Origin of the sequence: Bordetella genomosp. 13 (assembly GCF_002119665.1) — a bacterium.
In the GTDB taxonomy this organism is placed as follows: domain Bacteria; phylum Pseudomonadota; class Gammaproteobacteria; order Burkholderiales; family Burkholderiaceae_B; genus Bordetella.
This window is the reverse complement of the sequence record NZ_CP021111.1, coordinates 621,211-733,248: the sequence shown is the minus strand read 5'-3', so window position 1 is coordinate 733,248 and position 112,038 is coordinate 621,211. Positions and strand designations below refer to the sequence as shown.

The window sequence follows — 112,038 nt, the reverse complement described above, 5'->3', positions numbered from 1 at the left end:
CGGATTCCCACGGTGCTGGTCACGCATGACCGCGACGACGCGTTCGCGCTGTCGCAGCGCGTGGTGTTGCTGCATGGCGGGGCCATCATCCAGGAGGGCACGCCCGAGGCGGTGTACCGCCAACCCGTAAGCGAGATCGCGGCGCGGCTGCTCGGGCCGGCCAACCGGCTGCCGAGCGGCAATGGCTTCTGCCGTCCCGAGGACCTCGAGCTGGCTTCCAACCACGAGCCCGCGGACTTCGACATGGCGATAGACCAGACGTTCTTCCTGGGCGCACATTGGCGCATCCAGGGACGCGGCGGCGACGGTGCGACCGTGGTGGCGGACCTGCCCAACCACTACGGCCTGGGCGCCGGCCAGACCGTACGCCTGCGGCTGCGCCATCGGCACGGCGAACGCGCCCCGATGCGAGCGGTGGGCTGACATGCGGCTTGGCACAAGACAGCCATGGAGCGCGCGAGCTGCGCGACAGGCATGGCGTGTACTGGACGGAACACTCGCGTGGGCGCCGGCATTGCTGCTGCTGGCGCCGCTGGTCATGCTTGGGATAGGCGCGTTCTCCACCACCTGGGACAGCAACGGGCCGCGCGGCTTCTCGCTGCAGCCATTCCGAACGGCATGGACGTTCTCGGCGCGATCGGCGGGCTTCAGCGTACTGATGGCTACGTCCGTGGCGATGATGAGCACCATGCTGGCCATTCCCATCGCCTACTTCCTGCTGCGCAGCGAGCCCTGGCTGCGCCGCACATTGGGCGCGCTGGTGTTCCTGCCCGCCGTGCTGCCCAGCCTGCTCTACGCCATGGGCCTGATCATGGCCCTGCCGGGCCTGCACGGCGGATGGGGCCTGCTGTTCCTGGCGTATGCCGCTCAGGCACTGCCGTTCGCGGTGTGGCCGGTGCTGGCCGGCCTGCAGCTGCTGGACATCGCGCTGCTTGAGAAAGCCGGCCAGACGCTGGGCGCCAGCAGGTGGCAGCGCCTGATGTGGCTCATTGTGCCCAACGCATTGCGGCCCGCCGCGGTGGGCGTGGTGTCGGTGTTCGTGCTGGTGCTGGCGGAATCCTCCACCAGCTTTTTTCTGGCGTCGGGCCAATACCAGCCGTTCGGCGTCACGCTCTACAACGCCTTCCAGGACCTGGACGTGCGTATCGCCGCAGCGTCGACCATGATGCTGATCGCCATCCTGGCGCCGGCCGTGCTGGCCATGGAACTGTGGCTGGCGCGGCGCGTCGTCCGGCCGGTGCAGGACCGCGCGGCGGCGCTTCCCGACTTTGCCCAAGCCCAGCGCGCTTTATCGTAACGGAGACCCTCATGCCCCCAAGCCAACCCCACTCCACCGCCACCGTGACAAACGCCGCGGCACCGATGCTGCGCCAGCCGGTTTCGGGCCCGCGCGCCTGGACCCGCGCGACCCTGCGCGAGCAGGATTACCTGATCGGGCTGCCCGACGCATGCCAGGAAGAGCTGCTGCAGGCGTTGGCCGCACTGCGGCAGGCCCCGGTGGCGCTGACGCAACTGGACGCCGATGCCCATGCCCTGCCGCAATGCCGCGCCCTGATGGCGCAGGTGAAAGCGGTGCTGGACGAGGGCGTGATGTTCGCGGTGCTCGACCGCCTGGACCTGCAGCGCATGTCCGCCGACGATGCGCGCGCCGCCTACTGGCTGCTGTGCAGCCTGATGTCGCAACCCGTGGCGCAGCGCTACAACGGCGAGATGATCTTCGAAGTATTGGACCGAAAGGTGCCGGTCGTGCCCGGCTCGGGCGTGCGGCCTACGGTAAGCAATGTGGACATGACCTTCCACAGCGACTCTTCCTATCACACGCCCCAGCCCGACTACATCGCACTGCTGTGCCTGGGCACGCCCGCCAGCGGCGGCGTGAGCCGCGTGGCAAGCCTGTACACCGCGCACAACGCCATGCTGGCGCAACATCCCGACAAACTGGAACGCCTGTACCAGCCGTTCTGGTACGACCGGTATCGGGAACACGCCGAAGGCGAATGCGGCATCGTGCAGTACCCGATGCTCAGCTTCGACGGCGCGCGCCTGAACAGCCGCGTGGCCTTGCCGGAGATCGCGGCAGGATACGTGCTGAAGGGCGAGTCCATCGATGCGGAAGGGCACGCGGCAATCGACGCCCTGAAAGGCGTATTCGCCCAGAACGAGATCAGCACGGAATTCAGCATGCAGCGTGGGCAGATCCAGTTCGTGAACAACAGGCAGGCGCTGCACAGCCGCACCGACTTCGTCGACTCACCGGATGGCCAGCACAGACGTCATCTGGTGCGCCTGTGGCTGCGCAATGAAGGGGGACGGGGGTTCATGGGGTAGCGCTAGGCCGGTAGCGGCTGTGCGTTGCGCTGCCGGCGCAACTGGACTACCTGCTCCGCACCGATGGCACGGGCGCGCAGTTGACCACAGCCGCCGTCCACGTCCTGGCCGGCGCTGTTTCTCACTTTGGTCAGCACGCCGCGGCTGTGCAGGTAGCGAACGATCTCGCGGATGCGCTGGCCGTCGGGGCGCTGATAGTCATCTCCTTCGAGACTATTGAAAGGAATGACGTTGAGCACGCCGTACTTGCCCCTGAGCAGGCGCACGACCGCATCGAGCTCGTCGTCGCCGTCGTTGACGCCCTTGAGCAGCGTCCACTGGTACTGGATCGGGTAGCCGGTGTCGCGGGCGTATTTTTCGCCGAGTTCGATCAATGCCTCCGGCGGGATTCTCGGCGCGCGCGGCAGCAGGTGTTCGCGAAGCTCGGCCTTGGTCGAATGCAGCGACAGCGCCAGTGCGGGCTTGACTCGGTGTCGCGGCAAGGCCTCGAATACGCGCGGATCGCCCACGGTGGAGAACACAAGGTTCTTGTGGCCGATATTGCCTTCGGTGCCAAGCAGGTCGATGGCTTCGAGCACGTTGTCGAGGTTGTGCGCCGGCTCGCCCATGCCCATGAAGACCACTTTCTTCACCGCGCGCAGGCGCCGCGCCAGCACGACCTGGGCAAGGATTTCCATGCTCGTGATCTGGCGGATCAGGCCGCTTTTGCCGGTCATGCAGAACCGGCAGCCGACCGCGCATCCGACTTGGGTGGAAACGCAAAGTCCGTCACGCGGCAGCAGCACGCTCTCGACCATCTGTCCGTCGGAGAGTTCGACGAGCAGACGCGTGCCGTCGTTGCCGGCATGTTCGGAGCGAATGCGTGCGAGCCCGTCCAACTCTGCCGTCAAGGCGGGCACGGCATCGCGCAGCGCCAGCGGCAGGAAGTGCTCGGAGTGCCGCCGCCGCGTGCCGATGTCGAGCGCTTGTCCGTTCAGCCAGACGCGCACGATCCGGCCACGATGGACGGGCCGGGCGCCGAGTGCGGCGACGCGCTGGTCGAAATCGGAGAAACGCATGTTGAGTCGTTCACACAGCTGCTGGTTGGATGCCGCCTGCGGGACGGGCGGCCGCAGTTTTACGGCGGATTCTACTGCTCTCCACTGCCAGGTACGGAAAGCCCGTGAGACGATTACCTGTGCGCGTCGTCGCGCGCTAAACTGCCGCGCTGATAGCGATACTTGAGGGCCTCCACTATCAACGACAGCGCGGGCGAGCACTGCCGCTTGCTGGCATAGAAGATGTGCAGGCCGGGAAAGGTGGGGCACCAGTCCTTACCCGCGTTTGACGTCAATCCGAATATCGACAAGGCAGAATTTGACTGCAGGCGCGTTCTCGGCACACAAAGCATAGGGAATAAGGCAGCCGTGCTAATGGTCATCGGAATCAGGCGGATGCTTTTCGTGGCCCCACCGCTATCGTTCGTTTGTCTTTGCCTGGCCGACGAGTGGTAAATGAAGCTGCTGAAGCAGCGTTTTGAGGAAATGATGAATTTTTGGGTCCCTGTAGTCTTCGGTACGTTCAAGCTCCTCGTGTTGGGCACGGGCATGTTTTTCGCCATCAAGTCTCATTACGATGGAGAAAAAAAGGAAAAGGAAAAGGCGAAGGAGGTGAAAGCACCGTAGTGGAGACCTCGTTGCTATCGGGGACGTCCTGATCGCTGTTGGGGGAAGCGAAGGACTGCAACGAGTCGGAAGTGGACTCTCACGAGGGGACAGCTTACGACCCTAAGCAGACGCTTGCGCATCACTGGCCGGCTGTTTGGCTTGATCACTTAGCGGACGCCAGCAGCCTTTCTTGGCCGTCCTTGAAGTGGAGCGGGTGATGGGAACAGCACCCGTTCGCTAACTCGTTTATTACGAACGTCTTTTCCGATCCAAGCGTCACGGAATGGACTCGATTGTGGACTCAAGTCTTCGGCCTGGTCAACGCAGGCCGTTGCGGGTGATCCAAAGCGAGCCAAGCACATCCACCAACAGCCAGAGCATCGGATTTCATTCCGAAGTCTATCTGTCTACTGGCACACCACGCCACAGGTCGCAACGGACAGGCGAGCTGCGTCCTCAAAGGACCGGCTCATCATCGATCGGCGCGGCCTCGTCTTTCACCCGCTCGATGAACCGCTTCATGGGCTCCGAGGGTTCGCCCTGGCGGCGCAGCAGGTAGGTAGAGAGCATCGGTGGGGTGCCGGCCAGGGGACGAATGGAGATGTCCGGGCGCTGTAGGGTCTGCACTTGCGAGGCGATGGCGAAGCCGATGCCGTAGCCGGCGCCGACCAGGGTCAGCATCACGCCGAGGCTGGTCACTTCATCGACCAGCTTGAGCGGCGTGCCCGCGTCCTGCAGCATCGCTTGAATCTGATGGCGGCAGCCCGATCCCGATTCGGGATGGCACAGAACCAGCGGGAACTTCAAGGCTTCGGCCAGCGGCACCTGCATGTGTGCCAGCAAGGGGTGGCGTGCGGGCACGATCACCGACAGTGGATCGGTCCACACCGGCTCAGCGACGAGGCCAGCATGCACCGCGTTTGACAACGCAAAGCCGATGTCCAGCAGATCGTTGTGCAGCATCTTGAGCTGCTGCGCGAACGGCAGCTCGAAGACGCGAATCTCCAGCTCGGGCTCATCCTCGCGGCTGCGTGCCAGCAAGGTGGCGATGTGGGGCTGCGCCAGGCTGTCGCAGATGGCGATGCGCAGATGGCCCTGGTAGCCCTGTGCCGCCGCCTTGGCGCTCTTGACTGCCTGCTCCACGGTGGCCATCACGCGCCGGCATTCGCCGAGGAACACCTGGCCGGCCCAGGTCAGCCGCGTCAGGCGTGTGCTGCGGTCGAACAACTGCACGCCAAGCTGGCTTTCCAGGTCGCGCATCGCACGCGACACAGGCGACTGCTCGATGCCCAGACGCTCGGCTGCACGGGCCAGATGCAGTTCTTCCGCAACTGCGACGAAGTAACGCAGCAATCTGAAATCCAAGGCCACCTCCCGTTTGTCTTCTTCTGGTTCGGCCTATCGGGCGCCAGCATCTCCATCCGCATCCCGTCAGCACCTCCTTCGATGGCATCGCGTCAAAGCCTCATGCCCGCTTGGTGCGCCGGGCACGGCGCGCAGGCGCTCACGTGTGCTGGAGTCCGCGATCGGTGCAGCCGACGACGTCACGCCGGCGTCAGGGCGGGCGTGCCGATGCAGTTTCATGGAGGTGTCTTTCGGCTCACCCCGGTCGTGGCCTAGTCGGTCACGAAGCGCAGCTCCAACACCCCGGACTTCTGCGTAGCCGCCATCCCCTGGGCGACGCGCTCGTAGATCCACCAGGCGGTCGCCGCGGATGAAGTCCTCGGGCTGCGGTTGCCGCGGCGCGGAGGCCTGCAGCCGCTGCACGAGCTGCTCGTCGCCCATGCGTTCGTCGTTCCAGAACACGCTGCCGTGGGTGGTGACGGACAGGTTCGCCACGTCGGGCTTGATCGGCTTCACTCCATTCAGACACAGATGCTAATGAGAACTATTATTGATTGTCCGTGGTTTCGTGTGATATGGCAACACCGATGGAATAACCCGGCCTTGCCTGGACACTCGCCCCCTCGCCGGCGACTGGAAGGCCGGATGGCGGCAACTGGAAAGCCTCTGTGACCGGCATCGCCACCGGGAAGCACTCATGCCGTTCCCTACGGCCAGAGGAATGGACTCCACTTTCTGGGGGGAATTACATGAACTTACGCCATCTTCGCTGTTTCATCGCCGTGGCCGAGGAGTTGCACTTTGGCCGGGCGGCGCGGCGGCTGCATGTGGAGCAGTCGCCCCTGTCGCGGACGATTCGCCAACTGGAGGCGGACCTGGGCGTGACGCTACTGGAGCGCACGTCGCGCGGCGTGCGCCTGACCCCGGCCGGGCAGGTGTTCTTGGAGGAGGCCCGGCGCGTGCTGCTGGCCTTTGAGCAAGCCCAGACCAAGGCGCGGGCGGTGGCGGCGGGACACCGGGGCACCCTGCGCATCGCCTTGGCCGGCGGCGTCGGGCGGACCCGGCTGTCGGCGCTGCTCGCGCTGTGCCGGGAGGAGGCGCCGGAAGTGGGCATCCGGCTGTTCGAGGCGCCGCTGTCGCAGGTGGTGGGCGGGCTGGGCAACGACCTGTACGACGCGGCCTTTGCGATGGCCGGCGAGATGGAGGCCGGGGTGGTCGCCATGCCGGTGTGGCAAGATCCGCTGGTGGTGGCCATACCCGCGCGGCACCCCTTGCTGGCGCACAAGCGGGTGCCGCTGGAAGAGGTGGTGGGCTACCCGCTGGTGCTGTGCCACCCGCAGGTGTGTGCGGAGTGCAGCCGGCAATGCGAGCGCCTGCTGCGCCTGGTGGAGACACCGTCGGTCGTGGCCGAGTACGTGACGACCCACTCGCTGATGCTGGCCCTGGTGGCGGCCGGCTATGGCGTGGGATTTTCCACCGCGGCGCACGTGGTGGCATCCCGACAGGCGGACGTAATCGTCCGGCCGCTGGATGAAGACTCGGCGGCGCTGACGACCTACCTGCTACATCCCGAGGGCGCGATGTCGGAGCCACTGCGCCACTTCATCGACCGTGCGCAGCGTATCGGCCATATGCCGTTGGATACGCAACGGCTCGCATGAGGCTGTTTCAGGCGGGTTGGCCGATTCCATTTTGGTCAAACCGGCAGACCTGTTTTGTCAAAGCGGGTTTCCATTGACGCGGTGCACGGGCGCGCTGCACTCAGGCGTTGCTCGCGGTTGCGGTTGGCATCCTGCGTGAAACTCGCATGCCCATCGTGGCGCATCACAGCGAAGACGCGCGGCGCAACAGTGCTTGCCGTATGCGCATCGGCTCTGGCGTGTTGATCTGATCGCGCTTTACTGGGCCTCTTTCCCTGCAAAGACTTTGGCCTGGTTATCCGGGTCAAGCATGGTGCCCGCGAATGACGCTGGTGACAGCGTGTTTCGCGGCTTGCGAATTGTGAGTGATGGCGCCATGCGCAGCAAGGCGCGCATCTCGCAACGAAACCGGCGGCATCACCGATGCCACGGTCTTCGCCGCTTCGCCACCTGCTCGTTTCGCCCGGAGATTCCTGGACAGCCACGCACGCCGCCTGTACGGCGGGTGCGCGTGCTTGGACTCGGTGCGATGACGAATGGAGGCGCGCGATATGCCGAAGTCGAGCAGCCTGGCCGATGGCGCCAAGATCTACTACCGCCCGATCGAGGCGGCAATCCGCTGGAGCGGATTGCTGCGCTTCGAGCGGCGCATCCTGGCGACCTTGGGACAGCGGCCTCTGCCGGAGGCAACGGAGTTTCCGCGCTGGCCGATGCTGCGGTTGAACGCCGAAAGAATCTTCGATGCGATGGCTCACGGCGACATGCCGTATGGCAAGGAGGGCTTGGGGCGGGACACGCAAGGCCTGGCGATGGACGACTCGTCGCTGACGGTGCGGCACGTCGATCTGAAAGCCTGGATGGCGCACTACTACCCCGGCGAGAAACCGGCGTTTCTGTTCGATGAGATCGAGCGTGCGCTTCACCCGGCGATCAGCCTGGACACAGTGGGCGCATTGCTGGTCGAGCGGGAAGCGATCAAGGCGCGGCTGGCGGAACACTTGGGCGTGCACGAGACGCTGCGCGCCGAGCATGAGGCGCTGCTCAGAACGCACGCCGCCTGCGCGGCCGACGCGGAGCGTGCGAACACGCCGGGGCCGCGCAGCGAATCGACCTACCTGAACATCGTTGGCGGGTTACTGACGCTGCTGCTGGGCAAGTCGCCCAGCGGCATGCCGTATTCCAGCTTCCTGACGCAGGAGGCCATCATCAGCGCGATGGTGGCGCACCACGGCAACGCGATGGGCATCACCGAGCGCACCCTGCAGGCCAAGTTCGCACTGGCTCGGCGCAATTTGCAGAGCACAACTTCCTGAGCGATGCCAGACCGTATCTGCGGTCGCGAATACCGCATTTGCGGTGTCTTTCTTCAACGCGGCGTTCTTAATTCGAGTCACGCCAATCAGCGCCACTGAGCGTTAAGGAGTGACCCTCATGTCTTCGCAGACCGCCGCCACGGCAGCACCGACCGAACACCGCATCCTGCGCCGCGCCGAGGTCGAAGCCAAGACCGGCTTCAAGCGCGCGCACATCTACAGCCTGATGAAGGAAGGCAAGTTCCCCAAGGCGCTACGTCTGGGCGTGCGCGCGGTGGGCTGGGACTCGGTGGAGATCGAACAGTGGATCGCCGATCGCCTCAAAGAACGCGCCTGACGCTTCTTCTCGGTTCATGCCATTCGACGAGGAGAAGCTCATGCAGGTGGTGTCCATCATTTCGACCAAGGGCGGCGTGGGCAAGACCACGACGGCGGCCAACCTGGGCGGCTTCATCGCCGATGCCGGGCTGCGAGTGCTGCTGCTGGACCTGGACGTGCAGCCCACGCTGTCGAGCTACTTCACGCTGGACGTGCGCGCGCCCGGCGGCATCTACGAGATGCTGGCCTTCAACGAGCGGAGCATCGAGCAACTGGTGTCGCGCACCGCGATCGCGGGCCTGGACCTGGTGCTCTCCAACGACGACCGCGGCGAACTGAACACGCTGCTGCTGCACGCACCGGATGGGCGCCTGCGACTGCGCCATTTGCTTCCCGTCTTCCGCACGCACTATGACTTGCTGTTGATCGACACGCAGGGCGCGCGCAGCGTGCTGCTGGAGATGGCGGTGCTGGCGTCCGACCTGGCGCTGTCGCCGGTGACGCCGGAAATCCTCGCGGCGCGCGAGCTGCGGCGCGGCACGCTGCAACTGATCGAGGACATCGCGCCGTATCGGCACCTGGGCATCGAGCCGCCGCCGCTGCGCCTGCTCATCAACCGTGTGCATCCGGTGTCGTCGAACGCGCGGCTGGTCCAGCAGGCGCTGCGACAGGTGTTCCAGGAACAGGCCGGCGTGCAGGTGCTGGACACCGACGTGCCGGCCATCGAAGCCTATCCGCGCGCTGCGACACGAGGATTGCCGGTGCATCGGGTGGAGTACCGGCGGCCGGCTGGGCGCACGGCGCCCGCGGCGCTGGACACCATGCGCACGCTGGCTGGCGAGCTGTTCCCCGCGTGGCGGGAGCGCTTCGCGCTGGTCACCGGCCGGGCCGATGCGGGAGGGGCCGGCCATGGCGAGCGCGCATGAACTGGCGCGCGGCCGTGAACGGCTGCGCGCGCTGATCGAGTTCGCGCTGGGCGAAGGCTGGCGCGTGGTGCGCACGTCCGGCGGGCACCTGAAGTTCACGAAACAAGGCTACGCGTCGATCTACACCAGCTCGACTGCGAGCGACCACCGTGCCGACCGCAATGCCCGCGCGCAACTTCGCCGCGCCGACCGGCAGGCGCAGGAGAACGGCCGTGGCTGAGCTGACGCCGCAGGACATGGCTGCCAAGCTGCTGGCCACCGGTTTCGAGCGCAGCGGCCCTTCGGCCGCGACCTTGAGCGACCCCATCGCCGACACGCCGATGGCGGTGACGCTGGACCAGTTGCGGCCCTACGACCACGACCCGCGCGTGACGCGCAACCCGGCCTATGCGGAGATCAAGGCGTCCATCCGCGAACGCGGGCTCGACGCGCCCCCCGCGATCACGCGCAGGCCGGGCGAGGCGCACTACATCATTCGCAACGGCGGCAATACGCGGCTGGCGATCCTGCGCGAGTTGTGGAGCGAGACCAAGGAGGAACGCTTCTTCCGCATTGCGTGCCTGTTCCGCCCGTGGCCGGCGCGCGGCGAAATCGTGGCGCTGACCGGACATCTGGCCGAGAACGAGCTGCGCGGCGGGCTGACCTTCATCGAGCGGGCCTTGGGCATCGAGAAGGCGCGCGAGTTCTACGAGCAGGAAAGCGGCCAGGCGCTGTCGCAGAGCGAACTCGCGCGGCGGCTGACTGCCGACGGCTATCCGGTGCCGCAGTCACACATCAGCCGCATGAACGATGCGGTGCGCTATCTGCTGCCGGCGATCCCGACGCTGTTGTACGGCGGATTGGGCCGGCATCAGGTGGACCGGCTCGCGGTGCTGCGCAAGGCGTGCGAGCGCACCTGGGAGCGGCGTGCGCTGGGCCGCACCGTGGCCGTGGACTTCGCCACCTTGTTTCAGGACGTGCTGACGCAGTTCGACACACAGCCGGACGACTTCTCGCCGCAGCGAGTGCAGGACGAGCTGGTGGGCCAGATGGCCGAGTTGCTGGAGGCGGACTACGACACGCTGGCGCTGGAGATCAACGACAGCGAAAGCCGCCAGCGTGCGCTGACCAGCGAACCGGCGGCGCCGACGCCACCTGCAGCGCCTGTCGTGCCTGCTGCTCCTCCCCCGCAGGTCTCCGCGTCTCAGCAGCCACCCGTCTCGTCTGTGCCGCGCGACACCACGCCGGTCGCGCCTGCGGCGCCAGCAGCGACACCGCCTGCATCGCCCGAAGCGCCGGAGGACCAACACGGGCAACGCGACGAGCGCCTGCAAGGGCACATCGTGACACCGGCACCGACCACCGACCGCCTGCAGTCCATCCAGCGGATGGTCGCGGACCAGCTCGGCGACAAGCTGCCCGACTTCGAGGCCGATGCGCTGCGCGCGATCCCCGTGCAGGTCGGCGGGCTCTATCCCATCTCGGACGTTTGGTACGTCGAGCCGGGGCTGGACGTACCGGATCGCCTGCGCGTGCACATCGCGCAGTTCGCGCGCGAGATCGCCGGGGAAGCGGCGGTAGCCGATCACATCGAGGCCAGCGACGGCGGCATCGGCTTCGTCTGCGTGGCGCCAGTTGTGGGCCAGGCGAAGGCGCTGCCGGCGTTCGCGCGGGCGGTGCTGACCCTGCTGCATGCGCTGAGTGCGGCTCCGCCCTCCGCGAACGGATTGGACCGCGCGCGGCTGGCCGACGAGCTGGCGGCGCTGCTGCATGGCCACGGCGGCTCGGCCACACGCCTGAGCGATGCTGCACTGGTGAAGCTGTTCCGTCTGCTGCGTCTGGCGCGCCGGCTGCTGGACCAGGAAGCCGGCGTAGCGGGCCAGGAATCCTGAGCGCAGGAGGCTCCCGTATGTCGGCACCGCACCCGCTCAACCAGGCCGTGATCGCCCAGGCCCTGCATGACCTGCGCAACGGCCAGTTGCGCCGCTGCAAGGCCATGGGCTTCGGCGAGGAGGAGCTGGATGCGCTGAAGCACCCCGAACTCGTGAGCATGCTGGTGAATGCCACGGTGTCGTGGTGCTCGGTGTCGGTGAACCGGGAAGTGTTGAAGCGGCTGCTGAGCCAGGTGCACGACGTGGAGCGGGAGATCGCCACGGTGGACCGCATGCTGCGCCTGGGGGCGAGCACGGAGATGGTCAGCAAGTTCTACGGCCTCACGCATCAGGAAGTGGCGCTGCGCCGCGACATCCTCGGGCTGCCCAAGCGCAAGGGCCGGCATCCGGTGCTCGACGAGGCGCAGGACGTGGCCTTGTGGGAGCGCTGGAAGGCCGGCGTCGCCGAGCGCCATATCGCCCTGACCGACGACATGGCGATGCTGGCGCTGACCATGGACCTGGCCGAGGCCATGACCCTGCCCATGTCGGTGATCTGGTCGGCGATACGGAACTGGATCGACCAGGGGCTGGTGTAGCCATGACCACGGGCAGCGCACCACGGCGCGATGGCCCGGTTGCGCTGTCGATGTTGTTCGACGAGGCGCTGCGGCACCTTGAGCCGAAGGAACCGGCGCAGGGCACGGCGCCGAGCCAGGACGGCTTTCTCTACAGCGGCAACCGGCACGAGAGCGTCCCGCGCGCGCTGTTCCTCGACCGGCGCCTGACGCCGCTGGAGCGAAACGCCTGGCAGGTGTTCCGCTTGCAGCTCAACGACGACGGCGTGACTGCCTTTCCCACCTACGACCAGCTCCGCCCCTATCTGGCGTCCATGCCCTGCGCGGCGCAAGCCTCGCACGAGACCGTGGCGCGCGCCTTGACGCTGCTGCGGCTGACGCGCTGGCTCAGCCTGGTGCGGCGGCGGCGCGATCCCAAGACCGGCCGTATCCAAGGCAACCTCTACGTGCTGCACGACGAACCGCTGTCGCCCTTCGAGGCGATGCAACTCGACCCCGACTACCTGGGCCTGGTGAGCCAGGCGCTCACGCACGCGGCGAAGGCGGTGCAGGTCGTGGGCATGAACACCCTGCGGGAGATCGCCGAAGACCCGCTGCTCAGCGGGCGCACGCTGCCGACGCGCTTGCAGGTGCTGGCACAGCGCATGGCGCGGCATGGCTGGACGACGGGGAGTTATCCACAGGAGGGTGCGGACCACGAATCCGAAGAAGGCCAGGAAGCCCTGCTTCGGAATGGCGCGCGCCCGTCTTCGGAATCCGAAGCAGGGCCGAAACCCGCGCTGGACGGCTCTCTTCGGATTCCGAAGGAGGACCGTACAGTACGTAATGATCGTATAAATGAAGTACGTACAGTACCGCGCGCGAGGGTCTTGCAGAACCTGCGGCTGCCCGAGCGTTTCCTGCGCTTGAAGGACGAACAGCAGGCCGGCGCGCTGGTGGCGCTGCAGCAGGTGGACGAGGCGCAGCGGCAGGCCGTTCTCGACGAGTGGGCGGCACGCTGCCGCAACAGCGCGGTACGCAACCCGGCCGGCTACCTGTTTGGCATCATCCAGAAGGCGATCCGCGGGGAGTTCAAGGCCTGGGCCGGAGAAAGTGCATCGGCGCCGCCAGCGCCCCCGCCACCTGCGCCATCGTCACCGCCGGCATCCCGTGTGGCTGACCCCGAGGTGGCACGTGCCTACCTGGCACAGCTCCGAGAAGCCTTGCGTGAACGCTGATGTTGACTATCCCCAGGGGATAGCTGGAACAGACACCCTTCCGCCGTGCTCGATTGCCGCCCGCCGAACGACAGGCGAAACTGTCGCCTGTGAATCAGACGAGGACAGCCACGCACGAGCCCGGCCGACGATGGACATGACGACTTCCCCCGTCACAAACCCACTGCAACCACTACAGCGAGACGTTCAGCGCTTGCTGGGCAGGTGCCTGTTGCGCCTTCAACAATACGAGCGCCTCATGAAAGCCATCGTGGCGCACCACGAGATTTCAGGCCCGGCGCATTCGCAGGAGGCCATTCGCGCAGCGCGGATCGAAGATGCCGCGACCAAGACCCTGGGCACGTTGGTCGGACAACTGTTTGGTTCGTATGTCGTCACCGATGGAAATGGTGGCAAGGAACGCGACGACGATCTTCCCGGCGACGTGATTTCCTTTCGCACGCGCGTGCAACTGAGCCTGTCTGCGCAGGACTACGCCAAGACCCAGGCCGACCTCAAAGACCTGGTCTCGCTGCGCAACACCTTGGTGCACCACTTCATCGACCAGCACGATCTATGGACCGTGGACGGGTGCCGCGCTGCACAGGACGAACTCGGTTCCGCCTACACGCGCATCGATCAACACTTCGAGCAGCTGCGCGGCTGGGCCGAGCACATGGATCAGGCGCGGCGCCTGGCAGCGGAGTTCGTCCAGTCGGATGTGTTCCACGACCTGGTGGTCAATGGCATCGCGCCGGACGGCACGGTGGACTGGCCGGCCGCCGGCATCGTTCGCGCGCTGCGCGAGGCCGCCGCGCAGTTGGCCGTCGAGGGCTGGACACCCATCGTCGCCGCTGGCCGCTGGATCGCGGACCGGCATCCCGAGCAGCTTCCAGCCAAGTACGGCTGCAGCAGTTGGCGGCAGGTGGTGCACGAGTGCCGCCTGTTCGAGCTTCGCTACCGTGAGGTGGAGGGGCAACGGGCCGCCTGGTACAGACCTCGCGAGGCATAGCCCCGCAACGCGGTCTCACCTCCGCGCGAGCCGCGAACAACTTCGCCTAGCTATCCCCAGGGGATAGCCGGCACTCACAGCCTTCCGTGCGGAACAAAACCGGGCGCGCATGGGCTGCGGTTTGTTGACTGACAGCCTTCCGGCCGATGCCGATGCTGGCGACTCGCCCCTTCACCGCGAGTCGCTCCCATGGCCAACGAACGCACAGAACCCCTGCAACTGAATCTCGGATCGCTGCGCAGCGCGATGTCGCTGACGCTGCACACGCACCACGCTTCGCGCATCTGGCACGGCCGTGCGCCGACCGAGGGGCGCCCCGGCATCATCGGACTCAACGGCTTCATCGGCGCCATGAACAAGATGAAGCGCGGCGCCGAGCAGGACGACCCGTACTCGGACTGGTGGATGTTGCGGATCGAAGACAAGCTCGCCGACACCAAGACCCGCCTGCAGACCCTGCGCGAACAGGTGGATCAGGCCCTGGCCGACGTGCCGCCAGCGCTGTCGCTGGGCGAGAACATGAACGTGCAGCCGGTGAAGCTGCCGCTGTTCGTGAATGCACAGCTCGGCTTCATGGCGGTCTACCTGCTGGCCGACTACGACGACCTGGCCCGCAAGCTGATCCTGGCCCACCACACGGCGCTGATCGACCGCAGCACCTTGGAGCGCTGGCTCAACGATGGCGCGCACGCCTTGCGCAGCCTGTTCTCGCTGGCCCAGCAGTACCGCTATTCCGGCACCCAGCGCGATGACTTCGCTGCGAACAACGCCGCGGCGCGTGTCGCACTGGAGAAATACGGGCCGCTGCCGCAGGAGGTGCTCGAAGGCACACACCGCTCGCGCTTCGCGCCGCCCTTGGTGCGCCGCACTCCACTGACCGCCATGCAGCGCGAACCTGCCGAGGCCAGGGCCAGCACACCGGCGGCAACCGCGGACGAGGCCGAAGCCGTTGCGACGGACGAGGACACCGCCAAGCCCGACAAACCCAAGAGGTCGAGGAAGTCCGCCAAGGCGACCGAATCCACCGATGGGGATGCACCAGCATGACGGCGCAATCCTCCGCGGCGCCTCGACACTTCATGCCGCTGGAACAGCCCGACTTCCAGCGACTGGAACACGCCGCCTACCTAAAAGGCCTTTTGAAGCCTTTTAAAGGTAAGGGAAGTCTGGAGGCCTGGGCCAGCCAATGCATGGCGCTGCGCGACGACTTGATCGCGCTGGCGATGAGACGAGTGCTGCCGCAGGCACGCACCTACCCCTTCAACCTGCTCGGCTCGCAACTGGCTCAGCAGACCACTGGCGCAGGCACGACCTTCCTGCGCTGGCGCAACCTCGACCGGTCCAGCATGGGTGTGACGCTGTGGCAGCACCTCATCGCCAGCCCGTCCACGCCCGATCGCCTGGTCGACGATCTCTACGCGATGGAGCTGCAGCGCATCGCGCTGAACATGCAGATCAGCCTGACTCACAGCATTGCCCGCCAGGCCCTGGAATGCGCCGACAAGATGTCCCAGGCCGAGGCGGTCTACCTGCGCCGTGTCCACCACGGGCACGGCGTTTCGATCCAACCCACCACGCGACAGGAGGCACCATGAGCACGCATTTCAGCGGCGAAGGCAACATCGGTTCTGCGCCCGAGTACCGCGAGTTCACCAACGGCAACGACGAACCGCGGCGTCTGCTGCGCCTGAACGTCTACTTCGACAACCCGGTGCCGAAGAAGGACGGTGAATACGAGGACCGCGGCGGCTTTTGGGCGCCGGTGGAACTGTGGCATCGCGATGCCGAGCACTGGGCCAGTCTCTACCAGAAAGGCATGCGCGTACTGGTCGATGGCCGCACGGTGCGCGACGAGTGGGAGGATGCCGACGAGAACGAACGGGTCACGTTCAAGATCGAGGCCAGGCGTGTGGGCATCCTGCCGTATCGCGTCGAGGCGGTGGTGCTCGGCACCAAGCCGGCCGCCGGCCAATAGATGTCCTTCGAGGGCGGCTGTAGCAACCGTCAACCGCCCGCCATGCACCAGTTATCCCCTGGGGATAGCGTCATCGACGTCCATCGGCTTCCAGTCGCCCTCCCGACACGACGCTTCCGTAACGCCTTCCGCAGCGACCTGCCCACACCGCTGCGGGCGGCGTTTTCCTGTCGTCCACACAAATCGGTGTCCATCCCGTTCCGCTTCCTTGCTGTCGAGTTCTCCCTGCGCGGACATGCTGTCGTCCATCCGATCAACAGCACGTATCCGAGGAGGCTCCATGCGCGTGTTCCTGTGCGAGAAGCCTTCGCAAGGCAAGGACATCGCCCGCGTGCTGGGCGCCGGCCAGCGAGGTTCCGGCTGCTACAGCGGTTCGGGTACCGTCGTGACCTGGTGCATCGGCCATCTGATCGAAGCGGTTCCGCCCGAAGGCTACGGCGAGCAGTACAAGCGCTGGTCCATCGAGCAACTACCTATCATTCCCGAGCGCTGGCGCGTCGAGGTCAAGGCTTCGGTCGCAGCGCAATTCAAGGTGGTCAAGCACCTCGTCGCCCAAGCGAGCGAGTTGGTGATCGCCACCGACGCCGATCGCGAAGGCGAAATGATCGCCCGCGAAATCCTCGACCTGTGCAGCTACCGCGGCCCAATCCAGCGGCTGTGGCTGTCGGCGCTCAACGATGCATCGATCCGCAAAGCGCTGGGCGCGTTGAAGCCTTCGGCCGAGACGCTGTCGTTGTACTACTCGGCCCTGGCCCGCTCGCGTGCCGACTGGCTGATCGGCATGAACCTGAGTCGGCTGTTCACCGTGCTCGGACGCCAAGCCGGCTACTCGGGCGTGCTGTCGGTCGGTCGGGTACAGACCCCCACGCTGCGCCTGGTGGTCGACCGCGACCGCGAGATCGCTAGGTTCGTATCCGTGCCGTACTGGACGGTCGAGGTCTTGCTGGCTCAGTCGGGCCACTCCTTCGGCGCCCATTGGCTGCCGCCCGACAGCACCTCCGATGCGGCGGGACGCTGCCTCCAGCAGCCGGTGGCGCAGCACGCAGCCGATCGTATCCGCGCCGACCGCGAGGCGCGGGTGGTGTCGGTCGAGACCGAGCGCGTGCGGGAAGCCGCACCGCTGCCGTTCGACCTGGGTACCTTGCAGGAAGTGTGTTCGCGCCAGCTCGGCCTCGATGTGCAGGAGACGCTGGACATTGCCCAGGCGCTGTACGAAACGCACAAGGCGACGACCTATCCACGCTCCGACTCGGGCTACCTGCCCGAAAGCATGCTGGCCGAAGTGCCGGCCGTCCTCGGTGCCTTGCTCGCCACCGATCCCGGCCTGCGACCGCTAATCGATAAGCTGGACCGCAGCCAACGTTCACGCGCGTGGAATGACGACAAGGTGACGGCTCACCACGGCATCATCCCGACGCTGGAACCCACCCGGCTTTCAGCCATGTCGGAGAAGGAACAGGCGGTGTACGGCCTGATCCGGTCCCACTACCTGGCGCAGTTCCTGCCGCACCATGAGTTCGATCGGACCACAGCGGTGTTGACCAGCGGTGGCCAGCCACTGCAGGCGACCGGCAAGCAGGTGGTCGTGCCTGGCTGGCGCCTGGCGTTGGTCAATGCTGGTCCGGAGAAGTCGGATGATGAGCCGGCGCAGCGCGGTCAGATCCTGCCGCCGCTGACCAGCGGCATGCAGTGCGGCGTCGAGCAAGTTGAGATGAAGGCGCTGAAGACCTTGCCACCCAAGCCCTACACCCAGGGCGAACTGATCAAGGCCATGAAGGGTGTTGCCAAGTTGGTGACCGACCCGCGACTGAAGCAGAAGCTCAAGGAAACGACGGGTATCGGCACCGAAGCCACGCGCGCCAGCATCATCAACGGCCTGCTGGGCCGTAGCTATCTGCTGAAGAAAGGCCGCGCCATCCGCGCGTCGGATGCGGCCTTCACGCTGATCGATGCGGTGCCGGTGGCGATTGCCGATCCGGGCACCACGGCGATCTGGGAGCAGGCGCTGGACATGATCGAGGCCGGCCAGATGACGCTGGACACCTTTATCGAGAAGCAGTCGGCCTGGATCACGCAGTTGGTCCAGCAGCACCGCGGCACCAGGTTGTCCCTCAAGCTGCCGCCGACGCCGGCCTGCCCGTTGTGCACGTCGCCGATGCGCCAGCGCACCGGCAAGAGCGGCATCTTTTGGTCGTGCAGCCGCTACCCAGACTGCAAGGGCACACTGCCTGTCGAATCTTCGACGGGCAAACGCCCGGCGCCGCGCAAGCGGCGCGCGTCACCCAAGGCGTCCTGAAGCCTGAAAACACGTCTGCCGCGCCTGCCGCTCCCCCGGCGGCGAGGCATGCGCCCCGCGCGTTGCGGGGCCTCCCCAGCACGCGATCCCTTCTGCGACGGTGTGCGCGTCCTGCCTGGCACGTGTGGCCACAGGGCGAGAAGGCAGTTGGTCCGCGAATGGCGCCCCACGCGATTCCCTTGATCCGCGGTTCTTCCGTTCACTCAGAAGAGTCTCCTGGCGCCTCGTCTCGCGAGCCGCCAGGAGACTCTTCGGGGTCGACGGTATTCGGTGCCGGTGCCCGCCGGTGAAAAAACGGGCGCCCTTTGTGCGCGGATGCGTGCCAGAGGATATCGACCCCAGCCACGATACCGGTCGAGTGCGATTGCTGGTGCAGCGGCGGCTTTGACGACGGCCCCACGCCTGTAGCAGCCCACGGGTGGCACTCCTTTGTCATCCAGCCGAAGGCCTCCAGCCTTCGGCACCTTGGTCTTTCCTTGTCCTGAAACACGCCGGCCGCACGGCCGACAACCTCTGCTCCCTGTTTCACAACCGGCTCCGCACTGCGGGGCCTTTTCGTGTGCGCTGCTAAATGGCGACAGCGCTATCCAGCGCTTGGAAATCAGGAACCGCGCAGCTTCGATTTGTTGCACGACAAGCTCGCACTGCTCTCCGAAGCTAAGCCCATGCGTTGCTGACTCCGTCAGCGCCATGCCCAGGCAGCTCCGGTCTTCAAGGCTGCGCCGCGGAACCTTCCGCGTAGACCGAACCAGTCCGCTTCGCATCGCCCGCGCGGACGCCGCCGATACCTGGCGTCGATGCTTCGATCCACCTCACGGGAAGTTCCTTCATCCCGTCGGGATTGAGCTTTCCATTTTCCCCATGGAGAGCCCCATGTCCCTTGCTTCCACTTCGCCACCCATCACGGCACAGGCGGCCCGAGCCGATTCCATCGGCTACCTGGCCCTGACCTTTGTCGGCAAGCGCCTGCCTCTGCAGGTTCTTCGCAGTGCCGCTGGTTACTACATCGGCGCGTTCGATGACCACGACGGACCTTGCTCCCGCGAGTCCTTCGAGTACTTCCCCAGCCGCGACGCCGCAGCCAAAGCCCTGGCGACAGGCGCGTGGACACAGCGCTCGCACCCGTGATTGCCCCTGCCATCCAAGGAGATTCCTCATGAGCTTGTCATTGCCTCAAGAAGTGTTCGATCAGATCGCGCGGGAAGATGCGCATTTCACCCAGGCCCCGTCCGCGTTCTTCCAGGCCTGGAAGCGCGGTGCCGAGATCGCCGGCGCCGAGTGGTTCGGCGACGGCACCCGCGAAGGCTTGCAGCGTGCCACGACCAAGTGGGAGCTGCGGCCCAACATGCTGATGCTCAACGACGCCCTGGGTGTCCTGAGCAGTGGCCAGCGGATGTTCCTGTCCGCGATGGTGAGCTTCTACAACGCCCGCGAAGGCGGCGCGATGCTCAAGCGTTGCGGCTTCGAGGGGCTGTCCGACTTCGGCGGCCTCGATCTGGAGCGGCGCAAGGTCATCGCCGACTTGGTCCTCAACTACAACGGTTGGTGAGCCTGCCTCGCCGTCGCACTCGCACCTTTTCTCCAACCCTACGAGGGACACGTGTCCCTGCCGGGGCCGTGTTCCTCCTCTTCATCTCAGGAGTGGCACATGTCCCTGACGCTCAGACAAATCGTCCGGCGGCTCAACGCGCATCACGCGCGCACCAGCGCCGGGTTCTACGGCGACGGCCAACTGCCCGGCCGCTGGTTCAGAGCCCGAATCGTTCGCGGCACGACGCTGGAGGTCCATGACTGGATCACCTGGGTTGCCGTACCGGACGGCACGTGCTTCCGCGATCACAACGGCAGGCAGTTCCTGACCGTGATCTATCCCCCATCGGACACACCGGTAGCAGGCATGCCCGCCCGCTGAGCAGCTGCGTCCGCTACCCGAGGACCGATGCCTGTCTGGCGTCGATACCTCGCTTCGCAACTCTGCGGACTCCCCACGTCCGCCAGGGCGCGGCTCCGCAGTTTCTTCAACCAAGGAGCCACCATGTCCAACAACTACTACGACGCCACCGGCGTTCTTGTGCTCGACCGGATCACGCCGGTCATCACCGCGCTATTCGGCGGGTTCAATCTGGACGAGACCTATCCCGGCGACGGAGAGACGTACATCGCCCGGACATCCGAAGGCAGCGATCCGCAATGGGACGACATCCGCGACAACCTGGTCGAACTGGCCTACCAGCTCGGCCGGCCGTTCCCCGAGGATGAAGAGCCCAGCATTCAGTCCTACCTACGCCTGCTGGCGAAGCACTTTTCCGCGGAGAGCGATCCGCAACTGGATCACCTTCTCAGGGCTCATCGCTTCGAGGACGGCGCGGAACTGGACACGCTGTTTGTCGTCGCCAGATGCTTCGACGACGGACACGGCCTCCGAGCCATCCGGTTCGAGGGATGTTGGCACAGCGACAGGCCGCGTCTCTTCGAGTTTGGCGGCAACGGCATGTTCATCAGCCGCGACGTCACCGTCTACAGCAGCTCGACCCGCGCCCTGGAACTCGGGCAGGACCTGCACAAGGCGATTCAGGCCGGCGATCTTGACGAGGCGGCCGCCCGGATCGCGCTCGAAACCGTCAGCCTGCTCGCCGGTATCGGCGATGACGCCACCCGCAGATCCCTGCGCCTGAGGCTCGCCGAACGCCTGCTGGAAAGCAGCACTTCCCACCGCTCCGCCTGAGCGTCCACCACTTCATCCACCCGCTGGGGCTTAATCCCCAGCAGGGGATAGCTCCGCCTATTCTCTGCTGGAGAAATCCCATGTCCATCCAATCGAATCCGTTCGTTCGCGGTTATCAGAACCTGCGCATCGTCCGCACGCTTTGCATCACCTACGAGGACGACAGCCCACCGGTCTGGCGGCTACTTCACTCCAGCCAGGCTCATCTGCCTGACGATCAGGTCGCACAGTTCCCCTGCATCTTCTGCAACGACTTTGCCCTGATCACCGAGGGCCAGGAGATCAGCGAGGAACTCGAGGATCAATGCCAGACCGAGGGCATCGTGCGAACCGTGACCTATGCGGTTGCCGGCGATGACTTCGGCCAGCCTGTCCATGTCGGCGACACCTATTCCGACGAGGCCGCACGCGAAGTCATCCGGCGCCTGACATTCGATACCGGCTTCTACAGCCGCTGCTGGGAGATCAGTTCCGCCCACATCACCGAAGATGCCGGGCGCTACCTGGCCGAGCTGGCCGACATCGCCACGCCGACCCGGTTTCTGTTCGTCGCGTTCCGCATTCCGTACAGCCCGGCGATCGGGGTCAAGCTGATCGCCACGCCCTGGACGGACGAGAACCTCGGCCATGTCGAGGGCATCACGGCCGAAGACCTGCGTCGGGAGCATCTCAAGAAGGCCATGCCCGAGAGCCTGGTCAACGTCCTGCACCTGGCAGCGCAGGCCGACGTGCGCATCCTGATCCTCGATGCGGACGCGCAGATCCTGGAAGGTCTGCCGATCTTCGAGGAGTGACGCCACACCTCAAGCCACAGCCCCTGTTCGCAGGGGTTTTTTTCGCGTGCAGGAAACCGACCCGGCCGGGGTGCCGATTCTTTGTCGGCAGGTCAATGGAGCCGGTGCACTCTGAACCCATGTTCCGCTGACTTGAGGTCAGCAACATGCCCAGGTAGCCATCGACCTCCAAGGCTACGGTGCGGTTCGCCGCACAGGTCGTTGTTCATCCCCGGCGCATCCCGCGCCATTTACCTCAACCCACCAGGGGCTCCCAACCCCGGTGGCGGGCGGGCGTCCTTTGGTCTTCTTCTAGGAGATTTCCATGGACCACGCTCTCATCCGCTCTCAAATGCCCACCCTGGTCGCAGGCCATGTGCCTCGCAATGCTAGGTCGTTCAAGTTCAACGTCTACGACGGTACGCCGCAGAAAACTATGCTGGGCTTCGCGGCCGATCCCAGTCCGTTCCAAGGCAAGGTGATCGCGGTCACCGACGACGCGATCGTTGTGAAGGTCAAGCCGACCCAGTTCGCAGTGGTCGATCGCCATCTGGTCACTGCTGTTCCAGCCGAAGGCAGCAAAGTGGAAGTCATTCCGTATGCGCGTCGCCACTTCGATGGCCAGCGCGTCGGCACACCCCGGGAGAAGACGGAGTACCTGGCCGATGGCAGGCCCTACACCGTCAAGTCGGTGATTCTGGGCGACGCCACCACGGAGCTGCCTGTGCCACAGGCACGCTGCCCGGAACTGGCCGAACTGATCCAGCAGTTGCAGAAGCTGCCCGCACCAGATGGTCATCGGTACATCAGCCACCTGCTGGTTGACGCCAATGCCCGGGACTTCTCGCTGGTCGACCCCAAGCCGCACGACATCATCGCCACTCCGCCGTCCATCCGTTTCACGGTCGAGACCGGTAAGTTCAGCGGCCAGGTCACGGTGAGCTACGACCGCGGCGGCGACGTCTATGTGGTCGAACTGCACCGCGACGGTGAATCCGTCGAGCGCGTCGATGACGTCTATTTCGACGATCTCGGTGACACGCTGGAGCGCTTAATCGATGACGGCAGTTGGCGCCTTATCCGGGTGGAAACGCTCTCCGGCAAGGCGCGCAGCGTGCGGCACTGAAACCAACCCTTGTGTTCCTTCACAGCCCCTCGATCGAGGGGCTTTTCTTTGGTTCATGCCCCCGGTGGTCGAGCAATCGGGAACATCGCTGATGCCGATTCCTTCTGGCAGCCCGCGTCTGTAGGAGCCACGCTGCTGCCATGTTCCGCTGACACCCGTCAGCAGCATGCCCAGGTAGCCAAGGTCTTCAAGGCTACGACGCGGTTCCGGCCGCGTTGATCACCCCAGTTCGCTCTCGGCATCCATAGCGCGAACGTCCGTCGAGTCATCGATGGAGATGCCACGGTAGTTGTTTCCGGGTCTCACGATCCACAACCCGCGCGGGGGTTTCCACACCTCCCCGCCAGGGTCGGTGTGTCTCCGCTTTTCTTGTTCTCAAGTCTGGAGATTCACCATGACCACTTCATCCGAAAAATCGTTCTTCGACCTGCACATCACTGGCCTCGGGTATCTCAATCGCATCCGCGAAGTGAAGCCCAAGAAAGGTGAGCCGTTCCTGGCCTGCGACATCGCAGCGCTCAATGGTCCGAGCAACGCTCCCGAGTACCGCCGTTTCGACGTGCGGGTGTCCGGCAGCGAAGCTCAGCATCTGGTCCGCCGTTGCGAAGAGGCCGTCAAGGCCGAACGCAAGGTGCTGATCGGCTTCCGCCTCGGCGACCTGTGGACCGACATCTTCACCTACTCCAAGGGGAAGAATGCCGGCCAGCAGGGCGTCAGCCTGAAGGCCCGCCTGCTCTTTGTGAACTGGATCAAGATTGATGGCGAGATGGTCTACAAGGCCGAGCCCAAGACGACCGATGACGCGGCGAGCGAGGATGCACCAGCACCCTCCAGCGCGTCGGCAGCCCAGGACGCGCCCGCATCCGAAGCCGCCGCCAATGACGACGCCGATGCACCCGCTGACGCGCCGGCCCTGGCCGAGTCGTTCTGATCTGCAAGGCCCCATGCGCATGCACCGGGGCCTTGTTTTCTTCCCCTTCGATCGAGCACCGCTTGCGCTTCGGCGCCGGCGGCACGCGATCGCTCATTCGTCGAAAGGAGCTATCCATGATCAATGTTCCAGGCCAACTGGCCATCAAGACCATCCACGGTCGCAACGGCGACTTCAACGTCGGCCGTCTGGCGACTTCCATCGGCGAGTTCGTCATCAAGAATGCCGAACTCGACCAGTACGCCGAAGGCAAGTACGACGGCGACTTCATCATCACCGAGATCCGGCCCTCCACCTACAACACCAGTGGGCGGATGGTGATCGAGATTCGCGCCCACCTGGGCGGTATGACCTTGTCCAGCATCGATCCCCTGAGCCGTGACGAAGCCCGCCGGCTGAGTCCGCAGGAAGTCGATCCGATCGACGAAGAGGCGCAGGCACCTGTGCCTGTCGCAGCCCCGGCACCTGCCAAGGCGAAGGGTCGCAAGACCCGCGATCCGCTGGTCGATACCACGCCGTTCGGCACGGAGAAAGCAGCCAAGCCGTCTCTCGAAGCCTCGGCCGAGGAAGACGACACCGCACTGTTCGGCGCGCTTTGGCCGCTGGGCGACAGCGTCAAGCTCGATCCGACCGTGGATCGTCGTGTCCTGCGTCAGCAGCGCGACCGCCTCGGGGTGCTGGGTTATTCGTTCGCCCCGTTGTCTCAGGACTGGCACCTCGCCACCGCCTGATCCATCGGCCGCGCAAGCGGTCAGTCACCACCCGCCGGGGTTCTTCCCCGATGGGGAGGACTCCGGCTTTTTCTTCAAGGAGAACTCTCATGGGCTGGTATTTCTCAAGGCAATCCCGCCATCAGCTGATCCAGGAGCTGATCGAACCCCGCGACAACGAGCAGCTTCGCGCGGAGACCGTCGCACACACCTTGCGCGGCAACGTGCTGTGGTCCGTCGTGCGCATCACCGCCAAGCAGGAAGGCATCAAGCCGGGCCTCGGGGTTGGCGACTCCTATCACTACATCCGCTGCGACCTGCTGGAAGGCTCCGGCAATGAATGGGGCTACAAGCCGATGGATGAGTCGATGCACCCGTACTACTACTCGTGCCCGCTCAGCTATCTGGCGATGGCGCCCGAGCAGTCCCCCCAGTGGCGCGAAGGCGTGCGCGCCTACCACGCGCGTCGTCGCACGCCGACCCTACCGGCTACGCCGGTGTCGGCCTGATCCCAGGAGGCTCACGATGGACTCCATCCTCGCGTCTCTTCCGGCATCGCTGCTGTCTTTCGTCGAAGACCAGTTGTCCAACAACGACGTCTCGCCCGACGAGGAACTGCTCGACCACTTCATCGCCAACGGCCTCACCGATGAGCAGGCACGGCAGGCGTTGACCTACCGCGACAACTACTCGGCCAACATCTACCTGGAAGGCTTCACGCCGATCCGCAAGGCAGACGAGGCGCTTCGTTTCAATCCGGCCACCCGGCAGTTCAAGCCGGACTGAGCCATTCCTTTTCCACCCCACGGGGCAGTACTTGCCCCAGCGGGCAGTGCTGTCCCTTTCCTTTATCCAAGAGGACATCACCATGCCTGCACACTCCGATCCCAAGCCGCTCTACCGCATCGACGAATGCCCCGACCTGATGGCCGATGGCTGCGTCGGCGACGAACAGGGCAATCTCGTGTTCCTTTCCATCTGGGCGCGCGACACAGCCATCCAGGAGTTCCTGGCACGTCTGACCCTCGGGCGCGACGAACAGGGGCTGGACCAGTTCCACGTCATCACCGAACAGGGCGGATCGATCCCGGTCTTCGTCGGCAACGTCGAGAACCTGGAGAAACGCTCCACGCGCGTCTTCCGGCGCACGCTGTTCGGTTCCATGGTCAACCTGTGGTTGTTCGACCGCCGCTGCGTGAAGCCCGACAAGGCCAACGCCGGCGCGCTGGCCCTGCTGCCCAGGGATTCATCGCATCGCACCGATCGGCTGTGGACGCTGGTGCAGGACACCTGCCCACTGCCGTTGCTCGATCACTGGCGCGACACCGTGCTGGAACTGCTGCAAGCCCGCGCGATGCTGAGCCGCCTGCCATCCGCCATCGGCGCGTTGGAAGGTCATCGGCTGGCGATCGACGTCCCGGCGCTGACCACCGCGCTGGGTGACCTGATTCGCAACGGCACCCTCGGGGCGTCGCGGTACGAGCTGGCTTCCGGCGCACCGCTTCGGCGCGTGGCCTGAGTCATCTCCATGTACGGGCATGCGCGGCGCGCGTGCCCGTCTTCCTTCATCCCACTTCCTTTCAGGAGGTTCTTATGGCTCTCATGTTCCCGCGCCTTGCGCGCAACTTCATCAAAAACGGCTATTTCCCGACCGATGAGCCCACATTGGAACGGGCGTTGTCCGCACTGGCGCCAGCCTCTGGCCCGCTCTCCATCCTCGATCCCTGCGCCGGCGAAGGCGTGGCGATTGCCGAAGCTGCGCACGCCCTCGGGTGCGAGCAGGTTTCGGCTTATGCCGTCGAGTACGACGCCGAGCGTGCCCGCCACGCCCGGCAACTGGTCGATCGTTGCCTCCACGGCGACCTGATGGACTCGCTGATCAGCCGGCAGAGCTTCGGCCTGTTGTGGCTGAACCCGCCGTATGGCGACCTCTCCAAGGACGTCAACGGCAACATCGGCTATCAGGGCCAAGGTCGTGCCAGGCTGGAGAAGTTGTTCTATCAGCGCAGCCTGCCGCTGCTGCAATACGGCGGTGTGCTGATCTTCATCGTGCCGTCCTACGTGCTCGATCCGGAGCTGGTCGGATGGCTGACGCGCCATTTCGCAGACCTGCGGATCTACCGTGCGGTAGAGGCGCAGTTCAAGCAGGTGGTGATCTTCGGTCGGCGGGCTCGCCAGCGCGACCAGGCGTCGGACTCGGCCAAAGCCGTGCGCGGGCTGCTGTTGCAGATCGGGCAAGGCGATGCTGAGGCCGAGGAACTGCCAGTGGAATGGCCGTTCCTGCAGTACACCGTCCCAGTGTCTCCCGCGGAGCCGGAGCACTTCTATCGCGTGACGATGGAGCCTGAGCAGTTCGCCGATGAAGTCGGCCGACTGCAGGGGCTATGGCCGTCGCTCGACACCCACCTGGGGGCCGCGCAGCAGTCGCTGCGTCCACCGGCGCGGGCCTTGTCCCACTGGCATCTCGCTCTGGCCTTGGCCGCGGGCGCGATCTCGGGCGTCGTGACCTCGAAGAGCGGCAGAACGCTCGTCGTGAAAGGTGATACCCATAAGGAGAAGACTCTCCAGACGGAATACACCGAACGCGACGACGGCTCCGTGGCCGAGACACGCATCCTCACCGACAAGTTCGTGCCGGTCATCCGTGCCTGGGACATGACACCGGGCTCCGCCACGCGGGGCGAGGTGCTAATCATCCGCTGATCGTTGTTCCCTGACGGCAAGCTGCCAGCGCTTCGCCGCCTTCTTTGTCCACCCACCGGGGTCATGTCGCCCCGATGGGGTGCCGTGGCCTCTTTTTCTTTCTGAAGGAGAAATCACCATGGCACTCGCTGTTCTCAATCTCGTCTCGCAACCACGGTTCCCATCCGGACAAGTGGTCATGACCGCCGGCATCAACGATCTGGTCCAGCAGGGTCAGTTCAATCCGGTGCCTTATCTGCGCCGCCACCTGCGTTGCGACTGGGGCGATCTCGATGACTGCGACCGGCGTTCCAACGACGCTGCATTGAAGTCCGGAGACCGCTTGTTCTCGTCCTACCAGGTCACGCCGACCTTGAAGCTCTGGATCATCACCGAGTGGGACCGCAGCGTCACCACGCTGCTGCTGCCATCCGAGTACTGATCGTCCTCTGACGGCTCGGCCGTCTTTCTCTTCCCACCCCTGGGGCATGCCATCGCCCCGCAGGGGGCGGTGCATGCCCCATTTTCATTGGAGCATCACCATGTCACTTGATCTCGAAACTGTTCCCGCGGCTGTTTCCGATGCCTCGCCCGTGCAGGGCGACCTGCTCGAAGCCGCATCTTCTCCGCTCGCCATCAGCCTGACCGACTTCGTGTCGGAGTTCGGCGACGAGCTGCTCGACTCGCTCAACCGTGCCAATCCCCCGGTCTACACCGGCCAGGTGCGGGTACATCGGCAACTCATCCTCGCAGCCCTCAAGCGCAAGCTGTTCCAGGCGCAAGCCGATGTGGTCCATGCCGTCACCGAGCTGCTGGTCGATAGCGGTGAACGCGCCGCGATCGTCAATGGCGAGATGGGATGCGGCAAGACGACGGTGGGTATTGCCACCGCCGCCGTGCTCAACGCCGAAGGCTACCGCCGAACCTTGGTTCTTTCTCCGCCGCATCTGGTCTACAAGTGGCGGCGGGAAATCCAGGAGACGGTGGCCGGCGCCAAGGTCTGGGTGCTCAACGGCCCGGACACGCTGGTCAAGCTGCTGAAGCTGCGCGAGCAGTTGGGTGTACCGGCGCAGGGTCAGGAGTTCTTCGTCCTGGGCCGCGTGCGGATGCGGATGGGGTTCCACTGGAAGCCCGTCTTCACCCGGCGGCGCACGCCCCACGGCGACGTGGCGGCGTGCCCGGACTGCGGCCACATCATCACCGACCTCGACGGCGAGCCCATCAACCCGGTCGAACTCGAAGCCGAAGAGAGCCGCCGCAAGTGCAGCCATTGCGCCGCACCGCTGTGGACGCTGATCCGTCCCAGGGGCTTGTCCGCCAGTGACCAGTCCTCGACCGTGCTCAAGGCGCTGAAGCGTATTCCCACGATTGGCGAAGTCACCGCGCAGAAGCTGATGCAGAAGTTCGGTGACGCCTTTCTCGCGTCGATGCTCGGGGACAACATCCACGAGTTCATCAACCTGATGGATGGCAACGGCGAGCTGGTCTTCTCGGACCGGCAAGCCCATCGCATGGAACGTGCGATGGCCAACATGGAGGTCGGCTTCGGCGAGGGCGGCTACCAGCCGTCCGAGTTCATCAAGAGGCAGCTTCCCCAAGGCGCGTTCGACCTGCTCATCGCCGACGAGGCGCACGAGTACAAGAACGGCGGCTCCGCACAGGGCCAGGCCATGGGGGTGTTGGCGGCCAAGGCGCGCAAGACGCTGCTGCTCACCGGCACGCTGATGGGCGGCTACGGCGACGACCTGTTCCACCTGCTGTTCCGCGCCCTGCCTGGGCGGATGATCGAAGACGGCTACCGGCCGACCAAGCAAGGTTCCATGACGTCGGCCGCGATGGCGTTCATGCGCGATCACGGCGTGCTCAAGGACATCTACTCCGAGAGCACGGGCACGGCGCACAAGACCGCCAAGGGCACCAAAGTATCGGTGCGCACGGTCAAGGCGCCGGGCTTCGGTCCGAAGGGCGTGCTGCGTTGCGTTCTGCCGTTCACCGTCTTCCTCAAGTTGAAGGACATCGGCGGCAACGTGCTGCCGCCCTACGACGAGGAGTTCCGTGAGGTCACGATGGACACGGCGCAATCCGCGGCCTATCGCGATCTGGCGGGACGGCTGACCGCGGAGCTGAAGCAGGCCCTGGCGAAGCGCGACACGACGCTGCTGGGTGTGGTCCTCAACGTGCTGCTGGCCTGGCCGGATTGCTGCTTCCGGTCGGAGACGGTGGTGCATCCACGCACGCGCAACACCCTGGCCTTCGTCCCGGCTCAGTTCAACGAGCTGGAGGTGATGCCCAAGGAGCGCGAGCTGATTGATATCTGCAAGCAGGAGAAAGCAGAAGGTCGCAAGACCCTGGTCTATACGGTCTACACCGGCACGCGCGACACCACGTCGCGCCTGAAGGTGCTGCTGGAGCAGGAAGGCTTCAAGGTGGCGGTACTGCGCGCGAGCGTGGATGCCTCCCGCCGGGAAGACTGGATCGCCGAGCAGCTGGACCGCGGTATCGACGTGCTCGTCACCAATCCAGAGCTGGTGAAAACCGGCCTGGACCTGTTGGAGTTCCCGACGATCGTGTTCATGCAGTCGGGCTACAACGTGTATTCGCTGCAGCAGGCCGCACGCCGTTCATGGCGTATCGGTCAGAAGCAGTCGGTCAAGGTGATCTACCTCGGCTACGCCAACTCCTCGCAGATGACCTGCCTGGGGCTGATGGCCAAGAAGATCATGGTGTCGCAATCCACCTCCGGCGACGTGCCCGAATCAGGGCTCGATGTCCTGAACCAGGATGGCGACTCGGTGGAGGTGGCGTTGGCGCGGCAGTTGGTGCATTGAGATTGTTTCCCTCTTGATCGGCCCCTTCGGGGGCCGAATTCTTGTCTTCGGTCGTTGCCGCAGTCGCTATTTCAGGGGAGCGTTTCAGAAAACAAAAAAGCGCGGCCGTAGTAGTGCCGGTCAATGCCAGCATCGGCCATCACCAGCTTCTCCCAGCGTTCCTTGATAAGGCTGGTCGGCGCATCGGCGGGCACCATGCGATTTGGGATCAGATCCGACGGACTCGCTACGCAACTTCGTAGATTTCGTTTGATCTATAACATGCAGTAAGATATATAACTCATTACCCACCCCTTGGCGATAAAGGAGTCCGTGCTTGAGCTTTCTCGCGCTGTTCATCAGCCTGCCCACCAAGGCATCGACCGGCCGCATGCGCGTCTGGCGCTCCGTCAAGGCGCTGGGCTGCGCGACGCTGCGCGATGGGGTCTATCTGCTGCCCGACTCGGCCGATAGCGCTACGGCGCTGGACGAAGTGGCGGCGCAGTCGGTCGAGGCCGGGGGCAGCGGCGAGGTCTATCGACTGTCGGGGTGTGACGAAGCTCAGGAAGCCGCGCTGCGCGCCCTGTTCGACCGGGGCGAGGAGTACGCGGGCATCGTCGAGGAGATCAAAGGGCTCGGACGGAGCCTGGCATCCCTGGACGGCGCAGCCGCCGCGCGTAAGCTCCAGCCGCTCGTGCGCCGCTTCGAGCAGGTGGCGCGCATCGACTTCTTCCCCGGCGAGGCGCAGCGGCAGACCTTGAGCCTGCTCGACGACCTGCGCGACGCGCTCACCCGCCGGCTTTCTCCCGACGAGCCGACCCCTCGGCAGGCTGACATTCCGCGACTGGAGCGGGCCGACTATCGGGGCCGTGTCTGGGCCACGCGGGCCCGTCCGTGGGTCGACCGGCTCGCCTCGGCCTGGCTGATCCGCCGGTTTATCGACCCGAAGGCCCGCATCGTCTGGCTGACGAGTCCCGCCGACTGCAAAGCCGATTGGCTCGGCTTCGATTTCGACGGTGCGACGTTCAGCCACGTCGGTACCAAGGTCACCTTCGAGACGCTGCTGGCGAGTTTTGGCCTGGAGGACGACCGGGCGCTGACGCGCCTGGGCGAAGTGGTGCATTGCCTGGACGTGGGCGGACTGCCGGTACCGGAAGCGCCGGGCATCGAACAGCTGCTCGCGGGCCTGAGGGCATCCGAATCCGACGACGACGCGCTGCTTGTTCGCGCGTGCGAAGTTTTTGATTGGCTGTTGAAGAGTTACGAGGAAAAAATAACGTGAACACCCTGACCCGTCCTCAGACGGATGCCACGACTGAAGCCGTCCCTCCAGCGATGAGCTACCTGCAGCTCTTCGTTCGCTTCCTCAAGTTCGGCTTGCTCGCATGGGGCGGGCCTGTGGCTCAGATCGGCATGTTGCGCCGCGAGCTCGTGGACGAGGAACGCTGGATCTCCGTCAAACGCTTCAACAAGCTGCTTGCGGTGATGCAGGTGCTGCCCGGACCCGAAGCCCACGAATTATGCGTTCATTTGGGCATCCGAGCGAAAGGGCGGCTGGGTGGCATGCTGGCGGGACTCGGGTTCATGCTTCCCGGATTCTTGCTGATGTTCGCGCTGTCCTGGTTGTACTTCCAGATTGACATCGTGGGTACCGCGCTGGGCGCTGCGTTCCTTGGCGTACAGGCGGCCGTGATCGCCCTGATCGTGCGCGCCGTGCACCGCATCGGCGAGCACATCCTGCTCGATCGCTGGTTGTGGGCCATTGCCATCGTTTGCGCGCTGGCAGCCATAGTTCGTGTCGACTTTTGGATCACCCTGCCCGTGGGTGGGCTTGTGTACGCCCTGCTCGTGCTCAAGCATCGGGCCTCAGCACTGCTAGTGACGCTGGCAGCGGTGGCGCTGGCCACGGCCATGGCATTTTGGGCTGAGCCAACAGCAAAGCTGGTGGAAACGGTCGTTCGGGGCCAAGCCTCGGTGTTGCTCATCTTCGCCTCAGGCCTCAAGGCCGGCTTGCTCACCTTCGGCGGCGCCTACACAGCGATTCCGTTCGTTCGCAACGACGCCGTCGGGCGCGGGTGGATGACGGATGGGCAGTTCCTGGACGGCCTGGCGCTGTCCGGTGTGCTGCCGGCACCGCTCATCATCTTCGCCACGTTCGTCGGCTATGTGGCGGGGGGGCCGATCGGGGCGGTGGCCATGACGGTGGGTGTGTTTCTTCCGGCCTTTGCGTTCTCGCTGATTTTCTACGACCGGCTGGAGGCGGTCGTGGAGAACAAACGGCTACACGCCTTTCTGGACGGCGTCGCGGCTGGGGTAGTCGGCCTGATCGGCGCAACCACAATCGACTTGGCGCGGGTCACTGCCGAACGCGTGCCATCGCTGACGGCGGGCATGTCGATCTTCGCCGCGGCCCTGGCATTCCTTTATGTCTGGAAGAACAAGCTCAACGTCGTCGTCGTGATCCTCGCGGCGGGACTGGCGGGGTGGCTGGTGTTTCCGGGCCAAGGCTGAACCTGATCGAGTCAGCCTTCGTCGCGCCGTTTCCGATCCACCTTGCTGAGGAAGCCAAGATGCCTTACGAACTGAAGTCCCTTTCATGCGATCCGGCCAAACTCACCGGCCTGTCTGAGAAACTCATCGTCAGCCATTGGGAGAACAACTACGGCGGCGCTGTCAAGCGTCTCAACGCCATCGAGCAAGAGCTGGCGCAATTGAACTGGGGAGCGGCGCCGGTGTTCGAGATCAACGGCCTCAAGCGCGAGGAGATGATCGCCAGCGGTTCCATGATCCTGCACGAGGTGTACTTCGATTCCCTCGGTGGCGCGGGAGGCGACCCTGGCGGGACGCTGAAGGCGGCCATCGTGCGCGATTTCGGCTCCATGGACGCCTGGCGCGCCCAATTCACGGCCATGGGCAAGGCCCAGGGCGGCGGCTCCGGCTGGACCCTGTTGGTGTGGAGTCCGCGCCGGGGGCGTCTCGTGAACGCCTGGGCCGCCGACCACGCCCACAACCTGCCCGGCGCCACGCCGCTGATCGCCCTCGACATGTACGAGCACAGCTACCACATGGACTTCGGCGCCAAGGCCGGGGCTTACGTGGACGCCTTCATGCAAAACCTGTCCTGGACCACCGCCGAAGCGGCTTTCACCCGATTGGGAGCCTGAACATGGACCGCACCATCAAACCCGAAACCCCGAAATCCGAACTCGCCAGTACGTTCAATCCTGCTGCGGGAGGGAGGCGCCCGGAACGATGTGTTGATCGTTTATCCCCACCAGGAGGTAATATGACCCGTAAAACCCGAATCCTTTTCGCCGCAGCAACAGCAGTCTGCATGCAAATGGCCGTTGCGGCCGGACCGACGGTCGACACGGCAACGATCGAGTCCGTGACGGGACTCAAGGGCAACTACAACAAGACCGAGAACGTCTTCAAGGTCAGCAAGCCGCGCGATGACGTGAAGATCAGCGTGGATCGCTGGACGATGCCCCCCTTCATGGGCCTGACATCGTGGGCTGCATTCACGCCGATGGGCGGCAGCACGATGATGATGGGCGACACGGTGCTGTTCGAGGACGAGGTCAATCCGGCCATGAGCGCCGCTCTTGAAGCCGGCCTGGAAGTGACGGCGCTGCACAACCACTTCTTCTTCGACCAGCCCAAGGTTTACTTCATGCACATCGGCGGGATGGGCGATGCGCGGCAACTGGCCACAGGGGTCAAGGCTGTGTATGACCGGGTCGCGCAGGTGCGAGCAAGCCAACCCAAACCCGCAAAGGCCTTTGGCGGCAGCATTCCCACGCCCAGCAGCATCACCGCGGCGCGCATCGAGGAAATCCTCGGCGCCAAGCCGCAAGTGAAGGACGGCATGGTCAAGGTGAGCTTCGGGCGCGAGGCGAAGATGTACGGCACACCCGTCGGCAATGAGATGGGCGTCAACACCTGGGCTGCGTTTGCAGGGACCGACGAGCGGGCCGTGGTGGACGGTGACTTCGCGATGCGTGAGGAGGAACTCCAGACCGTACTCAAGGTGTTGCGGCGAGAAGGAATCAACATCGTGGCGATCCACAACCACATGACGCACGAGGAGCCGCGCTACGTCTTTCTGCACTACTGGGGCAAAGGCAAAGCGGCGGAGCTGGCGCAGTCGTTGAAAAGGACTTTGGACGCACAGAAGGCCGTGAAATGACGCGGGCCGGCCCCTGGCGCTCTTTGCCCTGCCTCGTGGCTTGCCTGATTGCGGCGAGGGCTGGCAGTTCGAACGCTCAGAAACAAGAGTAGGAGACCGTCATGCAATGGATTACCCGTGAACGCCCGAAAATCGACCGCATCGCCTGTCCCTGGCTGATTGCCCGCTTCATCGACGAAAGCCCGGAGTTTCTCTACGTGCCGTCGGGCGACGTCATGAGGATCGCCGCCGAGACTGGGGCTACCCCCTATGACGTCTCCGGGGTGGAACTGGGTCACCACGGCGATCAATGCAGCTTCGATGCTTTCATCGCCAAATACCAGCTGACGGACCCGTCCTTGCAGAAGCTGGCCATCATCGTGCGCGCCGCCGACTGCGCCCAGCCGCAACTGGCGAAGGAAGCGGCCGGCCTGCTGGCCATCTCGAAAGGGCTGTCGCTCAACTTCGCCGACGACCACGAGATGCTGAAGGCAGGCATAGTGATGTACGACGCGCTCTACGCCTGGTGTGCGGATACGCCGCTGAAGAAGGTCGCGCGGCTGCTCGGCTCGAAGTGATGCTGCTACCCGCCGGGGCCGCGCCCGAGGCGCGCCTGCTGCTCGTCGGCCGGGCGCTGCGGGCCTTCACCGACGGTTATGTCGCCATCCTGCTGCCGGTCTATCTGCTGGCCTTGGGGCTGGGCACATGGGAAGTCGGGCTGATCAGTACCGCCACACTGCTCGGCTCGGCGCTGGCGACCCTGGCGGTAGGCCAGTGGGGACATCACTTCCCGCAGCGCCGGCTGCTGCTCGCCGCCGCCGGACTGATGTGCCTGACCGGTCTGCTGCTGGCCGGCCTGGGTGGCGTTGGCGACTTCTGGCCGCTGCTGCTCGTCGCCTTCGTCGGCACGATGAATCCCAGCTCCGGCGACGTCAGCGTCTTCCTGCCGCTGGAGCACGCCCGCTTGGCCGAGTCGGCGCAGGGCGAGGCGCGCACCTTCCTCTTCGCGCGCTACACCTTCGTCGGCGCCTTGTGCGCCGCGGCCGGTTCCCTGGCGACGGCCATTCCGCAAACCCTGACGAATGCGGGCCTGGTGCAGCTCGACGCGCTGCGCCTCATGTTCGTCGCCTACGGGCTGACCGGCGTCGCGATCTTCCTTCTTTACCGCACGCTGCCGAACCATCCGGTCCACGCACAGGCGGCGCCGCCCGCACCACTGGGGCCTTCGCGCGGCATCGTGATCAAACTGGCCGCGCTGTTCTCGGTCGACGCCTTCGCCGGAGGACTGATCGTCAACACCTTGCTCGCGCTCTGGCTGTTCGAGCGCTTCGACCTCTCGCTCGCCGCCGCCGGCCAGTTCTTCTTCTGGGCGGGGCTGCTCTCGGCAGGCTCCCAGCTCGCAGCGCCCTGGGTGGCGCGCCGCATCGGCCTCGTCAACACGATGGTGTTCACCCACATCCCGTCGAGCGTCTGCCTGATCCTCGCCGCCCTCGCCGAGAGTCTGCCGGTGGCGCTCGCGTTGCTGTTCCTGCGCAGCGCCCTGTCGCAGATGGACGTGCCGACGCGCTCGGCCTTCGTCATGGCGGTAGTCACGCCGGCTGAGCGCGCCGCGGCGGCAAGCTTCACCGCCGTGCCCAGGAGCCTCGCGGCCGCGGTGAGCCCGGCCATCGGTGGCGCGCTGTTCGCCGCCGGCTGGCTGGCCGCACCGCTGGTGGCCTGTGGCGCGCTGAAGATTGCCTATGACCTCGCGCTCTGGCGCGCCTTCCGACGGCACGGGGAGGCGACGCCGTGAGGCCGGTCCCCGCGCCCGATCCTGATGGGAAAGTCAGAAACACTTCAGTAGACCGGTCGCGAAGCGGGCCATAGATTGACGGCATCCGTCTGGAACGGTGCCGTCATGCGCATCCTGATCATCGAAGACCAGCTGCCGTGTCGGAGCACCGAGTCACCGGAGCAACTTCGCCGGTTCATCGAGCGGATCGAACCGGTGCGGCCGCACTTGCCGGACCGGGCGGCGTCTTCAACGGCGAACCCGAGCGCCATCGCCACCGGCGAAATGACGGGCCCGAACCCGTCCTGACTTCCCTCGGAAACGGGGCGCCGCGCGTTTCGGATTTCCGGCATCCCGCGCAGCACGGTTCTGCAATGGTGAAGGCATCTCATCGCCATGGGGTGCCACATGCTGCCGTCTCTGCCTCGTTTTCTCTGCATCTTCGCCGTGCTCAGCGGCCTGCTGTCCGGCTGCACGACGACACCGGCCACCCCTGACCACATAGAAGCACCGCCCGACGAGCCAGCTTCGGAGCAGCGACTGGTGCCCGTGGCCCGCTACGGCCGCTACACCCTGGTCGAGCTGGTGCCGGAGCCCGCGCAGCGTGATCTCTTGCAGCAGGCGGTGGTGGTCTCGATTCCGCCCATGCTCGATGCCAGCGTGGGCGATGCCATGCGCCATGTGCTCCTGCGCTCGGGCTACCGGCTCTGCGATGCGGCCGAGGCCGCCACGCTTTACGCGCTGCCGCTGCCTGCCGCACATCTGCACGTGGGTCCGCTGATGCTGCGCGATGCCTTGCTGACCCTTGCCGGCCCCACCTGGGAGCTGTCGGTCGATGACTTGACCCGCCAGGTCTGCTTCAGCCGGCACGGTGCTCCCACCTTCCTTTCCGCCAACCCGCCCGGCACCGCCACGCCCGTGCCGGACGCCCACCGGCCCGAGGAACTGCAGCCATGACCTTTCCCCAAGCGCCATCCGAGCGCAGTTCCCGCACGCGTTGGCTCAAGATCGCCGCGACCGTCTGGCTGCTGCTCACAAGCACCCTGGCCGTCGTCAACAGTGTCGGCCTGTCGCGTCTCACCGAACAGGCCGAGGCCAGTGCGCAGGACGCCCATGTCCAGGCGCTGGGCCTGCGGCTGGCCGAACTCGAACAGCAGGCCGAGGTGGACAGGCGCCGGCCTACGCCGCTCAGCCAGGCCGAATTCGCCACCGCGCAACAGGCGCTGGACGAGCGCATCGCGCGTGTCGAGGCGGCACAGTCTGCGGACAGCCTCGCCATCGACCTGCAGACCTTGCAGGCTCGTGTGCACGGGATCGAAACCCGTCTGGAAGAAGCCCGCAAAACTACCGCCGTCGCCGCCCGTCGAGCACCCGAGGTGACAAAGCCGGCGCTGCCGGCTCCACCGTTCCAGGTGGTCGGCGTGGAACTGCGCGGCGGCGAGCGCTTCCTGTCGGTCGCACCCATGGCCGCCACCTCGCTCGGCAGTGTCCGGCTGCTGCGCGAGGGTGACGCGGAGAGCGGCTGGCACCTGCAATCCATCGAGGCTCGCGCCGCCGTGTTCCGCGTGGACGGCCAGGTGCAGCGCCTTGCCGTGCCGTAGGAGGGCGGGCCATGACCCTGCGGCCGATGCTTGCTGCCGTTCTTCTGTCCGTCTCCCTGGGGGCCTCCGCGCAATCTCCGGTGACGAATGCGCGCGTGGTGCCCAGCCAGGTACAGCCCAACACCGATGCGGCGCTCGACGAGCGTCAAGCGCGGGACTGGGGCCTGCAACCCGAGGAGTGGGCACGCTTCCGACAATTGATGCAGGGGCCGCTCGGCGTGCATTCCCCCCAGCTCGATCCGCTCACGGCGCTGGGCATCGAGGCCCGCAGCGAGGAGGAGCGCAGGCGCTACGCGGAGTTGCAGGTGCAGGCCGAGGCCCGGCGCGTCGGCAAGACGCTGGCCTACCAGCGGGCCTACGACGCGGCGTGGCAGCGCCTGTTTCCCGGCCAGCCGCGCGTGAGCCTGCCCGGCGCCAAGGCGCAGGGCGCCGGAAACACCGGTTCCGGGCGCCTAGCGGTCTTCGTCAAGGCCGACTGCGCACCGTGCGCGCAGCGCGTGCAGCAGTTGCAGGCGGCCGGCACGGCCTTCGATCTCTACATGGTCGGCAGCCGTCAGGACGACGCGCGAATCCGGCAGTGGGCCACCCGGGCGGGCATCGACCCGGCCAGGGTGCGCGCCCGCACCATCACGCTCAACCACGATGCAGGGCGCTGGCTGTCGCTCAGCCTCCCCGGCGATCTGCCGGCCGTCGTGCGCGAGGTGAACGGCCAATGGCAGCGGCAATAGGTATTCCGGGCCGGGAGCGTCGGCCATCCCGCGTCGCCATCCGCTGCGCCAGCGCCGTGCTGCTGCTCGCCACCGGCGGCTGGGCGTTGGCCGCCCTGGCGCGGGAAGTGCCGCCGCCGGCCTATCAACTGGCGGCGCATCGTGCAGACGTACCAGCGGCGGTGCTGTACGCCGTGGCCCTGCAAGAGAGCGGCACCCGGCTGCGCGGGCGCCTGGTGCCCTGGCCGTGGACGCTCAACGTCGCCGGCAAGCCGTACCGCTATGCCACCCGCGCCGAGGCCTGCGCGGGACTGCGCCAGGCGCTCAAGCGCACGTCTGCCACCCGCATCGACGCCGGGCTCGGCCAGGTCAATCTCGGCTACCACGCGCAGCGCTATGCGCAGCCCTGCGAACTGCTGGACCCCTACCGCAACCTCGCCATCGCCACCGAGATCCTGCGCGAGCAGCACACGCCGGGCGAGGACTGGCTGCTCGCCATCGGCCGCTACCACCGCCCGGCCGGGGGCGCCCCCGCAGCGCGCTACCGGCGCAGCGTGCATCGGCACCTGACTCGCGTGCTCGGCCCTGGCGCTCCCGTTACAACCCTCCAGGGCACCACGCCATGAACCACATTGTCCTCATCGCCGCCATCGGGCTGCTGTCCACGACCACCGTCTTCGCCCAGACCGCCTCCGCGCCACTGATCGTGGTCGAGGACCGCGGCGGCGCGTCCGCACTGCCGTACTACCAGCCCTTGAATCCGCAGCCGGACGACACCGCGCGGCCAGCCCCGCTGCCACGCCCGCGCGTGGGCAACTCGGCCGAGGCCGAAGTCGCGATGCTGCCAGTGCGCTCGGCGAACCTGTCACCGGGTGACGTGCCGCGCCGCGTGATCCGCGCGCCGGGCCTGACGCCGCTGTTCCTGGTCGGCGACGACACACGCTCGCGCGCTTGGCTGCGGCAGCGCCACGCCACGTTGCGAGAGCTGGGCGCCGTGGGCCTGGTGGTCAACGTGGAGTCGACGGCGGCGCTGGTCGAGCTGCGCCACCTGGCGCCCGGCCTGACCCTCGCGCCGGCCTCGGGCGACGACCTGGCCCAGCGCCTGGGCCTGCGCCACTACCCGGTGCTCATCACGTCCACCGGCGTCGAGCAGTAGGTGCGCAAATGGCCCAGCCGCATGCGGTCGAGGTTCTGCTGCGGCCAGCGGTGGAGCTTTACACCGTGGCGGTCTGCACCGGCGCCGCGATTCTGTGCCTGGTGGCACCGTGGTCGCTCGCGCTGAATCCGCTGCTCGGCCTGGGCGCGGCGCTGGCTTTCCTGACCTTCGGCGCCATCCGCCTTAATGACGCCTGGGCGATTCTGCGCTACCGGCGCAACATCCGCCGCCTGCCGCGCTACGTGATGATCAGCCGCGACGTGCCGGTGAGCCAGCAACGGCTGTTCATCGGCCGGGGTTTCAAGTGGGAGCAGCGGCACACGCACCGGCTGATGCAGACCTACCGGCCGGAGTTCCGCCGATTCGTGGAGCCGACCGCGATCTACCGCGCGGCGCGGCGGATGGAGGAGCGGCTGGAATTCGCGCCGTTTCCACTATCGAAGCTTGCGCGGGTCCTGGCCTGGGACAGCCCTTTCAATCCGGCCCGGCCGCTGCCGCCGGTGGGCGGACAGCCACGGCTGCACGGCATCGAACCCCACGAGACCGACGTGACGCTGCCGCTGGGCGAGCGCGTGGGCCACTCGCTTGTGCTCGGCACCACGCGCGTGGGCAAGACGCGGCTGGCCGAGCTGTTCATCACGCAGGACATCCGCCGCCGCAATGCGGCAGGCGAGTACGAGGTGGTGATCGTTTTCGACCCCAAGGGCGATGCCGACCTCTTGAAACGCATGTACGTGGAGGCCAAGCGCGCGGGGCGCGAAGGCGAGTTCTACGTCTTCCACCTGGGCTGGCCGGACATCAGCGCGCGCTACAACGCGGTGGGCCGCTTCGGGCGCATCTCCGAGGTCGCCACCCGCATCGCGGGCCAGCTCTCCGGCGAAGGCAACAGCGCCGCATTCCGCGAGTTCGCCTGGCGCTTCGTCAACATCATAGCCCGCGCCCTGGTGGAGCTGGGGCAGCGGCCCGACTACCTGCTGATCCAGCGCCACGTCATCAACATCGACGCGCTGTTCATCGAGTACGCCCAGCACTACTTCGCCAAGAACGAGCCGAAGGCCTGGGAGGTCATCGTCCAGCTCGAAGCCAGGCTCAACGACAAGAACATCCCGCGCAACATGATCGGGCGCGAGAAGCGCGTCGTGGCGCTGGAGCAGTACCTGTCGCAGGTGCGCGTCTACGACCCGGTGCTCGATGGCCTGCGCAGCGCCGTGCGTTACGACCGGACCTACTTCGACAAGATCGTCGCCTCGCTGCTGCCGCTGCTGGAGAAGCTGACCACCGGCAAGATCGCGCAACTGCTCGCACCGAACTATTCGGACCTGTCCGACCCGCGGCCGATCTTCGACTGGATGCAAATCATCCGCAAACGCGCGGTGGTCTACGTGGGGCTGGATGCGTTGTCCGATGCCGAAGTGGCCGCAGCGGTGGGCAACTCCATGTTCTCCGACCTCGTTTCCGTCGCGGGGCACATCTACAAGTTCGGCATCGACGACGGCCTGCCCGGATCGGCGACTGGCGTGAAGGTGCCCATCAACGTCCATGCCGACGAGTTCAACGAACTCATGGGCGACGAGTTCATCCCGATGGTCAATAAGGGCGGCGGCGCGGGCGTGCAGGTGACGGCCTACACGCAAACGCTCTCGGACATCGAGGCGCGCATCGGCAACCGCGCCAAAGCCGGCCAGGTGATCGGCAACTTCAACAACCTCTTCATGTTGAGGGTAAGAGAGACCGCCACCGCGGAACTGCTGACGCGGCAACTGCCCAAGGTCGATGTCCATGCCACCGCGATCATGAGCGGCGCCACCGACAGCTCCGATCCGCTCGGCAACACCGCCTTCACGTCCAGCACCCAGGACCGCATCAGCACGACCAGCGTGCCGCTGATCGAGCCCGCACATGTGGTGGCCTTGCCCAAGGGGCAGTGCTTCGCGCTGATCGAGGGCGGCACGCTCTGGAAGGTGCGCATGCCCTTGCCGGCCCCCGACCCCGACGAGGCCATGCCCCAGGATCTGCAGCAGTTGGCCGGCTACATGCGCCAGCACTACGTCGAGGCCGGCGACTGGTGGGAGAACCAAGGCATGCAGGGCCTGCAGGACGGCGCATTGCCCGCCGACCTGCTGGACGACTTCAAACAGATGGCGACCGCCGCTGACGGAGTGGAAGCATGAGCGACCCGGCCGTCGCGGCACAGCGCCAGCAGCAACGACAGCAGGGGCTGATCGCCGGCCTGGTCACGTTGCCGTTCCGCTTCTTCGGCGTGCTGTGCGGCGCGCTGCTGCTGTGCATCCTGATCGAATGCGTCGGCATGCACTTCTTCTGGCCCGATCAGGGCTGGCGTCACGCCCAGGGCATGCTGCACTACGAGCTGGATCAGCTCTCCACGCATTTCACGCGCAGCGCGCTGGTGCAGGAGCCGGGGCGCACCGCGCACCGGCTGGTCGAGGAGGGCTACGACTGGCTGTTCGTGAAAAGCGGCCTGCTGGACTGGATACACGACGCCTCGGCGCAGGCCAGCGCCGGCAGCCATCGCCCGACCAAGGATTTCCGCTACTACATCGGCCTGGTCTACGTGAACGTGGAGAGCTACCTGATCGCGGCGGCCTACACGACGCTGGTCTTCCTCGTGCGGCTGCTGGTGCTTTGCCTGACCCTGCCGCTGTTCCTGATGGCCGCCTTCGTCGGGCTGGTGGACGGCCTGGTGCGCCGGGATGTGCGCCGCTTCGGCGCGGGCCGCGAATCGGGGTTCATCTATCACCGCGCCAGGGCCAGCCTGATCCCGCTGGCCGTGCTGCCGTGGGTGACTTACCTCGCACTGCCGGTCAGCGTGAACCCGCTGCTGATCCTGCTGCCCAGCGCCGCATTGCTCGGCGTGGCGGTGTGCATTGCGGCGGCGACGTTCAAGAAATATCTGTAGCTGCAGCCCTGCGCCAGATCAGATGAACGATGCCACAGTTTCGGTTCTCTGCTTCGTCAAGTACTCCAGCATCGGCGTGAACGAATACATCTCAAGCAATCTTCTTCTGCCTGTCTCGCAGAGACGCGGCCCAGTTCTTCAAAGCCTGGATGTCCTGAAAAAGATCAGCAGGTGGTGGCGGCACGGCATTCCTACCGCTGGATGGATCGTGTGCGTCAACAATGTCGCAGCACTTCTTGAATCCGGCGGCAAAAGCATCGCAGTCAGCCTCGGTGAGCGCACTGACCTTCTTCAGGTCCCTGGCGTTGATGTAGTCCCTATGGCGTTGAATAACGCGGACGAAAGCGATGTCCTCCAGGCCGCGCTCCCATGTGGCGCGCAGCGAGTTGTAGAGCTTTGCCACCTCGACCGCGTACTCGTCTTCCTGGTTGTTGTCATGCAGCAGCTTTGCCGCACGTGCAGCCTTCTCCAGCTTGTCGATGCGATCTTCGACGCTCTGGGCCTTCCAGGGCAGGCCGTCGGCTACCATACCGGCTCCCGCGGCGCCACGACTGAGCGTCGTGAGCCGCACTGCCCGCCCGGTCTTCGTCGCGTGGTCATTCAGATCGTTCACGAACACCAGATCATGCGTGAAGACGATGACCTGACGGTTCTCCGCTTCTTCCACGAGACGCTTGGCCACCTGCCCACGCCAGCGATGGTCCAACGAGGACACCGGGTCATCGAAGACCAGAGCAGAGCGGTGCATCGCGGTGGCAAGCTCGGTCATGAAGGCGGCCAGCGCCACGCAGGTCTTTTCCCCTTCGCTCAGGATTTCGTGGACCTTGGCATCCGGCTTTGCGAAGAGGCGCACCTGATACTGCGGTGAGCCGTACTTGCCGCCGGAGCGCACGATTTCGACGCGAACCTTCGAGGCCGCAAGCCTGACGATCTCTTCCTGAAATCTGTCGCGCAGCCGAGGCGTAATCACGGTGTCGGCAATGTCATTGCCCATCTTGGTGATAGTGTTCGTCGCCGTGTCGCCCGCACACTCGGTCAGAAACCGGATGGTCTTCAGCCGCTGGATTTCGTCAGTGACGACCGGCAGCATGCCGGCGAGCAGTGCCCGGTCGCTCAGCTCGGCGAAATCGGCTTCGAGCTTCTTGCGTTCATCCGCGTCAGCGGATTTGCGCAGCTCGGCGGCGTAGCTGCGGACCGTGGTCTGAAGCTGGCCGAGATCGGGCAGCGGCGACAGTGGAACGGGCGGAAGCTGTACCTCGCCGTTTCCGCCCAAGGCTTTGAGCAGAACGTGGCGCCGCAGCCGGGCTGCGGCGATGAAGCGGCGCGTCTGCTGCTGCAGCAGCTGATTCTGGAGGCCCAGCTCGTCGAGACTGGCCTTCACCGCCCGCGTGCCGATTGCCCCGGCAGCTATGGTCTGACGTGCGGTCTGAGCCGCCTTCTCTGCCTCGCGTGCCAGCTGTTCCGTGTCCTCCTGGATGAAATCCTCAAAGCGCGCCATCCGTGCACGTGCCTCAGCTTTCAATGGCTGCTGGCAAAGCATGCAATGCGCGTCTTCGGCCGACGGCGGAAACGGCTGTCCGGGGTATGCGATCTCCGTCGAGTAGCGGCGGGCGGAATCCCAAAGCACCCGCCATGTCTCGCCGCCGACCCCGGCAAGGGGTTCGCCCGTGAAGGCCTTCTCCGCGGCAAGACGTGCAGCGTCCCGTTTCGACCGTGCGTCCCTGGCGAGGGCAGCGGCTGCCAGAAGCTCCTCATCGGTGGTTCTGGCTTCAACGCTGTTCACCGCGGTAATCAGCCGCATGACGTTGTCGGCTTTGACGGTCTGTTCCGCCGCTGCCTTGGTCGGATTCTTCGACAAGTCTTCCCGCAGACGCTCAAGACGGGCGCTTTCGTCTGCCGAGAGCGCCGCCAGGGCTTCGATCTTCTTTGCGTCTGTGTTGGCGTTCAGCGCGGCAAGCGCCTTCCCCACGGCCGTGGTGGCCTTCCAAGTCGGCGCCGCAAAGATCGGATTGCGGGCCTTCTCAAGCTGATTCTGTTCAGCTGCGAGGGCATCCTTCACCGCCTGACAGGCTGCAGCAAGCTCATCCGGTACGTCCAGACCAAAGGGCCGGAATGCAACTTCGTTCTTCTCGCGGATATGCACTGAGGCGCAGTCGCTATCGAACACGCTCACTGCAGACAGCGTTGCATGCGGATTTGCGCCGTTCTGCCACTGCTCGACCGGCTGCGGCACACCGCCGACCCCGTACGCGATGTTCGCGCCGACGCGCTTCGGGGGCTGATCGGCATACACATTGGGTTCGATTTTTCCGGCATGCCTTGCACGACATGCGCGCTTCAGGATGCGTGCATAGCCGGACTTGCCCGCACCGTTGTCGCCGTAGATGATCGTAATTCCATCCGGCTCGAAGCCGAGGGTCTGGCCGGCGGCAAGGTTGTTCACGCCGGTCGCGTCGGCGATCGACAGAAGCGATACCGCAGCGATCTGACCGGGGTTGGCCGGAAGGTGGGCCTTCTCCAGCGGTACCGCTTTCAGCGCGCCTACGGGTACAGCTTTGCCCTGTTTGCAAAGGTCCACGAGTTCGCCGATATCGGCGTCCGTCAGACGGCCGTTTGCGATGATGCGGCGCAGGGCGTCACGCTGCCAGAGTGGACGATCCTTTGACCAGTCCAGAATCGTTTCCAGGACGGTCTTTTGCGGTGCGGCGGGTTTCTGCATTTCTTGTTCCTCTTCCCTGCCGGTTCATCATGCCCGTGAAGCGGCGATTTCCCGCCGCCTGGGTGCCTTGCCGGAATCGCTTTTGCTCACCGAAGTCGATCAAGGGCAGCTCAACTACGTCTTGACCTCAAAGCGCAGGTAATCCGCGAGCCGTTTCGACTCGCTGACTTCGTCATGAGGCACCAGCAGGTACTTCCAGGGCTTGGTGCCAACGTTCGCCGCGTGATCGGAAGCGTGCTTGCACCACCGCATGGCGGCAGCGGCCTTGACCTGAACCTCCTGCGTGTTGATGTCGGCACGTGCCTTCGTCTCCACCATGAAGATGGTCGCGTCCGTCTCGGCCACGAAGTCGGGGATGTATTCCGGCTGCTCGGCGCCGAGCTTGTAGTAGATCTGGAACTGCCCCTTCGCGGGCTTGAGCCACTTCGTCGCGTCGCGCTCCAGGATGATGGCGAAGCGCCGTTCGGTATCCGAGTCGAACTTCTGCAGCGGGTACAGACAACGCGCGAAGCCACCGAAGAGCATCTGCTTGATGCGACTGGTCTCGGTCACGGTCTCCCGGAAGTGGTGGGCCGTCTGGCCTGCCGTGGCGGTGTAGTTGCAAGGCTTGAGTTCAGTGAAGCCGCGACTGACCTGAACCTCGTACTCAGTCGCCTCCTCCCAGAAGTGGGCCATCATCTGCGCGTGGATTTCCCGTGCGATCAAGCGGCGGTCACGATCGAGGACGCTGATGGCCTCGTCCTCGGACAGATAGCCGCGCAAGTGTTGCACCATCTGGCCCGCGAGGTCGTAGAGCAAATCGGCGTGGGTGAAGTAGTCAATGTCGTCGAAGTCCACCAGGGCGTGGACGATGTAGTCCTCCGGGCGCTGTTCCCGCAGCCCGACTTCGGCGGCCAGGGTGAACTGCTCGTTCGTGCGCAGCATCTGACCGACGATCTCACGCTGGCCAGGCTGGAGATGGAGCTGGCTCAGGTCCAACTTGAAGGCGTGGAAGCCCGTCGTGACCTCGCCAGTTGGCACCACCGCGATGCGCGGGATGTCGATGGTCTGCTGCACCACGATCTCGGTGGTCTTCGCCACCACAGCGGACAAGTCAAGTGCGGGGACTGATTCATCCGCGCCCGCCAGCAATTCGCCTTGTAGGGGTTTCAACCGCTCCGTCACCTCCGCCAGGATTTCCTTCTGCACCTCGGGTCTCAGCAGCGCGCTGCTGGTAGGCACCAGATCGCGCCTGATCTCGTACTTGCCAATGACGTCCATGACCACGCGCGCGGCCTGCTTTTCCGCCTCGGTGGTGAACACCGGGGCCGGCGCGGCGGTGGCTGTCGCTCCATTGGCGACACCTGATGGGCCCGTCTGCACGACCGGCGTGTCCGTCAAACCGAGGCGAGCCGCTGCCCCCGACTCGACCTGCACGCTAACCTTCTTATCGTCGGCGCTCGGTGCATCGAGGATGACCTGCTTCAGGCGAATCGGCGAGTCGCCTCGGTTGGCCTCGTCGATGATCTCCTGGAACTTGTCGTGCGCGACGATGTTCAAGCGATCCACCGACGCGACGCCCGTGCGCTTGCCGTAGGGCAGTCGCAGGCCACGTCCGATGGACTGTTCGATCAGCGTGCGGGCATTCGCCGCGCGCAGTGGAACGATGGTGTAGAGGTTGGTCACGTCCCAGCCCTCCTTGAGCATGTTGACGTGAATCACGATCTCGGTCGGCTCGTCCACGCTCTCCACGGCCAGCAGGCGCGTGATCATCTCTTCTTCCTCCGCGCCGGTGCGGCTGGAATCGACCTGAATCACCTTGCCCTGGTAGCGCCCCTCGTAGAAGGCTCCCGACTCCAGAAGCGCCAAGAGTTGCGCCGCGTGCGTGGTATCGCGAGCGATGACGAGCATGAAGGGCTTGACCGGCTTGACGCCGTTCTCGCGGGCGTAGGTGAGCAGCTCGACCTTGGTCGTCTCGTGCAAGCGCACGCCGTCTTCCAGTTTGGTCTTCTCGATCTCCTCGGGCGTGTGGGCCTTGGCGTCGAAGTTGCGCTGTGTGACCACGGCAGGCTCCTTGACGAAGCCATCCTCCATCGCCCGCGCCAGCGGGTAGTCGATCACCACGTTCTTGAACGGCACAGGACCTCGGCTGGACTCGACGAAGGGCGTCGCTGTCACCTCCAGACCGAACAGCGGCTTGAGTTCGTTGATGGCGCGCACGCCGGCGCTGGCCCGGTAGCGGTGCGATTCGTCCATCAGCAGCACCAGGTCAGACAGGCTAGCCAGGTGGTTGAAGTAGCTGTCGCCAAGCACCTCCCGCATGCGCTTGATGCGGGGCTCTTTGCCTCCGCGTACCTCGGAGTTGATCTTGGAAATGTTGAAGATGTTGATGCGCACGTCGTGGGCGAAGCCCATCGATTGATCGCCTACCGCTGCACCGGTCTGGTCGTAGTTGTCGCCGGTGATGATCAGCGGCGGTTGCTGCGCGAATTCGGCGATACCCTTGAACACGTATTTCGGCGTGTTGCGCGTGAAGTCCGTGATGAGCTTGTTGTAGATCGTCAGGTTGGGCGCCAGCACGAAGAAGTTGTTGATGCCGTGCGCAAGATGCAAGTAGGCGATGAAGGCTCCCATCAGGCGCGTCTTGCCCACGCCCGTGGCCAGCGCGAAACACAGCGACGGGAACTCGCGCTCGAAGTCCTCCAGCGTGCTGAACTCGGCCTTCAACGTGGACAGAATGGCCGAGACATCGCGCTCGTGACCCAATAGCTCAGGCGCAGCATCGAGCGCGCGAGCGAGCTTGATAAGGGACTCGGCCTGGGGCAGGCGGAGAGACAGACGGCCGGTAACGGCGTGCAGGACGCGGGTGCTCATTATTCGTTCTCCCCAAACAGGCCGCCCTGTCCCGCGTTGGCGAGGGCCGCATTCTTGTTCTTGTTCTTGATCTTCTTGCTGCTATCGACCGTGGCCGCAGCCTCGGTCTTCTCAATCTCCGCCATTGGTAGGTTGATCACATTCAGGCTGTAGTCGTCACGGCCCCAATGGCAGCGGGCCAGCACCATCTTCGGGATCTTCTTCAGCGTCAGGTTCGGCCAGCGCTCTGCCGCTCTGGCCGCCGTGACTCCGTGGAAAGCGGCGCAGCACACCAGCAGGCTCCGCTCCGGGCCGACTTCATCGGACAGCGCCTGCAACTGCTCAGCGGACAGGTTCTGCGTGGTGACGTAGATGAAATCGCGCTCGCTGGAGTGGCCGTGCTGCCACCAGTGCGTTTCCGACGGAGCGTAGGCAAAGCCTTCCAGCTTGGCCAGCGCCTCGGCCAGTTGCGCAGCGTTGTATTCTGGATTGATGACCGGGTTGCCCCAGCGGTCGTTGACGATCAGGCTGGGGGCAAGGCGGTAATAGCGGAAGCCGCCGCCGCCTTTCCAGCTCATCGCTGCAGTGACACCTGCCGGGTCTTCGCCATCGATCACCTTCTTCAGGCGGGGAATCACGTGGGAGTGACAATGCTCGCCCAACTCCACCATGATCCAGCGACGCCCCATTTTGTGGGCGACTGCCCCAGTCGTTCCAGAGCCAGCAAAAGAATCAAGAACGATGTCGCCAGGCTTGGTTGCCAGATCAAGACATCGCTTGATAAGCCCCTCGGGCTTTTTTCCTTTTGGGAAGTTGATCCCACCTTCGTTGTGGAGATTATTGGAGAGAATGTCATCCCATAGGCTGGTCAAAGGCTCACCAGCCACGTACTTCCCGTCAATGAACTTGAGCTTATCCGAGTAGAAGAGGATTCGCTCTCCATTGACGAAGTACATATTCGAATGAGATTCGCGTTCTAGCAGCAAGACTTCGCCGGATCGAGCCTTCGATCTGTCAATCATCTCCCGCGCTTCACTGCTAACGGCGTTGTAGTCTGGCCGTGCGAGACGAACTACACGCTCCGCATTCTTCATCACAAACTCGGAAAGCTGCTCCTCGTACAGATCCCCAAAGGTCTTCTTGAGGCCGCGTTCCGGCATACCGAGATTCATTGCGAACGCGCTAGCAAGCGTGACAAATCGCCAACGAGAGAAGGGCTCTTCGTAGTTTTCGATGAATTGCCCATAGCGCTTGTCCCGCTCTGCACGGGCCGTGAAGACTCGATTGGGCGTCCACAACGATTTATTCTTTGCGTAGATCAGAATGAAGTTAGTGGTGCTCACAACGCCTGGATTGATTGCCTTGTGGCCGGTAGCTGATCCTTGCTTGAAGGTCACCACTGAAACCCGATTCGCCCGCCCGAACACTTCGTCCAACAACGCGATCAGGTATCCGAGCTCGTTATCGTCGATGTGCACAAACATCGTTCCGTCATCGGACAGCAATCGCCGAAGAGATTCGGCGCGATCGCGAATGAGTCCAAGCCAAATGGAGTGCTCGTATCCATCGTCGTAGTGCTCAAATGCCTGTTGCGTATTAAAGGGCGGGTCGATGTAGATGCACTTCACCTTGCCTGAGAACTCCTGCTCCAGCGCCTTGAGCGCCAGCAGGTTGTCGCCGAAGATCAGCCGGTTGTCGAAGATGTCGCCATCCGACACGCGATGCGTGGCGTGATATGACTTCTCGGGGTCTTCGAGCAGGATGCGGGGCTCCAGCTTGGGCCGCTTCTCCTTCCCGATCCAGGTAAGTTCTAGTTTTTGTTTGCTCATGGTCATGCCACCTTAATGCTTGTGCAGTCCAAGCTTGTCAAACAGGATGCGGTTGCGGCGTTCTGCATCCTTGATGAGCTTGTCGTAGGAGAGAATTTCGATATACCCGTTGCCAGTCGCCAAAGGGGAGAAATACCCTTCGTTGTCGGCGGTGCGGTGGTAACGTCCGAATACTTGTCGATGCAAAGACGGCATTAAATCAGCGATGAGATACCCGGTGTACCGCAGGCTGGCGGGATTGATCTGCCGCCCATCAACGTCAGTGACGCCCCCTTCGGAGATTTCTCGGAATCGTTGGATGATCTGATCAGCGGGGTCTTTGTCATAATTGTCCCGCCCTGGCCGCTTGAACTCGATGATGACAACACCACCACCAGGCAGGCTGTCTGCCTCAGCGACACCGATGGGTGTGTCATAAAAAAATGCAAAGATGTCCGGCTCGCGGCCCGAGGTGTCGTCCAGCCCAGCGACGCTTTTCAGCTTTTTGTCTGATGTGAGCAGGGTGTGATAGCACAGCCGCTCGTCAATCACCCAGAGGTTCTGCTGCTCGAAGAAGATGTCCTTCGAGGTCGTCCCCATGGGGAAGATCATCTTGTGCAAGACTCGTTCGAGCGGGTATTTGTCATCCGTGCGTTTTTTCTTGAGGCTGTTGTTCACCAAGTCAAGGATCGTTCGGCGGTGCGCAATATAGGCAGCAAGCTGGGCCTTGCCGATTTCGTTGGCCTTTTCCGCGATTTCCTTAAATTTCTCTTGGTACTGTTCGAAGGTTTCGGTTTCGAAGAGCGCCGCGACATGCTTGGCCTCTTTGCGAATGTCGTCCTCGATGGTGCGCTTCACATGCAGAAGAGCTTCGTCCAGCTTGTCTTCAGACAGGCCTGGCTGAATCTTTTGCTCGATCACTTCTTTGTAGCGAGGGTGCGTGAGCGCCCTGTACTCGGGGGCTTGCTCCACAAATTTCTCGATTTGAGCCCGCTTTTCTTCGTTCGTTGACTTCAAGTCGCCCGAGAGCAGCGGGCGCAACGCGCCCGCAATACCCTGGTGCAGGGCGCGCCGGGAGACGAGCGACTGCTCAAGTTCGGGTTCCTCATCGCTTTGGAAAGCGATGCGCGTGCGCTCTTGGTTGGCATGGTCGTCCAGGTATTCCCCGGTGACCAGCACGATCAAGGTGTACGACTCCTGGTCCCCGTCGATCAGCCTTTCGGGAAGCTCCGGAAGCAGGTCACGCAGCTTGCTTGTGGTGACTTCCCGCCCGTTCGCACACAAATTGAGTTCGTGGCGCGAGCGTCCGTCTCGGTGGCGATAAGCCTGCAAGGCGAATGTATGGCCGGAAACCTCAAAGAACTGCTCTTGGATGTGCGCCAGCACGGTGGACTGAAACAGGGCATGCAAGTCAATCGGAGCGTGTCCAGGAGACTCCAGAGCTATCGGAGGGCAGGAGCGGGCCGCAAACCGGATCAGAAAGTGCGCAATGATGCGTTCAGCGATGGTCTCGGGCTGGGTAGGCCACCCAGCCCGAAACTTGTCATCCATGCCCCGCATGGAGGTATGCGTGCCACATGCCTCTTTGACTTCAGACGTGGTGTCTGCACCTTTCAGTTCATCTTGGATGCTGAAGTCGAACTCGCGCAGCAAAGCCTTACCGTCGCGTTTGAAGACGCTGCGGATGTGTACGGATGAAAAGACCTTCAGGAAGGTGAAGCGTCCGACACCTCGACCACCGACCTTCACCTTGGAAAGCGTGTGTGCCTCCTGAAACGAGGCCAAATTCTTTTCGTTGAAGCCAACGCCATCATCAATGACATCAAAGCCGTCCACGACCAGAGTCTCATCGCCAGCTTGATGAGCAAGATCGGTAGAAGCTACCAGCCGGATGCGAATCAAATGATTGCTGAAGCCGTCTTGATGCTCTTCGATTGCATCGACGGCATTCGAGATAGCCTCGTAAAGAGGCATCATTGCCTTGGACTGGGAAAGCTCCAGTCGATCCACCAGACCTTTGATGTTTGCTTGCACTATTGATTTCCTCCCTGGCTCTGCTGCGCCAAGGCCGCCATCAAACGGCCTTTCACGGTTCGACAGTCCGTTTTGTTCTCAAAGATGCTGCGCGCCTGCTTGTTCCACTGCGCGCCTTGGACGGCACTCACAAGGCGCTCGGAAACAAGATCGACTTCGCGTGAAATCGCTGTCATCTCATCCTGGGTCAACGCCAGCATCGGTCCGTTTTGAAACTGAAGCCGGATGAAAATGACGTGTAGAACCAGCCAAGCGCCGTGATTGAGAATCTCTCGTGCAGGGAGTGCCCCCGCTGGCAAGTTGGCGGGATCACCTTCGGCAGTGGCTCTGGCGCGGACTTTCTCTACGACCACTCGGCCGACTTGGGCTATCCGCCACATTTGCCTTGCCGTGAGGGAGTCGGCGAAGAGCCGTTCGTAGGAATGGCGTAAGGGGTCGGTTGCTGATACCAACCCCTCCCGCCCAAACAGCTTCTTTTTGTCGGCCTTGGCGGCGGTCACGTAGTCCTGCCAGTCGTTCGTGGTTACGGTGCAAGCCAGGAATGGCGCAAGTTCACGCGCGCTGAAGCAGGTCGGCGATAGCGGCGGATCGTCGTCCCCCTGCTTGACCAGATAGGTAATGCCCGCCATCTGCAAGGTCTGCTGCCACATGGCCTGCCGTTCATCGAGCGCGGCAAAGTCTTCCAGCTCTACGGCATTCTGGCGGTTACGCGATTGGGTGACACGATCGCCAAAGCCATCAGGCGCGTTCTCAAGACAAACGAAAGTCGCCATGACTATGGTGGGATGTGCATCGTAGTGGGCCAGTGGCTCGCGGGCTATCGCCCCAACCGTCTGCGCACCGTTGATGATGGACAGGCCTCGAATGCGAAACGTGCCAGTCTGCCGATTCGGGTCGCGGGGGTGCTGCTCCGTTATGGAGTCGCAGAGGAAGGTGACGCCGTTATTGAAGTAGAAGAAGTGCTGTGCTTCTTGTCGAATCGTCTCGGTTAGTCCAGCATTGACGGTGGTCGTGCCCTTGAACCGGCGAATGTTCCGATCAACCAGATGCTCCTCGTGTGCCGCCCAAAGATCGGCGAGCCGCTTGGCGTCCATGCGCCCGTAGAACGCCCGGTAGGGCTCTTGCGTGTGACCGAAGTCCTTCAATTCGACTTCGGCTTCTATGGGCTGGGCCGAAACCCCGTCCAGATGCAGATCGTGAAGGGTCGTGAGCCCATAGGCATGGCATCGAAGAAAGCCCGGATTTGCGCCATTGAACGCACGCTCCAAGTCGGCAAAGATGTCGCGCCGATCATCGGATACCGCCGTGCCGGAATAGGCCAGCACGACTTTGACCCTGCAGATACCGCTGTTCAACGCATTGGTGATTGCCGCTTGGCGGCTTTGCAAGGCGTTGTTGAAACGATTCCAGCGTCCTTGCAGAAGGTCGGTTACGCCGTCCCGAAATTTGGATACCTCGCCGAGTTCCGGCTCGCCAGTGCCTGACTCTTTGTACTTGGATTGGACCAGCCAGATCGTCTGATCCGTTGAAACGAATACTGAATCGATTCCATGATCCTGACCACCATCGATGCTGGCGGCCACGGACTCATCGAGATTGGCGCCGGCGTCTTCATGCAGGACGAATGCCGCAATTGCCTTGGACAGAAAGTTGCTTCGCCGAGATTCTGGCGTGTTCCCTGTTCCCGTGATTCGGGTGGAGTAATCTGCATCGAGTTTCTGGCATAGCAGATCGAGTTCGAGGGGCCGAGCGACAACTGTTGCCATCAGACCAGCTCCCATTCGACGGCAAACAGCGTGCGCTCTTCCACCTGCTGCTGGAGCTGCACTTCCAACTGACTGATGAGGTCATTTCGCTGCGCTTCGACTTCGTCCTGCCGGGCAAACAGCTCCCGGCGCAGTTTGCTACGCTTGCCTTCCAGCTCACGCTGCTTCTTCTGCCACGAGAGCTTTTCTTCGAGGGTTGGTGAGGTCGCGGCCGTGCGGCGTACCTCCTTGATCTCGCGATCGATCTCCTTGATCTCCTGCTCCAGACCCAGCTTCAGGTCGTCCGCCCAGGCGTCCAGCTTCTGGACTTCCTGCTCGAAGTAACCGAGGTTGCGCTCGTTGACATCGCGCAGGAGTGCTGTCTTGCGGGTCTCCACGTCGGCCAGCAGGGTGGCGTCAGGGGCGTTGAACAGACTGGCTGCTTGCGTGGTCGCGGGCAGGCGCAACAGTTTTTCCGGGTCTACTTCCGCGAGCACGACGCCGTCGGTCGTGCCCGCGGCAACCAGCAGATGCTGCTCCTGGTTGCCGAAAGTCTCGACCGAGATCAGCTTCACGGTGAGCCATCCGGCCTTGCCGCGATAGGCTTCGAGGGTGCTGATCTTTGAACCGTAGGCGTTGTAGTCGAAGACGAGTCGAGCCCCGTCGAGTACGCGAGCCTTGGCCTGCTCGATGCCCCATCGCGCCAGCGGATGATTGATGCGGTATAGATGCGCGTCGCCGGAGCGGCGGGGCAACTCGTAGCGCCCCAGTTCGATGCCCGCGAGACCGCCATGGTCGGTTCCAGTCGGTATGTGGCGGAGATCGAAGCCGTCGTCATCGAAGGCGGCGCAATGGACCAGTTCCGCGCGGGTCAGGTCCATCAGCATGCGCTCGAAGCGATTGCGCGCGTTGCGGCTGTCGTCTGCCCGCATGCGCAGCTTCTCCTGCACCTCCTCATCAAAGTTCTCAAGCAAGACCTGCCGCGTCTTGACCATCGCCTCGTTGATCTCGCCGGAGAGGTCGAGCTGGAGTTGCTCGAAGCTGGACTTGATTTCTTCGGGCTCTCGGCAGTTCTGGTAGATCTCGGCGATACGCCGCTCGAAATCGACACCGGAGCCGATGGCGCCGAGAACTTCGTCGCTGGCCCCGAATACACCTTCGAAGAGCTGGAACTTCTGCGACAGCAGCTCGTACACCCGTGCATCGGCCTCATTACTGCGGTCGACGAAGTTGACCACCACCACGTCGAATTTCTGACCGTAGCGGTGGCACCGTCCAATGCGTTGTTCGATGCGCTGCGGGTTCCAGGGCAGGTCGTAGTTGATGACGAGCGAGCAGAACTGGAGGTTGATGCCTTCGGCCCCAGCCTCGGTGGCAATCATGACCTTGCCGCGCTCCTTGAAGTGCTCGACCAAGGCTGCGCGGGTGTCGGCGGTCTTGGAGCCGGTGATGCGGTCGGTGCCTTCGTGGCGTTTCAGCCAGTCCTTATAGATGGCCTGCGCGCGCTGGTCGCTGTTGGTGCCGTTGAAGAGCACGATGCCGTCGCCGTATGGCGTGTCGGCCAGCAAGTTGAGGAGGTATTCCTGCGTGCGCCTGGACTCGGTGAAGATGATGGCCTTTCTGGCCGCGCCCAACCGATCCAGTTCGGCGAAGGCGCGAACCAGCGCAGTGAGTAGCGCATTACCCTTGGCGTTGTCACGGATGTTGGTTGCCAGCGTTTTGAAGTGGCGAAGCTCCTCTATCTCCTGCGCGACGGCATCACGCTCGGAGCGGTTCGTTGCCTCTTTGCCCGGCTCTTGGTCCTCCCATTCGTCGGCGGTCTCGTCGAGCGACTCGTAGTCCTCGTCCAGTTCTTCGGCGAGATCGGGAACCACGGGAGCTTGATCCAGCACGCCCTGGAGACGCTTGGCCATTGTCTCCAACGCACCCGCAATCGCGTGCGTGCTGGAAGCAAGCAGCTTCCACAGCACGAGTGAAATCAGTTGGCGCTGCCCGTCGGGCAGGGCCTTGAGGTTGGGGCGGCGCAGATAGTCGGCGACGAGCCTGGAAAGTTCCTGCTCTTCGCTCGATGGCGTGAACTCCTCGACGATGGCCCTGCGTGCTGTGTACGAAACGTAGGGCTGAACCTGTTTGCGCAGGGTGCGCTTGCAGATGGGGGCCAGCCGGTCACGCAGGCTGCTGAAGGATTGCTCTCTGCCAGTGAACTGCGAGCGGAAGCTATCAAGGTCTCCGAACACGCGGTCATCGATGAAGCTGACCAGCCCATAGAGTTCGAGCAATGAGTTCTGCAACGGCGTCGCGGTCAGAAGCACCTTGGAGTGAACGCGCGACAACGCCTCCTTGAGGGTCTTGGCGATGACATTGCTGGTCTTGTAAACGTTGCGCAGGCGATGCGCTTCGTCGAGCACGACCAAGTCCCAGTCAATGCCCTTGACGTCGTCGGCCTTGGCCTTTGCGAACTGGTAGGAACAGATGATCGGGCCGGACGCGAACAAGAATGGATTCTGCCGCTCCTGCTTGCGGATCGCGTTGTAGTTTTTGGCTTCAAGGATCAGCCCTTGCAGGCCGAACTTGTCCTGCAACTCCTGGTGCCACTGCTTGCGCAGGTTCGCCGGAACAATGATGAGCATCTTCCGTCGCCGTTCGGCCCAGCGTTGGGAGATGACCAAACCGGCTTCGATGGTCTTGCCCAGACCAACCTCGTCGGCGAGGATCACGCCGCGTGAGAGCGGGTTGCGGCAAGCGAAGAGCGCGGCCTCGACTTGATGAGGATTCAGATCGACTTGCGAATCGACCAAGGTTGAGGCCAGCGACTCCACAGAGTCGCCCGCCGCGCGTCGGGTCAGCAGCCAGGCGAAGTACTGGCTCTGGTGCGGCGTTAGAAGCTGCTGTGTTGTCAACGGCGATCCCCCCCTTGTTCTTTTCCGGATGCGATTCGGTCGCTGACTTGGCGCACGCTCACTCGGCCTCCGGCTTCTTCTTGCTGATGCTTTCGGCGATCCACCGATCCAGCTCCGAGCGGCGAAAGCGCCAGGTACCTCCAAGCTTGAACGCCGGAATCTCTCCTTTCTGGGCAAGGCGATAAACCGTGCGTTTCCCGGCTTTGAGGTAGGCCGCGACCTCCTCCAGCGTGAGGATCTCGCTCTCGACTTCAGTCATCCGGAAACCATCCGATTTGGCCTTTCGTAGCCTTGGATTGCCAAGTTTAGCCAATTCTACCAGGCCGCGGTAGGCGCTGGCCAACTCCGCAATCCGGGGAGCCTTGCGCAGTTGATGGCCAGTTCGGCCTGGGAATCCGGTCAACCCGTAGTTCCCATTCCCTGCGGCGCAAAGCGAGAGCGCGGCACAGCATCTGGCCATCCGCATCAACGGGGAATGGCTCGATGGGACAGACCAACCGCCGCGCATCCGCATGGCCTTCGCTGGCCGTGCTGCTGGCCGTGTCGCTCTCGGCCCTGCAACCCGCCATTGCCGACGACACCCCGGAGCGTGAGCAGCTCGCCGCGCTCGCGCGCCAGCTCGACCTGATCGACCGACTGGTCGAGCACGCCACCACCACCGCGCCGCAGGCGCGCGCCCGCTACCACTTCGACTACGCCCGGCTGCGCGCCGACCTGAAACGCGTGCGCACCGGCGTGCAGGACTTCCTCGTGCCTCAGCGCGCCCAGCCGCGCGATCCCGTTCCGCTGGCCGGCGACTACCTGCGCCGCGACGAACAGGAGGAGCCCTCGCCATGACCGCCGAGCAGATCGCCGCCTTCCAGGCCAACGGCGGCTTTGCGCCTTCGGCGGTGTCCGTCGTGGTGCTCGGCTTCGTGTTCGCGGTGCTGCTGTTGTGGGGCGTGTGGGCCATGCGCACGGCCTACGTGGGCTGGGCCGAGAACCGCATCAACCAACGTCAGTTCCTGGGCGTCTGCATCCGCTTCGTCGCGATGTACCTGGTGCTGACCTTCTTCCTCCTCTCCTGACCACCACGAAGGGCCATCGATCATGCACACGCCTCCGACTACTTCTCGCGTTCCCTCGCGCATCGCCGCGCTGCTGGCGCCGTTGGCGCTCCTGGGACTGCCGCCATCCGCGTTCGCGCAGGGCCTGCCGACCATGGAAGACCCCTCGCGCGGCCAGGGCAGCGGCATCCTGCAGACCTTGCAGAACTACGGCTACGACATCGTGCTGCTGATCGCGCTGCTCGTGGTCGCCTCGATGTTCGTCGGTGTCTGCTATCACGCCTACACACGCTACTCGGAGATCCACACGGGCCGCGCCACCTGGGGCCAGTTCGGGCTGACGGTCGCCGTGGGTGCGATCCTGTTGGTCGTCGGCATCTGGCTGCTGACCAAAGCCACCGGCGTGCTGTAAGGGCTGCACGTGATGGCCACCCCCGCGGAGACAGCGCGCGATGCGCTGGTGACGTTCCTGCCGCACCGGCTGAATCGCCAGCCGGTGGTCGTGCGCGGACTGACCGCCGATGAGCTGTGGATCTGCGCTGGCCTGTCGGCGGCCGCCGGGCTCGTGCTCGGTGTGCCATTGGCCTGGCTGACGCGCAGCATTGCCATGGTGCCTACGCTGATCGTCGCCGGCATCGCGCTCGGCGTCTTCGTCGGCGGTGGCTTCCTGCGCAGCCAGAAGCGCGGCCGGCCCGACACCTGGCTGTACCGGCAGCTTCAGTGGCGGTTGACCTTGCGCTATCCAGTGCTCGCCGCTCACCTGGGCGGGTGCCGTCTGATCATCCGCACGGGCTGGTGGAGCACACGGCGCACGGCCCACCGAGGTGCGGCATGAGCCGTTTCAAGAATGAGGTCGCGCACCTGCAGGCACACGTGAAGACGCTGCGCCTGGGCGGCGCGGCGCTGTTTGTGGTGGCGCTGCTGCTCGGCTTCGGCTGGTGGAGCGCGCCGCGCGATCTGACCATCCACGTGCCCCCCGACCTGCGCTCGGGCAGCGTGCGCAAGTGGTGGGACGTGCCGCCCGAGAGCGTGTACGCGTTCAGCTTCTACATCTGGCAGCAGGTGCAGCGCTGGCCCACCAACGGCGAGACCGACTACCCGCGCAACCTGCACGCGCTGTCGGCCTACCTGACGCCGAGCTGCCGGGCCTTCCTGCAACAGGACTACGAGTACCGTCGCGCAAGCGGCGAGCTGCGGCAGCGCGTGCGCGGCATCTACGAGATTCCCGGCCGCGGCTATGGCGACAGCCCCAGCACGCGCGTCAAGGCGGTCTCCGACCGCGACTGGATCGTCACGCTGGACGTGAGCGCCGACGAGTACCACGGCTCCGAGCAGGTCAAGCGTGCCCTGGTGCGCTACGCCCTGAAGGTTGTGCGCATGGACGTCGATCCCGAGCGCAACCCCTTCGGCCTGGCGCTGGACTGCCATGCCAGCGCGCCTCAGCGCATCGAGACGTCGCCGACGCCCGGCGCCGCATCCGGCCACTCGCAGGGAGACTCCCCATGAAACGCCATGCCCTGTCGGCCTTTGCCGGCGTCTTGCTGTGGCTCGCGCTCGCGCCGGCTCAGGCTGTAGAAATCCTGCGCTGGGAACGCCTGCCGCTGGCGGTGCCGCTGGTGGTCGGCCAGGAGCGCGTGATCTTCATCGACCGCAACGTGCGTGTCGGCGTACCGGACAGCGCGGCCGCGCACCTGCGGGTGCAGAGCGCCGGCGGTGCGATTTACCTGCGGGCGAGCGAGCCGCTGCCGCCGACGCGACTGCAGTTGCAGGACGTGGAATCCGGCGCGCTGATTCTGCTCGACATCGCTGCCGAATCAGCGCAGGACGGACAGCCCCTGCTGGAGCCAGTGCGCATCGTGGACGCGCAGCAGTCGCCCGCCACGCGCTACGGCGGCGAGACGGCCAGCGCCACGGAAGCCGCCGCGCCGGATCGGCCAGTGCGCAAGCGCGAAACACCCGTCCCGGTCGTTTTGACACGTTACGCCGCGCAGAACCTGTACGCGCCGTTGCGTACCGTCGAGCCGGTCGCCGGGATCGGCCGCGTGAACCTGCGCCGCGACCTCCCGCTGGACACCCTGCTGCCGACGCTGCCGGTGCAGGCGCGGGCCTTGGCCGCCTGGCGGCTCGAAGACCAGTGGGTGACGGCGGTGCGGCTCACCAACACGGCGGCGCGCTGGCTGGACCTCGATCCGCGTGCGCTGCAGGGCAATTTCGTGGCGGCCACCTTCCAGCACCCGAACCTGGGGCCGGCCGGCCACGCGTCCGACACCACCGTGGTCTACCTGGTCACGCGCGGCCGCGGTCTGGCCGAGGCGCTGCTGCCCAGGCTGAGCCCCATCGACGCCAGCGTGAATCTGCCGCCGTCCGGTGCCGCCGGCACGGCAGGAGGAGCGTCCTATGAAAAGTAACCCGCTGCTCAAGTGGCTGCTGATCCCCGTGATCCTGCTGCTGGTGTTCGTCGGCATCAAGCTGTTCTCCGGCCCCGCCGGCCAGCGGCCCGCGCTGTCGGGCACGGCCAACCCGCTCACGCCCGAGGAGATGAAGGCCCTGGGCATCGAGGGCGACACGCCGCGCGACACGGTGGCCACGCTGGTCGCGCAGGTGAAACAGTTGCGCACCGAGCTGCAGACCGCGCTGGGCGACAACCGGCAGCAGAAGACCGAGAACGAGCGCCTGCGCACCCGCGAGAGCGCGATCGACCAGCGCATCCAGACCGCGCTCGAAAGCGAACGCAGCCGCTTGCAGCAGGAACGCGAGCAGGTGGCGAGCGAGAAGCAGCAGACGCAGGGGTTGCTGCAGGATCTGCAGCAGCGGCTCGATGGCCTCTCAGGCAAAGGCGGCCAGATCGACCTGCCCGTCGGGCTGGGTCTGGAAGAAGGCGACGGCAAGCGCTTCGGCAACGATGACGGCAGCGGCGCAGGCAACGGCACACACTGGGTCGAACCAGGCGATGCCAAGACCGATGCCCGCAACAGCAGCAAGGAACCGAGCTTTCCGCTGAGCTTCGGCCCGGCGCAGAAAACCCTGTCGGCCGCCGTGGAGTCCGTCGCCGACGCCGGCGGGCGTGCGGTGGTCGGCGCCGTGGGTGCTACCACGACGCCGTTCTACACGGTGCCGCGCAATGCAACGCTGATGGGTTCGGTGGCGATGACGGCGCTGATCGGCCGCGTGCCCATCGACGGCACGGTCAATGACCCGTACCCCTTCAAGGTGCTGATCGGCCCGGACAACCTGACGGCAAACGGCATCGACATCCCCGACGTGGCCGGCGCCGTGGTCAGCGGCACGGCCTCTGGGGACTGGACGCTTTCGTGCGTGCGCGGGCAAATCCGTTCGGTCACTTTCGTGTTCCACGACGGCACCATCCGCACCGTGCCCGAGGACGGCAACCGGGACCAGCGCGGCGGGCAAGCCAGCGCCAACAGCACGACGAGTGCCACGCAAGGCGGCCTCGGCTGGATCAGCGATCCCTATGGCATTCCCTGCGTCAGCGGCGAGCGGCGCAGCAACGCGCAGCAGTACCTCGGCAGCCAGGCGCTGATCACCGCGGCCGGCGCGGGCGCGGCCTCGCTCATCAAATCCGACAACGGCAGCGTCGCCGTGGTCGCCAACGGCAACGGCTCGCTCGGCACGGTCGGCATCGGCGGCAACGAAGCGATGGGCCGCATCCTGGCCGGTGGCGTGCGCGACATGGCCGATTGGGTCAACAAGTTGTATGGCCAGGCCTTCGCGGCCGTCTACGTGCAGCCCGGCGCCAGGGTCGCCGTACATCTGGAGCAGCCGCTCCACATCGACCACGACGCCCAGGGGCGTCGGGTGAGCCACCGCATCGGAGAAGCCCATGCCTCGGACCTGGATTGACGCGGCCGCCGTGTTGCTGGCGGCTGCCTTGCTCGGCGGCTGCGCGACCAGCAAGGAGAAGTTGCTGCCCCACGGCCACAACACCATGCTCGACATCTGGCAGCAGGAGACCGGCGGCGGCGAAGGCAGCGGCCCCATCGCACGGCAACTGCTCGACGCACGCCAGAGCCTGCGTCGGCCGTTGACCGAAGCCGACGTGCAGGCCGCGCCCGCCGTGCAGGAGCGCTACACGCGCACCGCGGGCAACGAAATCTACCGGCAGTTTCATCGCCTGCCGAATCCCGACCTGGTGATGTACGTGTACCCGCATCTGACCGGCACCGACCCGGTGCCGGTGCCTGGCTACAGCACGGTGTTCCCGTTGTACCAGCGCGTGCAGTACGCAATGCCCGGCGAGCGGGTGGAGGACTATTGATGGCCTGGTCGCTGCCATGGCCGCGGAAGGCGGCCCCGTCGCCCGCCGCAGGGGCTCGTGCAGCCGACGCCTGGGAACGGCATTTGTCGACGCTGGCCGCACAGGGCATACCCGAGCCCGGCGGCGCGCTCGCCGGCCAGCGCCGGCCCGCGACCCAGGCCGACCACGACGCGCTCTACACCGTCGCGCCGTCGTTCGCGGACATGCTGCCGTGGGTCGAGTACCTGCCGGGCTCGAAGATCATGCTGCTCGAAGACGGGCAGTCGGTGGCCGCGTTCTTCGAGCTGCTGCCGGTGGGCACTGAAGGCCGCGAGCTGGCCTGGCTGTGGCAGGCCCGCGATGCGCTGGAGAACGCCCTGCAGGACTCCTTCGACGAACTCGATGAGAACCCCTGGGTGGTGCAGCTCTACGCCCAGGACGAAGCCGATTGGAACCACTACCTGAGCAACTTGGCGGGCTACGTGCAGCCGCGTGCGCAGGGCAGCGCGTTCAGCGAGTTCTACCTGCGCTTCTTTGCCCACCACCTGCGCGCCATCGCCAAGCCGGGCGGGTTGTTCGAGGACACCACCGTCACCCGTCTGCCGTGGCGCGGCCAGGTGCGGCGCGTGCGCATGGTGGTCTACCGCCGCACGCCCACGGCCGCGGCCACGCGGCGCGGCCAGTCGCCCGAGCAGGCGCTGACCACGATCTGCGACCGCCTGGTGGGCGGGCTGGCGAATGCCGGGGTGAAGGCCCGGCGCCTCGGCGCGGCGGACATCCACGCCTGGCTGCTGCGCTGGTTCAATCCACATCCGACCCTGCTCGGCCCGAACGCCGAAGACCGCGAGCGCTTCTATGCGCTGACCCGCTACCCCGACGAGCCCGAGGAGGGCGAAGTCGAACTCTCCAGCGGCACCGACTTCGCGCAGCGGCTGTTCTTCGGCCCGCCGCGCTCGGATGTCGAGCAGGGCCTGTGGTTCTTCGATGGGCTCCCGCATCGCGTCATCGTGATGGATCGCCTGCGCACGCCGCCGGCGACCGGACACCTGACGGGCGAGACGCGCAAGGGCGGCGACGCCATGAACGCGCTGTTCGACCAGATGCCGGAAGACACGGTGATGTGCCTGACCGTGGTGGCGACACCGCAGGACGTGCTGGAAAGCCATCTCAATCACCTCGCCAAGAAGGCCGTCGGCGAAACCCTGGCCTCCGAACAGACGCGCGCGGATGTGCAGCAGGCCCGCGGCCTGATAGGCAGCGCGCACAAGCTCTACCGCGGCGCGCTGGCGTTCTACCTGCGTGGTCGAGATCAGGCCCAGCTCGACGCGCGCGGCCTGCAACTCGTCAACGTGATGCTCAACGCGGGCCTGCAGCCGGTGCGCGAGGAAGACGAGGTGGCGCCACTGAACAGCTACCTGCGCTGGCTGCCCTGCGTTTACGACCCGGCCGCCGACAAGCGCGGGTGGTACACGCAGCTCATGTTCGCGCAGCACGCCGCGAACCTGGCGCCGGTCTGGGGCCGCAGCCAGGGCACAGGCCACCCCGGCATCACCTTCTTCAACCGCGGCGGCGGCACGATCAGCTTCGACCCACTGAACCGGCTCGACCGGCAGATGAATGCGCATCTGTTCTTGTTCGGTCCCACGGGTTCGGGCAAATCCGCGACCCTCAACAACCTGCTCAACCAGGTCACCGCCATCTACCGGCCGCGGCTGTTCATCGTCGAGGCGGGCAACTCGTTCGGGCTGTTCGGCGACTTCGCCGCGCGCCTTGGGCTCGGAGTCAACCGCGTGAAGCTCGCACCAGGCTCGGGCGTCAGCCTGGCCCCGTTTGCCGATGCATGGCGCCTGGTCGATACGCCGGGCCAGGTGCAGACGCTCGACGCCGACGCGCTCGACGAGGACCGCGCCGAAACTGCCGCGGCGATGGAAGGCGACGAGCAGCGCGACGTGCTCGGCGAGTTGGAGATCACGGCGCGGCTGATGATCACGGGCGGTGAAGAGCGTGAGGAAGCGCGCATGACGCGCGCCGACCGCAGCCTGATCCGCCAGTGCATCCTCGATGCGGCGCGGCGTTGCGTGGCCGAGCAACGCACGGTGCTTACGCGCGACGTGCGCGACGCGCTGCGCGAGCGCAGCCGCGATGCCACGCTGCCGGAGGCGCGGCGGGCGCGGCTGCAGGAGATGGCGGACGCGATGGATATGTTCTGCCAGGGCGTGGACGGTGAGATGTTCGACCGTCCGGGAACGCCGTGGCCCGAGGCTGACATCACGATCGTGGATCTCGCCACCTTCGCCCGCGAGGGCTACAACGCGCAGCTCTCCATTGCCTACATCTCGCTCATCAACACGGTGAACAACATCGCCGAGCGGGACCAGTACCTGGGCCGGCCCATCGTCAACGTGACGGACGAAGGCCACATCATCACCAAGAACCCGCTGCTCTCGCCGTACATCGTCAAGATCACCAAGATGTGGCGCAAGCTCGGCGCCTGGTTCTGGCTGGCCACGCAAAACCTCGACGACTTGCCCAAGGCGGCCGAGCCCATGCTCAACATGATCGAGTGGTGGATCTGCCTGTCGATGCCGCCGGATGAGGTGGAGAAGGTCGCGCGCTTCCGCGAACTCAACGCTTCGCAGAAGGCGCTGATGCTGTCCGCGCGCAAGCAGGCCGGCGCCTTCTCGGAGGGCGTCATCCTCTCCAAGAGCATGGAAGTGCTGTTCCGCGCCGTGCCGCCCAGTCTCTACCTGGCGATGGCGATGACCGAGCCCGAGGAGAAGGCCGAACGCTTCCAGTTGATGCAGCAGCACGGCATCAGCGAGCTGGATGCCGCCTTCCGCGTGGCCGAGAAGATCGACCGCGCCCGCGGCATCGAGCCGCTGGCGCTGGATGCATTGGCCTGAAGGAGGAACAGCATGCGCCTGCCTTCGTTCACTCGACGCCATACCCTGATCGCGCTGCTGGTCGCGGCGGTGGCCGCCGCCGGGTGGCTACTCCTGCGCACGCCCGATGCGACCCCGGAGTTCATGCATCCGATCACGACCGTGCCCGAGCCACCGAAGCCGGCCGGGCCGCCGTGGCTGTACGGCCGCAGCGATGCCCGCTTCACGGTGGTCGGTTACGCCGACCTGGAGTGCCCGTACTGCCGGGCGTACTTCCCGACGCTGCAGCGCTGGATCGACGCCCACCGCGAGGTGAACTGGCAGTGGCATCACCTGCCGCTGTCCATGCACGAGCCTGCCGCGACCGCCGGGGCACGCCTGGCCGAGTGCGCGGGCGAGGTGGGCGGGCATGCCGCGTTCTGGCAGGCGGTGGCGTGGCTCTACTCGAACACCCGTGGCGACGGCCAGGGCCTGCCGGAGGGCCTGCGCTATCCCGACCTCACGCCAACCATGCTGGGTTGTCTCGACAGCGATCGCCCCGATGCCGTGATCCGCGCCCAGGCGGTGGAAGCAGCGCAGCAGGGCATCGCGGCCACGCCGGCCTTGCAACTGCGCGATCGCGAGTCCGGCAAGTCCATTCTGCTGCACGGCCCCGTCGAAGGCGATGCTTTGCTGTCGGCCATCGACCTGCTCGCCGCCGGCAACACGACCGTAGCCGAACCCGCCCACTCCCCAGACATGCCCGCCGGCGTTGCCGGTGACATGCCCAGGTAGCCATCGATCTTCAAGGCTACGGCGCGGCTTGTCCGCGTTGATCGAAACCCGTTCGCATCGCATCCCTTGACGCGAACAGCCACTGCGTCCGCGGTGGTGGATGCCCGCTCGTCACCTGTTTCATCCCCATCGTCCCCAGGAGGGTTTGCCCTCCAGGGGCAGGCGCCCTCCGATCTCATCCATTGGAGGTTCGTCATGTCTTTTGTCATCGCCGACTCCCGCCCGGAGTCGCTCACCCTGATCGCCGCCCAGCACGAAGACTGGATCATCCGGCAGGCCATCTCCCTGCTGGAGAACCGCGTGTTCAAGGCCGGTCCAGCGCTGGGCAGTCCCGCCGTCGTGCGCGACTACCTGCGCCTGAAACTGGTCGCGGAGCCGAACGAAATCTTCGCCGTCGTGTTTCTCGACAGCCAGCACCAGGTGCTCGCCTTTGAGCCGCTGTTCAAGGGCACGGTCGACCAGACTTCGGTTTATCCGAGGGTGGTTGTCCAGCGTGCGCTGACGCTCAACGCCTCGGCGCTGATCCTGGCGCATCAGCACCCCTCGGGAAACACCGAGCCATCGGCCGCTGATCGTGCGATCACCGAGCGGCTGAAGAGCGCCCTGGCCACCGTCGATGTCCGGGTGCTGGATCACTTCATCGTCGGCAAGGGCAGTCCGTACTCGTTCGCCGAAGCCGGCTTGTTGTAGTCCGCAGGCGCCCCTTCCGGGGGCGCCTGTGCCTCTTGCCCATCTCCACAAGAACTGCTCTGGAAGGCTCCGGTTGCCACGTTCGCGATGCGCTCTGATGGTCACAATTTTCGGATGCTTGGAAAGCTTGTGGGATAGGCGGCTGAACCGGCCTATCCCTGTTGAGAAGCACGCCCATACGTGGAAGAAAATAGCAAATTTTCTAACGAGACTCCGCCTAAGACCGACGGGTGATAGGAGTGTGCTCGCTGGGCCAGACCGCCAGATCGTTAGTGCGACGCGGTTGAAGCGGGTATGCGGCCGCACGGCGTTGCCGGCGGGACTGCGCGACCGGCCAGCGACCAGCAAGCTGTTCGCATGGCTGGCCCAGACCCTCAACGGCGATATGTTTCCGCCTTCTTTGGTGAAAACGACACCGGCCGCTCACCACTTGACGCGGGTTGCGGAGTTCCTGGCGGCTGTCGATCCTGAAAGCGGGCAGCTCAGCTTCTTCCCCTACCAGTTCGAGGTGATTCCGATCGAGCTCATCAGCTCGATCTACGAGCAGTTCGCGCACGCTGAGCCGTGGACAGATGGAAAGCGCACAGAAGCGTTGCAAAACGGCGTGCACTACACGCGACTGTCCGTCGTCGTCTCGCTGATCCTCGATGAGGTCATGGATGGCCTATCTGGACGGGAGCGGTGCTGGATTTGACGTGCTGCTCCGGTGTCTTCCAGGCCGAAGCGTTGTGGCGCTTCGTTCATCTTCGCTCGCAAGGTCAGCCGTCCACGAGGGAGGTGATTCGCTCGACGCTCTACGGGCGAGTCTATGCGTGGACATCAGCGAAGCCGCGATTTGCGTCGCTGCGTTCAGGCGTCCGCGCGCCCCTGCTTTAGTTGCGTGCCCTCGTGAACTGCTCGCTCCCGCACGCATTGAGGCGGCGTTCCGCCAAGCTGCGCTGCCACCGTCCGCTAAAGAGATCGGGTCGCACGGCGCAAGCGGTCGTGTATGGCCGCCCATGCCGGTTCGTCCGGCGGCAGCGCAATCAGCAAGACCTCGCAACTGGTGGCATCGGCCTCGTGCAAAGCCGCGTAAAGCGCGCGCGCATAGTCTTCGGACTGCGAGGGCATCGGCCAGAACTTCGCCACCGGCCAATTTGCGGGGCGCTGCGCAAGCAGCCCGGTACGCCGGCCTGGAAACGGCGCCTCGGCCAGCCCGGCCGGGATCCGGTAGCACGGCGTGCGCGGCGCGTAATGCGAGGCCAGGGCGCCTGGCACGCGAGGCGCTGCCGCAGCAACGGTGCCCGCAAGAAACAGGTGGCGCGCGAGCATATCGGTGGTGATGGCGCCGGGACGCAGAATGCGCGGATGTTCACGACTGAGATCGACGATGGTCGACTCGATGCCGACCAGGCAGGGGCCGCCATCGACCACCGCCGCGATCTTTCCGGCCAGGTGTCGCCGCACATGCGCCGCCGTGGTCGGACTGATTTGACCAAAAGGATTCGCGGATGGCGCGGCCAGGCCCCGACCGAACTGTCGCAAGACGGCCTGCGGTACCGGATGTGCCGGCACGCGTAGCGCGACGGTCGTTTGGCCGCCGGTCACCAGCGGCGAAACCGTTCGCGCGGCAGGCAGCACCAGGGTGAGCGGACCTGGCCAAAAGGCCGAAGCCAGCCGCCAGACCACCTCCGGTACCTCGGTGACCCAGTCCGACAGTTGCTCGGTGGCGGCGAGATGCACGATCAGCGGGTGATCGGCCGGGCGGCCTTTGGCGCGAAAGATCGCGCGCAAGGCATCGGGGTTGGTCGCATCGGCGGCCAACCCATAAACGGTCTCGAAAGGCAGCGCCACGAGTTCCCCCGCCCGCAGCAGGTTCACGGCGGTGGACAGATCGTCCGGGTGGGAAGTAAGTTGCAACATGATCAGGACTCCCGCATTTACCGCGCCATTTGGCCGTCGCCCTGCGGAACGAAGACCGCGCCGCGGGCGGCTTCCAGGACGGCGCGAACCTCCGGATGCTGGATGCGCCGTTCCGTGCTGATCAGCCAGAATGCCTCGCGCACCTCCTCCAGCCGCCCCACCTCGCTGACGCCGTAGCGCGCGCAGATCTCGTCCGAGAGGATCGCGGGCGCGGGGAAATAGCCTTCACCCGCCTGTGCAAAGACCTTCATCAGGGCGCTGTCATCGAACTCCCCGATGACCCGTGGGTACAGGCGTGACTCGCCCAGCCAGAGGTCGATCTCGCCCCGTACCGCCGCGTTCTGACCGGGCAGCAGCAGTGGCGCCCCGTTCAGACAGGCTGGAAAAGCCGCGCCGCGCCGCGCCAGCTCGGGCGCGGCAAAAAAGGCGACGGCACTTTCACCCAGCTTGCGGCTGTGGCCGCGGACCGCCAACCCTGCCGGCATCGGGCGATCGGCCAGCACCATCTCCAGCCGGTGCAGTGCCAATTCCCCGAGCAACCAGTCGATCGTGCCCTCGTGGCACACCAGCCGTATCGGCTTCTCCACCCTCTTCAGCGAAGCCAGCAACCGGTGTGTCAGCGACTTGGGGATCGCATCGGAAATACCGACGCGAAACGTAGCCATCGTCTGCTCCGGGATTGCGTTCGCCCGCAGCGAGGAGACCATCTCGTGACCCAGCGCGAAGATCTCGTCGGCGTAGGACAGCGCAACGCGCCCCGCCTCGGTGAGTTCGAGTCCGCGTCCGGCAGGCTTGAACAAGGCCGTTCCGAGGTCGTCCTCGAGCAGCTTGATTTGGGCGCTGACGGTTTGCGGCGTCAGATGCAACTGATTGGACGCCGCCGCCACACTCCCGGCGTGGGCCACCGCCCAGAAGTAGCGCAGGTGTTTGAGATTCATTATCTGCTATTCGCAACTTTTTACGAAGTGTCTGTGAATTATATTCGACTTTATATGAATCATCCAGACCGTCAAAATTCACCAGGTTACCTTCCGGGTAACAACAGGACGGGTCCTGCACGGCCTTTCGCGCCTCAGGCGCTCGTGGTGAGAAGCGTCCAGTGCCCGCCACCTACGCAGGGGATGAAGACATGCCGACCGAGTCCAGAAGCGCCTTCTTGCTCGTGCGCAGCGATGGGGATCTGGAGCGCGCCAGCGAAGATCTGGCCGCTTACCTGTCGATTCTGCGCCGCCGGTTGCCCGCCAGCGACGTTGAAACCGTGCAAGGCATCTGGATCGACGAAGAAGGCGTGGCGAACTTGCCGTGCGCGCTGGTTCTGCCGGATGCGGCCGGCGCGCGGCGAACCGTCCGTATCCTGGAGACAACAGGGATCAACGGGATCTGGATGCTGTGCTGGCTCGAGACGGCGGCAAGCGCCGTCTCCCGCGTCGACCTGGTGGCGGCGCTGTTGGACTGCTTCGGCCATGAAGACGCGACCACGCTCGCCGCACGCTTCATCCCGGTCTTCGCAGGCAATGCGCCCGACTCCAGCGTGAGCGCGGAGCTGCAGGTGCTCGAAGCACGCTACCCGGAACTCGTGCTGCCGCCGATCTACCAGGACGCCGGCGGCAGCCTGGTCCTGCCATCGGCGCAGCCGCACGATGAAGGAACGCCATCTTGAGCACCCTCGACCCCGTCCTGCTGTTCTTCCTGCTCGGCTTGGCCGCTGGCCTGCTGCGCTCGGAGCTGCGACTGCCCGCGGCCGTCTATGAACTGGTGAGCATGCTGCTGCTGCTCGCCATCGGCCTCAAGGGCGGCATCGAACTCGCCAGGCAACCCTTCGGTGACCTCGCGCTGCAAGCCCTCGCGGTCATGGCGATGGGCGTACTGTTGCCGCTGGTCGCCTTTCCGGTGCTGCGGTTCATGGGGCGTTTCCCCCGTGCGGACGCGGCATCCGTTGCCGCCCACTATGGCTCGGTGAGCGTCGGCACCTATGCCGTCGCCACCACCTATTTCGCCAGCCGGCAGATCGAGTTCGAGTCGCACATGCCGTTCCTGCTCGCCGTGCTGGAGATCCCGGCCATCCTGGTGGGGATCCTGCTGGCCCGCGGGTTCTCCCGTGACATGCGGATCGGCACGGTCGCGCATGAGGTGTTTCTGGGCAAGGGCATCGTGCTGCTCGTCGGCGGGCTGCTGATCGGCTGGGCCGCCGGCCCGGAGGGACTGACTTCCGTCAAGCCGCTGTTCTTCGATCTGTTCAAGGGAATCCTTGCCCTGTTCCTCCTGGAAATGGGGCTGATCACGGCCGCCCAGTTCGGCAGCCTGCGGCGGCACGGCCTGTTCCTCGTGCTGTTCGGCATCGGCATGCCGCTGTTCTCCTCCGTGGTGGGCATCGCGCTGGGTTACGGACTCGGGCTGTCGCTGGGGGGCACGGCCATGCTGGCCATCCTGGCAGCGAGTGCGTCCTACATCGCCGTGCCCGCCGCCATGCGCATTTCGGTGCCGGAGGCCAACCCGACGCTGTCGCTGGCCGCTTCCTTGGGCGTCACTTTCCCGTTCAACGTCCTGGTCGGCATTCCGCTCTATCACGCCATGGCGACGCAAGCATTCGCCCTGACCGGAGGCTAGGTTCATGAACAGTTCGATGCGCAAACTGCTGACCATCATCACCGAGGCCGCCCTGGAGAGCGTCTTGATCAAGGACCTCGAACGCCTGGGAGTCCGGGGCTACACCATTACCGACGCCCGCGGCAAGGGCAGCCGGGGCGTGCGCAGCTCCGCGTGGGATGCGAGCAGCAACATCCGCATCGAGGTCGTATGCGATGCGGCGACCGCCGAGGCCATCGCCGCACATCTGCAGGCCCGCTACTACGAGAACTACGCCATGATCCTGTTCGTGTCCGACGTCGCGGTGCTGCGGCCGGAGAAGTTCTGATGGCAAAAAGAAACTTGGCGCAGGCCGCATCGTGGCTGGGAAATATTCGGGCGCGCACCTGGCTGATCCTGGGCGGGCTCGCCTTCGCCATCGTCGGCCTGCTCGTCTGGGCCGGCATCGCGCTGTTGTCCTGGCTGTGGGCGCAGGCGCCGGTGGCGACGGAGACCGGCAAGCGTTTGGCCGACGAGGCGGCGGCAACGGTTGAACAGGCAGCGCCCGGTCTCAAGGAGCAGGCGGAGCGCTGGCTGCCGGGCATTCAGGAGCAGGCGGACCGGTGGCTGCCGGGCCTCGGCGAAGCGCCGCCCGCGCGCGATGTCAGCGGCACCGACCTCGGCCCGGTCCCGCGCTTCCCAGGCCTGGTGCGCAGTCATTACGCGCGCGATGGCGAGACGACCGAAGTGCGTTACGCCGGCCGCGCGGGTTTCGACGCGGCGCTGGCGCACTATGTCCGGGGCTTCGCCGACGCCGGGTTCGTCCAGGAGGTGATTTCCGCCATGCCAGAGGAGGAAAGGCACCGGTTTCGACATAGTCAGGAGTCCATCGAGTTCGCGCTGATGCGCCGCCCGGGCGGTTTGATCGAAGTTCGTTTGCAACATTCCTCACGGCAATGATGCCAGGGAGCCGAGCATGAAGCGCATCGTCCTGTTTCTCGCCACCAACCTGGCCATTTTGCTGGTGCTCTCGGTCAGCATGCGCCTGCTGGGGGTGGAGCCATGGCTGAACGAACAGGGACTGAACTTGACGGCGCTGCTGATCTTCGCCGCGGTGATGGGCTTCGGCGGATCGCTCATCTCGCTGGCCGTCTCCAAGTGGATGGCCAAGAAGATGATGGGCGTGCGGGTGATCAAGGCGCCATCGAATACGACCGAAGCCTGGCTGGTAGATACGGTTCGCAAGTACGCGCGGCAGGCGGGCATAGGCATGCCCGAGGTAGGCATTTACGACGCGCCCGACGTCAACGCCTTCGCCACCGGGATGAGCAGGAACAAGGCGCTGATCGCCGTCTCCACCGGCCTCTTGCAGCAGATGACGCGCGAGGAGGCAGAAGCCGTGCTGGGCCATGAAGTCGCGCACGCCGCCAATGGCGACATGGTGACGCTGGCGCTGATCCAGGGCGTGGTGAACACCTTCGTGCTGTTCCTCTCGCGGGTGATCGGCCACACGGTGGACCGGATAATCTTCAAGAGCGAGAACGGGCACGGCCCGGCATTCTGGGTGACGGTCATCATCGCCGACTTGGTGCTGGGCATCCTGGCCTCCCTCATCGTCATGTGGTTCTCGCGCCAACGGGAGTTCCGCGCCGACGCGGGCGGCGCGTCACTGGCCGGGCGCGGCGCCATGATTGCAGCGTTGGAGCGGCTCAGTGCGCTGCAGCCTGCGTCCCTGCCCGACAAGATGACGGCCTTCGGCATCGCCGGCGGAGGTGCGTCGGGTCTCAAGCGCCTGTTCATGACCCACCCGCCGCTGACCAAACGCATCGCGGCGCTCAAGGCAGCGCAATGAATGCGCACGCGGCTTGCAGCCCGCCTGTTGCTGGGCGCGGTGGTGGTCTGAGTCCTACTGCCGTTCGATCTGATTTCCCGACTATAGCTGGCCATTGGAAAGGAACCCGCGCCATGTTGAAAATACTCGTTCCGGTCGACGGCTCAAGCAACTCGCTCCATGCGGTGCGGCACGTCGTCAATGAGTTCAGGAAGAACGCGGCGTTGGAAATTCATCTATTGAATGTTCAGACGCCATTTTCCCAATACGTTTCACGATTCGTGAGCAGAAGAGATCGCCACGATTTCCATCGCGATCAGGCCGAGTTGGCGCTGCTGCCAAGCAGACAGATGCTAGACAGGTTCGGGGTGCCCTATGAAGCGCACATGGAACTTGGGGAAAAGGCATACGTCATTACCGACGCGGCGCGCCGCCTCCACTGCGACCATATCGTGGTGGGTGCCGCACGCAAGAGCTCGCTGATCCGGATGGTCGAGAACTCGACGATCAACAAGGTGATTGAGCTGACGACCGTCCCGGTCAAGGTTGTGGCAGGAGACCCGGTGTCCCCGCTGGAACGCTACGGCATTCCAGCCGGCGTCGGCACGGGCTTGGCATCGTTGTTCTTTGCAGCCGCCGAATGATTGCCATGAGTCGACTCCCTGGCAACCAAGAAGAACGCGTGCACAAGCTGAGCATGAAAGCAACGGCGCAACAAGCCATCACGAGCAACGCGTCTGCTATGAATGGTGGTTCCAGCGGCGCTGCGGGCATGCCGGATCGGCAGCCGTGGCACGCACTGGGCGTGGACGAGACGGTCGCGCGTATGGAGACGCGTCCGGATGGCCTCACCAACGCGGAAGCCGTGCAGCGTCTGAAGACCTACGGGTCCAATGTGATCCCCCGGGGCAAAGGGGACACCGCCCTCGACCTGATCTGGCGGCAGGTCAACAACCCCTTGATCTGGGTGCTGATCGTGTCGGCGCTGGTGGCGATGGCTGTCGACCCCACCGGCGGGGTCAAGAACGGGCTGGTGATCCTGGCGGTGGTGGTGCTCAACACGATCATCGGCTTCGTGCAGGAGTTCAAGGCCGGCAAGGCGATCGAGGCGCTCAGCCGCATGGTGCCGGAGAATGTTTCCGCCTTGCGCGAGGGCCGCAAACTCACCCTCCCGGCAGCGGATCTCGTCCCCGGCGACATGGTCCTGCTCGCCAGCGGAGACAAGGTGCCCGCGGACATGCGCCTGATCCAGTTGCGCAACCTGCAGATCGAGGAGGCGGCGCTCACCGGCGAGTCGGTGCCGACGGAGAAACGGCTCGCCCCGGTGGCATCCGAGGCGGGCATCGGCGACCGAACCTGCATGGTCTTTGGCGGCACGCTGGTCACCTACGGGACGGGGACCGCGGTGGTGGTCGAGACCGGCGCCAGGACCGAGCTCGGCCGCATCTCCACCATGCTGAGGGAAACGACCGATCTGCAGACTCCGCTCACCAAGGCGCTGGCCAAAATCGGCTGGTACATCACCATCGCGATCGTTGTCATCGCGATCGGAATCCTCTTGCTCGGGACCTGGCGAACCATGGCCGAGACCGGGGTCGAGTGGCTTCCGGCCCTGCGCGAGACGGTCATCTTCGCCATCGCGCTGGCGGTGGGCGCCATCCCCGAGGGGCTGCCGGCGATCGTGACCATCGCGCTGGCGATCGGCGTGCAGCGCATGGCGACGCGCCGTGCCGTGGTGCGCAAGCTCCCCGCCGTCGAGACCCTCGGCTCGACCACCGTCATCTGCTCTGACAAGACCGGGACCCTTACCCGCAACGAGATGACCGTGCAGGAGCTCTGGACGCCCGCCTCCGGCGCCTTTGCCGTGTCGGGCGTCGGCTACGCGCCCAAGGGGCAACTGCAGCGCGAGGGAACGCTCGTCAAGACGGCGCCTGCGGACCTGACTGATCTGCTGCTCGCCGGGGTGCTGTGCAACGACGCCTCGCTCGCGAACGAGGAGGGGCAGTGGAAGATCCATGGCGATCCGACGGAGGGCGCGCTCGTTGTCGCCGCGGAAAAGGTCGCGCTGGACGTGGAGAAAGCGCGGGCGCAACACAAGCGCCTGGATACGATTCCGTTCGAGTCCGAGAACCAGTTCATGGCCACACTCCACGCGCAGGACGGCGGACGCATCCTGCTCAAGGGTGCGCCGGAGGCCGTGCTAAAGCGTTGCGCCACGACGCCGGGCGGCCGTGTGCTCGATATGGAGGCGGTGCTACGCGAGGTCGAAAAGCTGGCCGCCAAGGGGATGCGGGTGCTGGCGTTCGCCGCCCAGCCCGCGCGCGGGCAGACTGGCATCGAGATGCACGACACGCAAAGCGGGTTCACCTTCCTCGGGCTCCAGGGCATGATCGACCCGCCGCGTCCCGAGGCAATCGCGGCGATCGCGCTCTGCCATCAGGCCGGGATTACCGTGAAGATGATCACCGGCGACCACCAGGGCACGGCGCAGGCGATCGCGGACCAGCTCAACATCCTCCCTAAGAATCCCGCAGCACCCAAGGCGATCGCCGGGGCCCAGCTCGCGCAGATGTCCGAAGTGCAGCTGCGTGATGCGGCGGGCGCGTGCAACGTCTTTGCGCGCGTCGCGCCGGAGCACAAGCTCGGCCTGGTGCGTGCCCTGCAGAGCCGCAACGAAGTGGTCGCGATGACCGGCGACGGCGTCAACGATGCGCCCGCGCTCAAGCAGGCGAATATCGGCGTGGCGATGGGGATCACCGGGACCAGCGTCTCCAAGGAGGCGGCGGGGATCGTGCTCGCCGACGACAACTTCGCTTCCATCGCCGCGGCGGTCGAGGAAGGGCGGCGCGTCTACGACAACCTCATCAAGTCGCTCGCCTTCGTGCTGCCGACCAACCTCGGGCTGGCGCTGATCCTGATGTGGGCGGTAGCCTTTTTCCCGTTCGCCGATGTCACGCACGTCATCGACGGCGTCGCCCATACGATGCGCGAGCTGCTGATGCCGATGACGCCGGCGCAGTTGCTATGGATCAATCTGGTAGCGGCGGTGGCGCTGGCGCTGCCGCTCGCGTTCGAGGCGAAAGAGCCCAACGTCATGAGGCGCCCACCGCGCAACCCGGCCGCGCCAGTGCTGAGCGGGTTCGTCGTCATGCGCACCTTCGTGGTGGCGATCCTGATGACCGCCGGGGCGCTCGGGCTCTTCCTCTACGAGTTCCGAGCCGCGGGAGACAGCGGACCCGCAGCGCTCGCCAAGGCGCAAACGATGGCCGTCACCACGGTGATCATGTTCCAGATCTTCTACCTGCTCAACTGCCGCTCGCTGCGTGACTCGATGCTGAAGATCGGGGTGTTCAGCAACAAGACCGTGTTCGTCGGGATCGCGGCGATCCTCGTGCTGCAGGCGCTGTTCGTCTACGCCCCGTTCATGCACGAGATCTTCGCGTCCGCGCCCCTCTCCGCTGGCGACGTGCTTTTGAGCATCGTTGTCGGCGCCCTCATCCTGCCGGTGATCGGTCTCGAGAAGTGGTGGCGAAATCGTGGCTGAAATCAAGCACGGGGCGCGCCGGGGGGCGGCGTGCCATTCCACTGCACCTTCTTCGGCATCCGGGAAAAACAACCCACTGATCGAACTGCTGATCGCTATCGTCATTCCCTCTCTGATCCTGATGAAGCTGAGCGGCCCGGAAGACCTGGGCGCCGTCAACGCGCTGCTGCTGGCGCTGGCTTTCCCGCTGGCCTGGGGCGCGCGGGATTTGCTTACCCGGCGCAAGCTCAACCTGTTCGCCGTGCTCGGTCTGGTCAGCATCCTGCTTACCGGCGGGATCGGCCTGCTGCAACTGGACACGCGGTGGCTGGCCATCAAGGAAGCCGCCATTCCCGGCCTGATCGGTCTGGCCGTGGCCATTTCCGCCCATAGCCGCTACCCGCTGGTGCGGGTGCTGCTGTTCACGCCGGCGCTGATGGATGTCGAGCGGATTCAGCGCGGCCTGGACGAACGCGGCAAGCGTGCCGCCTTCAAGACGCGCCTGCGGGCCGCCACCTGGATGCTGGCCGGCTCGTTCTTTTTTTCCTCCGTCATGAACTACTTTCTCGCCACCTGGATCGTCACCAGTCCATCCGGCTCCCCCGCCTTCAACGAAGAGCTGGGGCGGCTCACCCTGTTTAGCTATCCCATGATCGCGCTGCCCTCCATGTTGATCATGATGGCCGCGCTCTATTTCCTGGCGCGCTCCCTCCGCGAGTTGGCCGGACTGAAACTCACCGAAGCACTGAAAGGACACGCATGAACAGCAAACCTGAACGCGATGTGGAAAAAACCTACCCCCTGCCGGAGTTCATTGCGAAATTGCGGCGCCTGGCCGATGCGCTCGAACAGGGCGAACGCTTTGAAATCCAGATCGCGGGCGAAAGAATCTCGGTGCCGGTGCGGGCGGTCTGCAACATCGAACACGAACGGGAAGGCGAGTCGGAAGAAATCGAATTCCAGATCAGATGGAAGAACCCGCAATGAACCCCGAACAGCAGAAAGCCATCCTCGCCATCGCCCTCCACGCCGCCTTCGCCGACGGCGCCAAGCACGACCGCGAGCGCGAGGAAATCCGCCGCATCGCCGAGTCGCTGGGCGGCGAAGCGGGCGCGCCTGATCTCGCCCGCCTCTATCAGGACGTGCTGCTCAAGCGCATCAGCCTGGATGCCGCCGTTACCGCGTTGCAAGACCCCGGCGAGCACCCTGAAGGGCATGAACGCCAGCTGGCCTATGAAATGGCGGTGTGCGTGTGCGACGCCGACGGTCGCCAGAGCGAGGCCGAGCAGCGCTTCCTGAACGAGCTGAAAGCCCTGTTGAAGCTCGATGCGGGGCAGACCGCCGCCTTCGAGCGCGAGGCCGACGCCATTGTCGAGCTCAGCGAGGCCGCGGCCCCCGTAGCCGCGGCAGGCGCCGCCGCTGTAGCCGCCGCGCCCGGGCCGGTGGTGGCGGCGCAGCCGAACGTGTCCGAGGCGGAACTCGACAAGTCCATCCTCAACTACGCCTTGATGAACGGTGCGCTGGAACTACTGCCGCAGTCCTGGGCATCGATGGCCATCATCCCGCTGCAGATCAAGATGGTCTACGGCATCGGCAGCGCCCACGGCGTCCAGCTCGACCAGGGCCACATCAAGGAATTCATCGCCGCCGCCGGGGTCGGCCTCACCTCGCAATATCTGGAGCAGTTCGGCCGCAAGCTGCTGGGCGGCCTGCTCGGCAAGGCAGCGGGCAGGACCTTCGGCAAGGTGGGAAGCGCGGCCACCGGCATGGCGTTCTCCTTCGCCACCACCTACGCCCTGGGGCAGCTCGCCAAACGCTATTACGCCGGCGGCCGGGTGATGAATACGGTGATGCTTAAGGATACGTTCCAGAACCTGCTCGGCCCCGCCAAGCAGATGCAAACGCAATACCTGCCCCAGATCCAGCAACAGGCTGCAACGCTCGATATGGGGCGGGTCATGGCCATGGTGCGCGGGCGGTGATCGGCGATGCGGGTTTTCCCCACAGTGCGCGCATCTTTTGGTCAGACTTCTTGAGGCTTTGATTTCATGACGCTTACGGTTGTTGTTTTTCTGGTGCTGGGCCTGGTGCTGCTGGTGGCTGGCGCCGAGTTGCTGGTGCGCGGCGCCGCGCGCCTCGCGGCCCGTTTCGGGATTTCGCCGCTGGTGATCGGACTCACCGTGGTCGCCTTCGGCACCAGTTCGCCGGAGCTGGCGGTCAGCGTTCAGTCCGGTCTTTCGGGACAGGCAGACATCGCCGTCGGCAACATCGTTGGCAGCAACATCTTCAACGTGCTGGTGGTGCTCGGGCTTTCTGCGCTCATCGCGCCGCTGGTGGTTCAGCAGCAGCTCGTCCGCTTCGACGTGCCGCTGGTGATCGGTGTGTCGGTGCTGTTTTGGGTCATGGCGCTCGATGGCCGCATCGGCCTGTTCGATGGTCTGCTGCTCACGGCCGGCATCGTGGCTTATACGGTCTTCGCTATCCGCCAGAGTCGCCAGGAAAGCCCGGAAATACAGGCCGAATATGCGCGGGAGTTCGACGGCGGCGCGAGCGCATGGATCGACCGGTTGCCGGTCCAGATCGTCTTCATCGCCGCGGGCCTGGCGCTGCTCGTGCTCGGCGCCACCTGGCTGGTCGACAGCGCGGTGGCGATCGCGCACGCCTTCGGGGTGAGCGAGATCGTCATCGGCCTGACCATCGTCGCCGTCGGCACCAGCCTGCCCGAGCTGGCCACTTCCCTGGTGGCCGCGCTGCGCGGCGAGCGCGACATCGCCGTGGGCAACGTGATCGGCAGCAGCCTGTTCAATCTCCTGGCAATCGCCGGCATCGCCGCCTTGGTCACGCCCGGCGGGCTCGACGTGGCCGCCGCGCTGGTCCGCTTCGATCTGCCGGTGATGATCGCGGTGGCGCTCGCGTGCCTGCCCATCTTCGCCACCGGCCACCGGATCGCGCGCTGGGAGGGGGCGCTGTTCCTCGGCTATTACGCCGTCTATGTGTCGTACCTGATTCTTGCGGCCACGCAGCACATGGCACTGCCGGCGTACAGCGCCACCATGCTGGGCTTCGTGCTGCCGCTCACAGTCATCACGCTGATTGTGCTGCTGGCGCGCCATCGGACGCTGCCGACCGCTGCGGCGCCATGACCCGCGTTGTCTACGCCGGAACACGCATCGCCCTGCTCACCCAGCACGGCAAGGAGCGCGTGATTGCCTCGGTGCTCGACACAGCGCTCGGCTGCCAGGTGGAACGGGTCGGCGGCTACGACACCGATCTCCTCGGCACCTTCACCCGCGAGATCCCGCGCGCCGGCAAGCAGCTCGAGGCGGCGCGCAAGAAGGCGCGCCTCGGCATGGAGATGTCCGGACTTTCGCTCGGGCTCGCCAGCGAGGGCTCGTTCGGGCCGGACCCGATGGTGGGGATGTTCCCCTGGAACGTGGAGTTCCTCATCTTCATCGACGACGAGCAGGGGCTCGAGATCGTCGGCGTCGCGCAGGGCAAGGCGATCCACGCGCATCTTCTGACCGGCGACTGGACGGCGGCCGAGGCCTTCGCCCGGCAGGCGGCGTTTCCCGCGCACCATCTGGTCGTGCGCCCCGAGGGCGAGAACGACCCGCGCCTGCGCAAGGGGATCGCCGCCTGGGAGGAGCTTAAAGCCGCGTTCGCCTGGGCGCAGGCGCAATCGGCGAGCGGCCAGGTGTTCCTGGAGACCGACCTGCGGGCCCACGCCAACCCCACGCGCATGGAGATGATCCGGCTTGCGGCCGAGGACCTGGTCGCCAAGCTCGGCTCGCCCTGTCCGGCCTGCGGCGCGCCGGGGTTCTGGCTCGTCGAGCGCATTGCGGGCCTGCTCTGTGGCGACTGCGGCGCCCCGACCCGCGAGACCCGCGCCGAGGTGTACGGCTGCCTGAAGTGCGCGCATCGCGAAACGCGCGAGCGCCCCGAGCCGCAGTACGCCGATCCGGGGCGCTGCGATTACTGCAATCCATGAGATCCCATCAATGGCCACAGCACGCCTGACCCTCACCCGTCCCGACGACTGGCACCTGCACCTGCGCGACGGTGATGCACTGGCCGCGGTCCTGCCCGACACCGCGCGGCGGTTTGCGCGCGCCATGGTCATGCCCAATCTCGATCCACCCGTGCGCACGGTGGACGAGGCCCGCGCCTACCGCGCGCGCATCCTGGCAGCGCTGCCGGCGGGCATGGCCTTCGAGCCGTTGATGACGCTCTATCTCACCGACCACACCACGCCCGAAGAGATCCTGCGGGCCAGGGCGAGCGGTTTCGTGCACGCGGTGGGTGAAGCCTTTCTCGTTGGCGCAACAACCAACTCTTCATTTGGCGTCACCGATTTCGCGCGCTGCGACGCGGTGTTCGCGGCCATGGAGGAGACCGGTCTGCCGCTGCTGCTGCATGGCGAGGTGACCGATCCCGAGATCGACGTGTTCGACCGCGAGGCGGTGTTCATCGAGCGACATCTGCAGCGCATCATCGAGCGTTTTCCGCGCCTCAAGGTGGTACTGGAACACATCACCACGCGCGAGGTGGTCACGTTCGTCGAGCGGGCCGGCCCCAACGTGGCCGCCACCATCACTGCGCACCATTTATTGCTGAATCGCAACGCGATGTTCGCCGGCGGCATCCGCCCGCATGCCTACTGCCTGCCGGTATTGAAGCGCGAGCCGCACCGCCAGGTGCTGATTGCCGCCGCCACCAGCGGCAACCCGAAATTCTTCCTCGGCACCGACAGCGCCCCGCACCTGCGCCGCGCCAAGGAGTCGGCCTGCGGTTGCGCCGGCATCTACACCGCGCACGCCGCCATCGAACTGTATGCAGAGGCCTTCGAGCAGGCCGGCGCGCTCGACCGGCTGGAGGCGTTCGCCAGTTTCCACGGCCCCGATTTCTATGGGCTGCCGCGCAATACGGGGCGCATCACACTGGAGCGCCAGGACTGGACCGTGCCCGAGGAGCTGCGTTTCGGAAAGGAAACAGGCGTGCCGCTGCGCGCCGGGGAAACGATTGCGTGGCGGTTGGCAGAGTGAACTCGTAAGGCATTCGTTTGCAAGATTCCACACCCAATGTCCCCGGTCACGGCGCTTTGGGCACGGCTCATATCAGGAGATAAATCATGCCCGACAACCGCAGAAGCAAAACCGTCACCCAAGGCGTGCAGCGCTCGCCCAACCGCGCCCTGTTGCGCGCCACGGGGTTCGACGATGGGGATTTCGACAAACCCATCGTCGGCGTGGCGAACGCGCACAGCACCGTCACGCCGTGCAACATGGGCATCGGCGCGCTCGCCGCGCGCGCCGATGCCGCGTTGAAAAAAGCCGGTGCCATGCCGCAGATGTTCGGCACCATCACCATCTCGGATGGCATTTCGATGGGCACCGAGGGCATGAAATATTCACTGGTGTCGCGCGAGGTGATCGCGGATTCCATCGAAACCGTGTGCAACGGCCAGAGCATGGACGGGGTGCTCGCCCTCGGCGGCTGCGACAAGAATATGCCGGGGGCGATGATCGCCATCGCGCGCCTCAACATCCCGGCGATCTTTGTTTATGGCGGCACCATCAAGCCGGGCCACTATAAGGGCTGCAATCTCACCATTGTGAGCGCCTTCGAAGCGGTCGGTGAGTACACCGCGCATAAAATTGACCAAAACGAGTTACTGGAGATCGAGCGCCGCGCCTGCCCGGGCGCGGGCTCCTGCGGCGGCATGTATACCGCCAACACCATGGCCTCGCTCTTCGAGGCCATGGGCATGAGCCTGCCGTATTCCTCGACCATGGCCGCGGAGGACGCGGAAAAGGCCGACAGCGCGGCGAAATCGGCCGAGGTGCTGGTGCAGGCGATCCGTAAACAAATCCTGCCGCGCGACCTCCTCACCCGCCGGGCGTTCGAGAACGCCATCGCCGTGTTGATGGCGCTGGGCGGCTCCACCAACGCCGTGCTGCACCTGCCCGCCATCGCGCACGCCGCGGGAGTGAAGCTGACACTCGATGATTTCGATGCATTCAGCAGGCGCGTGCCGGTGCTGTGCGATCTGAAACCGTCCGGACGCTACGTCGCCACCGATCTACACCAAGCGGGCGGCATCCCGCAAGTGATGAAGATGCTGCTCGCCCACGGCCTGTTGCACGGAGACGCGCTGACCGTGACCGGCCAGACTCTGGCCGAGGCGCTCGAGAGCGTGCCCGAAGAGCCGCGCCATGATCAGGATGTCATCCGGCCCTGGGGCCGGCCCATGTATCCGCACGGCCATCTCGCCATCCTCAAAGGCAATCTTGCCATCGAGGGGGCGGTGGCCAAGACCAGCGGGGTGAAGGTTCCGAGGATCACAGGCCCCGCACGTGTGTTCGACTCGGAAGAGGCGTGCATGGAAGCGATCCTGGCGCAGAAAATCAAGGCGGGCGACGTGGTGGTGATCCGTTACGAAGGCCCGAGGGGCGGCCCCGGCATGCGCGAGATGCTCTCGCCCACCTCCGCCCTGGTCGGCGCGGGCATGGGTGACAGCGTGGGTTTGATCACCGACGGCCGTTTCTCCGGCGGCACCTACGGCATGGTGGTCGGTCACGTTGCACCCGAGGCCTTTGTGGGCGGCACGATCGCGCTGGTCGAGGAGGGCGACTCGATTACCCTGGACGCGGAACAACGCTTGCTGCAACTCAACGTGCCCGAGGACGAAATCGCGCGCCGAAGCAAAGCTTGGCAACCGCCTGCACCCCGCTACACGCGGGGCGTATTGGCGAAGTACGCCAAGCAGGTATCGTCGGCGAGCAAGGGGGCGGTGACCGATTGAAGCCATGACAGATCTGACTCGAGCGATGGGAGCCGCCCTGGCACAGGCTGCCGATGGGAATTGACAGCGAAGTCAAGGTTGGGCCGGACTGGGCGGACGCGCTGGCCTTCGACCGCGCCCATCTCTGGCATCCCTATGGCTCGATGACCGATCCGCTGCCGGCGTGGCCGGTGATCGGTGCCGAGGGGGTGCGCTTGAAGCTCGCCGACGGGCGCGAACTGGTCGACGGCATGGCCTCGTGGTGGGCGGCGATCCACGGCTATAACCACCCCCGGCTCAACCGCGCGGTGGAGGATCAACTACGGGGCATGGCGCACGTGATGTTCGGCGGTTTGACCCACGCGCCGGCGATCGAACTGTCGCGGCGGCTGGTGGCGCTGACGCCCGCTCCGCTCGAAAAGGTATTTTTGTGCGACTCGGGTTCGGTGGCGGTGGAGGTGGCCATCAAGATGGCGATCCAGTACTGGCAGGCCCGGGGCCGCCCGGACAAGCGCCGGTTGCTCGCTCTGCGTGGTGGCTATCACGGTGACACCTTCGCCGCCATGTCGGTGTGCGACCCGGTAACCGGCATGCACCACCTCTTCAGAGGGACACTGCCCGAGCAGCTCTTCGCGCCGCGCCCCGGCTGCCGGTTCGACGACGCCTGGAATCCGTCCGACATCGCCGGGTTCGCGCGCCTGATCGAGACGCACCGCGACGAACTCGCGGCGGTGATTCTGGAGCCCGTCGTGCAGGGCGCGGGCGGCATGTGGTTCTACCACCCCGAGTACCTGCGCCAGGTGCGCGCCCTGTGCGACGCGCACGGCGTGCTGCTGATCGCCGACGAGATCGCCACCGGCTTCGGGCGCAGCGGGAGGCTGTTCGCCTGCGAGCACGCCGGCATCGCCCCGGACATCCTGTGCCTGGGCAAGGCGCTCACCGGCGGCTACCTGACGCTCGCCGCCACGCTCACCACCGCCGAGGTCGCGGAGACCATCTCCCGCGGCGGCGCCGGCTGTTTCATGCACGGGCCGACCTTCATGGCCAATCCGCTCGCCTGCGCCGTGGCCGTGGCGAGTGTCGACCTGCTGCTGGATCAGGACTGGCAGGCGCGGGTGCGGGACATCGAGCGCCAATTGCGCGCGGAACTGGCCCCCTGTGCCGCGCTGGCGACGGTGCGGGAGGTGCGGGTGCTGGGCGCGATCGGCGTCATCGAGATGCATGCGCCGGTGGACCTGCGCGCGCTGACGCCGCGATTCGTGGAGGCCGGGATCTGGCTGCGTCCTTTCGGCCGCCTGGTCTACATGATGCCGGCCTACGTGATCGAGCCGCAGGACCTTTCGCTATTGACGGGCGCGGTTCGGCGCGTCCTGTCGGAGATCGATGGACGTGGGGCAATGCGATGAGCGGAAGCGGCGACTCGATGGAGCGGCAATTCCTGCGGTTGTTGCGTCACGTCCTCGCGCATGGGGCGCTAAAAAAAGCGACCGCACCGGCACCGGGACGTTGAGCCTGTTCGGCCATCAGATGCGCTTCGACCTGTCGGCACGGCTCCCGCTGCTGACCACCAAGAATATCCACCTCCGTACGGGGAGAACCACGCAATCGGCTTCATGGTGGGCTATGTTCTCTCCGGCTCGCCTCCGGACTCCGCGGATGGCGTCAACGCTTACTTGAGACGAGTTTCGCGCTCGGTAGATCGCCTCGCCCCGAGCGACATCAGTGAAGGGACTTGGCAGAGCCTACATGCGCGCTCCAAGCCGTCGATGCCGATTCGCTTGCATCATGCGTTTCTTGGGTTCGCGGGCACCTCAGCGTCGCGCGCCTGACCTCCGCCTCCTACAGGAGGCAAACGCAATGCTCACAACGGCATAGGCATGAAACCGGCAGGGCCCGACTGCGGTTTCTTTGTCGCGCCACATCGGCACTTGAAGTCGACTGCGACCTTGATCGATTTCAAGGACACCCGATATGCCGGCCCCCTTCTTCAGGGCTTCGCCCCAGCTGCTGATCATCAGCATTGCCCCCGGACTGTGGGCAGTTCTGTTCATGTTCAGCCAGGCTGCGGTGGCGGCGGACGTGCTCGTCGTCACCGACAGCCGTCATCCGGTGCAGGCCCTGGCCGGCGTGCGTGTCATCGAGCTGGACCAGCCGGCGCACATCGAGGCCGAACTCACGGCGCACCTGCCCGCTGACCCAGCCCAGGCGGAGGCCCTGGTACGGCAGCGGCTGCTCGATGGCGGCGCCGACCTGCAGCGCCGAATCGGCCAGGCCTACCAGGGCGTCGCCGATGCCTGGGGACTGGGCATCGTCAAGATCCCTGCTGTGGTGGTCGATCGGCGCTACGTGGTCTACGGCGAGCCCGACGTGGCCCGCGCCGTCGCGCGCATCGACGCCTACCGGAGCGCACGCCCATGAGCCGCCTGATGACTTCCCGGCGCCTGCGCGCCATCGTCGCCTCGCTGATGCTGGGCGCGGCCACCTCGGCGTTCGCCCTGAACACCGCCACCATCGTCTCTTCGGCGTTGTCGCCCGACTGCCTGGAGTACCGTGTCGTCGGCATCTGCTACTGGCTGTACTGCACGCCGTTCGGCTGCTCGGTGCGCACCTCGGTGAAGGTACGCCACTACGTGCCCGATGCCGTCGTGTCGAGCTACAGCAACACGGGTGAGAACCCCTGGCTGGAAGTGCGGGCGATGAGCATGCCGAATCCGACCGCCAAGGCCGGCGGCGACGGCACCACCAACCACGACAACGAGAACAACCTGGCGAAGTTCAAGAACGCTGACGTGATCGGCCACCCCGCCGGCCTGGTGTTCAGCCAGTTCGCCGCCACCTCCGGCTACTCCTGCGAGGGTGCGGGCACGGCCTTCATGCCCTACCTGCTGAGCACGCTCGATACCATCGCCTGGCGCTACAACATCCCCGAAGCGTTCTACCCCGAAGCTCTGATTCCCGGACGGCGCGAGATCGGCACGCGCGCCGGCCTGAACCTGTGGGGCAACGTCTATCCGCGTGGCGGTTTCCTGCACCAGACCGACGACTACAAGAGCGGTGCCGTGGTCGCGCAGCGTGCGGGTGACATCGTGACGCGCCGCGGCCAGATCCACGTGTACCAGCCGCTGCTGGCCAACGCCCGCGACGGCTACTGGCCGGCCGGCGCGCTGATGGAGACCGACGCCTCGACGGGCAAGTGGCAGGAGCTGACGCCCACGCTCTCGAACAGTTGCGTGGTCTTCCCGCACAGCCGCACCCGCGTGCAGGCCCAGCAAGGCGACTACGCCTGGGCCTTGTGGCGGCCGTACTCCTGCTGCCGGCGCCGTGGCCAGGTCTTCCTCGGCAGCGTCGATTTCATGTGAGGAACCCACGATGAACGCCTCCCTCCCTGACTTCCTGCGCCGCGCGAAGTCGCACCTGCGGGCCACGCTGCTCGTGGCGGCCATCACGCTGGCCGTCGGCGCCGCCTGGGCGCAGACCCGCATCGACCCCAATGGCGTGAATGTCAGCGGCAGCGTGATCGGCGACGACGTGCTCTACAGCATCGGCGGTGGCCGCGCCGTGTCCATGGGCGGTGCGGGGAACATGCAGAGCATCGGTGTCGGCATCGGCTGGAACAGCAACCTCATCTGCGGCGACATGAGCATCACCACGACGCTGCAGAACCAGTTGAACGGCCTCACCAATGGCTTCCAGACGATCATGTCGAACGTGATCCAGAACGCTACTGCCGCGGTGGCGTCGCTGCCGGCGCTGATCATCCAGCGCGCAGATCCCGGGCTCTACAACCTGCTCACCAACGGCATCTTGCAGGCGCGGCTGGACTTCGACCGCTCCAAGATGACCTGCCGTGCGATCGCCGAGCGGATGGCCGACATGGCTGGCGGTCAAGCCGGCTGGAACCAGCTCGCCGAGGGCCTGGCGCTGCGCGATGCGGTCGCCAGCACCGATGCCGTGTCCGCCATCGAGCAGGCCGAGACCAACCGGGGCAACAACGGCGTGCCCTGGGTTGGCGGCAGCAATGCCGGCGGCAACGGCCAAAGCTCGATCAAGGTGGTGGGCGACGTGACGCGTGCGGGCTACAACCTGCTCAACGGCCGCAGCGTCGGCGATGCGTCGCCGATTGCGTCCAGCGCCTGCGGCAACCGCCTGACCTGCCAGACTTGGCCATCGCCGCAGGCGGCCTCGGCCTGGGCGATCCGCGTGCTGGGCGAGCGTGAGCAGCGCACCTGCGAGAGCTGCACCAAGACGCAGACCACCCCAGGCGTCGGGCTCACGCCGATGATCCAGGAAGAGTACGAAACCAAGCTGCAGTCGCTGCAAGAGCTGGTGACAGGGGCGCGGCCGACGACGCCGGCCCATCTCGAAGCCGCCGGCAGCAGCTCGCTGCCGATCACCCGTGGCGTGATCGAAGCGCTACGCGACGAGCCCGATCAGGACGTGCTGGGCCGGCGTCTCGCATCCGAGGCCGCACTGTCGAGCGTGCTGGAAAAAGCCTTGCTGCTGCAGCGCACGCTGCTGACGGGCAAGAAGGAGCCCAACGTCGCAGCCAACGAGCTGGCCGTGCAGGCGGTCGATCAGGAGAACGCCGCGCTGGAGCAAGAGATCAACAACCTCAAGACCGAGCTGGAGCTGCGGCGCACGTTGGCCGGCAACTCGGCGATGGCGATCATCCAGCGCCACAGCACCCGCGCCGCCGGCTCGCGCGGTGTCTTCGAGGGCGACACCACACGCGACCGGCTGCGGGAGATCGAGAAGCCGCGGAGCGGTACGCCATGAGCCGGCTGGCCTGGCTGCGGCTGCCGTGGCTGTTCAACCGCCGCGTTGGCGTGGCGCTGCTGTGGACCTTGCTGGTGGTCGCCGCCGCGGTGGCGGTGAACATCGCGGGCATCCACGTGGTCGGCGGCGTCGATGGCTGGGAGAACTGGTTGAGGGCGCATGCGGGCCACTTCTTCCTGTGGCGGCTTCTGCTCTACGCAGCAACAGCCTACGGCTGGTGGTGGATGCGCGGGCGCCTGCGGCAACGTGAACCGTCGGCCGAGGCGCATCAGCGCCTGCGGCGCACGGAGATCGCGGCCGTGACAGCCCTCGTGCTGCTGGAAGGCAGTCAGTTGCTGCGGCACGGCTGAGACCGGGAGACGGGCATGACGCTCTACACGACGGACTATCTGGAGTACTACCTCACGCTGGTGGGCTGGATCGTCAACAACGGCATCTGGAACCTGCTGGTGGCCAGCGGCGTGTTCGCGCTGCCGTTCGTTGTCATCGTCATCCACGAATGGCTCCGGGCGCGCAGCGAGGGCGCGGACGAAGGCAACAAGGGCGTGCTGTCCTCGCTGCGCATCGAGAACCGTGTGTGGGTGGCCATCGTGGTGATCCTGTTCGCCGGCATCCCGTTCGTTCCGGTCGACCTCAGTATCATCCGCTTCGACACGACCCGCTCCGCACAATGCCAGGTCAATGTCCCGCAGCCCCAGGACACGGGCTGGTCCAACGCCTACACCACGCTCAACAACCAGAGCGCGCTCGTGCCGGTGTGGTGGTTCGCCATGCACGCGCTGTCGAAAGCCGTGACGGGCGCGGCGGTTGCAGCGATTCCCTGCGGCACGGACCTGCGGCAAATACGGATGGATGTGGATGCCACGCGCACCGACGACCCGGTGCTGGCCCAGGAGGTCGCAGACTTCACACACGACTGCTACGGGCCTTCGCGCGCCAAGCTGTTCATGAATCGGCCGACGCTCACCGAGGAGCAGATGAACGACGTGACATGGATCGGGTCGAGCTACTTCCTCAGCACGCCGGGCTTCTACGACACCTACCGCTCCAAGACGCCGCGCATCGTCTGGCCCTATGACGCCACGCGCGATGCGGGGCTGGCTCAGGTGGACAGTGGCGGCGGCTATCCGTCCTGCCGGCAGTGGTGGGCCGATGGCAGCCAGGGACTGCGCAGCCGGCTGCTGGCACAGGTCGACCCGGACCTGCTGACCCGCATCGGCCGCTGGGCGGGCTTCCTGTCGCAGAGCGAGGTCAATGATTCGGTGATCCGCGCCGTGGTCTCACCGCGACAGCAGAAGATGAACCAGGGCGCCGTCTACACCGACTACGGCGGGCAGATCGACAAGACCTTGCCGAACATCGTCACGCGCGGCGCGAGCGACCTGGGGCTGACCGTGGGCTCGCTGGGCTTCTTCCCGGCGATGGACGTGGTGCGTCAGGCGCTGCCGATGGTGCTGACGATGCTCAAGATGGCGCTCGTCATCTGCATCCCGTTGGTGCTCTTGGTGGGCACCTACGACCTCAAGACGACGGTGACGGTGAGCTGCGTGAAGTTCGCGCTGTTCTTCGTGGACTTCTGGTTCCAGCTCGCGCGCTGGATCGACAGCACGATCCTCGACGCGCTCTACGGCTGGGGCTTCGGCGCGAACCGGCCGCACAGCAACTTCGATCCTTTGATCGGTCTGAACAATGCGTTCGGGGACATGCTGCTGAACTTCGTCATGGCGATGATGTTCATCGTGCTGCCGACGTTCTGGGTGATGGCACTGGCCTGGGCTGGTGTACGGGCAGGCAATATCCTTGGTGCGCTTACCGTCGCTACCGGCGACGCAAAGGCGGCTGGAGGTAGTGGTTCTCGCCTTGCGATGACAGCTGCATCGAAAGGCGGCGCGAAGTAAAACGCATCCTTTCGTACCGATGGGGCAGCTACGACTCGTCAGAGTCGCCCATGTCGTGGCGCCACTCGTTCTTGTCGTACAGACCATGGCCGGAGTGTCCTTCACGCCACTCTGGCTGGTTCTCATCATCCGCATCGGCGTTCCGCGCAAGCCATGCGGCGGCCACCGCAAAGACCAGCAGCAAGGCCAGCCAGGATGCAGCGTAGAGCAGGACACCGAACACGGCGAGCTTGACGATCCAGAGCACCGCCTTGGCCGCATCTGCAGGCACTCCACGCGCCACCAGCCAGCCGGCGGCACGTTGCTCACGACGCAGGTAGCCACGCCAGGCGCGGCCAGCCCCCCGGCCCAGCCGGTGGCTCCAGCGCCCGTTGTGCGTGTTGGTGGTCATGCTCATGTGCCTCGGTTTCAGTGGTGCCTCACCTCATGGGGGGAGGCGTTGTCGTTCGCCCTCCAGCATAGACCGCGATCCAGAAGGCGAGGTTGCGATCGGCGAGTCGGATTGGCCTGGGCTGCCGATCATGATTAGATTATGCTCCAAAAGTAAAACATGATGCTACTTTCTGTGCAAATGTCTGTGGCAGCGCTAGGGCGTGATTGGATTTCGTGTTATTTTTATAACATGGATGGAAATTCCAAGCACCAAGTAATCAAGCGTCTGCAGGCGGAGCTTCCCCGCGGAGCACCGTTCGATCTGGCCACCCTGAGCCAGTTCGGGGTGTCGCCCCAGCTCGCTGCCCACTACGCCGACGGGGGCTGGCTCGTGCGCCTGGCCCAGGGTGTCTATGCATTCCCGAACGATGACTTTGGGGTCTACGGTGCGCTGAAGTTCCTGCGGCAGCGCGTGCCCGGCCTGCATGTCGGCGGCAAGAGCGCCCTGGCCCTGCAGGGCGTGCGGCACAACCTGAGCAGCCGCGACACGCTGGTGCTGTGGGGCGACAACCGCTACGCGCTGCCGGTCTGGTTCACCTCGCGCTTCCCGGCCCGCTACGTCCATGCCCGCCTGTTCGACTGGCCGGACACGGCGCTGGCCAGCAAGACCCTGTCCACGCCGCCTGGCCTGCCCGAGGATCTGCGGGTGGCAGCCCCCGAGCGTGCCGTTCTGGAGCTGCTGTACGAAGCCGGTGTCAAGCAGAGCCTCGAAGAAGCGCGCAACGTCTTCGACGGACTGCGCTCGCCCCGCAAGGACATGCTCGGACAACTGCTGTCCTGCTGTACCAGCGTCAAGGCCGTGCGCCTGTTCCTCACCTGGGCGCGGGAAACAAGCCTCGTGGACGTCGATGCCTTGCTGGAACAGTACCCGGTTCGCACCGGCAGCGCCACGCGCTGGATGAGCCGACTCGACGACGGCAGCCTGTTGAGTCTGAAGTCCCATGGATAAGACCTACGCGGACACCGTTCGCCTGCTGCTGGCTGTCGCGCCCGATGTTTTCGCGAATGGCATCTTCGCTATGAAGGGCGGCACGGCCATCAATCTCTTCGTGCAGGACATGCCACGCCTGTCGGTGGACATCGACGTGGTGTACCTCCCGTGGCAGACGCCGCGCGACGAAGCGCTGCAAGCCATCAACCAGGAACTGGCCGCCATCGCCGCGCGCGTTGCACCACTGGGTGTGCAGACACGCCTGGTTCGCGCCAAGGACCTGGGGGACACCAAGCTGATCGTCGAGAACGACGTCGGCCAGGTGAAGATCGAGGTCAATGTCGTGTTCCGTGGCAGTGTGCTGCCCGTCGAGCGGCGACCACTGAGCGCCAAGACCCGCGATCTGTTCGGCGTCGAGTTCGAGCTGCCGATCCTGGCGCCGGACGAGCTGTACGCCAGCAAGCTGGTGGCTGCGCTGGATCGACAGCATCCGCGCGATCTGTTCGACGTGTGGCAGCTCTACGAATCGGGCGGCATCAGCGATGGCATGGTCGAGTGCTTCGTGGTCTACCTGGCCGGGCACAACCGGCCGCCCCACGAAGTGCTGTTCGGCAACGACAAGGACATCGCCGGCGAGTACGAACGGGCCTTTGTCGGTATGGCCGAAGTGGACTGCCCCTTGGACACGCTGCTGGACGCTCGCGCGCAGTTGCGAAGCGAGTTGCAGCAACGGCTGACGAAGGCGCACAGGCGGTTCCTGAGCGGCCTGGTACGCGCAGAACCGGACTGGTCGCTGGTGCAATGCCAGCACGCCGCGCAACTGCCGGCACTGCGCTGGAAGCTCAACAACCTGGAGACCTTTCGCAAAAAGCGCCCCAAGGACTTCGCCGCGCAAGCCGCTGCGCTCGATGCCGGCCTGGGCCAGATCTGACGCGGCGGCAGAAGTATTCCCGGCTTGCCGGGGTTGCCCCATGCCGCATTGATTGCGGCACGCGACACGCGCTGCCCCTATACCCAAAGGCTTCCAAAAAGGCCGCAAGGGCTGGGAAGGGGCAAGGGAATGGGGCCAAGGGGAAAGGCCCTACCCGAAAAGGCCGAAAGGCACCCCTGAGCAGCCTCTCATCCGAGGTTCGCCATGCTCTCGCTGTTTCGCAAACGGATGCTGCCGGCCTCCGGCGCACCATCCACTCCCTCCACCGAGACACCCAAAGGGCTGACGCGGCCCGAGTCGGCCGCATCGCTGCTGGCAACACCGCGCCGGCAGAAGCTGCTGGAACACATCTGGCAGCGCACCTCGCTGTCGCGCGGGCAATTCGCCACGCTGTACCTGGCGCCGCTGGAACGCTACGCCGAACTGGTCCAGCAGTTCCCTGCGTCCGAAAGCCACCACCACGCCTATCCGGGCGGCATGCTGGACCACGGCCTGGAGATCGTCGCCTACGCGCTGAAATTGCGGCAGTCTTACCTGCTGCCTGCGGGCGTCACGCCAGAGGCACAGGCGGCGCAGGCCGAAGCCTGGACCGCAGGCACGGCCTACGCGGCCCTGCTGCACGACATCGGCAAGATAGCGGTCGATCTGCACGTCGAGCATGCCGACGGCAGCGCCTGGCATCCCTGGCACGGCCCGGTGCGAAAGCCCTACCGCTTTCGTTACCGAAAGGAGCGTGAGTACCGCCTGCACAGCGCCGCCACCGGGCTGCTCTACGCGCGCCTTCTCGATCGGGACATCTTCGACTGGCTCAGCGGCTATCCCGACCTCTGGGCCGCGCTGCTGTACGTGCTGGCCGGCCAGTACGAGCACGCCGGCACGCTCGGCGAGCTGGTCGTGCAGGCCGACCAGGCATCGGTCGCCCAGGAACTCGGCGGCGATCCCAGCAAGGCGCTGGCGGCACCCAAGCATGCGCTGCAACGCAAATTGCTCGACGGCTTGCGCTACCTGCTCAAGGAAGAGTTCAAGTTGAACCAGGGCGGCCCGGCGGACGGTTGGCTGACCCAAGAGGCTTTGTGGCTGGTGAGCAAGACCGTCTCCGACAAGCTGCGCGCACATCTGCTGTCGCAGGGCATCGACGGCATCCCGGCGAGCAATACGGCCGTGTTCAACGTGCTGCAGGATCACGGCATCGTGCAACCGACGCCGGATGGCAAGGCGATCTGGAAGGCTACCGTCACCAGCGACGCCGGCTGGTCGCACGCCTTCACCTTCCTGAAACTCTCGCCGGCGATGATCTGGGATGCCGCCGATCGGCCGGCGCCGTTCGCAGGCCGTGTGCAGGTCGAAGAGGAACAAGCGGAGCCGCAGGCGCCGGCGGTGGCCGATGTGCCGCGCGCGGAAGGCATCGATGCTGCACCCGCGAGCACGGCGCCGATCGCATCCGCAGCCACAGACCCGGGCGTGGCCGCGCTGCTCGACCTGCTGGGCGACACCACTGCACCTACAGCACCGGAGATCCCGAGTTGCCCTGTTGCCGAGCCCGAGCCGGCCCCTTTGACCGTGCCACCGCCGCAGATGAACCTCGTGCCTTCCCAGGATCGCGCGGAGCCCTCCGGGGCGCACTTCATGGCCTGGCTGCGTCAGAGCATCCAGACGCGCAAGCTGATCATCAACGACGCCAAGGCTCTGGTGCATACCGTCGCCGGCACGGCCTACCTCGTCAGCCCCGGCGTGTTTCAGCGCTATGCACAGGAGTACCTTCAAGTCGCCGCGCTGGCCAAGCAGGAGAAGCTGGAGGGGTGGCAGTGGGTGCAGAAGCGGTTCGAGAAGCTGGGGCAGCACCGCAAGCAGCCCAGCGGGCTGAACATCTGGACCTGCGAAGTCACGGGGCCGCGCAAGTCGCGCCGGCTGCACGGCTATCTGCTCGCCAGCCCGGATGCGCTGTTCCAGGAGACGCCGCCAGACAACCCATACCTGCGGCTCCTCAACGAGGCCGCAAAGCGCGAAGATTCAGCCTTTGGCGGCAAGGACAACGACGATCAGGGGTAAGGCCGGCTTCAATCTGCGGATGGGGCCGACTCCGCCAGCTTGGCTTCGGTCAGAGTCATCAAGTGAGCAGAACTGCATTTCAGCGCGCGGGCGATCTTGAGGATGAGGGGAAGCGTGGGGACGTGCTCTCCGCGTTCGATCTTGCCCATGTGCGACCGTTCGATGCCAGCCAAGTGGGCCAGCGTTTCCTGAGCGATACCCTGGTTGGTTCTTTCTTCCCGCACGGCGGCCCCAAACGCGATGGCTGGTTCCGCTTCGTAGGTAGTAGTGCCGACGGGGCGGCCTCTTTGGATCGAACGCTTTTGCATTGCCAAAAGCGTCGAACAAGGTCACGATTTAAACCACGTTAAACTTAACTCATTCAATGGCTCCGAGATCAGTTGCCACGACATTCACCGCCTGGGGGGAGCTGGACGTGGAATCGAGCGACATCACCGCCGAAATTCGCATGGCCGTCCTCGGCGAATGGGTGCCTCCCCAGCTCGCCGACGTGCTAGCCCTGCAGCGCGCCGAAGAGCCGGAGACCCATGCCGTCCTGGCTGGATGGACAGATCCCGGTCGGGGCGCGGAGCTGCCGGGCGACGGCTTCGACTTCGCCTTGTCTGCGGTTGCCCGGCAGTGGCCTGGCTGGGTATGCGAACCGCTGTGGCATGACACGCTGGCGGTCGCCGTGGCCAAGCGCTCCCACTTGCTGGCCTACCGTGAAGTGCCGTGCCAGGAAGTGCTCAAGCAGCCGTTGATCCGTGCGCAGTCAACGGCCGGCGAGCCGTGGCGCGCTGTGGCGCAGCGTGTCCTCGGGGATGCGCTGCAGGATCGGGAGCAGCTGGTCAGCTCCTTCGACATCGCGATGACGCTCGTGTCAGCCGGGTACGGCCTCGTCGTCGCGCCGTCTGCGAGGCTTGCTGGCTACCTGAACCGCGGCATCGCCGCGCGGCCGCTGGCTGGCGCACCGACCGTCGTGATGGCTTACCTCCTGCATCCCCTGGCGCGCCTGACCGAACCCATGGCGAGGTTCATCCAACGTGCTCGCAGCGTGTCCGGGGACCTCGAAGTACCTACTGAGCAACGTCGTGCTCTGCGGATACCACTGTTACTGAACAGGCCATCCGGCCACGTGAGCACGTGGCCCGACGATCATAGTCATCGCCTGTAGCCGGCGGCACGCGGCCATCAGCCGACATAGCCGTCGTGTCTCCATAGCGGACAGCCATTTCGATGGCTGCACGATCCCGGGCACTCCATGGGGCACTTTCGACTTGCCCACCGCAGGCCCAAAGACCTAAACCGCGGATTGTTCAGGCAAGGAGAGCCGGTCAGCTACGGGACGACGGCCGAAACATCTCACGGTGCAAGCCCCAATGCTCGACCGCGGCGACGAGCACCATCGACTCGCCTTCGTGGACCCGGGCGTCGACTTCAGCCAGTTCGACACACAGGCGCAGTAGTTTCAGCCGCAGCGCAGGGTCCTGGATTTCACCCATCAGATCCGCCAGCGTGCGCTCGTCCACCGGGCAGGCGTCGGCCCATTTCAACTGGTCGCTCGAAAGCAAGTCTTCGCAGAAGGTGTCCAGCACTGCTTGCAACTCATGTCGCGTCAGCCCCAACTGCTCATGCACGACCAGGCGGTCGAGCCAAGCGATCTCGGCGTCTCCGATATCGCCGTCGGCGAACACGGTCAGGGCGACGATGCGGGCTGCGGCCTGCGGGCTGTTCACGGGATAGCTGCGCATCATGGGTCTCGCGTGGGTGCTGTGGGTCGCGGGTCAGTCGAAGATGTTGCTCAGCCAGGACTTCTTGCGGTTGCCCTGCTGGCCTCGGCCATGCTCGTAGTCGGAGTCCGCGAATTGCGGCTGTGATTGCGCTGACGCGCTGGCGGCAGGAACTGGCGTCATCGCGCCCGAACGCTCGATCAGCTTGTCGAGTTCGCCGCGATCCAGCCAGACGCCGCGGCATTGCGGGCAGTAGTCGATCTCGACGCCCTGGCGATCGCTCATCACGAGTGCGGTGTCGGTGCAGGTGGGGCATTTCATGAGGTGTTCCTGGTGCGGGTTCATTCATCCGAGCTGCCGAAGCCGAAGAGGCTCAGCAGACTCGTGAACAGGTTGAAGATCGAGACGTAGAGGCCGACGGTGGCCAGCACGTAGTTGGTTTCGCCACCGGTGACGATCCGGCTGGTCTCGAACAGGATCAGGCCGGCCGACAGCAGCGCGACCATCGCGGCCACGGCCAGGCCCAGCGCCGGGATCTGCAGGAACACGGCGCCCAGGCCGGCAATCAGCGCGATGACCATGCCGGCGAACAGGAAGCCGCCCATGAAGCTGAAGTCGCGACGGGTCGTCAAGACCCAGGCCGACAAGGCCAGGAAGGTGGCGCCCGTGGCCGCCAGGGCCAGGGTCACGACCTGTGCACCGCCGGGCAGTGCCAGCGACTTGTTCAGCACCGGCCCCAGGGAGTAGCCCATGAAGCCCGTCAGCGCAAACACCGCCGGCAAGGCCCAGCCGCTGTTCTTGAACTTGTAGACGGCAAAGAGCAGTCCGAAGTAGCCGCCCAGGGTCAGCAGGAGGCCCGGCGCCGGCAGCTGGAACGCCACGCTGGCAGCGGCGATGGCCGCGCTGAACAGCAGCGTCATCGACAGCAAGGCGTACGCGTTGCGCAGCACACGGCTCGTACCGGCGACATCCGTGGGTGCCGCGTTGCCTGCGGCGATCGGCGCCGAATGCGCGGTTTCCGGCCGAGCGGTCGAGGGGATGGGCGTCATGGAGTTCATGGTGTCGAGTCCTGGGGTCGTTCGAGTTCAGCGTTCGTAACTGATGAGGCGTTGGCGCATGCGGCGGGGGTCACTGCCCCGGCGCCACAGGCGCATGAGGAAGCGCGCAGCGCGCGCAAGCGCGTTGTCGAGCGCCGTGCGCCAGTCGTTGGCCACGGAGGCGACGACGACCGACCCGGCGCCATCGGTCCGGAGTTCGACCTGGCAGCGCTTGTCGATGCCGCCGCGCGGTCCGTTCACGTCCGACATCTGCACCTCCGCGCGCGGCACCAACCAGCCCAGGCGTCGCAGCACGAAGCGCACGCGGCGCTCGGTCAGGTCGCGCAAGTCAGTGGCTTGCGGATGGCGGGACTTGAAGAGCACTTGCATCACGGATCTCCATCGGTTGAGGGACAGACGGAATGTGGGGCGCCTGACGGTTCTGGAAAAGCAGTCTTTCAAGAACGTGAACATCGGATAAACCTGAACGTTGGACTGAGCTTCGGCCGCAGACTCCGGGGTTTGACGGCTCCGATCGGAACGCGTTGCAGCACGCGAGCCTTCTGGCACGTCACTCATTGGAGAAGCACCCGATGCCCAACGCTCGAACCGCCAATGCCGTCCGTCTGGAGTTCGCCCCTGACTCCCTGGTTCAATCCAATCTGTCCGGCGCGGCCTTCACCGGCGACTGGCTCTGGGTGGCGGGCGACGAAGCCTGCGGCCTGGACCGCCTACGCCGGCTCGACCCCGTGGGGCGAGAGGCCTTGCGCTTCGGCGAGGTGCGCGACTTCCCGCTCGCCGATCTGCTGGACCTGCCCGGCGCGGCCGGGGAAGAGGCCGACCTGGAAGGCATGGCCGTGGCCGACGGCTTCCTCTGGGTGGTCGGCTCGCATGGCCTGCAGCGCAAGAACGCCAAACCGGATCGAGCGCACGCCGACAACGCCAAGCGGCTGGCAAAGGTGGCGTTGGACGGCAATCGTCGCCTGCTGGCCTGCGTGCCCATCGAGCCCGACGCCCAGGGCGAGCCCTGCCTGGTACGCCAGGCCCGGGACGGCCGTCGGGCGCTGCTCCTGAAAGGTGATGCGCAGACGAACCTGCTCACCCGTGCGCTCGCCGATGACCCCCACTTCGGGCCATACATGGCCATCCCGGGCAAGGACAACGGCTTCGACATCGAAGGCCTGGCCGTGGACGCCCGTCGGCTGCTACTCGGCCTGCGCGGCCCGGTGCTTCGCGGCTGGTCAGCGCTGCTCGAGATCGCGGTGGAGGGTCGCGGCGATCAGCTGCGACTGGCGCCCCTGGACGACAGCGGCACGCTGGTCCGCAAGCACTTCCTGCAGCTCGACGGCCTGGGCGTGCGGGACCTGCACTTCTCAGGCGACGACCTCTACATCCTGGCCGGCCCGACGATAGTGCTGAACGGCGACATCCGCGTCTTCAAGTGGCCGGCCGCGCGGCCCTTGCTGGCTGCCAACCGCGAGCCTGTGCGCTTCGAGTCGGCGCTGACCGAGTCGGTGCCCCTGCCGCACGGCCGCGGCACCAACCGTGCCGAAGCGATCTGTGACCTGCCACCGACGCTGTCGGGCGGCAAGGCGCGCTGGCTCGTGCTGTACGACGCGCCTGGCGCCGATCGCAAGGAGGGCGAGCACACCGTCTTCGGTGACCTGCTGCGCCACGATTGAGATCGTCCGCCGCGGTCTGCTTCAGCCGCCTGGGCGAACTGGCCCGCGCGGCGCAGGAAGCTTCGGCTGGTTCGCTGTTTGACGTAACTGTCGGCTCTGTTTCAAGGTAGACAAGAATGGAAATGCTGCTATCAAGGGTCGGGTCGCTGCTTTACGGCATGAGATTCACCATGCTTTTTTTCTATGTGGGTCTGGTGGCGATCATCTTCGGCATTCTGGGAAAGTTCCTGCTGGAAACCTACAAGCTGATGAGCACCTTGCTGTTCGGCGATCTCGCGAAGATCGATCTGATCATCAAGGTGCTGGAGCTGGTGGACATGACGATGGTGGCGCAGTTGGTTTGGGTGGTGGCGCTTGCCGGTGTGTCGCTCTTCGTGACCACGGGGCACTTCGACAAGAAGGACATGAAGAAGCCCGACTGGCTGGACCACGTCAACACCTACAACCTCAAGTTGAAGCTGGCGTTCGCCATCATCTCGATCTCTGGCGTGCATGCCTTGAAGACCTACCTGAGTGGCGACCTGAGCTTGGAAAATATCCAGATCGTGACGATGGTGGCGGTCATCCACTTCACCTTCGTGCTCTCTGCCATCGGTATTTCCTTTGCGGAGCGCTTGACGCGGGAAAAGACCTGAGCGGGCACGGCGCCATGGCCGCTCTCCCGGAAATCGACTCCGCTTCCGCGCTGCAGTTCGTCGTCAATGCGGCGGCGGGCAGCAGCGAGGCGGAAGCGAAGCGCGAAGTCATCGAAGCTGCGCTGCGGGCGGGTGGACGGCGGGGAGACTTGCTTTTCTGCAGCCCCGCCGAGTTGAGCTTCGTGTCTCACCAGGCTGCGGCAAGGGCGATCGCCACCCGCACTGCCGTGGTCGCCGTCGGCGGCGACGGCACGCTCAACACCGTGGCGCAGGCCGCACACGCCACAGGCTGCGCCATGGGCGTGGTGCCACAGGGCACGTTCAACTACTTTGCCCGCACGCACGGCATTCCCGTCGACCCGACTGAAGCGGTCCGATTGCTGCTGCGGTCGGCGTCTGTCCCGGTGCAGGTGGCGGGTGTCAACGATCGCGTGTTTCTCGTCAACGCCAGCCTCGGGCTCTACCCTGAGCTGCTGGAGGACCGCGAGGCCTACAAGGCGCGCTTCGGGCGCAGCCGCTGGGTGGCCTTTGTGGCGGCCTGCGCAACGCTGCTGCGCGCGCAGCGCAAGCTGCGCGTGCACATCGAGATGGGTGGCACGGTGCGCGACGTGCAGACCTTGACGCTTTTCGTCGGCAACAACTGGCTCCAGCTGCAGCAGCTCGGCGCCGAGCCGGAGGACACGGTCGCCGGCACGCCGGGTGACGGCAGCATGGCCGCCCTGATGCTGCGGCCCATCGGCGCGCTGCCGATGATCGGGCTGATGCTGCACGGGGCGATGGGCCGCCTCGGCGAGGCCGCCGGGGTGGAACGCTTCGAATTTCAGCACATGGTGGTCAATCCGACGCTGCCGCAAGGGCGCCGCGGGGTCAAGGTGGCCTTCGACGGCGAGGTGACGACGCTGCGTGCACCGCTGGATTTCCGCGTGCTCGCCAGGCCGCTGTATTTGCTGGCGCCGCGGCGCGTGGAGGCCAGCGGATGACCGTCTTGCTGCAGATCTCCGACTCGCACTTCGGCACCGAGCAGCCGACCGTCGTCGACGCGCTGACCGAATTGGCACGCCAGCAGCGGCCCGATCTGGTCGTGCTGTCCGGCGACATTACGCAGAGGGCCCGACCCGCGCAGTTCTGCGCCGCTCGCGCCTTCACGGACCGCCTGGCCGCGCCCGTGCTGGCGGTGCCGGGCAACCACGACATCCCGCTGTTCGATTTGTGGGCACGCCTGCACAGCCCGTATGGGCGGTACAGCACCGCGTTCGGGACGGATCTCGAGCCCGTGCACCGATCTTCGGAACTCCTGGTGGTGTGCGTCAACACCACGCGTCCGTGGCGACACAAGGACGGTGAGGTCTCCGCTTTGCAGATCGACCGTGCGGCGCGCCTGGTTGAGCGTGCCGACCCTGCGCAGCTGCGCGTGATCGTGGTGCACCAGCCCATCGCCGTCACGCGCGCCGAGGACGTGTCCAACCGTTTGCGCGGCCATGCGGTCGCGCTGCGGCGCTGGGCTGAGGCCGGCGCCGACCTCGTCATCGGCGGTCACATCCACCTCCCCTACGTCATGCCGCTGCAAGGCCTGGCGCGCCCTCTGTGGGTCGTGCAGGCGGGCACGGCCGTGTCGTCCCGCGTGCGTGATGGCGTGCCCAACTCGGTGAACCTTCTTCGCTGGGGCGCGGATGCGACGCCAGGAAGCTGTCGGATCGAGCAGTGGGACTACCAGACCGACGACCGGGCCTTCCGGCTCGCCAAGGTCAGCGAGGTCCGGCCGGACCGGACCTGAGTGCGGCTTTGCGGTGGGCGCATCATCTTCTGGCGAGTTCGTATTTTCCTGAGTTGAAGTCTTGGAATGGCCGCTTCTTCCGAAGTTCAACCAGACGAATATTCCAGTCTGTAATCACTCCCGGGCTCACCCGCCATGAAGCTCTCGTTGCATCTCGCGTCCCTCGTGTTTGCCGGCCTCGTACAGGGCCTGCGCTTGCTGAAGGAAGCTCTCAGGGAATGGGTGCCGCGGCAGGAACCGGTGCTCATTCCCATCCCGATCTCGGCCGAGCGCCGGACACGCCAGTCAGACCGGCGCCATCCCGTCCGGGGCGACTGAGTCCGAAACCCAGCTTGTCTCCTCAGCCTGACCATTTTCAACGGAGATCCTCCATGCGCAGCTACCCCCACAACAGCCCAGAAGCCGCCGCGCGCATCGTCGCGTTGGTGCTCATTTCCGACGGTCACGTGTGCAGTTCCGAGTTCGACATCCTCAAGAAGTTGGGCGCGGAGCGCGAACTCGGGCTGGAGCCCCAGTTCCTGCCGCACATCGTTCACACGTTGTGCGAAGAACTGCTGGCGGTTGGGTACGAGACAGGTTCGCTCATGGGGAACGTCGATGACAGCGCCTTGGCGTCATTGATGGCCGAGATCTCGGATCCGGCGCTGCAAAGGAAGGTGCTGCGTCTGTCCTTGGCCGCGGCGCGGGCCGATGGCCATCTCGCCGACGGCGAAACCTTGGTGGTGGAGGCGGCTCGTCACCATTGGAAGCTCTTCGATGGAGAGGAGGCGAGCTCCACGAAGGTGGCCTATCGCCACGCTGCCTGATCGGGAGCGATCAAGACGCGTTCAAGGGCGAGCCGCAGCCACCACCTGCATCACCAGGGGGTGGTGCTGGCCGCGACGCGAGCGGATGGCGTGGATCTCCTCCTTCACACCATCGCTGGTTCCCAGCAAGCGAAGCCCGCGCATCAGGCCGACGTCGTCCGCGCCGAGCCGACTGACCGGGAAGACGCCCAGGCCGCGAGCCGCGAATACCGCGAGCAGCGCGCTGTCCTCGAACTCGCCGGCGATGCGGGGCCGCAGGCCCTGCGTCTCGAACCAGTGGTCCAGCCTCGGTCGCAGCGCCGAGTGGCCCGTGGGCAGCAGCACCGGCAGGTCGTTGAGGCTTTGCGGAAAGCGGTCGCGCTCGGTCTTGCCGACCAGCCGGGCCGGGCCATACCACTCGACCGGTGACTCAACGAGGCGCTCGCTGGTGAGGCGCAGGTTCGGGTTGCGCGGTGCGGCCTGGCCGGCGAGAACCAGGTCCAGGTGATGCAGCGCCAGTTCGCTGAGCAGTTGCTCGAACTCGCCCTCGTGGCAGACAAGCCGAAGGTTGGGGGTGCTCAACACCGGCTCCAGCAGCGCATGGGCGGCAAGCTTGGAGATGCCGTCGGAGAGCCCGACCGCCAGGCGGGCCACCTTGCCGCTGGCCGCTTCGCGCACCTCGTCGGGGATGCCCTGGCCGAGCTGAAAGATCTCCTCGGCGCGGGCGAAGGCGGCCTGGCCCGCCTCGGTGAGGGCCACGCCGCGGCCTGAGGGCTTGAGGAGCTGGTGGCCCAGCGATTTCTCCAGCTCCCGCACCTGCGCGCTGATGGTCTGCACCGCCATGTCCAGCCGCTCGGCGGCGCGGGCGAAGCCGCCCTCCTTGGTGACGACCCAGAAGTAGTGAAGATGGCGATAATTCAGCATGCATCCTCCGGTTCGGAAAAACCGAATATTAGGTGCGATTCATGCAGGTTCTTTCAAGACCAGCGGGGCGGTACACTGGCGGTCTTGGCATCCTCGACGCGCGTTGCATCGAACCAACCTCACCCATCCCCATGAGTCTCCTGACTTTTGTCGCCGGCCTGATCTTGCTGGTCGTCGGCGCCAACATCCTGGTCCGCGGTGCATCGAAGCTGGCACTGTCCTTCGGCATCAGCCCGCTGGTGGTCGGCTTGACCATCGTCGCCTTCGGCACCAGCGCACCGGAGTTGGCGGTGAGCGTCGGCGCCGTGATGGACGGCCGCACTGACATCGCCATCGGCAATGTGGTGGGCAGCAACATCTTCAACGTGCTGTTCATCTTGGGCTTAAGCGCGTTGATCACACCGCTGGTCGTCAACATCCAGTTGATCCGCCAGGAGGTGCCCATCATGCTGGGCGCCAGCCTGCTGTTGTTGGCGCTGGGGCTGGACGGGCGGTTGTCGATGACCGACGGTGGCCTGATGTTCGCTCTGGTGTTGGCCTACACCGTGTTCCTGGTGGTGCAGTCGCGCCGCGAGACGCAAGCCGCGAAGGACGAGTTCGCCGGCGAGCTGCAGCCTGCCGCGCAGGGCGCCTGGGACAGCCACTGGGCGGTGCAGACGGGTCTCATCGGCGTCGGCCTGGTGGCGTTGGTGTTCGGTTCTGACTTGCTGGTGGATTCGGCGGTTGGCTTCGCAAAGGCCATGGGCGTGAGTGATCTGGTCATCGGGCTGACCATCGTGGCCGCCGGCACCAGCATGCCCGAGGTGGCCACCAGCATCGCCGCGGCGCTCAAGGGCGAGCGCGATATCGCGGTGGGCAATGTGGTGGGCAGCAGCACCTTCAACATCCTGGGTTGCCTGGGTCTGTCGGGCTTGGTGTCGGGTGATCTGGGCCTGGTGATGGCGCCGTCGCTGCTGTCCTTCGACATCTGGGTGATGTTGGCGGTGGCGCTGGCCTGCCTGCCGGTGTTCATGACCGGCCGTGAGATCGCACGCTGGGAAGGTGGCGTCTTTCTCGGCTACTACATCGCTTACGTGGCCTACCTGATCCTGGCCGCGCAGCAGCACGACGCGCTGCCCGCTTACTCGGGCGTGATGATGAGTTTTGTCGTGCCGCTGACGGTGGTGACGCTGGTGGTGATGATGATTCGCCGGTCGGCCGCTGTCCCGGCGCAGTAAGCCGATGAGTCTGTTCGTGCTTAGCGTGCTGCCGTGGTTGGGCGCGGCCCTGGTGGCGAGCCTGCCAGCCGGTGCCCGCCGCTTGCAGGCTGCGCTGGCTGGCGCAACGGCCTTGGGGGTGACGGTACTCGCGCTGCAGGCGACACCGGCTGTTTTGGGCGGCCAGGTGCTGGGCGCCAGCGTTGAATGGTTGCCTGCGCTCGGGCTCGACCTGGGCTTTCGGATGGACGGCCTGGCTTGGCTGTTCGTGCTGCTGATCGGTGGCATCGGCGCGCTGGTGGCGCTCTACGCAGCCTGGTACCTGGACCCCGCCGATCCGCACAGCCCGAGTGGGCGCTTCTTCGTCTTCCTGCTGCTGTTCATGGGTGCGATGTTGGGCGTGGTGCTGGCCGACAACCTGGTGCTGCTGGTGCTGTTCTGGGAACTCACCAGCCTGGCCAGCTTCCTGCTCATCGGCTTTTGGCATGGCCGCGACGATGTGGGCCGCGATGCACGCGAGGGCGCCCGCATGGCCTTGACCGTCACCGGCGCCGGCGGGCTGTGCCTGCTGGCCGGTGCGCTGCTGATAGGCCACATCGTCGGCAGCCTTGAGCTCGACGTGGTGCTTGCCTCGGGTGACCGCCTGCGTGCCCATGCGCTGTATGAGGTGGCGCTGGTGCTGGTGCTGCTGGGCGCCTTCACCAAGAGCGCGCAGTTTCCGTTTCACTTCTGGCTGCCGCACGCGATGGCCGCGCCCACGCCGGTCTCGGCCTACCTGCATTCGGCCACGATGGTGAAGTGCGGCGTGTTCCTGCTGGCGCGCCTGTACCCGGCACTGGGCGGCAGCGAGCCCTGGTTCTGGATCGTCACCAGCGTCGGCTTGGTCACGATGCTGCTGGGTGCCTACATCGCGATCTTCCAGCACGACCTGAAGGGCCTCCTGGCCTACAGCACCATCAGCCACCTGGGCTTGATCACGCTGCTGTTCGGCCTGTCGGAGCCGCTCGCCGTGGTGGCCGGGGTGTTCCACATCCTCAACCACGCGATCTTCAAGGCCAGCCTGTTCATGAGCGCCGGCATCATCGACCATGAATGCGGCACGCGCGACCTGCGGCGCATCAACGGCCTCATGAAGCTGATGCCTTTCACCGCCACCCTGGGCATCGTGGCGTCTCTCAGCATGGCCGGCGTGCCACTGCTCAACGGCTTTCTCAGCAAAGAGATGTTCTTTGCCGAAGCACTGGCCAAAGACTCGCATGCGGCGATGGAATGGCTGCTGCCCGTCGCAGCCACACTGGCCGGCGCACTGAGCGTGGCTTACTCGCTGCGCTTCATCCACGACACCTTCTTCAATGGCGAGCCGGTGGGGCTGCCGAAGACCCCGCACGAGCCCCCGTTTTTCATGCGGCTGCCGGTCATGCTGTTGGTGCTGCTGTGCCTGGCGGTAGGCCTGGCACCGGCGCTGGTGGCCGGGCCGCTGTTGGCGGTGGCCGCGCAGGCCGCGCTGTATGGGGCGCCTGGACCAGCGCTGCCTGCCTACGAGTTGGCGGTCTGGCATGGCTTCAACGGCGCGCTGCTGATGAGCGGCGTGGCCGTCGCCGTCGGCGTGGTGCTTTACGTCGCATTGCAGCGCGGCCTGAACCTGCACCACGTCACGCGCCTGCCGGGTTGGGCAGTGGCGGGTGGGCGCGAGCTTTTCTCACTGATGCAGGCAGGCGGGGTGTCCGCGGCCCGCGGGTTGGTGGATGCGCTGCAAAACGGAAGCCTGCAGCGCTACCTGCTGCTGCTGGTGCTGATGGCGCTGGCCGCCGGGGCGGCGCCTTTCGTGCTGTCGTGGGGGCCGTCCGCGCAGCCGGCAGCGCTGCACCTGCAGGGCCTGCACCCACTGGCGCTCTTGCTGGGGCTGCTGGGCAGCGCCGCCGCAGTGGGCACGGCGCTCTTGCATCGGCAGCGCCTGGTGGCGGTGCTGCTGATGGGCGGTGCCGGGCTGGTGGTTTGCCTGGTGTTCGTCGGCCTGTCGGCGCCCGATCTGGCGTTGACACAACTGCTGGTGGAAGTGGTGAGCCTGGTGCTGCTCATGCTGGCGCTGAAATGGCTGCCCGAGGAGAGCCCGCCGGAGCGCGGCGACCGCTGGCACCCGTGGCGTGACGCCGCACTGGCCTTGGCAGTGGGCTTGGGCGTGGCGGCGCTGGTGTGGATGGTGCTGACACGGCCGGGCCAGAGCATCAGCGACTTCTTCTTCGCCACCGCGCTGCCGCTGGGCGGTGGTGCCAACGTCGTCAACGTGATCATCGTCGACTACCGCGGCTTCGACACCTTGGGCGAGATCACCGTGCTGGGCATCGCCGCGTTGACGCTGCATGCGTTGTTGGCCGGTTGGGTGCCGCCGGCAGCACAGACACCTGTTGCCAGTGGTCAGGCCCATCCGTTGATGCTGCAGCGCGTGGCGCGGCTGGTGCTGCCCTTCGTGGTGCTGACCTCCGTGTTCCTGTACCTGCGCGGCCACAACCTGCCGGGTGGCGGTTTCATCGCCGGCCTGGTGCTGGCCATCGGCCTGGTGTTGATGCAGGTGGCGCATGGCCAGACCTGGGTGCGTGAACGCAGCCCATTGCTGGGCGGTGACTTCCGCGCCTGGATCGGCTGGGGCCTGGCGCTGGCCGCCGCCACGGGGCTGGCGAGCTGGTGGTTCGCGGCGCCGTTCCTCACCACCACCTACGACTACCCGTGGCTGCCCGGCATCGGCGGCGTGCCGCTGGCCAGCGCTTCGGCCTTTGACCTGGGCGTGACCCTGGTGGTGGTGGGCGCGACGATGGCCATGCTGCTGGCCATCGCCCGCCTGTCGCGCCCTGCCGCGGCACCACCCACGGATTGACCATGCTGCTGCTGCTCAGCCTGTTCATCGGTACGCTGGCCGCCAGCGGCATTTGGCTGCTGCTGCGTGCGCGCACCTTCGACACCATCCTCGGCCTCACGCTGCTGAGCTACGCGGTCAACCTGTTCATCTTCGCGATGGGCCGGGTCCAGGTGAACGCAGTGCCCATCGTCGAGCCGGGCGTGGCTGCAACGCTCGCGACGCATGCTGATCCGCTGCCACAGGCGCTGGTGCTGACAGCCATCGTCATCAGCTTTGCGATGACGGCGTTGCTGCTGGGCATCGCACTGCGCACCCGCGGCGAAGTCGGCAGCGACCATGTGGATGGCGAGGAGCCGCTGCGATGACAGTGGCCGCGATGAATGCCGCCGCCACGCTCTTGCCGGGGGGGCATGAGGTGGTGCTCCCCATCGTGCTGCCCTTGGTGGCCGGCGCGGCGCTGCTGTTGCTGGAAAGGGCCGCGTCGCGCTGGGTGCCGGTGGTGTCGGCCGCCGCTGTGGCCGCCGGGGTGCTGCTGGCCGCGTTGCTGGTGCAGCAGGCCGACCACGGCACGGTGCACGCCTACCTGCTTGGCAACTGGGCCGCGCCCCACGGCGTTGCCCTGGCGCTGGACCGACTGTCGGCCTTGATGCTGCTCGTCACCGCCCTGGTGGCCGCCGCAGCATTGACCTACGCGCTCGCCGGCGACGACCGCCGGCACGAAACGCCGTCGCGTCACTTCCACGCACTGTTCCAGTTTCAGCTCATGGGCTTGAATGGCGCCTTCCTCACGGCCGACCTCTTCAACCTGTTCGTCTTCTTTGAGGTGCTGCTGGCCGCCAGCTACGGCCTGCTGCTGCACGGCGCCACCCGCGAGCGCCTGAAGGCCAGCGTGCACTACGTGGTCTTCAACCTCGCCGGCTCGGCGCTGTTCCTCGTCGCGGTGAGTTTGCTGTATGCGGTGGCGGGCACGCTGAACATGGCCGACCTGGCGGTGAAGCTGCCGCAACTGGCTGCGCAGAACCAGCGCCTGGCCCAGTCGGCGCTGCTGATGCTGCTGGTGGTGTTTGCGGTGAAGGCGGCGCTGCTGCCGCTGTACTTTTGGCTGACCGACACCTACGCGAGCGCCAGCGCGCCCACGGCGGCCTTGTTCGCGGTGCTGACCAAGGTGGGCGTGTACGCCATCGTGCGTGCCACTACGCTGTTCGTGCCGGCGGGCCTGGTCACCGGCGCGTTGCCGCTGCTGTCCATGCTCGCCCTGGCCACGCTGGTGCTGGCGGCCCTCGGCGCACTGGCGGCATTGCGGCTGCGCACCCTGGTGGCCTATTTGGTGGTGGCGTCGGCTGGCACCCTGCTCCTGGCCACTGGCCTGGGCAGTGAATCCGGCCTGGCTGCCGGGCTGTTCTACCTGGTGCCCAGCACTCTGGTGGCCTGCGCCTGGTTTCTGCTGGCCGACCGGATCGCATCCGCGCGCGGCGGCAGTGACAGGCTGCAGCCCGGTCAGCGTCCTGCGGCCTGGGCGCCGCTGGGCATCGGCTTCTTCGTCGCGGCAGTGGCGGTGGCCGGTGTGCCACCACTCGCTGCCTTCATGGGCAAGGCGCTGCTGCTTCGGGCTGCCGGTGCGACGCCTTGGGCGGGCTGGGTGGTGGCCGGCGTGTTGTCGTCAAGTCTTATGGTAATGGTGGCGCTGGCGCGCGCCGGCAGTGTGTTGTTCTGGGAGCATGGCAGCGGGCCGGCCTCAGGCATGCCTGACCGCGCCCAAGACCCCACGGGCCAGCCCGGCCTGGCGCGCGCAGCCACCGTCGGCGCGTTGGCTGCCGTGGTGCTGTGCGCCGTGGCCGCCGGCCCTATCGCGCGCTACACCGCCGCCACTGCGGCACAGCTGTTCGCGCCGCAAAGCTACGTGAAGGCCGTGCTCGGCGCACAACCGTTGCCGGCGACGGCGGATGTGCGGCGCGAGATGCGCGAACGAGGAGACCTGAAATGAGCCTGCGCCACCGTCTGTTGCCCTCGCCGATGACGAGCGTTGCGCTGCTGCTGGCGTGGCTGATGCTCAACGAGTCGGCTTCGCCCGGCCAGTGGCTGCTGGGTGCGCTGCTGGCGCTGACCATCCCCTGGCTGCTGATGCCGCTTCGGCCGGCACGCTCGCCGCTGCGCTCATGGCAGGCGCTGATGAGGTTGGTCATCGTGGTGCTCTGGGACATCCTGCGCAGCAACCTCGACGTGGCCCGCCGCGTGCTCGGTCCAGACGCCGCGATCCAGCCGCGTTTCGTGTGGGTTCCGATCGATCTTCGGGATCCGCTCGCCATCGTGCTGCTGGCCGGCATCGTCACCACCACCCCGGGCACGATCTCGGCCGAGCTGAGCGACGACCGCCGCTGGCTGCTGGTGCACGCGCTGCATGCGCCGGACGATGCAGCCGCCGCCGCGATCGCGGCCGATATCAAATCGCGCTACGAAGCGCTGCTGATGGAGGTGTTCGGATGATGGTCGCTGCCGTGCTGCCCTGGGTGCTGGGCGTGCTGACACTGGCCCTGGCCCTGGCGGCCTGGCGCTTGCTGCGCGGCCCCGGTCTGCCCGACCGTATCCTGGCACTGGACACGCTCTACATCAACGCGCTGGCGCTGCTGGTCACCCTGGGGCTGGCCTTTGGCCACAAGCACTACTTCGAAGTGGCGCTGCTCATTGGGTTGCTGGGCTTCATCGGCACGGTGGTGATGGCCAAATTCCTGCTGCGCCGAGACATCACCGAATGAGGCTCTGCCGATGATCCAGAACCTACCCCTATGGGCTGACGCCTTGGCCGCCGCGCTGCTGGTGATCGGTGCCGCCTTCGCGCTGATCGGGTCGATTGGCCTGGCGCGGTTGTCTGACTTTTTCAAGCGCCTGCACGGGCCGAGCAAGGCCACCACGCTGGGCGTGGGCTGCGTGCTACTGGCATCGGCGCTGGTGGCCGCCGTGGCCGGCAAGCCCAGCTTTCATGAGGCGCTGATTGCCTTGTTCTTGTTCCTGACCGCGCCGGTGTCGGCGCATCTGCTGGTGCAACTAGCGCTGAAACATGCTCCCGGGCTGCGGCCCACACCGCCTACGGGGTCGGCCGGCGCGATATCCGCGCGCCCTTGATGTCGAACATAGGGCGGCCTTTCCCGGTGACGACTCTCAAGCAATCGTGGTTCGGTTACTTCTTGAGCCCCCCGCGGGGGCTCGATGGGCACCGCCGGGCACCAGGGCGCTCTGAAGCGCTGACGATGGCGGCCATCGGCTGGCACCTGAGGTTCAGGAAAACCGAACCCCAAGTGTGAAGGACCATGGTTTGTTTAGAGCGTTTCCATCGCCACACTGTCGTTCAGTCTGTCGCTCACGGAGATCCCATCATGTTCTACGCCCTCAACTGGTTCGTCGTCGTCGCGTTGCTGGCGTTCTGGTCCGTCACCGCTTGGGCACTGCATGCCGTTGCGGTCTGGGCGGTTTCGAGTGCCGGCGCGATGCCCGGTGCCGCATCGGGCGTCGCCACCATGGCCCTGCCCGATTGGCTGGCGCCCTGGGTGCCGCCGGAAATCGCGCAGTGGGCGAGCCAGCTGCTGGCCGGCCTGGGGCCCGCGATCGACAGCCTGCTGCAGGCCGCACCGACCCTGGCTGGTGGCGTGACGGTGGCGACGTGGGTGGTCTGGGGCATCGGCAGCGTGCTGCTTGTGCTGCTGGGCGCCGGGTTGCATCTGCTCATTGCGCTGTGGCGCCGCCGCAGTAGCGGCGGATCCGGGCCCAACGCCGGTTCCTCACTGGCGGCTGGCTGAGCACGCGATCCGCTGCTGGGCGTCTTCGGCGGCCTGTGTGGCGCTGGAACTGTCGTCTCTTCCATCCTCTGAAACGGAACCATGGACTTCCTGCTTCCCTTCCTCTCGGCCGACTTCGTCGGCAAGCCTGCCTGGGCCCGGTGGTACTGGGCGCGCAGAGCGGCTGCGAAGACGCGCGGGCACTCGGCTGCGGGTGAGTACGCATGACGCTGCCGATCGCGCAGCGTTTGCGCGACGCGGCCGCAGCCTTTCGGGAGGAAGGGGTGTCAATGCGGGCGATGGCGCAAGCCCACGGGCCGGAGGCCCACGGTACGTTGCTGCTGTTGCTGGCCATGCCCTGCCTGCTGCCGGTGCCGGGCGTGGGCACGGTGCTTGGAGTTGGGATGGCGGCGTTGGCCGTCGCCATGTGGCGGGGTCAAGGCGAGCCATGCCTGCCGCAAGGAGTCGCCAATCTCGAACTGCCGCGCCATTGGGCACGGCGGGTGCTGGAGGGTCTGGCTTCTGCCTACGAGATGGCTGGCCGCCACGCCAGGGCTCGGCTGAGCCACCTCGTGGGGCCGACCTGGCGATCGGCGCTTGCCGTGGTGGTCGGATTGATGGCCATCATCGTGGTGCTGCCGATCCCCTTCGGCAACCTGCTGCCAGCGCTGGCGCTGATGCTCATCGGGCTCGGACTGGTGTTTCGCGACGGCATTGCAGTGATCTTGGGGCTGCTGATGTCAGGTGTGGCATTGACAACCACGACCGGCCTGTTGCTTATGACCTGGATCTGGGGCAGCGAGTGGATCCTGGGATGGGTTTGACTTTGAATGGGACTGATCGATGATCTACGCCACCCTGAAAACACTGCACGTGCTGTCCATGATCGTATGGATCGGCGGCATGGTGTTTGCGCACTTCTTCTTGCGACCGGCGGTCGCCCAGCTGGAGTCGCCAGTGCGGCTGCGGCTGATGCACGATGTGCTCGGGCGCTTCTTCCAAGCCGTGCTGGTGGCCTCGCTGCTGACTCTGGCCAGTGGCGTGTGGATGCTGGGTCGTGTGGCCAAGCAGGTGGTGCAGTCGGGGGGCAACTTCGAGATGCCGCTGGCCTGGACCGTCATGGCAGTGCTGGGAGTCGTCATGGTGGCGATCTTCATGCACATCCGCTTCGTGCTTTTCAAGAGGCTCAGCCAGGCCGTAACAGCGTCCGAGTGGGCCGGCGGTGGTGCAGCCTTGGCGCAGGTTCGTACATGGGTCTCGATCAACCTCGGCCTGGGCGTCCTGGTGCTGCTCGTGACGCTGATGCGCTGGACGACCTGAGTCCGGACCCTGCAGACCATTGCCCCCTCGGCGTAGACGGCACCGATGCAGCCAGCCGGCCGAGCCGCGCGACCAAGCACAAACACGGCGAAGGCATCCACGGTGAAGTCTTTGAAGACGACGGCCCGCACCAGCCAGGTCAGTGCCGCTCCGCGCATGACCATCGAGCGACCGTGATTTGCCGCTGCCGACGCGTTTCACTTCAGCGTGCGCGCGGGCGCCTTGGTCTCGCCGAAGCTGCAGTCGTTGGGGTCGCCCTTCGTTTAGGTTTGTTCGACACCTGCCCGGATCAGAGGCGATGCCGCGAGCGACACCGACCGAGGGCAGGTGTTGGACAAACCTCGAGGGAGGAAACCGCGGCATGTGTCGCCGTGGTTTGAGAACGCGCGCGGCCTATGGGGATTCGGCAGATCGTCTCGAGGTCTCGGCGTCGAGCGAGTTGAAGAACCGCTGGCTGCTACCGTCGAACCGATAGCCGTGCGCTCGAACGCATGCGGTTTGGCAGAGACGCCGTTGCCCCTGATCGCCGCGATCGTGCCGTTGGGCGCATGC

At 65.5% G+C, this 112,038-nt stretch carries 116 protein-coding genes and 2 pseudogenes (1 of these 118 only partly in view); 98 read left to right on the top strand and 20 right to left on the bottom strand.

Annotated elements, in window-relative coordinates:
* The 3 genes from CAL15_RS03420 to CAL15_RS03410 form a co-directional block, all read left to right on the top strand.
* A protein-coding gene (locus tag CAL15_RS03420; RefSeq protein WP_086077294.1) for an ABC transporter ATP-binding protein crosses the window boundary here: on the top strand, positions 1–423 show its 3' portion. It extends 546 nt beyond the left edge of the window; only the last 423 of its 969 coding nucleotides appear in the window; its start codon lies beyond the left edge, outside the window; its stop codon occupies positions 421–423.
* 91 nt (positions 424–514) lie between these two features.
* The gene (locus tag CAL15_RS03415) at positions 515–1,297 is read left to right on the top strand and encodes an ABC transporter permease (RefSeq protein ID WP_157666587.1); all 783 of its coding nucleotides are present in this window, start codon (positions 515–517) and stop codon (positions 1,295–1,297) included.
* 11 nt (positions 1,298–1,308) lie between these two features.
* Entirely contained in the window at positions 1,309–2,328 is a 1,020-nt protein-coding gene (locus CAL15_RS03410) for a TauD/TfdA family dioxygenase (protein ID WP_086077292.1), read from the top strand.
* A gap of 2 nt (positions 2,329–2,330) precedes the next feature.
* On the opposite strand, the gene CAL15_RS03405 is transcribed toward CAL15_RS03410, so the two are convergent.
* Positions 2,331–3,386, bottom strand: coding sequence for an RNA methyltransferase (locus CAL15_RS03405; protein ID WP_086077291.1), 1,056 nt, complete (start codon positions 3,384–3,386; stop codon positions 2,331–2,333).
* A gap of 435 nt (positions 3,387–3,821) precedes the next feature.
* Here CAL15_RS03405 and CAL15_RS24320 point away from each other — a divergent pair, with 435 nt between their 5' ends.
* Complete coding sequence (locus tag CAL15_RS24320) at positions 3,822–3,992, top strand: hypothetical protein (RefSeq protein ID WP_157666586.1); 171 nt, start codon at positions 3,822–3,824, stop codon at positions 3,990–3,992.
* A 438-nt stretch (positions 3,993–4,430) separates the two neighbouring features.
* Here CAL15_RS24320 and CAL15_RS03395 read toward each other — a convergent pair whose 3' ends face one another.
* A complete protein-coding gene (locus CAL15_RS03395; RefSeq protein ID WP_033470632.1) occupies positions 4,431–5,339 on the bottom strand; it encodes a LysR family transcriptional regulator in 909 nt (302 codons plus the stop codon).
* A gap of 66 nt (positions 5,340–5,405) precedes the next feature.
* The gene (locus CAL15_RS03390) at positions 5,406–5,834 is read right to left on the bottom strand and encodes an ExbD/TolR family protein (RefSeq protein WP_086077289.1); all 429 of its coding nucleotides are present in this window, start codon (positions 5,832–5,834) and stop codon (positions 5,406–5,408) included.
* A gap of 233 nt (positions 5,835–6,067) precedes the next feature.
* On the opposite strand from CAL15_RS03390, the gene CAL15_RS03385 reads away from it, so the two are divergent.
* The 27 genes from CAL15_RS03385 (at position 6,068) to CAL15_RS03250 (ending at position 30,197) form a co-directional block, all read left to right on the top strand.
* Positions 6,068–6,979, top strand: a complete 912-nt coding sequence (locus CAL15_RS03385; protein ID WP_198299134.1) for a LysR family transcriptional regulator — start codon at positions 6,068–6,070, stop codon at positions 6,977–6,979.
* A 530-nt stretch (positions 6,980–7,509) separates the two neighbouring features.
* Positions 7,510–8,271, top strand: a complete 762-nt coding sequence (locus CAL15_RS03375) for a hypothetical protein (RefSeq protein WP_026177189.1) — start codon at positions 7,510–7,512, stop codon at positions 8,269–8,271.
* A gap of 118 nt (positions 8,272–8,389) precedes the next feature.
* Positions 8,390–8,608, top strand: a complete 219-nt coding sequence (locus CAL15_RS03370) for an AlpA family transcriptional regulator (RefSeq protein ID WP_018076211.1) — start codon at positions 8,390–8,392, stop codon at positions 8,606–8,608.
* A 40-nt stretch (positions 8,609–8,648) separates the two neighbouring features.
* Positions 8,649–9,515, top strand: a complete 867-nt coding sequence (locus tag CAL15_RS03365; RefSeq protein ID WP_086077287.1) for a ParA family protein — start codon at positions 8,649–8,651, stop codon at positions 9,513–9,515.
* Positions 9,499–9,735, top strand: coding sequence for a hypothetical protein (locus CAL15_RS03360; protein WP_033470625.1), 237 nt, complete (start codon positions 9,499–9,501; stop codon positions 9,733–9,735). Before CAL15_RS03365 ends, CAL15_RS03360 begins: the two co-directional genes overlap by 17 nt.
* A complete protein-coding gene (locus CAL15_RS03355; protein WP_033470622.1) occupies positions 9,728–11,386 on the top strand; it encodes a ParB family protein in 1,659 nt (552 codons plus the stop codon). The genes CAL15_RS03360 and CAL15_RS03355 overlap by 8 nt, the downstream gene beginning before the upstream one ends.
* A gap of 17 nt (positions 11,387–11,403) precedes the next feature.
* Entirely contained in the window at positions 11,404–11,964 is a 561-nt protein-coding gene (locus CAL15_RS03350) for a DUF2857 domain-containing protein (protein WP_004255086.1), read from the top strand.
* A 2-nt stretch (positions 11,965–11,966) separates the two neighbouring features.
* Positions 11,967–13,160 (top strand): STY4528 family pathogenicity island replication protein, encoded by a 1,194-nt coding sequence (locus CAL15_RS03345; RefSeq protein ID WP_033470619.1) that lies wholly within the window; start codon positions 11,967–11,969, stop codon positions 13,158–13,160.
* 238 nt (positions 13,161–13,398) lie between these two features.
* Positions 13,399–14,151 (top strand): OST-HTH/LOTUS domain-containing protein, encoded by a 753-nt coding sequence (locus CAL15_RS03340; RefSeq protein WP_033470616.1) that lies wholly within the window; start codon positions 13,399–13,401, stop codon positions 14,149–14,151.
* A 189-nt stretch (positions 14,152–14,340) separates the two neighbouring features.
* Positions 14,341–15,198, top strand: coding sequence for a PFL_4669 family integrating conjugative element protein (locus CAL15_RS03335; protein ID WP_232468106.1), 858 nt, complete (start codon positions 14,341–14,343; stop codon positions 15,196–15,198).
* A complete protein-coding gene (locus CAL15_RS03330) occupies positions 15,195–15,746 on the top strand; it encodes a DUF3158 family protein (RefSeq protein WP_033470614.1) in 552 nt (183 codons plus the stop codon). Before CAL15_RS03335 ends, CAL15_RS03330 begins: the two co-directional genes overlap by 4 nt.
* A complete protein-coding gene (locus CAL15_RS03325) occupies positions 15,743–16,126 on the top strand; it encodes a single-stranded DNA-binding protein (protein ID WP_020685569.1) in 384 nt (127 codons plus the stop codon). Before CAL15_RS03330 ends, CAL15_RS03325 begins: the two co-directional genes overlap by 4 nt.
* 280 nt (positions 16,127–16,406) lie before the next feature.
* Entirely contained in the window at positions 16,407–18,422 is a 2,016-nt protein-coding gene (locus CAL15_RS03320) for a DNA topoisomerase III (RefSeq protein ID WP_086077285.1), read from the top strand.
* 873 nt (positions 18,423–19,295) lie between these two features.
* Complete coding sequence (locus tag CAL15_RS03315) at positions 19,296–19,550, top strand: hypothetical protein (protein ID WP_033470653.1); 255 nt, start codon at positions 19,296–19,298, stop codon at positions 19,548–19,550.
* 28 nt (positions 19,551–19,578) lie between these two features.
* On the top strand, positions 19,579–19,971 hold the full coding sequence (locus tag CAL15_RS03310; RefSeq protein ID WP_033470607.1) for a hypothetical protein: 393 nt from the start codon (positions 19,579–19,581) through the stop codon (positions 19,969–19,971).
* Positions 19,972–20,070: 99 nt separating this feature from the next.
* Complete coding sequence (locus CAL15_RS03305) at positions 20,071–20,334, top strand: hypothetical protein (protein WP_033470604.1); 264 nt, start codon at positions 20,071–20,073, stop codon at positions 20,332–20,334.
* A gap of 123 nt (positions 20,335–20,457) precedes the next feature.
* Positions 20,458–21,147, top strand: a complete 690-nt coding sequence (locus CAL15_RS03300) for a hypothetical protein (protein WP_033470602.1) — start codon at positions 20,458–20,460, stop codon at positions 21,145–21,147.
* Between the two features lie 80 nt (positions 21,148–21,227).
* The gene (locus CAL15_RS03295; protein ID WP_033470599.1) at positions 21,228–21,941 is read left to right on the top strand and encodes a DUF5983 family protein; all 714 of its coding nucleotides are present in this window, start codon (positions 21,228–21,230) and stop codon (positions 21,939–21,941) included.
* 304 nt (positions 21,942–22,245) lie between these two features.
* Positions 22,246–23,046, top strand: a complete 801-nt coding sequence (locus CAL15_RS03290; RefSeq protein WP_033470596.1) for a hypothetical protein — start codon at positions 22,246–22,248, stop codon at positions 23,044–23,046.
* Between the two features lie 394 nt (positions 23,047–23,440).
* Entirely contained in the window at positions 23,441–23,977 is a 537-nt protein-coding gene (locus CAL15_RS03285; RefSeq protein WP_033470593.1) for an STY4534 family ICE replication protein, read from the top strand.
* 116 nt (positions 23,978–24,093) lie between these two features.
* Positions 24,094–24,708 carry a DUF3275 family protein gene (locus CAL15_RS03280; protein WP_033470592.1) on the top strand — a complete coding sequence of 205 codons (615 nt, stop codon included), beginning with the start codon at positions 24,094–24,096 and terminating at the stop codon, positions 24,706–24,708.
* An 89-nt stretch (positions 24,709–24,797) separates the two neighbouring features.
* Entirely contained in the window at positions 24,798–25,196 is a 399-nt protein-coding gene (locus CAL15_RS03275; RefSeq protein ID WP_033470590.1) for a hypothetical protein, read from the top strand.
* A gap of 16 nt (positions 25,197–25,212) precedes the next feature.
* Positions 25,213–25,473 carry a hypothetical protein gene (locus CAL15_RS03270; RefSeq protein WP_033470588.1) on the top strand — a complete coding sequence of 87 codons (261 nt, stop codon included), beginning with the start codon at positions 25,213–25,215 and terminating at the stop codon, positions 25,471–25,473.
* An 82-nt stretch (positions 25,474–25,555) separates the two neighbouring features.
* Positions 25,556–26,206: a hypothetical protein gene (locus CAL15_RS03265; protein WP_033470650.1), complete on the top strand. Its 651-nt coding sequence runs from the start codon at positions 25,556–25,558 to the stop codon at positions 26,204–26,206.
* Between the two features lie 74 nt (positions 26,207–26,280).
* Complete coding sequence (locus CAL15_RS03260; RefSeq protein WP_086077284.1) at positions 26,281–27,390, top strand: DUF6094 domain-containing protein; 1,110 nt, start codon at positions 26,281–26,283, stop codon at positions 27,388–27,390.
* Between the two features lie 118 nt (positions 27,391–27,508).
* Positions 27,509–27,811, top strand: a complete 303-nt coding sequence (locus CAL15_RS03255) for a hypothetical protein (protein WP_033470583.1) — start codon at positions 27,509–27,511, stop codon at positions 27,809–27,811.
* A 100-nt stretch (positions 27,812–27,911) separates the two neighbouring features.
* Positions 27,912–30,197, top strand: a complete 2,286-nt coding sequence (locus CAL15_RS03250) for a helicase-related protein (RefSeq protein WP_086077283.1) — start codon at positions 27,912–27,914, stop codon at positions 30,195–30,197.
* Between the two features lie 71 nt (positions 30,198–30,268).
* Here the strand turns inward: CAL15_RS03250 and CAL15_RS24745 are convergent, their stop codons facing one another.
* Positions 30,269–30,394: a hypothetical protein gene (locus tag CAL15_RS24745; RefSeq protein WP_255398788.1), complete on the bottom strand. Its 126-nt coding sequence runs from the start codon at positions 30,392–30,394 to the stop codon at positions 30,269–30,271.
* A gap of 119 nt (positions 30,395–30,513) precedes the next feature.
* Here CAL15_RS24745 and CAL15_RS03245 point away from each other — a divergent pair, with 119 nt between their 5' ends.
* From CAL15_RS03245 to CAL15_RS03180, 14 genes are all read left to right on the top strand, one after another.
* A complete protein-coding gene (locus CAL15_RS03245) occupies positions 30,514–31,458 on the top strand; it encodes a chromate resistance protein ChrB domain-containing protein (protein ID WP_033470577.1) in 945 nt (314 codons plus the stop codon).
* 53 nt (positions 31,459–31,511) lie between these two features.
* Entirely contained in the window at positions 31,512–32,687 is a 1,176-nt protein-coding gene (gene chrA / locus CAL15_RS03240) for a chromate resistance efflux protein ChrA (protein WP_033470574.1), read from the top strand.
* Between the two features lie 59 nt (positions 32,688–32,746).
* Positions 32,747–33,340, top strand: coding sequence for a superoxide dismutase (locus tag CAL15_RS03235; protein WP_033470572.1), 594 nt, complete (start codon positions 32,747–32,749; stop codon positions 33,338–33,340).
* 170 nt (positions 33,341–33,510) lie between these two features.
* Complete coding sequence (locus CAL15_RS03230) at positions 33,511–34,365, top strand: DUF1259 domain-containing protein (RefSeq protein ID WP_048512706.1); 855 nt, start codon at positions 33,511–33,513, stop codon at positions 34,363–34,365.
* Positions 34,366–34,466: 101 nt separating this feature from the next.
* Positions 34,467–34,922, top strand: a complete 456-nt coding sequence (locus tag CAL15_RS03225; RefSeq protein WP_033470567.1) for a chromate resistance protein ChrB domain-containing protein — start codon at positions 34,467–34,469, stop codon at positions 34,920–34,922.
* Positions 34,922–36,136, top strand: a complete 1,215-nt coding sequence (locus CAL15_RS03220) for an MFS transporter (protein WP_033470565.1) — start codon at positions 34,922–34,924, stop codon at positions 36,134–36,136. The genes CAL15_RS03225 and CAL15_RS03220 overlap by 1 nt, the downstream gene beginning before the upstream one ends.
* Positions 36,137–36,241: 105 nt before the next feature.
* Positions 36,242–36,424 (top strand): hypothetical protein, encoded by a 183-nt coding sequence (locus tag CAL15_RS03215; RefSeq protein WP_033470563.1) that lies wholly within the window; start codon positions 36,242–36,244, stop codon positions 36,422–36,424.
* A gap of 99 nt (positions 36,425–36,523) precedes the next feature.
* Entirely contained in the window at positions 36,524–37,072 is a 549-nt protein-coding gene (gene pilL2, locus CAL15_RS03210) for a PFGI-1 class ICE element type IV pilus protein PilL2 (protein ID WP_033470561.1), read from the top strand.
* Entirely contained in the window at positions 37,069–37,716 is a 648-nt protein-coding gene (locus CAL15_RS03205; protein WP_033470558.1) for a hypothetical protein, read from the top strand. Before pilL2 ends, CAL15_RS03205 begins: the two co-directional genes overlap by 4 nt.
* An 11-nt stretch (positions 37,717–37,727) precedes the next feature.
* Entirely contained in the window at positions 37,728–38,444 is a 717-nt protein-coding gene (locus tag CAL15_RS03200; protein WP_086077282.1) for a TIGR03759 family integrating conjugative element protein, read from the top strand.
* Complete coding sequence (locus tag CAL15_RS03195) at positions 38,429–39,049, top strand: transglycosylase SLT domain-containing protein (protein WP_086077281.1); 621 nt, start codon at positions 38,429–38,431, stop codon at positions 39,047–39,049. Before CAL15_RS03200 ends, CAL15_RS03195 begins: the two co-directional genes overlap by 16 nt.
* A complete protein-coding gene (locus CAL15_RS03190; RefSeq protein WP_086077280.1) occupies positions 39,046–39,579 on the top strand; it encodes an integrating conjugative element protein in 534 nt (177 codons plus the stop codon). The genes CAL15_RS03195 and CAL15_RS03190 overlap by 4 nt, the downstream gene beginning before the upstream one ends.
* An 8-nt stretch (positions 39,580–39,587) precedes the next feature.
* Positions 39,588–41,750 carry a type IV conjugative transfer system coupling protein TraD gene (gene traD, locus CAL15_RS03185; RefSeq protein WP_086077279.1) on the top strand — a complete coding sequence of 721 codons (2,163 nt, stop codon included), beginning with the start codon at positions 39,588–39,590 and terminating at the stop codon, positions 41,748–41,750.
* Positions 41,747–42,496 (top strand): TIGR03747 family integrating conjugative element membrane protein, encoded by a 750-nt coding sequence (locus CAL15_RS03180; RefSeq protein ID WP_086077278.1) that lies wholly within the window; start codon positions 41,747–41,749, stop codon positions 42,494–42,496. The genes traD and CAL15_RS03180 overlap by 4 nt, the downstream gene beginning before the upstream one ends.
* 91 nt (positions 42,497–42,587) lie before the next feature.
* Here the strand turns inward: CAL15_RS03180 and CAL15_RS03175 are convergent, their stop codons facing one another.
* The 7 genes from CAL15_RS03175 to mads1 form a co-directional block, all read right to left on the bottom strand.
* Positions 42,588–45,215 (bottom strand): AAA family ATPase, encoded by a 2,628-nt coding sequence (locus CAL15_RS03175; RefSeq protein ID WP_086077277.1) that lies wholly within the window; start codon positions 45,213–45,215, stop codon positions 42,588–42,590.
* A 114-nt stretch (positions 45,216–45,329) separates the two neighbouring features.
* Positions 45,330–48,068 carry a DEAD/DEAH box helicase gene (locus CAL15_RS03170; RefSeq protein ID WP_086077276.1) on the bottom strand — a complete coding sequence of 913 codons (2,739 nt, stop codon included), beginning with the start codon at positions 48,066–48,068 and terminating at the stop codon, positions 45,330–45,332.
* Positions 48,068–49,876, bottom strand: a complete 1,809-nt coding sequence (locus CAL15_RS03165; protein WP_086080898.1) for a site-specific DNA-methyltransferase — start codon at positions 49,874–49,876, stop codon at positions 48,068–48,070. The genes CAL15_RS03170 and CAL15_RS03165 overlap by 1 nt, the downstream gene beginning before the upstream one ends.
* 12 nt (positions 49,877–49,888) lie before the next feature.
* On the bottom strand, positions 49,889–51,889 hold the full coding sequence (locus CAL15_RS03160; protein WP_086077275.1) for an ATP-binding protein: 2,001 nt from the start codon (positions 51,887–51,889) through the stop codon (positions 49,889–49,891).
* The gene (locus CAL15_RS03155; RefSeq protein WP_086077274.1) at positions 51,889–53,655 is read right to left on the bottom strand and encodes an AIPR family protein; all 1,767 of its coding nucleotides are present in this window, start codon (positions 53,653–53,655) and stop codon (positions 51,889–51,891) included. The genes CAL15_RS03160 and CAL15_RS03155 overlap by 1 nt, the downstream gene beginning before the upstream one ends.
* Positions 53,655–56,534 carry an SNF2-related protein gene (locus CAL15_RS03150; protein ID WP_086077273.1) on the bottom strand — a complete coding sequence of 960 codons (2,880 nt, stop codon included), beginning with the start codon at positions 56,532–56,534 and terminating at the stop codon, positions 53,655–53,657. Before CAL15_RS03150 ends, CAL15_RS03155 begins: the two co-directional genes overlap by 1 nt.
* Positions 56,535–56,592: 58 nt before the next feature.
* Positions 56,593–56,877 carry a methylation-associated defense system helix-turn-helix domain-containing protein MAD1 gene (mads1, locus tag CAL15_RS03145; protein WP_430765522.1) on the bottom strand — a complete coding sequence of 95 codons (285 nt, stop codon included), beginning with the start codon at positions 56,875–56,877 and terminating at the stop codon, positions 56,593–56,595.
* A gap of 140 nt (positions 56,878–57,017) precedes the next feature.
* On the opposite strand from mads1, the gene CAL15_RS03140 reads away from it, so the two are divergent.
* The 12 genes from CAL15_RS03140 (at position 57,018) to CAL15_RS03085 (ending at position 66,875) form a co-directional block, all read left to right on the top strand.
* Positions 57,018–57,371, top strand: a complete 354-nt coding sequence (locus CAL15_RS03140) for an integrative conjugative element protein, RAQPRD family (RefSeq protein ID WP_086077272.1) — start codon at positions 57,018–57,020, stop codon at positions 57,369–57,371.
* A complete protein-coding gene (locus CAL15_RS03135; RefSeq protein ID WP_086077271.1) occupies positions 57,368–57,601 on the top strand; it encodes a TIGR03758 family integrating conjugative element protein in 234 nt (77 codons plus the stop codon). Before CAL15_RS03140 ends, CAL15_RS03135 begins: the two co-directional genes overlap by 4 nt.
* A gap of 22 nt (positions 57,602–57,623) precedes the next feature.
* Positions 57,624–57,992 carry a TIGR03745 family integrating conjugative element membrane protein gene (locus tag CAL15_RS03130; protein WP_033470526.1) on the top strand — a complete coding sequence of 123 codons (369 nt, stop codon included), beginning with the start codon at positions 57,624–57,626 and terminating at the stop codon, positions 57,990–57,992.
* 12 nt (positions 57,993–58,004) lie between these two features.
* The gene (locus CAL15_RS03125) at positions 58,005–58,415 is read left to right on the top strand and encodes a TIGR03750 family conjugal transfer protein (RefSeq protein WP_086077270.1); all 411 of its coding nucleotides are present in this window, start codon (positions 58,005–58,007) and stop codon (positions 58,413–58,415) included.
* Entirely contained in the window at positions 58,412–59,086 is a 675-nt protein-coding gene (locus tag CAL15_RS03120) for a PFL_4703 family integrating conjugative element protein (protein ID WP_086077269.1), read from the top strand. The genes CAL15_RS03125 and CAL15_RS03120 overlap by 4 nt, the downstream gene beginning before the upstream one ends.
* Positions 59,083–59,988 (top strand): TIGR03749 family integrating conjugative element protein, encoded by a 906-nt coding sequence (locus CAL15_RS03115; protein ID WP_086077268.1) that lies wholly within the window; start codon positions 59,083–59,085, stop codon positions 59,986–59,988. The genes CAL15_RS03120 and CAL15_RS03115 overlap by 4 nt, the downstream gene beginning before the upstream one ends.
* Entirely contained in the window at positions 59,978–61,441 is a 1,464-nt protein-coding gene (locus CAL15_RS03110; protein WP_086077267.1) for a TIGR03752 family integrating conjugative element protein, read from the top strand. Before CAL15_RS03115 ends, CAL15_RS03110 begins: the two co-directional genes overlap by 11 nt.
* The gene (locus CAL15_RS03105; protein WP_086077266.1) at positions 61,422–61,856 is read left to right on the top strand and encodes a TIGR03751 family conjugal transfer lipoprotein; all 435 of its coding nucleotides are present in this window, start codon (positions 61,422–61,424) and stop codon (positions 61,854–61,856) included. Before CAL15_RS03110 ends, CAL15_RS03105 begins: the two co-directional genes overlap by 20 nt.
* On the top strand, positions 61,856–64,738 hold the full coding sequence (locus CAL15_RS03100; protein ID WP_086077265.1) for a conjugative transfer ATPase: 2,883 nt from the start codon (positions 61,856–61,858) through the stop codon (positions 64,736–64,738). Before CAL15_RS03105 ends, CAL15_RS03100 begins: the two co-directional genes overlap by 1 nt.
* A gap of 12 nt (positions 64,739–64,750) precedes the next feature.
* On the top strand, positions 64,751–65,491 hold the full coding sequence (locus CAL15_RS03095; RefSeq protein ID WP_086077264.1) for a DsbA family protein: 741 nt from the start codon (positions 64,751–64,753) through the stop codon (positions 65,489–65,491).
* Positions 65,492–65,686: 195 nt separating this feature from the next.
* The gene (gene radC / locus CAL15_RS03090; RefSeq protein WP_086077263.1) at positions 65,687–66,181 is read left to right on the top strand and encodes a RadC family protein; all 495 of its coding nucleotides are present in this window, start codon (positions 65,687–65,689) and stop codon (positions 66,179–66,181) included.
* Between the two features lie 283 nt (positions 66,182–66,464).
* Positions 66,465–66,875, top strand: coding sequence for a hypothetical protein (locus CAL15_RS03085; protein ID WP_229659165.1), 411 nt, complete (start codon positions 66,465–66,467; stop codon positions 66,873–66,875).
* 257 nt (positions 66,876–67,132) lie between these two features.
* Here CAL15_RS03085 and CAL15_RS03080 read toward each other — a convergent pair whose 3' ends face one another.
* Positions 67,133–68,083: an L-threonylcarbamoyladenylate synthase gene (locus tag CAL15_RS03080; RefSeq protein WP_033470498.1), complete on the bottom strand. Its 951-nt coding sequence runs from the start codon at positions 68,081–68,083 to the stop codon at positions 67,133–67,135.
* A 17-nt stretch (positions 68,084–68,100) separates the two neighbouring features.
* Positions 68,101–69,021, bottom strand: a complete 921-nt coding sequence (gene nhaR / locus CAL15_RS03075; protein WP_048512752.1) for a transcriptional activator NhaR — start codon at positions 69,019–69,021, stop codon at positions 68,101–68,103.
* 191 nt (positions 69,022–69,212) lie between these two features.
* On the opposite strand from nhaR, the gene CAL15_RS03070 reads away from it, so the two are divergent.
* From CAL15_RS03070 to CAL15_RS02965, 21 genes and pseudogenes are all read left to right on the top strand, one after another.
* Positions 69,213–69,743 carry a hypothetical protein gene (locus CAL15_RS03070; RefSeq protein WP_042928646.1) on the top strand — a complete coding sequence of 177 codons (531 nt, stop codon included), beginning with the start codon at positions 69,213–69,215 and terminating at the stop codon, positions 69,741–69,743.
* Positions 69,740–70,690, top strand: a complete 951-nt coding sequence (locus tag CAL15_RS03065) for a sodium-dependent bicarbonate transport family permease (RefSeq protein WP_042928645.1) — start codon at positions 69,740–69,742, stop codon at positions 70,688–70,690. Before CAL15_RS03070 ends, CAL15_RS03065 begins: the two co-directional genes overlap by 4 nt.
* A 4-nt stretch (positions 70,691–70,694) precedes the next feature.
* On the top strand, positions 70,695–70,997 hold the full coding sequence (locus tag CAL15_RS03060) for a P-II family nitrogen regulator (protein ID WP_042928643.1): 303 nt from the start codon (positions 70,695–70,697) through the stop codon (positions 70,995–70,997).
* The gene (locus tag CAL15_RS03055; protein WP_048512751.1) at positions 70,997–71,608 is read left to right on the top strand and encodes a hypothetical protein; all 612 of its coding nucleotides are present in this window, start codon (positions 70,997–70,999) and stop codon (positions 71,606–71,608) included. Before CAL15_RS03060 ends, CAL15_RS03055 begins: the two co-directional genes overlap by 1 nt.
* Positions 71,609–71,624: 16 nt before the next feature.
* Positions 71,625–72,500 (top strand): protease HtpX, encoded by an 876-nt coding sequence (gene htpX / locus CAL15_RS03050; RefSeq protein ID WP_042928641.1) that lies wholly within the window; start codon positions 71,625–71,627, stop codon positions 72,498–72,500.
* A 113-nt stretch (positions 72,501–72,613) separates the two neighbouring features.
* Positions 72,614–73,123, top strand: coding sequence for a universal stress protein (locus CAL15_RS03045; protein WP_042928640.1), 510 nt, complete (start codon positions 72,614–72,616; stop codon positions 73,121–73,123).
* A gap of 38 nt (positions 73,124–73,161) precedes the next feature.
* A complete protein-coding gene (locus CAL15_RS03040; RefSeq protein WP_198299133.1) occupies positions 73,162–76,023 on the top strand; it encodes a cation-translocating P-type ATPase in 2,862 nt (953 codons plus the stop codon).
* Entirely contained in the window at positions 76,016–76,765 is a 750-nt protein-coding gene (locus tag CAL15_RS03035; RefSeq protein WP_207949512.1) for a VC0807 family protein, read from the top strand. Before CAL15_RS03040 ends, CAL15_RS03035 begins: the two co-directional genes overlap by 8 nt.
* Positions 76,762–76,989 (top strand): amphi-Trp domain-containing protein, encoded by a 228-nt coding sequence (locus CAL15_RS03030; RefSeq protein WP_042928639.1) that lies wholly within the window; start codon positions 76,762–76,764, stop codon positions 76,987–76,989. Before CAL15_RS03035 ends, CAL15_RS03030 begins: the two co-directional genes overlap by 4 nt.
* Positions 76,986–77,984 (top strand): YcjF family protein, encoded by a 999-nt coding sequence (locus CAL15_RS03025; protein ID WP_033470479.1) that lies wholly within the window; start codon positions 76,986–76,988, stop codon positions 77,982–77,984. Before CAL15_RS03030 ends, CAL15_RS03025 begins: the two co-directional genes overlap by 4 nt.
* A 66-nt stretch (positions 77,985–78,050) precedes the next feature.
* Positions 78,051–79,145: a calcium/sodium antiporter gene (locus CAL15_RS03020; protein WP_042928637.1), complete on the top strand. Its 1,095-nt coding sequence runs from the start codon at positions 78,051–78,053 to the stop codon at positions 79,143–79,145.
* Positions 79,142–79,990, top strand: a complete 849-nt coding sequence (locus tag CAL15_RS03015; RefSeq protein WP_042928636.1) for a DUF6671 family protein — start codon at positions 79,142–79,144, stop codon at positions 79,988–79,990. Before CAL15_RS03020 ends, CAL15_RS03015 begins: the two co-directional genes overlap by 4 nt.
* A gap of 10 nt (positions 79,991–80,000) precedes the next feature.
* Complete coding sequence (gene pyrC, locus CAL15_RS03010) at positions 80,001–81,044, top strand: dihydroorotase (RefSeq protein ID WP_033470473.1); 1,044 nt, start codon at positions 80,001–80,003, stop codon at positions 81,042–81,044.
* 86 nt (positions 81,045–81,130) lie between these two features.
* On the top strand, positions 81,131–82,804 hold the full coding sequence (gene ilvD, locus CAL15_RS03005; RefSeq protein WP_086077262.1) for a dihydroxy-acid dehydratase: 1,674 nt from the start codon (positions 81,131–81,133) through the stop codon (positions 82,802–82,804).
* A 53-nt stretch (positions 82,805–82,857) separates the two neighbouring features.
* A complete protein-coding gene (bioA, locus tag CAL15_RS03000; RefSeq protein ID WP_086077261.1) occupies positions 82,858–84,189 on the top strand; it encodes an adenosylmethionine--8-amino-7-oxononanoate transaminase in 1,332 nt (443 codons plus the stop codon).
* Positions 84,190–84,206: 17 nt separating this feature from the next.
* Positions 84,207–84,373 (top strand): annotated as a pseudogene (locus tag CAL15_RS24580) (thymidylate synthase); the annotation flags it as partial.
* Between the two features lie 381 nt (positions 84,374–84,754).
* Positions 84,755–85,201: a TIGR03757 family integrating conjugative element protein gene (locus tag CAL15_RS02985; RefSeq protein ID WP_033470469.1), complete on the top strand. Its 447-nt coding sequence runs from the start codon at positions 84,755–84,757 to the stop codon at positions 85,199–85,201.
* Positions 85,198–86,142 (top strand): TIGR03756 family integrating conjugative element protein, encoded by a 945-nt coding sequence (locus CAL15_RS02980; protein WP_033470467.1) that lies wholly within the window; start codon positions 85,198–85,200, stop codon positions 86,140–86,142. The genes CAL15_RS02985 and CAL15_RS02980 overlap by 4 nt, the downstream gene beginning before the upstream one ends.
* Before the next feature lie 10 nt (positions 86,143–86,152).
* A complete protein-coding gene (locus CAL15_RS02975; RefSeq protein ID WP_033470466.1) occupies positions 86,153–87,559 on the top strand; it encodes an integrating conjugative element protein in 1,407 nt (468 codons plus the stop codon).
* The gene (locus CAL15_RS02970) at positions 87,556–87,909 is read left to right on the top strand and encodes a hypothetical protein (protein ID WP_033470464.1); all 354 of its coding nucleotides are present in this window, start codon (positions 87,556–87,558) and stop codon (positions 87,907–87,909) included. The genes CAL15_RS02975 and CAL15_RS02970 overlap by 4 nt, the downstream gene beginning before the upstream one ends.
* Before the next feature lie 15 nt (positions 87,910–87,924).
* The gene (locus tag CAL15_RS02965) at positions 87,925–89,457 is read left to right on the top strand and encodes a conjugal transfer protein TraG N-terminal domain-containing protein (RefSeq protein WP_033470462.1); all 1,533 of its coding nucleotides are present in this window, start codon (positions 87,925–87,927) and stop codon (positions 89,455–89,457) included.
* A gap of 28 nt (positions 89,458–89,485) precedes the next feature.
* Here CAL15_RS02965 and CAL15_RS02960 read toward each other — a convergent pair whose 3' ends face one another.
* Positions 89,486–89,848, bottom strand: coding sequence for a DUF3742 family protein (locus CAL15_RS02960; RefSeq protein WP_439650516.1), 363 nt, complete (start codon positions 89,846–89,848; stop codon positions 89,486–89,488).
* Positions 89,849–90,079: 231 nt separating this feature from the next.
* On the opposite strand from CAL15_RS02960, the gene CAL15_RS02955 reads away from it, so the two are divergent.
* The 3 genes from CAL15_RS02955 to mobH all read left to right on the top strand — a co-directional run bounded on the left by CAL15_RS02955 (position 90,080) and on the right by mobH (position 93,800).
* Positions 90,080–90,838, top strand: a complete 759-nt coding sequence (locus CAL15_RS02955) for a type IV toxin-antitoxin system AbiEi family antitoxin domain-containing protein (RefSeq protein WP_033470458.1) — start codon at positions 90,080–90,082, stop codon at positions 90,836–90,838.
* On the top strand, positions 90,831–91,751 hold the full coding sequence (locus CAL15_RS02950) for a nucleotidyl transferase AbiEii/AbiGii toxin family protein (RefSeq protein ID WP_033470456.1): 921 nt from the start codon (positions 90,831–90,833) through the stop codon (positions 91,749–91,751). The genes CAL15_RS02955 and CAL15_RS02950 overlap by 8 nt, the downstream gene beginning before the upstream one ends.
* Before the next feature lie 204 nt (positions 91,752–91,955).
* Positions 91,956–93,800: a MobH family relaxase gene (gene mobH / locus CAL15_RS02945; protein ID WP_033470454.1), complete on the top strand. Its 1,845-nt coding sequence runs from the start codon at positions 91,956–91,958 to the stop codon at positions 93,798–93,800.
* A gap of 8 nt (positions 93,801–93,808) precedes the next feature.
* Here mobH and CAL15_RS02940 read toward each other — a convergent pair whose 3' ends face one another.
* Positions 93,809–94,108: a helix-turn-helix domain-containing protein gene (locus CAL15_RS02940; protein ID WP_033470452.1), complete on the bottom strand. Its 300-nt coding sequence runs from the start codon at positions 94,106–94,108 to the stop codon at positions 93,809–93,811.
* Between the two features lie 107 nt (positions 94,109–94,215).
* On the opposite strand from CAL15_RS02940, the pseudogene CAL15_RS02935 reads away from it, so the two are divergent.
* A pseudogene (locus CAL15_RS02935) lies at positions 94,216–94,839 on the top strand (substrate-binding domain-containing protein); the annotation flags it as partial.
* 274 nt (positions 94,840–95,113) lie between these two features.
* Here CAL15_RS02935 and CAL15_RS02930 read toward each other — a convergent pair.
* From CAL15_RS02930 to CAL15_RS02915, 4 genes are read right to left on the bottom strand one after another with little or no spacing between them, the layout of a single operon-like run.
* Positions 95,114–95,533 (bottom strand): tellurite resistance TerB family protein, encoded by a 420-nt coding sequence (locus tag CAL15_RS02930; protein ID WP_086077260.1) that lies wholly within the window; start codon positions 95,531–95,533, stop codon positions 95,114–95,116.
* A gap of 30 nt (positions 95,534–95,563) precedes the next feature.
* Positions 95,564–95,830, bottom strand: a complete 267-nt coding sequence (locus CAL15_RS02925) for a TFIIB-type zinc ribbon-containing protein (protein WP_086077259.1) — start codon at positions 95,828–95,830, stop codon at positions 95,564–95,566.
* Between the two features lie 20 nt (positions 95,831–95,850).
* Positions 95,851–96,567 carry a Bax inhibitor-1/YccA family protein gene (locus tag CAL15_RS02920; RefSeq protein WP_198299132.1) on the bottom strand — a complete coding sequence of 239 codons (717 nt, stop codon included), beginning with the start codon at positions 96,565–96,567 and terminating at the stop codon, positions 95,851–95,853.
* Between the two features lie 27 nt (positions 96,568–96,594).
* A complete protein-coding gene (locus CAL15_RS02915) occupies positions 96,595–96,936 on the bottom strand; it encodes a hypothetical protein (protein ID WP_086077258.1) in 342 nt (113 codons plus the stop codon).
* A gap of 203 nt (positions 96,937–97,139) precedes the next feature.
* On the opposite strand from CAL15_RS02915, the gene CAL15_RS02910 reads away from it, so the two are divergent.
* From CAL15_RS02910 to CAL15_RS02885, 6 genes are all read left to right on the top strand, one after another.
* Positions 97,140–98,228, top strand: a complete 1,089-nt coding sequence (locus CAL15_RS02910; RefSeq protein ID WP_086077257.1) for a DUF3616 domain-containing protein — start codon at positions 97,140–97,142, stop codon at positions 98,226–98,228.
* Positions 98,229–98,398: 170 nt separating this feature from the next.
* Positions 98,399–98,863 carry a YqhA family protein gene (locus tag CAL15_RS02905; RefSeq protein ID WP_232468105.1) on the top strand — a complete coding sequence of 155 codons (465 nt, stop codon included), beginning with the start codon at positions 98,399–98,401 and terminating at the stop codon, positions 98,861–98,863.
* A 14-nt stretch (positions 98,864–98,877) separates the two neighbouring features.
* The gene (locus tag CAL15_RS02900) at positions 98,878–99,843 is read left to right on the top strand and encodes a diacylglycerol/lipid kinase family protein (protein ID WP_086077255.1); all 966 of its coding nucleotides are present in this window, start codon (positions 98,878–98,880) and stop codon (positions 99,841–99,843) included.
* Complete coding sequence (locus tag CAL15_RS02895) at positions 99,840–100,637, top strand: metallophosphoesterase family protein (protein WP_086077254.1); 798 nt, start codon at positions 99,840–99,842, stop codon at positions 100,635–100,637. Before CAL15_RS02900 ends, CAL15_RS02895 begins: the two co-directional genes overlap by 4 nt.
* Before the next feature lie 135 nt (positions 100,638–100,772).
* Complete coding sequence (locus CAL15_RS02890; protein WP_086077253.1) at positions 100,773–100,955, top strand: hypothetical protein; 183 nt, start codon at positions 100,773–100,775, stop codon at positions 100,953–100,955.
* A gap of 53 nt (positions 100,956–101,008) precedes the next feature.
* A complete protein-coding gene (locus CAL15_RS02885) occupies positions 101,009–101,443 on the top strand; it encodes a hypothetical protein (protein ID WP_086077252.1) in 435 nt (144 codons plus the stop codon).
* Between the two features lie 21 nt (positions 101,444–101,464).
* Here the strand turns inward: CAL15_RS02885 and CAL15_RS02880 are convergent, their stop codons facing one another.
* Positions 101,465–102,346, bottom strand: a complete 882-nt coding sequence (locus CAL15_RS02880; RefSeq protein WP_086077251.1) for a LysR family transcriptional regulator — start codon at positions 102,344–102,346, stop codon at positions 101,465–101,467.
* A 131-nt stretch (positions 102,347–102,477) separates the two neighbouring features.
* On the opposite strand from CAL15_RS02880, the gene CAL15_RS02875 reads away from it, so the two are divergent.
* From CAL15_RS02875 to CAL15_RS02830, 10 genes are all read left to right on the top strand, one after another.
* Complete coding sequence (locus CAL15_RS02875; protein ID WP_086077250.1) at positions 102,478–103,563, top strand: calcium/sodium antiporter; 1,086 nt, start codon at positions 102,478–102,480, stop codon at positions 103,561–103,563.
* A 4-nt stretch (positions 103,564–103,567) separates the two neighbouring features.
* Positions 103,568–106,414, top strand: a complete 2,847-nt coding sequence (locus CAL15_RS02870) for a monovalent cation/H+ antiporter subunit A (RefSeq protein WP_086077249.1) — start codon at positions 103,568–103,570, stop codon at positions 106,412–106,414.
* Positions 106,415–106,416: 2 nt separating this feature from the next.
* Positions 106,417–106,761, top strand: a complete 345-nt coding sequence (locus tag CAL15_RS02865) for a Na+/H+ antiporter subunit C (protein WP_086077248.1) — start codon at positions 106,417–106,419, stop codon at positions 106,759–106,761.
* The gene (locus CAL15_RS02860) at positions 106,758–108,380 is read left to right on the top strand and encodes a monovalent cation/H+ antiporter subunit D (RefSeq protein WP_198299131.1); all 1,623 of its coding nucleotides are present in this window, start codon (positions 106,758–106,760) and stop codon (positions 108,378–108,380) included. The genes CAL15_RS02865 and CAL15_RS02860 overlap by 4 nt, the downstream gene beginning before the upstream one ends.
* The gene (locus CAL15_RS02855) at positions 108,377–108,880 is read left to right on the top strand and encodes a Na+/H+ antiporter subunit E (RefSeq protein ID WP_086077247.1); all 504 of its coding nucleotides are present in this window, start codon (positions 108,377–108,379) and stop codon (positions 108,878–108,880) included. Before CAL15_RS02860 ends, CAL15_RS02855 begins: the two co-directional genes overlap by 4 nt.
* Positions 108,880–109,149 (top strand): K+/H+ antiporter subunit F, encoded by a 270-nt coding sequence (locus tag CAL15_RS02850; RefSeq protein ID WP_086080895.1) that lies wholly within the window; start codon positions 108,880–108,882, stop codon positions 109,147–109,149. The genes CAL15_RS02855 and CAL15_RS02850 overlap by 1 nt, the downstream gene beginning before the upstream one ends.
* Before the next feature lie 10 nt (positions 109,150–109,159).
* Positions 109,160–109,516: a Na+/H+ antiporter subunit G gene (locus CAL15_RS02845; RefSeq protein ID WP_086077246.1), complete on the top strand. Its 357-nt coding sequence runs from the start codon at positions 109,160–109,162 to the stop codon at positions 109,514–109,516.
* A 251-nt stretch (positions 109,517–109,767) separates the two neighbouring features.
* Positions 109,768–110,187: a hypothetical protein gene (locus tag CAL15_RS02840; protein WP_086077245.1), complete on the top strand. Its 420-nt coding sequence runs from the start codon at positions 109,768–109,770 to the stop codon at positions 110,185–110,187.
* 203 nt (positions 110,188–110,390) lie between these two features.
* On the top strand, positions 110,391–110,990 hold the full coding sequence (locus CAL15_RS02835; protein ID WP_086077244.1) for an exopolysaccharide biosynthesis protein: 600 nt from the start codon (positions 110,391–110,393) through the stop codon (positions 110,988–110,990).
* A gap of 19 nt (positions 110,991–111,009) precedes the next feature.
* Positions 111,010–111,486: a CopD family protein gene (locus tag CAL15_RS02830; protein ID WP_086077243.1), complete on the top strand. Its 477-nt coding sequence runs from the start codon at positions 111,010–111,012 to the stop codon at positions 111,484–111,486.
* Positions 111,487–112,038: the final 552 nt, after the last annotated feature.

Coding starts and splice junctions, on each gene's coding strand:
- CAL15_RS02850 (WP_086080895.1), top strand. CDS start 108,880: ATGGTCGCTGCCGTGCTGCCCTGGGTGCTGGGCGTGCTGACACTGGCC.
- CAL15_RS03375 (WP_026177189.1), top strand. CDS start 7,510: ATGCCGAAGTCGAGCAGCCTGGCCGATGGCGCCAAGATCTACTACCGC.
- CAL15_RS03015 (WP_042928636.1), top strand. CDS start 79,142: ATGACCCGCGTTGTCTACGCCGGAACACGCATCGCCCTGCTCACCCAG.
- CAL15_RS03155 (WP_086077274.1), bottom strand. CDS start 53,655: ATGGCAACAGTTGTCGCTCGGCCCCTCGAACTCGATCTGCTATGCCAG.
- CAL15_RS03135 (WP_086077271.1), top strand. CDS start 57,368: ATGACCGCCGAGCAGATCGCCGCCTTCCAGGCCAACGGCGGCTTTGCG.
- CAL15_RS03120 (WP_086077269.1), top strand. CDS start 58,412: ATGAGCCGTTTCAAGAATGAGGTCGCGCACCTGCAGGCACACGTGAAG.
- CAL15_RS03225 (WP_033470567.1), top strand. CDS start 34,467: ATGCAATGGATTACCCGTGAACGCCCGAAAATCGACCGCATCGCCTGT.
- CAL15_RS03060 (WP_042928643.1), top strand. CDS start 70,695: ATGAACAGTTCGATGCGCAAACTGCTGACCATCATCACCGAGGCCGCC.
- CAL15_RS03170 (WP_086077276.1), bottom strand. CDS start 48,068: ATGAGCACCCGCGTCCTGCACGCCGTTACCGGCCGTCTGTCTCTCCGC.
- CAL15_RS03215 (WP_033470563.1), top strand. CDS start 36,242: ATGCGCATCCTGATCATCGAAGACCAGCTGCCGTGTCGGAGCACCGAG.
- CAL15_RS03335 (WP_232468106.1), top strand. CDS start 14,341: ATGGCCAACGAACGCACAGAACCCCTGCAACTGAATCTCGGATCGCTG.
- CAL15_RS02940 (WP_033470452.1), bottom strand. CDS start 94,108: ATGCAAAAGCGTTCGATCCAAAGAGGCCGCCCCGTCGGCACTACTACC.
- CAL15_RS02880 (WP_086077251.1), bottom strand. CDS start 102,346: ATGCTGAATTATCGCCATCTTCACTACTTCTGGGTCGTCACCAAGGAG.
- CAL15_RS03200 (WP_086077282.1), top strand. CDS start 37,728: ATGACCCTGCGGCCGATGCTTGCTGCCGTTCTTCTGTCCGTCTCCCTG.
- CAL15_RS02910 (WP_086077257.1), top strand. CDS start 97,140: ATGCCCAACGCTCGAACCGCCAATGCCGTCCGTCTGGAGTTCGCCCCT.
- CAL15_RS03340 (WP_033470616.1), top strand. CDS start 13,399: ATGAAAGCCATCGTGGCGCACCACGAGATTTCAGGCCCGGCGCATTCG.
- CAL15_RS03165 (WP_086080898.1), bottom strand. CDS start 49,876: ATGAGCAAACAAAAACTAGAACTTACCTGGATCGGGAAGGAGAAGCGG.
- CAL15_RS03300 (WP_033470602.1), top strand. CDS start 20,458: ATGTCCAACAACTACTACGACGCCACCGGCGTTCTTGTGCTCGACCGG.
- CAL15_RS03315 (WP_033470653.1), top strand. CDS start 19,296: ATGTCCCTTGCTTCCACTTCGCCACCCATCACGGCACAGGCGGCCCGA.
- CAL15_RS03255 (WP_033470583.1), top strand. CDS start 27,509: ATGGCACTCGCTGTTCTCAATCTCGTCTCGCAACCACGGTTCCCATCC.
- CAL15_RS02915 (WP_086077258.1), bottom strand. CDS start 96,936: ATGCAAGTGCTCTTCAAGTCCCGCCATCCGCAAGCCACTGACTTGCGC.
- CAL15_RS02875 (WP_086077250.1), top strand. CDS start 102,478: ATGAGTCTCCTGACTTTTGTCGCCGGCCTGATCTTGCTGGTCGTCGGC.
- CAL15_RS03020 (WP_042928637.1), top strand. CDS start 78,051: ATGACGCTTACGGTTGTTGTTTTTCTGGTGCTGGGCCTGGTGCTGCTG.
- CAL15_RS02900 (WP_086077255.1), top strand. CDS start 98,878: ATGGCCGCTCTCCCGGAAATCGACTCCGCTTCCGCGCTGCAGTTCGTC.
- CAL15_RS03250 (WP_086077283.1), top strand. CDS start 27,912: ATGTCACTTGATCTCGAAACTGTTCCCGCGGCTGTTTCCGATGCCTCG.
- CAL15_RS03310 (WP_033470607.1), top strand. CDS start 19,579: ATGAGCTTGTCATTGCCTCAAGAAGTGTTCGATCAGATCGCGCGGGAA.
- CAL15_RS02905 (WP_232468105.1), top strand. CDS start 98,399: ATGCTTTTTTTCTATGTGGGTCTGGTGGCGATCATCTTCGGCATTCTG.
- CAL15_RS03055 (WP_048512751.1), top strand. CDS start 70,997: ATGGCAAAAAGAAACTTGGCGCAGGCCGCATCGTGGCTGGGAAATATT.
- CAL15_RS03325 (WP_020685569.1), top strand. CDS start 15,743: ATGAGCACGCATTTCAGCGGCGAAGGCAACATCGGTTCTGCGCCCGAG.
- CAL15_RS03070 (WP_042928646.1), top strand. CDS start 69,213: ATGCCGACCGAGTCCAGAAGCGCCTTCTTGCTCGTGCGCAGCGATGGG.
- CAL15_RS03115 (WP_086077268.1), top strand. CDS start 59,083: ATGAAACGCCATGCCCTGTCGGCCTTTGCCGGCGTCTTGCTGTGGCTC.
- CAL15_RS03045 (WP_042928640.1), top strand. CDS start 72,614: ATGTTGAAAATACTCGTTCCGGTCGACGGCTCAAGCAACTCGCTCCAT.
- CAL15_RS03405 (WP_086077291.1), bottom strand. CDS start 3,386: ATGCGTTTCTCCGATTTCGACCAGCGCGTCGCCGCACTCGGCGCCCGG.
- radC (WP_086077263.1), top strand. CDS start 65,687: ATGTCTTTTGTCATCGCCGACTCCCGCCCGGAGTCGCTCACCCTGATC.
- CAL15_RS03100 (WP_086077265.1), top strand. CDS start 61,856: ATGGCCTGGTCGCTGCCATGGCCGCGGAAGGCGGCCCCGTCGCCCGCC.
- CAL15_RS03345 (WP_033470619.1), top strand. CDS start 11,967: ATGACCACGGGCAGCGCACCACGGCGCGATGGCCCGGTTGCGCTGTCG.
- CAL15_RS03235 (WP_033470572.1), top strand. CDS start 32,747: ATGCCTTACGAACTGAAGTCCCTTTCATGCGATCCGGCCAAACTCACC.
- CAL15_RS02970 (WP_033470464.1), top strand. CDS start 87,556: ATGAGCCGGCTGGCCTGGCTGCGGCTGCCGTGGCTGTTCAACCGCCGC.
- CAL15_RS03125 (WP_086077270.1), top strand. CDS start 58,005: ATGGCCACCCCCGCGGAGACAGCGCGCGATGCGCTGGTGACGTTCCTG.
- CAL15_RS03320 (WP_086077285.1), top strand. CDS start 16,407: ATGCGCGTGTTCCTGTGCGAGAAGCCTTCGCAAGGCAAGGACATCGCC.
- CAL15_RS02920 (WP_198299132.1), bottom strand. CDS start 96,567: ATGAACTCCATGACGCCCATCCCCTCGACCGCTCGGCCGGAAACCGCG.
- CAL15_RS03270 (WP_033470588.1), top strand. CDS start 25,213: ATGGACTCCATCCTCGCGTCTCTTCCGGCATCGCTGCTGTCTTTCGTC.
- bioA (WP_086077261.1), top strand. CDS start 82,858: ATGGGAATTGACAGCGAAGTCAAGGTTGGGCCGGACTGGGCGGACGCG.
- pyrC (WP_033470473.1), top strand. CDS start 80,001: ATGGCCACAGCACGCCTGACCCTCACCCGTCCCGACGACTGGCACCTG.
- CAL15_RS03025 (WP_033470479.1), top strand. CDS start 76,986: ATGAACCCCGAACAGCAGAAAGCCATCCTCGCCATCGCCCTCCACGCC.
- CAL15_RS24745 (WP_255398788.1), bottom strand. CDS start 30,394: ATGGTGCCCGCCGATGCGCCGACCAGCCTTATCAAGGAACGCTGGGAG.
- CAL15_RS02830 (WP_086077243.1), top strand. CDS start 111,010: ATGATCTACGCCACCCTGAAAACACTGCACGTGCTGTCCATGATCGTA.
- CAL15_RS03180 (WP_086077278.1), top strand. CDS start 41,747: ATGAGCGACCCGGCCGTCGCGGCACAGCGCCAGCAGCAACGACAGCAG.
- CAL15_RS03175 (WP_086077277.1), bottom strand. CDS start 45,215: ATGCAGAAACCCGCCGCACCGCAAAAGACCGTCCTGGAAACGATTCTG.
- CAL15_RS03385 (WP_198299134.1), top strand. CDS start 6,068: ATGAACTTACGCCATCTTCGCTGTTTCATCGCCGTGGCCGAGGAGTTG.
- nhaR (WP_048512752.1), bottom strand. CDS start 69,021: ATGAATCTCAAACACCTGCGCTACTTCTGGGCGGTGGCCCACGCCGGG.
- CAL15_RS03205 (WP_033470558.1), top strand. CDS start 37,069: ATGACCTTTCCCCAAGCGCCATCCGAGCGCAGTTCCCGCACGCGTTGG.
- CAL15_RS02950 (WP_033470456.1), top strand. CDS start 90,831: ATGGATAAGACCTACGCGGACACCGTTCGCCTGCTGCTGGCTGTCGCG.
- CAL15_RS02870 (WP_086077249.1), top strand. CDS start 103,568: ATGAGTCTGTTCGTGCTTAGCGTGCTGCCGTGGTTGGGCGCGGCCCTG.
- CAL15_RS03130 (WP_033470526.1), top strand. CDS start 57,624: ATGCACACGCCTCCGACTACTTCTCGCGTTCCCTCGCGCATCGCCGCG.
- CAL15_RS03330 (WP_033470614.1), top strand. CDS start 15,195: ATGACGGCGCAATCCTCCGCGGCGCCTCGACACTTCATGCCGCTGGAA.
- htpX (WP_042928641.1), top strand. CDS start 71,625: ATGAAGCGCATCGTCCTGTTTCTCGCCACCAACCTGGCCATTTTGCTG.
- CAL15_RS02980 (WP_033470467.1), top strand. CDS start 85,198: ATGAGCCGCCTGATGACTTCCCGGCGCCTGCGCGCCATCGTCGCCTCG.
- CAL15_RS02840 (WP_086077245.1), top strand. CDS start 109,768: ATGTTCTACGCCCTCAACTGGTTCGTCGTCGTCGCGTTGCTGGCGTTC.
- CAL15_RS03260 (WP_086077284.1), top strand. CDS start 26,281: ATGGCTCTCATGTTCCCGCGCCTTGCGCGCAACTTCATCAAAAACGGC.
- CAL15_RS02860 (WP_198299131.1), top strand. CDS start 106,758: ATGACAGTGGCCGCGATGAATGCCGCCGCCACGCTCTTGCCGGGGGGG.
- CAL15_RS03105 (WP_086077266.1), top strand. CDS start 61,422: ATGCCTCGGACCTGGATTGACGCGGCCGCCGTGTTGCTGGCGGCTGCC.
- chrA (WP_033470574.1), top strand. CDS start 31,512: ATGAGCTACCTGCAGCTCTTCGTTCGCTTCCTCAAGTTCGGCTTGCTC.
- traD (WP_086077279.1), top strand. CDS start 39,588: ATGGCCCAGCCGCATGCGGTCGAGGTTCTGCTGCGGCCAGCGGTGGAG.
- CAL15_RS03275 (WP_033470590.1), top strand. CDS start 24,798: ATGGGCTGGTATTTCTCAAGGCAATCCCGCCATCAGCTGATCCAGGAG.
- CAL15_RS02960 (WP_439650516.1), bottom strand. CDS start 89,848: ATGACCACCAACACGCACAACGGGCGCTGGAGCCACCGGCTGGGCCGG.
- CAL15_RS02985 (WP_033470469.1), top strand. CDS start 84,755: ATGCCGGCCCCCTTCTTCAGGGCTTCGCCCCAGCTGCTGATCATCAGC.
- CAL15_RS02975 (WP_033470466.1), top strand. CDS start 86,153: ATGAACGCCTCCCTCCCTGACTTCCTGCGCCGCGCGAAGTCGCACCTG.
- CAL15_RS03410 (WP_086077292.1), top strand. CDS start 1,309: ATGCCCCCAAGCCAACCCCACTCCACCGCCACCGTGACAAACGCCGCG.
- ilvD (WP_086077262.1), top strand. CDS start 81,131: ATGCCCGACAACCGCAGAAGCAAAACCGTCACCCAAGGCGTGCAGCGC.
- CAL15_RS03290 (WP_033470596.1), top strand. CDS start 22,246: ATGGACCACGCTCTCATCCGCTCTCAAATGCCCACCCTGGTCGCAGGC.
- CAL15_RS03195 (WP_086077281.1), top strand. CDS start 38,429: ATGGCAGCGGCAATAGGTATTCCGGGCCGGGAGCGTCGGCCATCCCGC.
- CAL15_RS03280 (WP_033470592.1), top strand. CDS start 24,094: ATGATCAATGTTCCAGGCCAACTGGCCATCAAGACCATCCACGGTCGC.
- CAL15_RS02930 (WP_086077260.1), bottom strand. CDS start 95,533: ATGATGCGCAGCTATCCCGTGAACAGCCCGCAGGCCGCAGCCCGCATC.
- CAL15_RS03190 (WP_086077280.1), top strand. CDS start 39,046: ATGAACCACATTGTCCTCATCGCCGCCATCGGGCTGCTGTCCACGACC.
- CAL15_RS03095 (WP_086077264.1), top strand. CDS start 64,751: ATGCGCCTGCCTTCGTTCACTCGACGCCATACCCTGATCGCGCTGCTG.
- CAL15_RS02890 (WP_086077253.1), top strand. CDS start 100,773: ATGAAGCTCTCGTTGCATCTCGCGTCCCTCGTGTTTGCCGGCCTCGTA.
- CAL15_RS03295 (WP_033470599.1), top strand. CDS start 21,228: ATGTCCATCCAATCGAATCCGTTCGTTCGCGGTTATCAGAACCTGCGC.
- CAL15_RS02895 (WP_086077254.1), top strand. CDS start 99,840: ATGACCGTCTTGCTGCAGATCTCCGACTCGCACTTCGGCACCGAGCAG.
- pilL2 (WP_033470561.1), top strand. CDS start 36,524: ATGCTGCCGTCTCTGCCTCGTTTTCTCTGCATCTTCGCCGTGCTCAGC.
- CAL15_RS02865 (WP_086077248.1), top strand. CDS start 106,417: ATGCTGCTGCTGCTCAGCCTGTTCATCGGTACGCTGGCCGCCAGCGGC.
- CAL15_RS02965 (WP_033470462.1), top strand. CDS start 87,925: ATGACGCTCTACACGACGGACTATCTGGAGTACTACCTCACGCTGGTG.
- CAL15_RS03230 (WP_048512706.1), top strand. CDS start 33,511: ATGCAAATGGCCGTTGCGGCCGGACCGACGGTCGACACGGCAACGATC.
- CAL15_RS03370 (WP_018076211.1), top strand. CDS start 8,390: ATGTCTTCGCAGACCGCCGCCACGGCAGCACCGACCGAACACCGCATC.
- CAL15_RS02845 (WP_086077246.1), top strand. CDS start 109,160: ATGATCCAGAACCTACCCCTATGGGCTGACGCCTTGGCCGCCGCGCTG.
- CAL15_RS03285 (WP_033470593.1), top strand. CDS start 23,441: ATGACCACTTCATCCGAAAAATCGTTCTTCGACCTGCACATCACTGGC.
- CAL15_RS02955 (WP_033470458.1), top strand. CDS start 90,080: ATGGATGGAAATTCCAAGCACCAAGTAATCAAGCGTCTGCAGGCGGAG.
- CAL15_RS02835 (WP_086077244.1), top strand. CDS start 110,391: ATGACGCTGCCGATCGCGCAGCGTTTGCGCGACGCGGCCGCAGCCTTT.
- CAL15_RS03030 (WP_042928639.1), top strand. CDS start 76,762: ATGAACAGCAAACCTGAACGCGATGTGGAAAAAACCTACCCCCTGCCG.
- mobH (WP_033470454.1), top strand. CDS start 91,956: ATGCTCTCGCTGTTTCGCAAACGGATGCTGCCGGCCTCCGGCGCACCA.
- CAL15_RS02925 (WP_086077259.1), bottom strand. CDS start 95,830: ATGAAATGCCCCACCTGCACCGACACCGCACTCGTGATGAGCGATCGC.
- CAL15_RS03365 (WP_086077287.1), top strand. CDS start 8,649: ATGCAGGTGGTGTCCATCATTTCGACCAAGGGCGGCGTGGGCAAGACC.
- CAL15_RS02855 (WP_086077247.1), top strand. CDS start 108,377: ATGAGCCTGCGCCACCGTCTGTTGCCCTCGCCGATGACGAGCGTTGCG.
- CAL15_RS24320 (WP_157666586.1), top strand. CDS start 3,822: ATGAAGCTGCTGAAGCAGCGTTTTGAGGAAATGATGAATTTTTGGGTC.
- CAL15_RS03220 (WP_033470565.1), top strand. CDS start 34,922: ATGCTGCTACCCGCCGGGGCCGCGCCCGAGGCGCGCCTGCTGCTCGTC.
- CAL15_RS03140 (WP_086077272.1), top strand. CDS start 57,018: ATGGGACAGACCAACCGCCGCGCATCCGCATGGCCTTCGCTGGCCGTG.
- CAL15_RS03265 (WP_033470650.1), top strand. CDS start 25,556: ATGCCTGCACACTCCGATCCCAAGCCGCTCTACCGCATCGACGAATGC.
- CAL15_RS03080 (WP_033470498.1), bottom strand. CDS start 68,083: ATGTTGCAACTTACTTCCCACCCGGACGATCTGTCCACCGCCGTGAAC.
- CAL15_RS03305 (WP_033470604.1), top strand. CDS start 20,071: ATGTCCCTGACGCTCAGACAAATCGTCCGGCGGCTCAACGCGCATCAC.
- CAL15_RS02885 (WP_086077252.1), top strand. CDS start 101,009: ATGCGCAGCTACCCCCACAACAGCCCAGAAGCCGCCGCGCGCATCGTC.
- CAL15_RS03350 (WP_004255086.1), top strand. CDS start 11,404: ATGTCGGCACCGCACCCGCTCAACCAGGCCGTGATCGCCCAGGCCCTG.
- CAL15_RS03110 (WP_086077267.1), top strand. CDS start 59,978: ATGAAAAGTAACCCGCTGCTCAAGTGGCTGCTGATCCCCGTGATCCTG.
- CAL15_RS03360 (WP_033470625.1), top strand. CDS start 9,499: ATGGCGAGCGCGCATGAACTGGCGCGCGGCCGTGAACGGCTGCGCGCG.